Raw genomic sequence first — 111,975 nt, forward strand, 5'->3', positions numbered from 1 at the left:
GGGTGTCGAATCTGCTGGAGATCCTGGCCGCTTGTGAGGGTGGGAACCCAGACGGCTTGAGCGGTGTATATGAGTCGTACGGAGCGTTGAAGAAGGACACCGCCGAGGCCGTGGTGGAGCTGCTCAGGCCCGTGCAGGAGAGGCACAAGGAACTGGTCGCGGATCCCGCGTATGTAGAGGAGGTGTTGCGGCGGGGGGCCGAGAGGGCGAGGGGGATGTCCAAGCCGACGGTGGACACTGCCTATCGCGCGATCGGTCTGCTGCCGCCGGTGAACGAGGCGCGGTAGGCGCGCGGGCTTGTGGTGACGACGGCGGAGGTCGTCGCCGCGGCGGCGTGAGGTCGCCGGGGGCGCCGGGCCCCGGCGCCGAGTCGGTCAGGTGTTGTTGCCGGAGGCCAGTTCGCGGCTGCGGTCGCGGGCGGCTTCGAGGGCGGCGATGAGGGCCGCGCGTACGCCGTGGTTCTCGAGTTCGCGGATGGCATTGATGGTGGTGCCGGCAGGGGAGGTGACGTTCTCGCGGAGCTTGACCGGGTGTTCGCCGCTGTCGCGGAGCATCACGGCGGCGCCGATCGCGGCCTGGACGATCAGGTCGTGGGCCTTGTCGCGGGGCAGGCCGAGGAGGATGCCCGCGTCGGTCATGGCTTCGACGAGGTAGTAGAAGTACGCCGGGCCGGAGCCGGAGAGGGCCGTGCAGGCGTCCTGCTGGGTCTCGGGGACGCGCAGGGTCTTGCCGACGGCGCCGAAGATCTCCTCGGTGTGGGCGAGGTGGGCGGCGGTGGCGTGGCTGCCGGCGGAGATGACGGACATGCCTTCGTCCACGAGGACCGGGGTGTTGGGCATGACGCGGACGACGGGGGTGTTGTCAGCGAGGCGTTCTTCGATGAAGGAGGTGGTGATACCTGCGGCGGCGCTGATGACCAGGCGGTCGGGGGTGACGTGCGGGGCGAGTTCGTCGAGGAGGCGGCCCATGTCCTGCGGCTTGACGGCCAGGATGAGGGTGTCGGCCTGCTTGGCTGCCTCGGCGTTGCTGACGGGGTCGACGCCGTAGCGGGTGCGGAGTTCCGCGGCTCGTTCGGCGCGGCGGGTGGTGACGAGGAGGTCGGCGGGGGCCCAGCCAGCCCTGATCATTCCGCTGAGGAGGGCTTCGCCGATCTTGCCGGTGCCGAGGACTGCGACGGGCTGGGGCATGTGTGGGTCACCCTCCAGGTGCGGTTCAGCGGTTCGGCCAGCGGGGCCGGTGGTTCAGCGGGGCACCGGTTCGGCTGGGTGGGGTCATCCTCGCATTGGTGTGGGTCAGACCGTGCGGCGGCGGAGGGTGGCGGCGCCCAGGGCGAGGACGAGTACGGCACAGCCGGCGACGATGACGACGTCGCGTACGAAGTCGCCGGTGACGGAGGCGTGGCGGAGGACTTCGTTCATGCCGTCGACGGCATACGACATGGGCAGGACATTGGAGGTGGCCTCGAGGACGGGCTGCATCTGGTCGCGCGGGGTGAACAGGCCGCAGAGGAGGAGCTGGGGGAAGATCACGGCCGGCATGAACTGGACGGCCTGGTACTCGGAGGCCGCGAAGGCCGAGACGAAGAGGCCGAGTGCGGTGCCGAGCAGGGCGTCGAGGAGGGCGACAAGGAGCAGCAGCCAGGCGGAGCCGGTGACGTCGAGGCCGAGGGCCCAGAGGGCGAGGCCGGTGGCGAGGACCGACTGGATGGCGGCGAGGGTGCCGAAGGCGATGGCGTAGCCGACGATCAGGTCGCCCTTGGCGAGGGGCATGGCGAGGAGGCGTTCGAGGGTGCCGGAGGTGCGTTCGCGCAGAGTGGCGATGGAGGTCACGAGGAACATCGTGATGAGGGGGAAGATGCCGAGGAGGGAGGCGCCGATGGAGTCGAAGGTCTGCGGGCTGCCGTCGAACACGTAGCGCAGGAGCAGCAGCATCACGCAGGGGACCAGGAGCATCAGGCCGATGGTGCGGGGGTCGTGGAGGAGCTGCCGTAGGACGCGGGCCGCGGTGGCGAGGGTGCGGTAGATGTTCATCGGGGGCTCCTGCTGCGGTCGTTCCGGGGGGTGTTCGCCGGGCTCTCGGCGTTGTTCGCCTCGCTCTGGGCCGCGTTTGCCTGGTCGACCAGGTGGAGGAAGGCCGCTTCGACCGTTTCGCAGCCGGTGCGGGTGCGCAGGGCGTCGGGGGTGTCGTCGGCGAGGAGTTCGCCTTCGCGCATCAGGAGGAGGCGGTGGCAGCGTTCGGCCTCGTCCATGACGTGCGAGGAGACGAGGATCGTGGCGCCGCGGTCGGCGGCGATGGTGTGGAAGAGGTTCCACAGGTCTCGGCGGAGTACGGGGTCCAGGCCGACGGTCGGCTCGTCGAGCACGAGGAGTTCCGGGGTGTCGAGCAGGGCCACCGCCAGGGAGACGCGGCTGCGTTGGCCTCCGGAGAGGTGTCCGGCCAGGGAGTCGGCGTGGGACGTGAGGTCCACGTCGGAGATGGCTCGGGTGACGGTGTCGTGGCGGCGTTGTGCGGCGGGGCCGTGGCCGGGGTCGAGGACGGCGGCGAAGTAGTCCAGGTTCTGGCGGACCGTCAGGTCGTCGTAGACCGAGGGGTCCTGGGTCACGTAGCCGATGCGGGAGCGGAGTTCGCGGGCGCCGGCGGGGCGGTCGAGGACGTTCAGGGTGCCGGTGACCTGGGCCTGGGTGCCGACGACTGAGCGCATCAGGGTGGATTTGCCGCAGCCCGAGGGGCCGAGGAGGCCGGTGATCTGGCCTGGGGGGACGGTGAAGGTGAGGTTGCGGAGGACTTGGCGGGGGCCTCGGGTTACGGAGAGGTCCTTCGCCTCGATCGCTGGCAGGTGATTATTCATCATGCGATGATTATTGCTCGCCCGGGGGCAGGGGCGTCAAGGGGTAGCTCCTCTGAGGTTCGGTACTCCGCAGCTTTGGGGTGCTCTGCGGTCGGCCGCCGCCTGGCCCTTTGGGTTTCGGCGCTCGGCAGGTGGCGTTGTGCCCACCTGTTCCGCCGTGTGGAACGCCTGCCCACAACAGGGGCTGCCGCGGGGGGGGCTCACATGAGGGGCGCCGACGCTTGTGGGGGAAGAGGGAGTGACGTCGGCCGTCGGGCTGACCATGCTCGTGTGCGAGGCCGTGCGGGCCTATGGGATCGGCTCGCTCGGGGGTGCTCGTGCTCGGGGCGGGGCTGCTGCAGGTCGGGGTGGGGGTGTTACGGCTCGGGTGATGGTTCCGGGCCGTGTCCGTGGCGGTGGTGCGGGGGGGGGTGCTAGCGGGCATCGGGCTCGTGCTGATCGCCGGGTAGCTGTGCGCGATGGGGGACGCCGAAGCGCCCGCGGGCGCTGGGCGCCAAGCTCCTCGGGCTCATCCGGCTCGGCGGGGGCGCCGGTCCCGTGGCCCTTGCGGTCGGGGGCGGGGTCGTGCTCGGCCTGGTGCTCTGGTTGCGGTGGCGGCGCGGTGTCCGGGTTGTGCCTGCGCCGCTTGGTCGCGGTGGGGCTCGCGGCGGTCGTGGTCGCGCTGTTGCGGCTGCCGGTCCGGCGGGGCGAGGTGCGAGGGCTCGTGGAGGCCGTGCGGCGGCCGGGGGCGGCGGAGTTCGCGTGGCTCACGGGAGTGGGCGTGGTCGGTGCTGTCCTCGCCTTCGCGCTGATCGCGTCCGCGGAGTCGCTGTTCAGTGCGGCGGCGGTGGACCGGCTGCACCAGGGCCGCGTACCGACTACGGCAAAGACTCATCGCGCAGGGTACGGGCAATGCCGTTTGTGGGGCGCTCGGTGCGCTGCCGATGGCCGCGGTGATCGTACGGTCGGCAGGTGGATCATGCGTGTGCGGCGGCGCTCGAGGGGTGGGTCGAGCGGTGGCGGGCGTCTGGCGTTGTGGCATCGGTGCCGGGCGCGTGGCTCAGCCCTTGCGCTTCCTCCGGGACGGGTTGCCCGTGCGGCGGGATGTGCGCTTCGCGTACTGGTCGCGGGCCGTCTCGTACTCCTCGCGGTGGAGTTTCTCGCCGGGGGCCTCGGTGAGGGAGCGGAGGAAGTAGGCGAGGAGCGAGCCGATGAAGCCGATGGCCATCAGGCCGCGCATCGATGACTGGGACGCCGGGTCGTGGCGTCGGGTGAAGCCGTCCCAGGTGCGCCGGAAGGCGATCGCGCTGCAGATCGCGAACATGACGACCATCAGGACGTTCACGAAGGTGCCTACGTCGGCGATCGCCATGCCCTCGTACGCGAAACGCAGCACGAAGCAGCCGGCCACGGCCGCGAGGAGCGAGCCGGCCGCGGCTCCGGCGCGGCGTGCGGCATAGCCGTTGTCGTGGGCGACCCAGGTCGTGCCGAAGAAGCGGAGGGGTTCGGGCTGCGGGCCGGGGGCCGTCGCGTCCGTGCGGTCGGGGGTGCTGGAATCTGCGCTCACCCTCCGAGTATCGCCCGGGGCGGCACCGTGCGGGCGCGCCCTATTCGTCCCCCGCCTTGCCCTGCCGTACCACTCGGCAGCTAGTTTGTGCGGCAGGACAGGTAAATGGGCTCATGCGGCAACTGGTGCACGGGGGACGGGGAGGTCGGGGAGAGTGTCGCTCCGCGGAGGTGACCCAGCCGAGATCGGCGGCTATCCGCTCGAGGCGCGGCTCGGTTCGGGCGGCATGGGCACGGTCTTTCTGGCGCGTACGGCTTCGGGGCGGCCCGTGGCGATCAAGCTGATCCACCAGCAGTTCGCCGGGGACGAGGAGTTCCGCATCCGCTTCCGGCAGGAGGTGGCGGCGGCGCGGCGGGTGAGCGGCGCGTTCACCGCCGCGGTGGTCGACGCGGACCCGGAGGCCGAGCATCCCTGGATGGCGACGGCCTATATAGAGGGGCACACGCTCGCCCAGCGCATCGCCAAGCGGGGCCCGCTGGCCGGTGCGGAGCTGCGCACGCTCGCCATCGGTCTGACGGAGGCGCTGCGGGACATCCACCGGGTGGGCGTCGTGCACCGCGACCTGAAGCCGTCGAACGTCGTGCTCTCCCCCGAGGGCCCGCGCGTCATCGACTTCGGCATCTCGCGCGCGACGGATCAGCAGACGCTGACGATGACGGGGCGGGTGATCGGTACGCCGCCGTTCATGTCGCCGGAGCAGTTGCAGGCGCCGCGGGGGGTCGGGCCGCGGTCGGACGTCTTCTCGCTCGGCACGCTTCTTGTGTACGCGGCCACCGGGCAGGGGCCCTTCGACGCGGACAGCCCGTATATGACGGCGTATCAAGTAGTGCACGAGGCACCGTCGTTGGGGTCGGTCCCCGCGGCGCTGCGGGCGGTCGTCGAGCCGTGCCTCGACAAGGACCCCGATGCGCGGCCGTCGGCGGACGAGCTCCTGGAGCGGTTGCGGGACCTGCCGGTCGAGATGGGGGCGGCGGGCGCGGGCGGCAGTCGTACGCGGGACACGGATACGCAGCATCATCGGTCGACCGGCGGGGACACCGGTTCCGGGGGCGGCGACACGGGTTCCGGGGCTGGAGCCCCGGACGGGTCCGAGACGTCCATCCGCCGCCGGTTGCGCCGCCGTTGGCGCCCGGTGCTTGCCGCGGCGCTCGCCGTGGCCGCCATCGGGGGCGGGGTCGCGTGGCTTCAACTGGACGGGTCCGAAGCCCCTGCCGCCGACGACGGCAAGGAACGGACCGTGGCCGCGGCGGGTGTCCCCCTGCCCGACGGCTATCACCCGTGGCGCAGGACCGTGCCCAACGGCTCGAACCCCCCGGACGAGCTGCGCTGCGTACCGCGCGGCGACGCGTTGTACTGCGGAGGCGGTGGTGTCGTCGCGACCCGGATGCGGATCTCCGACGGCAAGGAGATCTGGAAGGTGAAGAGCGGCGGCGTACCGGTCGAGGGCATGCACATCGTGGGCGCCACGGACGACACGGTCCTTGCCTACCGCCCGCCGACCGACGCGGACGGGGCGACCGACGCGACGACCGAGGTCGTGGCGCTGGACGCGGAGACCAGCAAGGAGCTGTGGTCCGCCGGCTCCGGCTCGCAGTCGACGGGGCTGACGGGCCGGACCCAGGACGCCGTCCTTTTCGGCTCCCGCGTCCTGACCGTCAATCCGGAAGGCACCCATGTCGAGGCCCGCGAGGCCCGCGGCGGCGACTTGCTCTGGTCGACGCCGATGCCTGCGGGCTCGGAGTGCGCGCCCTTCACCGCGGGCGAGCGGCTGTACGCCCTGTGCGCGCCGCAGGCCGAGGTCGACAGTCTTGAGCTGAACCACCCTGTCGTGCACACCGTCGACCCGGAGTCGGGCGCGCTCGACACGGGCGTCGCGGTCAAGGGGCCTGTGCAGCCGGTGGGCGGCGACGACGGCGGGCTCGTACTGCTTCATCAGCGTATGAAGGGGCCGGAGTTCCTCGGGTACGACCAGGTGGTGCGGGTCGACACGGGCCGCCGTGACGTGTCGTACCGGCCGCTGCGGACCACGTACGCGGCGACGCCCGGTATGGCCGGCGGAACCGTCTACTTCGCCGGGTCGACCGGTCTCATCAGCGCGGTTGATCCCGCGACGGGGCGGCAGAAGTGGGCCCGGCAGACGAATGTGGACAGCGCTTCGGGGCCGGTCGCCGGGGACGGCGTCCTGTACTTCAGCTCGGCCAGTGGGCGGGTCGTGGCGCTGACGCCGGGCGGCAGGACGCTGTGGAACGGCGATCCGCGGGCCGATGGTCTTGGCGGCGGGGTGAACGCGAGTCCGCGTGTGGTGGTTTCTGGGCGGGTCGTGGTGGTGGCTGCCGCCGGGAACACGGTGTTCTCGTTCGACGCGAAGAAGCCGCCGAAGTCCGGATGATCCGGGTGAGGGCCTCGGCGGCTTCTTCTCTTTGAGCGGGTGTGCTCAGCAGCGCGTGGCCACGTAGCCGTCGCTGCCGGTGCGGACGTACGTGTCCGATACGTAGCGGCCGCTGCCGATGCGGTCCCAGATGCTGGAGGTGCCGGTCGGGCCCGTCACCTTCTCGCCCGGGCGCTGGCAGTAGAGCGTGACTCGGGTGCCTGCCGAGAGGCGGCCGACCTTGGCGTAGGAAGTACCGGGGCCGGAGCGGACGTTGACGTCTGCGGCTATGGGGTACGACTTCGCTGCCGCGGCCTCAGCGGACTCCGGTGCTATGACGTTCTCGCTCATGCTTCTCTCCCCCGTGAAGCAGGGGCGGCTTGGGGCCGCCCCTGGCTTGTTCGTCACTGGTGTGGACGCGTGGGGGTGGTGGGGTGGTTGCACGTACCGCAGATCACCGGCTTCGCCGAGTTCGTCCTCAAACGCCGGACGGGCTGGATGGACTCAGCCCAGCTTCGAGACGTCCCGCACCGCGCCCCTGTCCGCGCTCGTCGCCATCGCCGCGTACGCCCGCAGTGCCGCCGAGACCTTGCGCTCGCGGGACTTGGGGGCGTAGACGCCGGCCAGAGCCTCGCGGCGGGCTGCCAACTCGGCCTCGGGGACCAGGAGTTCGATGCCGCGGTTGGGGATGTCGATGCGGATGCGGTCGCCGTCCTCGACCAGGGCGATGGTGCCGCCGGATGCCGCCTCGGGCGACGCGTGGCCGATCGAGAGGCCCGACGTGCCGCCGGAGAAGCGGCCGTCCGTCACCAGGGCGCAGACCTTGCCGAGGCCGCGGCCCTTGAGGAAGGAGGTGGGGTGGAGCATCTCCTGCATGCCCGGGCCGCCCTTGGGGCCCTCGTAGCGGATGACCACCACGTCGCCCGGCTTGACCTGCTTGTTGAGGATCTTTTCGACGGCCTCTTCCTGCGACTCGCAGACCACGGCCGGGCCCTCGAACGTCCAGATCGACTCGTCGACGCCCGCCGTCTTCACGACGCAGCCGTCCTGAGCCAGATTGCCCTTCAGGACCGCGAGGCCGCCGTCCTTCGAGTACGCGTGGGCCACGTCCCTGATGCAGCCGCCCGCGGCGTCCGTGTCCAGGGTGTCCCAGCGCTCCGACTGGGAGAAGGCCTGCGCGGAGGGCTTGCAGCCCGGGGCCGCGTGCCACATCTCGACGGCCTCGGCGGAGGGCGAACCGCCGCGCACGTCCCAGGTGTCCAGCCAGTCCTTGATGGACTTGGAGTGGACCGAGCCCACGTCCTCGTGCAGCAGGCCCCCGCGGTACAGCTCGCCGAGGAGCGCGGGGATGCCGCCGGCGCGGTGCACGTCCTCCATGTAGTACGTGCCGCCGGGCGCCACGTTCGGCGCGACCTTGGCCAGGCAGGGGACGCGGCGCGAGACGGCGTCCATGTCGGCGAGGGTGTATTCGAGCTCGGCCTCCTGCGCGGCGGCCAGCAGGTGCAGGATCGTGTTCGTGGAGCCGCCCATGGAGATGTCGAGCGCCATGGCGTTGTCGAAGGCGGCGCGCGTGGCGATGGAGCGCGGCAGGACCGACGCGTCGTCCTCGTAGTAATAGCGCTTGGTGATCTCGACGACCGTCTCGCCGGCGTTCTCGTACAGCGCCTTGCGGCCCGTGTGCGTGGCGAGCATCGAGCCGTTGCCGGGGAGGGAGAGGCCGATCGCCTCGGTCAGGCAGTTCATCGAGTTCGCCGTGAACATGCCGGAGCAGCTGCCGCAGGTCGGACAGGCGTTCTCCTCGATACGGAGGATGTCCTCGTCCGAGATGCTCTCGTCCACGGCGTCGCTGATCGCGTTGACCAGGTCCAGTTTGCGGACCGTGCCGTCGACCAGCGTGGCCTTGCCGGCCTCCATCGGGCCGCCGGAGACGAAGACCGTCGGGATGTTGAGACGCAGGGCCGCGTTCAGCATGCCGGGGGTGATCTTGTCGCAGTTGGAGATGCAGATCAGGGCGTCGGCGCAGTGGGCCTCCACCATGTACTCCACGCTGTCCGCGATCAGGTCGCGGGAGGGCAGCGAGTAGAGCATTCCGCCGTGGCCCATCGCGATGCCGTCGTCCACGGCGATCGTGTTGAACTCGCGGGGGATGCCGCCCGCGGCCTTGATCGCCTCGGAGACGATCCGGCCGACCGGCTGCAGGTGGGTGTGGCCCGGGACAAATTCGGTGAAGGAATTGGCGACGGCGATGATCGGCTTACGCCCGATGTCCGCGCCGGGTACACCGGAGGCGCGCATAAGGGCGCGGGCGCCCGCCATGTTGCGGCCGTGGGTGACAGTGCGGGACCTGAGCTCGGGCATCGTCGCTCGCTCCTTCAGGGATCTTCGGAGAGACTTCGGAGATTCAGACAGATAAGACTCGACTGTTGTCGAGCGTACGCCGACCCTCCACGATCTGGACAGGCTGTCCGGATAGCGGGACGGCCGTCTCGGTGAGCGGCCCACGAAGAGGACGCGTACGTACCGGGCTCACGGCCCCGCCAGGTGCCTCTGCACCACCGGCGCGATCCGCGCGATGATCACTTCCGCGTCCGCGGAGGCCAGCGGCTCCACCTGGATCACGTACCGCAGCATCGCCGTGCCCACGAGCTGCGCGGCCGCGAGCTCCGCCCGCAGCTCCGCGTCCGGCTGGTCGATGCGGCGCGCCACCTTGCCGAGCAGCTGCGTCACGATGAGGCGGCGGAAGACCGCGGCCGCCGTGTCGTTGTTCACCGCGGAGCGCACGATCGCCAGGAGCGGGACGCGGGTCGCCGGGTTCTCCCAGACGCCGAAGACGAAGCGGGTAAGACGCTCGCCGACCTCGTCGAGCGGGCCGTCCTCGACCGCCGCGGGCGCCTCAAGGGCGGGCGCGAAGGCGACCTCGATCGCCGAGGCGAAGACCTGCTCCTTGGTCCCGAAGTAGTGGTGCACGAGCGCCGAGTCCACCCCGGCCGCCTTCGCGATCCCGCGCACGGAGGTCTTCTCGTACCCACGTGCGGAGAACTCGGTGCGGGCCGCCTCCAGGATCCGGTCCCGCATCGCGGGCCCCTCGGCCGACTGCATACGCGACGGACGCCCCCTGCGCCGCGGAGCCGCATCTCCCTCGGCCGCGCCGCCCTTCGCCGCGCCGCCCCGTGCCGCCGCCGTCACGACCGGGGCACCTGCACCGCGGACGCCAGATGCAGCCGCGTATAGGCGAGGGCCTCGGCGAGATCGGCCTCACGTTCGGCGCTGGACATCGCACGCCGCGTATTGACCTCGATGACGACGTGCCCGTCGAAACCGCTCGTCGCGAGGCGTTCGAGCAGCTCGGCGCAGGGCTGTGTGCCGCGGCCCGGCACCAGGTGCTCGTCCTTGGCCGAGCCCTTGCCGTCGGCGAGGTGGACATGGCCGAGGCGGGCGCCCATGCGGTCGATCATCTGCAGCGCGTCCGTGCGGGCGGTCGCGGTGTGGCTGAGGTCGATCGTGAAGTGGCGGTAGTCGTCCTTGGTGACGTCCCAGTCGGGGGCGTACGCGAGCATCTCGCGGTCGCGGTAGCGCCACGGATACATGTTCTCGACAGCGAAGCGGACGTCCGTCTCGTCGGCCATCCGCCAGATGCCCTCGACGAAGGCGGACGCGTACTGCCGCTGCCAGCGGAAGGGCGGGTGCACGACGACCGTCGAGGCGCCCAGCTTCTCGGCGGCGGCCTGGGCGCGCTGGAGCTTCACCCAGGGGTCCGTGGACCACACGCGCTGCGTGATCAGCAGACATGGCGCGTGCACGGCGAGGATCGGGATCTGGTGGTAGTCGCTCAGCCTGCGCAGGGCCTCGATGTCCTGGCTGACGGGGTCGGTCCAGACCATGACCTCGACGCCGTCGTACCCCAGGCGCGCGGCGATCTCGAAGGCCGTCGCCGTCGACTCCGGATAGACCGAGGCGGTCGACAGGGCGACCTTCGCATCCGGGATGCGCACCACTGGTTCTGCCACGAGGGACAGCGTACGGGCCCTTGCGCGACGCCGGGGAGGTGGTCTGCCGCAGTGGCCTACGTCACCGGCCCGCCGGTCACGGGCTCACGTCCTCAGGCGCTGGGAGGTGATCGAGCCGCCGCAGGATCACGCCCTCGCGCAGCGCCCAGGGGCAGATCTCCAGGGTCTCGACGCCGAACAGATCCATCGCGCCCTCCGCGACGAGCGCCCCCGCGAGCAGCTGTCCGGCCCGCCCTTCGGAGACCCCCGGCAGCTCGGCGCGCTCCGCCGCCGTCATCGCGGCCAGCTGCGGAACCCAGTCCTCCAGGGACTTCCGCTTCAGCTCACGCTGTACGTAGAGGCCATCGGCCGAGCGCGCGGCGCCGGCCAGCCTGGCGAGCTGCTTGAACGTCTTCGAGGTCGCCACGACATGGTCCGGGCTGCCGAAGCGGCTGAACTCCCCCACCGTGCGGGCGATCTGGGCGCGCGCATGCCGTCGCAGCGCCTTCACGTCGTGCGGGGCCGGCGGGTCCTCGGCCAGCCAGGCCGAGGTGAGCCGGCCCGCGCCGAGCGGCAGGCTGACCGCCGCGTCCGGTTCCTCGTCGATGCCGTACGCGATCTCGAGAGACCCACCGCCGATGTCGATGACCAGGAGCTTCCCCGCCGACCAGCCGAACCAGCGGCGGGCCGCCAGGAAGGTGAGCCGGGCCTCCTCGGCGCCGGTGAGGACCTGCAGGTCGACGCCGGTCTCCTCCTTCACGCGGGCGAGCACCTGGTCCGCGTTGCTGGCCTCGCGGACCGCGGAGGTGGCGAAGGGCAGCAGGTCCTCCACGCCCTTGTCCTCGGCCGCCTCCAGGGCGTCACGGACCGTGGCGACGAGCCTTTCGACGCCTTCGGGGCCGATGGCTCCCGCCTCGTCGAGGAGTTGGGCGAGGCGCAGGTCGGCCTTGTGCGAGTGCGCGGGCAGCGGGCGTGCGCCGGGGTGGGCGTCCACCACCAGCAGATGCACCGTGTTCGAACCTACGTCGAGGACACCGAGTCTCATATACGGAACGCTACTGCTCGTACGGCGGTCGCTGGTCCTCGGACCGGGTACCGCGCGCATACCCTGGAGTCGTGCCAAAGACGAAAAAGGCGAAGACCGACAAAACGAAGTCGAAGAAGAAGTCGGGGAAGCCGGAGAAGGTGCAGAAGTCCCAGCCGGACGAGAAGGGCCTCGACTTCGCCCGTGCCTGGGTGGAGTTCCCGGATCCCGCGGACGACGAGCAGGTCTTCCGTTGTGATCTGACATGGCTGACCTCTCGGTGGAGCTGCATCTTCGGAAGCGGCTGCCAGGGCATCCAGGCGGGCCGGGCGGACGACGGCTGCTGCACGCTGGGCGCGCACTTCTCGGACGAGGACGACGAGAAGCGGGTCGCCGGGTTCGTGGCACGGCTCACGCCGGACATCTGGCAGCACCACGACATCGGCACGGAGACCGGCTGGGTGTCGACGGACGAGGACGGCGAGCGCCAGACCCGCCCGTACAACGGCTCCTGCATCTTCCAGAACCGCCCCGGGTTCGCGGGCGGCGCGGGCTGCTCGCTGCACATCCTGGCCCTCAAGGAGGGCCGCGAGCCGCTGGAGACGAAGCCGGACGTGTGCTGGCAGCTGCCGGTGCGGCGGACGTACGACTGGATCGACCGGCCCGACGACACGCGGGTTCTGCAGGTGTCGATCGGTGAGTACGACCGGCGTGGCTGGGGCCCCGGCGGGCACGATCTGCACTGGTGGTGCACGTCGGCGACGTCGGCGCACGGTGCGGGGGATCCGGTGTACGTGTCCTACCGCCCCGAGCTGACGGAGATGATGGGCAAGGCGGGCTACGACCGCCTTGCCGAGCTGTGCGAGGAACGACTGGCGTCGCAGCTGCCGCTGGTGGCGCCGCATCCTGCCGATCCGGCTCGGTGACTGGGCGAGGGCCTGCTCGCCCTCAATCGCCGGACGGGCTGAATCAGCCCTCACTCGGGCTCGGCTCCCCGCTGCCGTCGGTCGGTGACGGGGTGGGGGTCGGAGTCGGGTCCGTGGGAGTCGGCGTCGGCTCCGGGTCCGACGGCGTAGGCGTGGGAGTAGGTGTCGGCGTCGGGTCCGTAGGCGTAGGGCGCGGGACCGGTGTCGTCGGGCCCGTCGCACGCCCGTACCCGTCGATCGACACGATCGCCCCCGCGGGGGCGATGGACACGCGCGCGCTCCAGTGCCCCGCGGGCTCACGGTCGTGGTCCACGTACACCCGGAGCGTGAACGTCTCGCCCGGCGAGAGCGTTCCGGAGGAGCGGCTCAGGTAGAGCCAGGAGGCGCCGGCGCTCGCCGACCAGCGGACCGGCTCACCCCCGGAGGCCCTCAGCGTGATCAGCGTCGTGCCGCCGCTCGGCTGTGCCGCCACGGTGAGGCGGCCGGGCCCCGTCGAGGAGTGCGACGGCGGCGAGCCGCCGCTGATGACCTCTACGGAGACGTCCGGTGAGCGGCTGCCCGCGGTGAACCGCGGGTCCGGCGGCGTCTGCGCGTTGCCCGCGTTCTCGTAGTCCTCACGGCGCCGGTCGCCGTCCATGCCGTCGGAATCGCCCGCCTCGGTGGCGCTGACGGAGGTGCCGTCCGCGCCCTCTCCGGTCAGCGGCGCCCCGCGGTATGCCGCCCAGAGGGCGAGCACCGGGGCGGCGATCACGGTGGCGACGACCGTTGTCGTCACGGCACGCGCGCGTAGCCGGTGGCGGCGGGCGGCGTGGTCCTTGGGGTCCATCGGGAAGCCCCGCCGGTCGAAGCGCGGAGCGCCGCCACGCGCGCGCGGGACATGCGCCATCGCCACGTGCACGGCGGGGCGCGGCGCCGCGACGACGGGCAGCGCGGCCGGCGAGGCCGCCGTGCCGGGCCACGCCCCGGAGCCCGCGCGCTCGGCGGTGAGCCGGCAGCGCGGGCAGTCGTCGACGTGCCGGACGAGCTCGCGGCGCAGGGCCGTGCCCAGGAGGAGCTGGTTGTCGCCGGTGAGGCGGGCGACGATCGGGCAGGTGCCGGTCTCCACGACGGCGAGCGCGGCCCGGGTGCGCTCCACCTCGCAGGCGGCGGACGCGAGGAGGTCGCGGGTCCTGCCGAGGTCGAGGCCGACGACGGCTGCGACCTCCTGGGGGGCAAGCTGGTGGCGTACGGCGAGCTCCAGGGCCTCCCGCTGCTCTGGAGTCGTCCCCGCGGCCTCGGGCCAGGCCAGCTGGGCGAGTTCGCGGCGCCGCTGCCGGTCCGTCTCGTCGTCCGGCTGTTGCGCGGCGGAAGCGGAGGCCTTCGGAGAGGCACTCCCGCCGGAGGCGTGCGCGCCGCCCTGCCGCTTGCGTCTGGCGTCGGCGAGCGCGCGCAGGCAGACCCAGCGCGCGAGCGCGTACAGCCAGGGTCTGAGTTCGGACGCGGCGGCGGGACCGCGCGAGCCGCGGCGCTCGGCGATGGCCAGTACGTCGCCCAGGGCGGTGGTCGCGGCGTCGTGATCACAGAGGACGGACAGGCAGTACGTGAACAGGCCGTCCAGACAAGGTTCGTAGCGTGCGGGCGGCGCGTGCGGCACCGAGCGGGGCACTACGCGCTGGCGCGCGTCTCTGTGCGCCCGGTGTGCGCCGGTTGCTTGCGTGGGGGATTCCGGCCTGCTGCTCATCACCCGTGCGAAGTTAGGCGGATGATGCCGGGTCCCTCCTCCCTCTTGAGCACATTTAATCCTTACGGGTGAACAGATCCCTCAAAAGGGGACAGGAACCCATGATTCCGTGACCCGCGCCCCCTCGGCACCGGCGCGCGTACCGCGTTGTCAGTGCTGCCCGCTACGGTTCGGTTCATGGCTGCCCGTACGAAGTCGAGCAAGGACCGGCCGTCCTACCGCTGCACCGAGTGCGGCTGGCAGACGGCCAAGTGGCTCGGCCGCTGCCCCGAATGCCAGGCCTGGGGGACGGTCGAGGAGTACGGCGCGCCCGCTGTCCGCACCACCGCCCCCGGCCGCGTCACCTCCTCCGCCCTGCCCATCGGCGAGGTCGACGGCCGCCAGGCCACCGCACGCTCCACCGGAGTGCCCGAGTTCGACCGCGTCCTGGGCGGCGGCCTCGTCCCCGGCGCCGTGGCGCTGCTCGCGGGCGAACCGGGCGTCGGCAAGTCGACGCTGCTCCTGGACGTCGCGGCGAAGTCGGCGAGCGACGAGCACCGCACGCTCTATGTCACCGGCGAGGAGTCGGCGAGCCAGGTCCGGCTGCGCGCCGACCGCATCAAGGCCATCGACGACCACCTCTACCTGGCGGCGGAGACCGATCTCGCCGCCGTTCTGGGCCACTTGGACGCGGTGAAGCCGTCCCTCCTGATCCTCGACTCGGTCCAGACGGTCGCGTCGCCGGAGATCGACGGGGCGCCCGGCGGCATGGCCCAGGTCCGCGAGGTGGCCGGCGCGCTGATCCGCGCCTCCAAGGAGCGTGGCATGTCGACGCTCCTGGTCGGCCATGTCACCAAGGACGGCGCGATCGCGGGACCGCGCCTCCTGGAGCACCTCGTGGACGTCGTCCTGTCCTTCGAGGGCGACCGCCACGCCCGCCTCCGCCTCGTCCGAGGCGTCAAGAACCGCTACGGGACGACGGACGAGGTCGGCTGCTTCGAGCTGCACGACGAGGGCATCACCGGCCTCACCGACCCCAGCGGCCTCTTCCTCACCCGCCGCGCGGAGGCCGTCCCCGGCACCTGTCTGACGGTCACGCTGGAGGGCCGCCGCCCCCTGGTGGCCGAGGTCCAGGCGCTCACGGTCGACTCGCAGATCCCCTCCCCGCGCCGCACCACATCGGGCCTGGAGACCTCCCGCGTCTCGATGATGCTGGCCGTTCTGGAGCAGCGCGGCCGCATCACGGCACTCGGAAAGCGCGACATCTACAGCGCCACGGTGGGCGGCGTGAAGCTCTCCGAGCCGGCCGCGGACCTCGCCATCGCGCTCGCCCTGGCCAGCGCGGCGAGCGACACCCCGCTGCCCAAGAACCTGGTCGCGATCGGCGAAGTGGGCCTCGCGGGCGAGGTCAGACGGGTCACGGGCGTCCAGCGCAGACTGGCCGAGGCGCACCGTCTGGGCTTCACGCACGCCCTCGTTCCCGCCGACCCCGGCAAGGTCCCGCCCGGCATGAAGGTCACCGAAGTCGCCGACATGGGGGACGCGCTGCGCGTGCTTCCGAGGTCGCGTCGCAGAGAGGCCCCACGGGAGGAGGAAGACCGCCGGTAGACTTTGCCCTGGTCTCGCCCATCCGTACGAAGCAGTCGTACGGACCGGGGCTTGGACAACCCGCGACCCGAGGAGTGCAGTGGCAGCCAACGACCGGGCGTCAGCTCCCGGCAAGCCCGGTGGAAGCTCCGGTGCAGATGGGCTGATGCGCGCCTCCCTGAGCGCGGTCGCGCCGGGCACAGGCCTGCGCGACGGCCTCGAGCGGATCCTCCGCGGCAACACCGGTGGGCTCATCGTCCTCGGCTGGGACAAGACCGTCGAATCGATGTGTACGGGCGGCTTCATCCTGGACGTCGAGTTCACGGCGACGCGGCTGCGCGAGCTCTGCAAGCTCGACGGCGGCATCGTCATCGACAAGGACGTCACCAAGATCCTGCGGGCGGGCGTGCAGCTCGTCCCCGACCCGACGATCCCCACCGAGGAGACGGGCACCCGGCACCGCACCGCGGACCGCGTGTCCAAGCAGGTGGCCTTCCCCGTGGTCTCCGTCTCCCAGTCCATGCGCCTGATCGCGATCTACGTGGACGGACAGCGCCGCGTCCTGGAGGACTCGGCGGCGATCCTGTCCCGCGCGAACCAGGCGCTCGCGACCCTGGAGCGCTACAAGCTCCGCCTCGACGAGGTCGCGGGCACGCTCTCCGCCCTGGAGATCGAGGACTTGGTGACGGTCCGCGATGTCACGGCGGTCGCCCAGCGCCTGGAAATGGTGCGCCGCATCGCCACGGAGATCGCCGAGTACGTGGTGGAGCTCGGAACCGACGGCCGTCTTCTCGCCCTCCAGCTGGACGAGTTGATCGCGGGCGTCGAGCCGGAGCGCGAACTGGTGGTCCGGGACTACGTCCCGGAGCCGACCGCGAAGCGCTCCCGCACGGTGGACGAGGCGCTCTTCGAACTGGACGCGCTGAGCCATGCGGAGCTGCTTGAACTGCCGATCGTGGCACGGGCGTTGGGCTACACCGGATCCCCGGAGGCCCTTGACTCCGCGGTCTCGCCGCGGGGCTTCCGCCTCCTGGCGAAGGTGCCGCGGCTGCCGGGCGCGATCATCGACCGCCTTGTCGAGCACTTTGGCGGACTGCAGAAGTTGCTCGCTGCGAGCGTCGATGATCTGCAGACAGTGGACGGGGTGGGGGAGGCGCGCGCACGTAGCGTGCGCGAGGGGCTTTCGCGGCTTGCGGAGTCGTCGATCCTGGAGCGGTACGTCTAGTAGATGGTGCGGCTGGGTGGGTGGTGAGTTTCCCGCCCACCCAGCCGATTACCCGGCGGCCGGCCGGCCGTCAGCCCTCTTCAAGCACGAACGACGCCTGCGCCGACCCCAGGCCAGGGGACTTGGCCTCGACGAGATACGTCCCCGGGTCCGCGCCCCCAGCGGACGGCGTCGCGCACCGCGGCTCGCTCGCCCGGCGGTCCCACTCCACGGTGTGCGTGACGCGCCCGTCCCCCGGCACGCGCAGCAGCAGGCTGCCGCCCCCGGCAGGGCAGTCCGCCGACGACCAGATCTCCTTGTCGCCCTCGGTCTGAGTGATCGTCAGGACCGTTTCCTTGCCGCCGAGATCCACCTTGCAGGCCTTGCCCGCACTGTTCTGGGCGATGATCTCGAACTTCGGCTTCTCACCGATCTCGTACGTGTTCTGGACGCTGCGCAGCTTCAACTTCACATCGCCGCGCACACAGTCGGGCAGCCGCGACCCCGCGGGCAGCTGACCGCCCGCGCCGCCACCGCCCTTGGCGCCGTCGTCCGACCCGCTGCCGTCACCGCCGCCGGAGGCACCGTCGGAGGCACCGGAGCCCGAGCCGTCTCCTGAACCGCCGCCCGAGCCCGAGCCGCCTCCGGAGCCCTCGTCGTCCGACTCGTCGCGCCCGCCCGGGTGTTCACTGATGGCGGGCCCGGAGCCGGAGGGGCCGGGTGTGATGGATGTGGCGGGCCCGGAACCTGACGGCCCGTCGGCGGTGTTCTTCCCGCCTCCGCCGCCCATCGTCAGCACCCACACGGCGAGGAGCGCGAGCAGCCCGACAAGGGACAGCAGAACGGCCCTCCGACGCCAGTAAATGGTGGAGGGAAGCGGCCCGACCGGATTGCGCAGAGATCCCACGCCCAAACCTTACGAGAGATCCGGGCCTTCTCCTGCCCCACCCGCCGCCCCGGGCAACAAAGTTTGCGGATCATCATCTCGGAACGGCCCACTCCGCTTACCCCGGCTACAGCCCGTTCCCCCCTCACCCCTGTCTGTCGTCAGGGGTCGGGACAGGTCGATCGCCGGATGTGACGATTCGGGCCCACTCCGTACCGTCCGTAATCATGGACACCATGACCGACGATCTCTACCGCGACATCACCGAATTCGCCCACGACACCCCGGCCTGGGTGCAGCACACCGCCGAGGTGTGGACGGAGCTGGGACTGCTGCTCTTCGGCGTGCTCTTCATAGTCGCCTGGTGGCGCTCCCGGCGCGGTGACCCGCGCGCCGTAGCGATAGCGGTGCTCGCCCCGCTCGTCACCGCGGTGGCGTATGTGTGCAGCGAGTTGATCAAATCGGGGATCGACGAGGAGCGCCCGTGCCGGGCGGTCTCCGGGGCACTCGCACCGCTCGTCGCGTGCCCGCCGCACGGCGACTGGTCCTTCCCCAGCAACCACTCGACGATCGCCGGTGCCGCGGCGGTCGCCCTCGCTGTCGCCTGGCCGCGCATCGCCGCGCTGACGCTGCCGATGGCCGTGCTCATGGCCTTCTCTCGGGTCTTCGTGGGCGTGCACTATCCGCACGACGTGGCCGTCGGCCTGATCCTCGGCGCCGTGCTGGCTTTCCTGCTCGTCCGTCTGGCCACTCGGCCCGTGGCGCGGGTCGTCGAGAGCATGCGGGGGTCCTCGACCGGGGTCGTCCGGTGGTTCGCGGGGCCGGGCCCGGCGACGTACGCGACACCGCACGTGCCTGTGTCGCACCGCCGCTGAGGGTTCCGCGGGGCGCGGGCAGTGCATATCTGCGGGTGGTGTCTTGGTTGCTCGCGCCCCGCGGCGGAGCCGCTCACGTCACAGCCCCGCGCCCCTTCGTGGCGCGGCATTCAACTCCCCACAAGCCCCGCCTCGTACGCCACGATCGCTGCCTGAACGCGGTTCTTGACCCCGAGCCGGTCGAGGACCGCGCTCACATAGGCCTTCACGGTCCCCTCGACGAGATGCAGCCGGGCGGCGATCTCCGGATTGGAGAGCCCCTCCCCCACCAGGCCGAGCACCTCCCGCTCCCGTGGGGTCAGGGCGGCCGTCCGGGAGCGGGCCTCCGCACCGCGGCCGACGCGCCGGGCGCCGTAGCCGTCGATGACGTGCCGGGCCACCTTCGGCGAGAGGAAGGCCGCGCCGCCCGCCACCGCGCGTACGCCCGCGATGAGTTCATGCGGATCGCCGGACTTCAGCAGGAACCCCGTGGCTCCCCCGCCGAGCGCCCGTGCGATGTACGCGTCCTCGGAGAACGTCGTCAGCATCGCGACGGCGGTGCCCGGCACCGTCCGTACGATCTCCTCGCCCGCGGCGAGACCGTCGAGCCCCGGCATCCGGATGTCGAGCAGCGCGACATCGGGCCGGTGGGCCTGGGCGACCTCCACTGCCGCGCGCCCGTCGGCCGCCTCCGCGACGACCTCGATGTCCTCGCCCGCGCCGAGGATCGCGCGGACGCCCGCGCGGATCATCGCCTCGTCGTCGGCCAGCAGTACGCGGATCACCGCACCCACTCCTTCTCCTCTTCCAACGCCTTGTCGCGGGCCCCGGCTTTCGGGATCACGCTCTTCTCCACAACAGCCCCGCCCTCGAAACAGACCCTGAAGTGCTCGACGGTGACGAAGAGTTCACCGCTCGCGCGGTAGTAGCGGCAGTCGGCGCCCGCCGGCGGCGGGCTCGGGGCGCGCTCCTTCGGCGGATCGGACGCGGCCCGGTCCGGCAGCAGCCGCTCGGCCGCGTCCTGCGGCTGTCCGACGCGCAGCCGCGCGTAGTCGGCCGGTTCGAGGACCGAGTGCGAGCGGGAGTACGCGTACCAGGCGAAGGCGCCGCCGACGAGGAGGACGCCGGTGGCGACGGCGGCCCCGAAGGCGAGAGCCGTCCGCCGTCTCGCGTACGAGATGACGGCGCCGCCCGGAGCGGGGGCGGGCGCAGGGGTGGTGTGCCCTGCGGGGAGCCGTGCGACGACGCGGAAGCCGTCGCCGTGCGGGCCTGCGTCGAGGGTGCCGCCGAGGTCGCAGAGCCGGGCCTTCAGCCCGGCGATGCCCGAGCCGCCGCCGGGTGCGGGGGCTGCCGGTTCCTCGGCGGGGCCGTTGGTCACGGTCACGACGGTCGTGCCCGTGACCGCGTCCCGCGCGCTCTCGACCGTCACCGGGGCGCCGGGGGCGTGCCGGGCGGCGTTGGTGAGGGCTTCCTGGACGACTCGGTGGACGGTGCGTTCGGACTCCGTCCCGGTCGACTCGGGGCGCGTCGCGTCACCCTCGGCGATGTACCTGACCGGGAGGCCCGAGCCTGCCGCGCGCTCGACCAACTCCGCGACGGTCTCGCCCGCCGGGGCGAGCGGCGCGGCCTCGTCGCCGTCTTCTCTGAGCAGCCCGATGATCTCGTGCAGCCGGTCCGTGGCGTCCGATGCGGCGGCGCGGAGGTCTGCGACGGCGGCGCGGTGCGGGTCCGGCAGATCAGCGGCGACCTGCAGCGCACCGGCCCGGACCGCGATGAGACTCAACTCGTGCCCCAGGGAGTCGTGCATGTCCTGGGCGATCCTGGCCCGCTCCCGCAGCCGGGCGCGATCGGCGACGATGCGCTGCTCGCGCTCCAGGTGGCCGGCGCGGGCCCAGCCGGCGGCGGCGAGTTCGCGTCCCTGGCGCCAGTAGCGGCCTGCGAGCCAGGGGAAGACGGCCCCGAAGAGCAGGGTCCCCATCAACACGAGCCACTCGACGACGGGGTCGACGCCCCGCACGGCAATCTTGGCGGTGCCGACAATTGCGATCCCCGCGAAGGCGATGACGGCGGGCCGAACGCGCTCGGCCCTGCGGCCCATCAGCAGCGCGAAGAGGGCGAGGGCGCCGCCGTACGAGACCGTGAACAGGGAAGGGGCGAGGGCGAGCCCCAGCCCGGCCACGACCACGAAGGCACCCAGCGGGTACCGCCGCCAGATACCCACGGCAACGGCCAGCGCCCCGAGCCCCGCCACCTCCAACCCGACCGACCGAGGCTCATTCAGCCCCACCCGGTCCACACCGACAGCAGGCAGGGCAACCCCCACCCAGGCCCCCACATCCACCCACCACCGCCGACTCACCCCCTCGACGCTACTTCCCTCCGCCCGACAACACCCCTGCCAAAAGTCAGGACTTCCCCTTGCCCCTCCGCCTTGCTTCATCGGAACCCGGCATCGGGGCTGTGCCCACCCGTTCCGCCCTGCGGAACGCCTGCCCACAGCAGGGGGGGGGGCAGGCGGCGGCATAAGCGGGGGGGGCGGGACCGCTGCCCACAGCGGCGGAGGGCCGGGGCATGGCAGTGGGGTGACTCGCCGGGGTGGGTGGGGGAGGTGGCGGGATCGCATCTGCGCCCCGCCCAAGACGAACCGCCCCGCCCGCCGCAGGCGACATCGCCGTGCCCACCTCCAGGTTGGCCCAACGCCCGCCGCCCCCGTGGCAGGATCGTCCTGCCATGACTGCGCCCACGAAGCCCATGCCCATGTCCACGCCACTGTCCACGCCCGACGCCGAGTCCCCGTACGGGGACGCCGGCAAGGCCCTGCACAGCCCCGTCATCGCCTGGTTCGACGCCAACGCCCGGGATCTGCCATGGCGTCGGGCCGACGCCGGTCCCTGGGGCGTGATGGTCAGCGAGTTCATGCTGCAGCAGACGCCGGTGAACCGCGTCCTGCCCGTGTACGAGCAGTGGCTCGCCCGCTGGCCCCGCCCCGCGGACCTCGCCAAGGAAGCCCCGGGCGAGGCCGTCCGCGCCTGGGGACGCCTCGGCTACCCCCGCCGCGCGCTCCGGCTGCACGGCGCCGCCGTCGCCATAACGGAGCGGCACGGCGGCGACGTACCGACCAGGCACGCACAGCTGCTCGCCCTGCCCGGTATCGGTGAGTACACGGCGGCGGCCGTGGCGTCGTTCGCGTACGGGCAGCGGCATGCCGTCCTCGACACCAACGTGCGGCGGGTGTTCGCGCGCGCCGTCACGGGCGTGCAGTACCCGCCGAACGCCACCACCGCCGCCGAGCGCAAGCTCGCCCGCGCCCTGCTCCCCGAGGACGAACGCACCGCGTCCCGCTGGGCCGCCGCGTCCATGGAGCTCGGCGCCCTCGTCTGCACCGCCAAGAACGAGGACTGCTCCCGCTGCCCCATCGCACAGCAGTGCGCCTGGCGGACGGCGGGGAAGCCCGCGCACCAGGGCCCGGCCCGCAAGGGCCAGACGTACGCGGGCACGGACCGCCAGGTCCGGGGCAAGCTGCTCGCGGTGCTGCGCGATGCGGTGGCCCCCGTACCGCAGTCGGCCCTCGACCGGGTGTGGGACGAGCCGGTGCAGCGGGCCCGCTCGCTGGACGGCCTGGTCTCCGACGGCCTGGTGGAGCCGCTCCCGAACGGCTTCTACCGGCTGCCGCTCACCTGACAACTCCCGCCAAAAAGCCCCCGCTTTACGCCTCGCCTGCTTCTGTTACACAACCGACGGAAGGCCGTGCGCCCTCCGCTGGCTGCTCCGCACAGCCCCGTGACAAGCCCTCCGTAACTTCGTTCCCGTACCGCACAGGCAAGGGAAAGCGGTCGAGGGACGTGTCAATCCAGACGCGTCGTCGTGGTTGGCGGAACGGAGGCGGTTGGGTATGGCGCACGGCGAGGTGCTCGAGTTCGAAGAGTACGTCCGCACTCGGCAGGACGCCCTGCTGCGCAGTGCCCGGCGCCTGGTGCCCGACCCGGTCGACGCCCAGGACCTGCTGCAGACCGCACTGGTGCGGACGTACGGCCGCTGGGACGGCATAGCCGACAAGCGGCTCGCGGACGCCTATCTGCGCCGCGTCATGATCAACACGCGTACGGAGTGGTGGCGGGCCCGCAAGCTCGAAGAGGTCCCCACCGAGCAGCTGCCCGACGCGAGCGTGGAAGACTCCACCGAACAGCACGCGGACCGCGCCCTGCTCATGGACATCATGAAGGTGCTCGCACCCAAGCAGCGCAGTGTCGTCGTGCTGCGACACTGGGAGCAGATGTCCACAGAGGAGACGGCCGCCGCACTCGGCATGTCGGCAGGAACGGTCAAGAGCACGCTGCACCGGGCGCTCGCCCGGCTCCGCCACGAGCTGGAGAGCCGGGACAGCGAGGAACCCGCGGGCGGCACGCTCGAACGTGAGGAGCGGGAGCGTTGCGCGGCCTAAGCACCCGGGCCAGAAGGACCATGAGGGCGGGGAGCACGGCGGTGGCCGTGCTCGCCGCCATCGGCCTTTTGCTCACCGCCTGCTCGGCCGGCGGCTCCGGAACCCGCGACGAGGGCCCGGCCAACCGCGGCGAGACGGTGGTGTCGCCCTCCCCGACCGTGGCGCCGTCGTCATCGGCGGCGCCCGCCCCCGCGGCGGACGTCGACCCCGTGCAGCTCATCAAGAACGACCCGAAGGTCAGCCAGTCGGTCAAGCGCGAGCTGCAGCCCTGCTCGGCCGACGACTACCCCGTCGACGTCTCGTACGGCAACCTGACCGGAGGCTCCGCGTCCGATGTCGTCGTGAACGTCATGGCCTGCGACGACGCCGTCGGCACCGGTACGTACGTGTATCGCGCCGAGGGCAAGAAGTACCAGAATGTCTTCCAGGACGAGGAGCCCCCCGTCTACGCGGAGATCGACCAGGGTGACCTGGTGGTCACCAAGCAGGCGTACCAGAAGGGTGATCCGGTGGAGTACCCGTCCGTCGAGGACGTCATCACCTACCGCTGGACCGCCAACCGCTTCACGGAGACGGACCGCCACCGCACTCACTACGGCAGAGCGGCGGGCGGCGACGCTCCCGCCCCGACGGAGAACTGAGAGAGCACCCGATGGCTGAGCACACCCACGTCCTGTTCGTCGAGGACGACGACGTCATCCGTGAGGCGACGCAGCTCGCGCTCGAACGGGACGGGTTCGTGGTCACCGCGATGCCCGACGGCCTGCTCGGCCTGGAGGCGTTCCGCGCCAACCGCCCCGACATCGCGCTGCTCGACGTGATGGTGCCCGGCCTCGACGGCGTCTCGCTGTGCCGCCGCATCCGCGACGAGTCCACGGTCCCGGTGATCATGCTCTCCGCGCGTGCCGACTCCATCGATGTCGTCCTCGGCCTGGAGGCGGGCGCCGACGACTACGTGACCAAGCCGTTCGACGGCGCCGTGCTCGTCGCCAGGATCCGCGCCGTGCTGCGCCGCTTCGGCCACGCGAGCGGGCCGAACGCGGCGCCCGCGGCCGGCGAGGCCGGCGCGCCGGACGGCGGCGTGCTGCACTTCGGCGATCTGGAGATCGACACGGAGGGCATGGAGGTCCGCAGGGCCGGCGCTCCGGTGGCGCTGACACCGACCGAGATGCGGCTGCTCCTGGAGTTCTCCTCCGCGCCCGGCACGGTCCTCTCCCGCGACAAGCTCCTCGAGCGGGTGTGGGACTACGGCTGGGGCGGGGACACGCGCGTCGTCGACGTCCATGTGCAGCGGCTGCGTACGAAGGTGGGCCAGGACCGCATCGAGACGGTCCGTGGCTTCGGCTACAAGCTCAAGGCGTGAGGGACATTCACCGCCAGGCGGATCGCAGGGGACGCATATGAGCAGGGGGACGCTGGGCTCCCGGCTGCGCCGGACGGTTGGCTGCCGGCTGCGCACCGGCGTGCGCTGGAAGATCAGCGCGGCGATCGCCCTGGTCGGCGCGCTGGTCGCGGTGGCGCTCAGCCTTGTCGTACACAACGCGGCACGCGTCTCGATGCTCGACAGCGCGCGCGATTTCCAGGACACGAAGCTCGCGTACATGCAGCGGGGCTACGAGAACTCCGCCGGGCGGGCCGTCGGCTTCAAGATCGACGACCCGGCTCTGCCGGACGGGCTGCGGGACAAGGTCGTGGCCGGGCGGCGCGGGACCTTCGTGGAGGAGCACGCCCACGGAGTGCCGGACATCTGGGCGGCCGTGCCGCTCAGCGACGGCCGCATCCTGTCGCTGCACACGCCGCTGCCCGACCGCAGCACCACCGTCATGAAGGACCTCGACCAGGCCCTGGTGATCGGCTCGATCTCGGTCGTCTTCGGCGGCTGCGCGCTCGGCGTGCTGATCGGCGGCCAGCTGTCACGGCGGCTGCGCAAGGCGGCGGCGGCGGCGCAGGACGTCGCCCAGGGGCAGACGGACGTCAGCGTACGAGAGGCCATCGGCGGCGTCGTACGCGATGAGACCGATGATCTGGCGCGGTCGGTGGACGCGATGGCGGACGCCCTGAAGCAGCGCCTCGAGGCCGAGCGGCGGGTGACGGCGGACATCGCGCACGAGCTGCGTACGCCGGTGACGGGCCTGCTCACGGCGGCCGAGCTGCTCCCGCCGGGCCGCCCGACCGAGCTGGTCAGGGACCGCGCGCAGGCGATGCGCACGCTCGTCGAGGACGTCCTGGAAGTGGCCCGCCTCGACAGCGCGGCCGAGCGTGCCGAGCTGCAGGACATCATGCTGGGCGAGTTCGTGACGCGGCGGATCGCGGTGCTGAACGGGGATGTGAAGGTGACGGTGGTGCACGAGTCGGAGGTCACCACCGATCCGCGCCGCCTGGAGCGGATCCTGGGCAACCTCCTCGCCAACGCGGCCAAGCACGGCAAACCGCCGGTCGAGGTCAGTGTCGAGGGCCGCGTGGTGCGGGTCCGCGACCACGGCCCCGGCTTCCCCGCGGGTCTCCTCGCGGAGGGCCCGAGCCGCTTCCGCACCGGCAGTTCGGACCGCGCGGGCGTCGGCCACGGCCTGGGCCTGACGATCGCGGCGGGCCAGGCGCGCGTCCTCGGTGCCCGCCTCACCTTCCGCAACGTGACGCCGGCGGGCGCGGGCCCCGACGACCCGGCGGAGGGCGCGGTGGCAGTCCTCTGGCTCCCGGAACACGCCCCGACAAACACGGGCAGCTTCCCGATCTTGCAATTGCCGGACATGTAGCCACCCCGAGCCGCCTCCGTTGTGGGCAGGCGTTCCGCAGGGCGGAACGGGTGGGCACAACGCCAACTGCCAGGTGCCGAAACCCAAGGGACCAGGCTAAGAAACGGGCCCCCGGCGCCAGAAGGCACCGGGGGCCAGTTCAGCCGGGGTAGGCGGACAACCGCAGGTCAGACGACCTCTGCAACCGTCGACCGCGGCGCAGCCCCCGCGGCGTCCCCAGCCGCACCCTCGACCGGCTTGTCGGCCCCGGTTTCCTTCGGCCCGGAATCCTCCGGCCCGGAGTCCTTCGGCCCGGCCCCCCGCAGCGGGACCTCCTTCACGAAGAAGGCCGCGACCAGAGCGACGACCCCGATCGCCGAGCCCAGCAGGAACGCCGAGTGCGTACCGGAAGACACCGCGTGCTGATACGCGTCCCGCACCGCCTCCGGCAGCTTCGCCAGACTCGCCGCATCCAGCTGCGCCGACTTCTCCGTGACGTTCCCGCCGAGCGACCCGGCCCGCTCCGTCATGACGTCGTTCACCCGGTTGTTGAACAGCGCGCCCATGATCGCGACGCCGAACGAGGAGCCGAGCGTACGGAAGAGGGTGGTCGAGGAGGACCCGACGCCCATGTCCTTCATCTCGACGCTGTTCTGCGCGACCAGCATGGTGATCTGCATCAGGCAGCCCATGCCCGCACCGAGTACGGCCATGTAGAGCCCGGAGGTCACCCGCGAGGTGTCCGTGTCCATCTGGGCCAGCAGGAAGAGCCCCACCACCATCAGCGCACCGCCGACGATCGGGAAGACCTTGTACCGCCCGGTGTTGGTCGTCACCCGCCCCGCGATCAGCGAGACGACCATCATCGCGCCGAGCATCGGAAGCAGCAGGAGCCCGGAGTTGGTGGCCGATGCCCCCTGCACTGACTGCTGGTAGAGCGGCAGGAAGAGCACCGCTCCGAACATCACGAAGCCGGTGATGAAGCCGATGACGGACATCAGCGCGAAGTTGCGGCTCTTGAAGATGTGCAGCGGCATGATCGGCTCGGCCGCCTTCGTCTGGACGAAGAGGAAGCCGATGAGCGAGGCGACGCCGATCCCGATGAGCTCCATGATCACGGCGGAGTCCCAGGCGTACTCCGTGCCGCCCCAGGTGGTGACGAGGACGATGGAGGTGATGCCGACGGTCAGCAGGGCCGCGCCGAGGTAGTCGATCCGTACCTTGGACCGCTTCTTCGGCAGGTGCAGCACCGCGCTCACCGCGAGCAGGGCCACGACGCCGAGCGGCAGGTTGATGTAGAAGGACCAGCGCCAGCCCCAGTGGTCGGTGACGGTGCCGCCGACCAGCGGTCCGCCGATCATGGCGAGCGCCATCACGCCGGCCATCATGCCCTGGTACTTGCCGCGCTCCCGCGGCGGAACGAGGTCACCGATGATCGCCATGACGCCGACCATCAGACCGCCGGCGCCGAGTCCCTGGAGGGCGCGGAAGCCGATGAGCTGGCCCATGTCCTGGGCCATGCCGCTGGTCGCGGAGCCGACCAGGAAGATGACTATGGACGTCATGAAGGCGCCCTTGCGCCCGTACATGTCGCCGAGCTTGCCCCAGATCGGGGTGGAGGCGGCGGTGGCGAGGGTGTACGCGGTGACGACCCACGACAGGTGCTCCAGACCGCCGAGCTCGCCCACGATGGTCGGCATCGCGGTGCCGACGATCATGTTGTCGAGCATCGCGAGCAGCATCGTGACCATCAGCGCCAGCATGACGACGCGCACACTGCGCTGCGGTGGCTCCGCCTTGCCCGCTGGGCTCTCTGGGCCCTCCGCCTGTTCCTTCGGTTCCTTGATCTCCGCCATGTTCCCCACTCCCCGGTAACCCCGACCTCGCCGCTACTTACTTGCCGCCCGGCAAGTTGACTACACTGAGGGAAACTAGACCCCTAACTAGCCGGGCGTCAAGTAAGTAAATTCGAGTCCTTCGAGTCCAGGGATTCGAGCCGAGGAAGCCGAGGAGCACCGAGATGGTCACGGGCACGGGCAAGCAGCAGCGCCGCGGGAACACCCGTCAGCGCATCCAGGACGTGGCCCTCGAACTCTTCGCCGAGCAGGGGTACGAGAAGACGTCACTGCGCGAGATCTCCGAGCGCCTGGACGTCACGAAGGCCGCGCTGTACTACCACTTCAAGACCAAGGAAGACATCCTCACCAGCATCTTCGAGGACCTCACCCGGCCCATCGACGAGCTGGTGGCGTGGGGCAAGGAACAGCCGCGCACCCTGGAGATCAAGCGGGAGATCCTGACCCGCTACAGCGAGATCCTCACCGGCGCGTCGCCGCTCTTCCGCTTCATGCAGGAGAACCAGGCGACGATGCGGGACCTGAAGACGGGCGAGACCTTCAAGGACCGCATGTTCAGCCTGCTCGACATCCTCAAGGAGCCGGGCGCCCCGATGACCGCCCAAGTGCGCTGCTTCAGCGCGCTGTTCACGATGCACGGCGGCATGTTCGTCCTCAAGGACGCCGAAGGCGACCCCGAGGAGAAGCGCAAGGCCATCCTCGAGGTCGCCATCGATCTGGTGACACGGGCGCACGAAGGCGCCTGAACGGGGTCGGGTCAGACGGTGACGCCGTTGGAGCGCAGGAACGCGACGGGGTCGACCGCGGTGCCGTAGTTCGGGGTCGTACGGATCTCGAAGTGCAGGTGCGGGCCGCTGGAGTTGCCGGTGTTGCCGGAGGCGGCGATGTGCTGCCCGGTGGCGACGGCCTGGCCGACGCGCACGTCGATCTTGGACAGGTGCGCGTACTGCGAGAAGGTGCCGTTGTCGTGCTTGATCACGATGGCGTTGCCGTAGGCGGGGCCGTCACCGGCGCCGTTGCCGCCGGCCTTGACGACGGTGCCGCCGTGCACGGCCTCGACCGAGGTGCCGATCGGCACCGCGAAGTCCTGGCCGGAGTGCTTGGAGGACCACATGCTGCCGCCGAGGCCGAAGGACGCGGAGAGCGTGTACTTGTCGACCGGGTCCTGCCAGGAGGAGGCCTTCTTCGCGGCGGCCTGCTTGGCCTGCGCGGCCTTCTTCGTCGCGGCCTGCTTGGCCGTCTCCGCGGCCTTGGCCTGAGCGGCGGCCTGGGCGGCGATCGAGTTCGCGGAGATGCCGGGCAGCGCACCGGCACTGTCGGCAGCGGCCGCGACACCGGATCCGAGAACTGCCGATGCTCCGAGCCCGAGGGCTGCGACGCTGACGACGGCGGTCCGCGTACGGAGCAGGGACAGGCCGGAACGGTGGGTCTTGGCGCGCTTCGACATGCTGGATTACCTCCGGGATGGGGGGCGTGGTTCGGCCTGCGTCGGCGGGCCGGGCATAAAGGCACCCGGCACACGCAGCTCTGCGTCCCGCCGGGTTGGCCATCCCTTGGTAACCCGCACCCCCACCGATGCCCAAACCCCCCATCTACTACCGAAAGCCGTAGCTCAGGGCGGCCCTTTCCTCCCCTTGACACCACCCAAATCCGACAATTCCCCCTTCAGCTACATGCCGGAATTAGCCACTCAAGACGGGTTTAACCCCACACGGCAGAGGCCCCACACGCCCGCGCCCACCCGTATCGAAGGCTCCCCACCCCCACGCGCCGAAGGTCCCGGAGGTTGCGGACCGAAGGTCCCGACGGCACCCCCGCACGTCACCACTATTCCGCCTAGTACCGGACATAACGCCTGTGCGTCATGTCACCGGGGACCGAGATCCACATCCTCCGGAATGTGACCGGCACTACGCTCACGCGCATGGATCCCGTGGTCATCGGCACCCGGCTCGCGTCGGCGGCCGTAACCCCTCTGATCAAGAAGTTATTCGTCCGTGAAGGGCCGGGGGCAGGCCTGGTGGACCGCCCGGTACGCCTCTCCGGCCTGGTGTCCTTCAGGGGCGAGAAGCGCACGCTGACTCAACAGGACCTGGCAAAGCTGGCCGCCGCCCTCGTCCGCCAGGCCCTGCGCACCGGAGAGCCGGCGATCACCGCCAACGAGGAGCGGGCGGTGGCGGACGCCCTGACCTGCACCCTGCACGCGCTCGGCGACCTCACCCTCAGCGACGTGGAGGCGGTGGAGCTCGGCCACGGGGCCCTTGCTGCGCGGCTGAGGCAAGCCGCCGGCCGCCCGGACCGCGACCTCTCGGCGGACGCCACGTACTTCTACGAGCGCCTGCTCGACACCACCTGCCTGCACATCCTGCACTTCTTCACGCAACGCTCGACCTTCGTGGCAGCGACGCTGGTGGCACAGAGCCGCCGCCAGGCGGAGCTGATAGCGAAGGCGGACGAACTGATAGCCCGCAGCCCGCTCCCCGGGGCGGAGGACGTGGCCTTCGAGCAGCGGTATCTCGCGTACGTGGCGAAGAAGCACGGCAAGCTGACGATCTTCGGGATCGACCTGGCGAATTCGCCGGGGCGGTGGCCGTTGGATGCGGCGTATATGTCGCTGGAGGCGACGGGGCGATTCATCCTCCAGGCCCGGTCGCCGGAGCAGTACGCCCTCGCCCTGGCCGAGTCAGGCCCCCCTGGACCCCGGCCCGCCGACCAGGCCCTCACCACCCATGAGCGGGTACTCCTACGAGGCGAGGCGGGCTCCGGCAAAAGCACACTCGTCCAGTGGCTGGCGGTGAGCACGGCGGGCGGTCCCGCCGCCGAGGACCGCATGGCGTACCTCCACGACCGCGTCCCCTACGTCCTCCCCCTGCGCACCCTCACCCGCCACGGCGAGCGCCTCCCCGCCCCGGCGGACTTCCTCGCCTCGGTCGGCTCCCCGCTCGCGGGCACTCAGCCGTCCGGCTGGGAGTCCCGCGTACTGACGGCGGGCCGGGCGCTGGTCCTGGTGGACGGAATCGACGAGATCCCCGAGTCGGAACGCGCCCGCACCCGGACCTGGCTCACCGACCTGATCGACGCTTACCCCGGCAACCGGTGGCTGGTGACGTCCCGCCCTTCGGCGGTACGCGAGGACTGGCTGGCCGAGGAGGGCTTCACCGAGCTGACACTCTCCGAGATGAGCCGAGTGGATGTCGCCGCCTTCATCGGCCGCTGGCACGCGGCCGCGGCGACGGGCGTCCCGGACGAGGACGCGGCACTGGCTTCGTACGAGAAGCAGTTACTGGGGGCAGTCAGCTCGAAACCGGACCTGGGCCGCCTGGCCACCAACCCCCTGATGTGCGGCCTGATCTGCGCCCTGCACCGCGACCGCAGGGGCTTCCTCCCTCTCAGCCGCAAGGACCTTTACGCGGCGGCGCTTTCGATGCTCCTCGTACGCCGCGACCGCGAACGCCACATGGATGTACCGGAGCTGCGCGAGGAGCCACAGCTCCAGATCCTGCAACGCCTGGCGTACTGGCTGATCCGCAACGGCCGTACGGAGATGGACCGTTCACGGGCGGAGGCAATCATCGGGGATGTCCTGCCTGCGGTGCCGGAGGTCGCGGCGCTCGGCGACGCGGCGGAGGTGTACGCGCACTTCCTGCACCGCAGCGGGCTGCTGCGCGAACCCGCCCCGGACACGGTCGGCTTCGTACACCGCACCTTCCAGGACTTCTTGGGGGCGCGGGCAGTCCTGGACGAGGGCGACTTCGGGCTGCTCGTCGGGAACGCGGCGGACGATCAGTGGGCGGACGTCATCCAGATGACAGTGGCGCAGGCGCGGCCGCGTGAACGTGTGGAAATCTTCCGGGACTTGCTCGCCTCCGGGGACCAGAACCCGGCCGACTCCTTGGCCCGGATGCGGATCCACCTCCTCGCAGCGGTTTGCCTGGAGCACGCGGCGGAGTTGGAGCAGGGGGTTCGGGGGGAGGTGGAGCGGCGGGTGCGGGAGCACATTCCCCCGCTGAGCGCCGAGAACGCCCGCGCGCTAGCAGGGGTCGGGCCGCTGGTGCTGGATCTGCTACCGGGGCCGGACGCCCTGAGCGACGAGGAGGCCCGGCATGTGGCGACCACCGCGACGCACATCCGGTCGGACGCCGCGATTCCGTTCCTCGCACGTTTCGCACGGCACCCCAGTATCGGGGCGCGCAGCCAGCTCATGTGGGGCTGGAGCCGTTACGACCGCCGGCTCTACGCGGAGCAGGTCATCTCCCGGCTCAATGACGGAGTCACAAACTTCGTCTTCCGAAGCGACGAGGACGTGGCGGAGGTCGAGCGGCTGGATCTACGTCCGGAGCGCCTGGACATCCGCGAAGGCGTCTCCGCCGAGGGGGTCTCCAGTCTGCTCGTGGCCTGCGCACCCACCTTCCTGATACTGGAACTGCCTCCGCCCCGACTCACCGCCGAGGCCATCGACGCGTTGCGCGACCTGACGGCACTGCGCTTCTTCGACATCGACGAGCCCTGGGACCTCTCCCTGATCCCGCCCCGGACACCGCTGCGCACCTTGGGGTTCATCAAGTCCCTCGGCGCGCTGACCGACTTCCACCACATCAGCACGTGGCCAGGGCTGGAGTGGATCGCCCTCGGCGCCAACGACCACCTGACCACCGCCGCGGAGTGGGAGACGCTCGCGTGTCTACCCCGGCTCTCCGAGCTGAGCCTGTCGTCCCACAGCCTCGCCTGCGCGCCTCCTGGGACGATCCTGCGTGGCGTCAGGACGCTTCGGCTGCACCCCGCACCCGATCGGGACACCACGACGGCCCGCGTCCCGAGCCTGCTGCCGGAGCTCACCAGCCTCCACGTGCTGCGCCCCACGGGGCATGGGACAGCCGTCGACGTGACCGCACTGGCGGACCACCCGACCCTTGCCCACCTGAGGGCCCCCACCCCCGGCACTACGGGCCTCGAAGCACTCCCCGCCCACATCGAGGTGGTGGCCTACCCGCCCATCACCGATTGAGCTGAAACCACACCCCTTTGCCGCCCCCGGTAGGCGTCACCCCGCACACATCCGACAGCGCGGTCACGAGAAACAACCCCCGCCCACCGGTGTCCTCAGCGGGAGCCCGCCGGGGCGCGGGCAATTGTTCGCTCCCGTCGTACACGGCGATGCGTACGTGGGTGGAGGCGACGGCAGCTCTCAGATGCACGTCACCTTTGGTGTGCTGATGGACATTGGTCACGAGCTCCGATGTGCAGAGTGCGGCGGATTCGGCCAGATGCCCGAGCCCGAGGGTCTCCAGCGCGCTGCGCACGAAGTCCCGGCAGATCTTGGGTGAGGTGGCACTGGCTGGGGTGAACAGGGTGTAGGTCTGCGGAAGTTGAGAACTCTCGGGTACGCCCATCAAACGCCTCCCAGGCGTCGGGTCCGCTGTGACGGTCACTCACGCGCACGGGCCCGCCCGCAGTGGCCTACCACCCCTCGCGAACAACCTCCCGTCCGGCACGGGGAGTTGGATCGGGCGGTGCGCTTCTGCGGTCAGGCATGGGTGCGCTGCGTCGACAGCGAGGCTTCCGGCATCTCTGCGTGAGCGTCGCCGCACTCAGCGTAGGGAACAACTCCACACAACTGCAACCTACTCTGCCCATTGAGTGGACTCCGGCTTACCGCAGCGGAACACTGAGGCTCAATCAGATAGGGAAGGCTGCACGTGGCACTGCGGATCAACATCACCGAGCGCCAGCGACGCATCGGGGCCGAACTACGCAAAGCGCGCCGACAGGCTGGAATTGCTGTCGGCGAAGGCGGCCGCCTCATCGGCATGAGTGGCCCGCACCTCACTCATGTCGAGTCCGGCCGCACCGGAATCCCGTCCCAGCGGCTCCGCGAGCTACTCAAGGCGTACGGCTACAAGAATGAGGAGTACATCGACGCTCTGGTGGACCTCGCCGAGAGCAAAGGCAGAGGCTGGTGGACCGAGTACCGCAAGTCCCTGCCTCAACGCAGCCTTGACCTGGCCGAGTTGGAATCCCGTGCCACAGCGATCCAGAGTTACGAGACGCTCCTCATCCCAGGGCTGCTCCAGACCGAGGCCTACATGCGGGCCCTCTTCTGCAGCTCGCGACCAGGCGCCTCCCCCACAGAGATCGACACGCTTGTCCGCTACCGCCGCGCACGCCAGCAGATCCTCGCGGACGGCTCTCCCACAGCCATCCACGCCGTCATCCACGAGGCCGCCCTACGCATCATCGTGGGCAGCTCGGATGTCATGCGAGACCAACTCACGCATCTCCTGCGTTCCGCCCAGCGCCCGGGGACCACGATCCAGATCTTGCCCTTCGACGCCGGGGCCCGCGCCTGGTTCGGCACGCCGCTGCTGATCCTCGGCGCAGGGGTGCCTGGACTGGAGACAGTGATCGTCGAGCACCCGGCAGAGCCGCTCAGGCTTGGCGACATCGAGTCCATCGCCCGCTACAGGAGCACCTTCGACTCACTGAGCCGGAACTCACTCCCCCGTGTGACAGCCGATGGCTCCCCGGGCAGCCACGAACGCCGGGACTCCTGGGGGCTCATTCACCACGTCCTCTATACGTACTAGGAGTACGTCATGGCCGAACTCACCTGGCAGAAGTCGACTTTCAGCGATGGGGCAGGCGACAACTGCGTCTACGTCGCCACCACGGCCACGGGGACAATCCACCTCCGCGAAAGCGACACCCCGGAGACCACCCTCACCACGACCCCCAAGGCCCTGGCCGCCCTAATACGCACCCTCACAACAGCCAACTGAGGGCAGGGCTTTGCTGTCCCGGCGTCGAGTTGGCGCCGGGGCCGCCCGGTTGTCCGGAGTGTGGCGGTTCCGGGCCGGGTGTAAAGGGCGCTCCTTCGTCGCGTCGGCTGCGCCGATTCCGCTTCGCTCCACCCTTGACACCCACCCCTCCACCGCGAGAAGCGTGATGACCGGGCGGCCACGAAGCGGGGCTCTCGGGGACCACCCGGCGGGTCATCAGGCTTCGCGGCCGGGTGCGGACTGGTTCGTATCAGTGCAGCCGAGTGGGAGGGGTGCGCGGTCGGTTCGGGGATGGGTCCCGGCTTCGTCAAGCGTCTACCGACCGGATCTTCCGGTCTCGGCCGGGAGGGAGGGGGGTGTGGGGAACCTACTTCGGCAAAGTTGCGTTTCGTAGTGCCGCGCGCCCCCCTTGTGTCAGAACACTACTTTTCCAAAGTAGGTCCCCCACCCCCACCCAGCATCGGTGAAGCGTGACGGTCACCGGGAAGATCCGGTCGTCAGACGCTTGACGAGACCGGCACCGATCCCCGGACCGGCCGCGCACCCCTCCCACCCGGCTGCGCTGCTACGAACCAGTCCGCACCCGGCAGACAAGCCTGACGCCCCAAGGACCCGTCCCCGTGAGCCCCGTTTCGTGGCCGCCCGGTCAATTTGCTTCTCGCGGTGGAGGGGTGGGTGTCAAGGGTGGAGCGAAGCGGAATCGGCGCAGCCGACGCGACGAAGGAGCGCCCTTTACACCCGGCCCGGAACCGCCACACTCCGGACAACCGGGCGGCCCCGGCGCCAATCAAAGCTGCCGCAGAAAAATTCTCCCTCCCCCACCCGTCACACTCCCGCGACGCGCTCCGTCATAGCAGCGAGGCACCAGCAAGGGCACCAACCGGAGCCCCCCCCCTCGCCCCCAAGAAGGAGCACCCCATGTCCACTGCCCACCTCGTCGTCACCATCCTCGCCGCCGTCATGACCGGCTTCTCCGCCACCTCCGTCTTCCTCCGCTCGAAGTGGGTCGTCGAGCCGATGGCCGACTACGGAGTCCCGATGTCCTGGCTGCCCTGGCTCGGCGCGGCCAAGGCCGCGGGAACCGTGGGCCTGCTGGTCGGTCTGTTCGTACCGGTCATCGGCATCGTCGCCGGGATCTGCCTGATCGCGTACTTCACGGGAGCCGTCGTCACCGTGATCCGCGCCCGCTGGTACACCCACATCCCCTTCCCCTTGATCTACGCGGCGCCGGTGGTCGGCGCCCTGGCCCTCGGGCTCGCCGCCTGAGCGGCCTGACCGGCCTGGACCATCCGAGCCGCCTCGATCCCGCCCACCGGCCCGACATCCACGCGGAGTTCACCTAACCTTGACGCTCCAAGACAACCCACCCGCAGGGACCCTCAATGTCCATGGAGCCCGTTGTCCGCATTCCCACGACGCTCGCCGCTCCACTCGTTCAACGGCTCATCCGCACCACACCTCAACAGCAGCCCACCGCCCCCGAGTTGATCGCCGCCCTCGCCACCTGGCGAGGGCCCGACGCGCCGGCGACCCCGGACGACGTCCACCGCACGGCCGCCGAGTTCGTCCAGCTCGCCGCCGAGGCGCACACCGCGCCCGGCGGTGAACTCACCGGCATCGCCGACGTGTTGGCCAGGACCCTGCTGGCCGTCGGTGAGCTCGACCTCACCGACGTCGACGCCGTGCGGCTCGGCCCGCAGGACTACGCGCGGCGGCTGCGCGGCGCCGTGCAGGGCGCGGACCGGGACCTGTCCCCCGACGCCGCCTGGTTCCACGACGAGTTGCTCGTGGCCGTCTGCCTGCATGTGCTCCATCACTTCGTACGCCGCTCCCCGCACATCCAGCAGCAGATGCCCGGACGCTCCAGCCGCATACGCCAGCTCGTCGACCTGAACGACGCGGAGGCCGCCGCCCGGCAGCCCGAACGCTCCCAGGAGGACCGGGACTTCGAGGCGCTGTATGCCGAGGAAGTCGTACGGCAGCACGGCTGGCTCACCATCGTCGGCGTCGACCTCGCCAACGCGCCGGACCGCTGGCCCCTGGAGGACACCTACCTCAGCCTGGAGGCCGAGGAGAGCAGCGGCAGCGGAGTGCCGGGCGAGCCGCGGACCGTGCTGCTCGCCGACCGCGCCCTGGAGGGGCACGAGCGCGTGCTCCTTCGCGGTGACGCCGGCTCCGGCAAGACGACCCTCGTGCAGTGGCTCGCGGTCGCCGCGGCCCGCGAAGGCGCCCGGGTGCCGTTCGTACTCCCCGTACGCCGCTTCGCCCGCGAAGGCTTCCCCGCCCCGGACGACTTCCTGCACGCCATCCGCCACCCACTGGCCGACCGCGCCCCGGAGGGCTGGGTCGTCCGTACGCTCCTCGCCGGTCGCGCCATGCTCCTGGTCGACGGCATCGACGAGGCCCCGGAGGCGAGCCGCGGCGAGCTGCGCGGCCAGCTCCGCCGTCTCCTGCGCATCTTCTCCGGCAACGGCTGTCTGGTCACCTCGCGCCCCTCCGCCGTCGAGGACGGGTGGCTGGCCCAGGAACGCCTCGCCGAGGAGGGCTTCCGGGAGCTCTCGCTCGCGCCCATGTCACGCGACCAGGTCACCCGGTTCATCCACGACTGGCACGCGGCCGCGCTGAGCGACGAGGCGTGCAAGGAGCAGCGCGACCGCGACGAGCTGAGGGAGTACGAGCAGCGCCTTCTGCACTCCGTACGCATCTATCGCGAGCTGCGGCAGCTCGCCACCAACCCCCTGATGTGCGGCCTGATCTGCGCCCTCAACCGCGACCGCTCGGGCTCGCTCCCCAACGGCCGCAAGGAGCTGTACGACGCCGCCCTGGAGATGCTCCTCCAGCGCCGCGATCCCGAGCGTGATGTCTTGTACGCCGATGATGTGCGGCTCCAGCAGGGGCCGCGCGAGCTGCTCCTGCGCAAGCTCGCGCACGCGATGGTCGAGGAAGGCGTCTCGGAGCTGCCGCGCGACCGCGTGGTCGGCATCCTGGACGCGGCCCTGCCCGCCATTCCCTCCGCCCGCGCGGCGGGCGACGGCGAGAAGATCTTCCGGCATCTGCTGCACCGCACAGGGCTGCTCCGCGAACAGGCGGGCCTCTCCGTGGACTTCATCCACCGCACCTTCCAGGACTATCTGGCCGCCAAGGAGATCGTGGCCCGCGGGCAGTTCCGTACGCTCGTGGATCACGCGCACCGCTCCGAGTGGGAGGAGGTCATCCGCATGTCCGCCGCCCACGCCCGGCCCGAGGAGTGCGCCGACTTCCTGGAGCGGCTCCTGGCCGCCGCCCCCAACCTGCGCCGCCCGCACGTGAACCACCGGCGCCTGATGGCCGCGGCCTGCCTCGAGCACGTCACCGAGCTCGACCCCGCGGTGCAGCAACTCGTCCACGACCGCACCAAGAACCTCGTACGCCCCACGAACGATCTGGCCGCCCGCAGCCTCGGCTGGGTCGGCCCCATCGTCCTGGAGCAGCTGCCGGACCCCGCGCAGGTGCCGAGCGACCAGCAGGCGCTGCTGCTCGCCATCACGGCGACCCGCGTCCAGGACGACGCCGCGATCGACTATCTCGCCCGCCTCCGGCACCGCTCGGCCCTCTCCATCCGGGCCGAGCTGGCCCGCCCCTGGCGGCACTTCGACACGGAGCGGTACGCGCGCGAGATCATCGCCCATCTGGATCCGGTCGGCCTGTACTTCCCCGTCTCGGACACCGCCGAGCTCGCGGCGCTGCGACAGCTCGGCGGGCGGCCCTGGATCCAGGTGGTCGGCGTCATACGTACCGAAGAGCTCCTGGACGGCCTTGAACACGAGCAGCTCACCCACCTGTGGATCACCGCGGAGCTCGCCGACCCGGACATGTCCTGGCTGACCGGCTTCCCCAACCTGAGCGTGCTCCGGGTCAACCCCCGGCTGCCGCGGGTGCGGAACGTACCGGAGGGCGTGACGATCACGTCGTAGCCGCGGGCAGGAGCGCCCCGTAAGGGGCGCGGGGAACTGCGCGAGCAACCACAACGCACCCGCAGCCGGACGAAGCCAAAAAGGGGCTGCCCCGGACCGTAGGAAACGATCCGGGGCAGCCCCTGCACTGCTCTGCGGGCCGGAGGCTTACGCCTCCTTGCTCAGATTCGGCCCAGCACCGCCGCCGGCGGCCTGCTCGATCGGCGGGACATCCGGCAGCGCCGCCTTCTCCTCGCCACGGAAGGTGAACTTGGCGGTGTCGCCCTCGCCCTCCGTGTCGACGACCACGATGTGGCCGGGGCGGAGCTCGCCGAAGAGGATCTTCTCCGACAGGATGTCCTCGACCTCGCGCTGGATCGTCCGGCGCAGCGGCCGGGCGCCCATGACCGGGTCGTAACCCTTCTTGGCGAGGAGCTTCTTCGCGTCCGCGCTGAGCTCGATGCCCATGTCGCGGTCCTTCAGGCGCTCGTCCACCTTGGCGATCATGAGGTCGACGATCTGGATGATGTCTTCCTCGGTGAGCTGGTGGAAGACCACCGTGTCGTCGACACGGTTCAGGAACTCCGGGCGGAAGTGCTGCTTCAGCTCGTCGTTGACCTTGGTCTTCATGCGCTCGTAGTTGGTCTTGACGTCACCCGACGCGGCGAATCCCAGGTTGAAGCCCTTGGAGATGTCACGCGTGCCGAGGTTGGTCGTCATGATGATGACCGTGTTCTTGAAGTCCACGACCCGGCCCTGGGAGTCGGTCAGGCGACCGTCTTCCAGGATCTGCAGGAGCGAGTTGAAGATATCCGGGTGGGCCTTCTCGACCTCGTCGAAGAGGACGACCGAGAACGGCTTGCGGCGGACCTTCTCGGTCAGCTGACCGCCCTCTTCGTAACCGACATATCCGGGCGGCGAACCGAAGAGACGCGAGACCGTGTGCTTCTCGCTGAACTCCGACATGTCGAGCGAGATCAGGGCGTCCTCGTCACCGAAGAGGAATTCGGCGAGCGTCTTGGAAAGCTCCGTCTTACCGACACCGGACGGGCCGGCGAAGATGAACGAACCACCGGGGCGCTTCGGGTCCTTCAGACCGGCGCGCGTACGCCGAATCGCCTGCGAAAGCGCCTTGATGGCGTCCTTCTGACCGATGACCCGCTTGTGGAGCTCGTCCTCCATGCGGAGCAGCCGCGAGGACTCCTCCTCGGTGAGCTTGAAGACCGGAATGCCCGTCGCCGTGGCGAGGACCTCGGCGATGAGCTCGCCGTCGACCTCGGCGACGACGTCCATGTCGCCGGCCTTCCATTCCTTCTCGCGCTTGGCCTTCGCGGCCAGGAGCTGCTTCTCCTTGTCGCGCAGGGAAGCGGCCTTCTCGAAGTCCTGCGAGTCGATCGCGGACTCCTTGTCGCGGCGGACGCCGGCGATCTTCTCGTCGAATTCGCGGAGGTCCGGCGGCGCGGTCATCCGGCGGATGCGCATCCGGGAACCGGCCTCGTCGATCAGGTCGATGGCCTTGTCCGGCAGGAAGCGGTCCGAGATGTACCGGTCGGCCAGGGTGGCGGCCTGGACCAGCGCCTCGTCCGTGATGGAGACCCTGTGGTGGGCCTCGTAACGGTCGCGCAGACCCTTGAGGATCTCGATGGTGTGCGGCAGCGACGGCTCCGCGACCTGGATGGGCTGGAAGCGGCGCTCGAGGGCCGCGTCCTTCTCCAGGTGCTTGCGGTACTCGTCGAGCGTGGTGGCGCCGATGGTCTGCAGCTCACCACGGGCGAGCATCGGCTTCAGGATCGAAGCCGCGTCGATCGCGCCCTCGGCGGCGCCCGCACCCACCAGGGTGTGGAGCTCGTCGATGAACAGGATGATGTCGCCGCGGGTGCGGATCTCCTTGAGGACCTTCTTCAGGCGCTCCTCGAAGTCACCGCGGTAGCGGGAACCGGCGACCAGCGCGCCCAGGTCGAGGGTGTAGAGGTGCTTGTCCTTGAGGGTCTCGGGCACCTCGCCCTTGACGATGGCCTGCGCGAGGCCCTCGACGACGGCGGTCTTGCCGACGCCGGGCTCGCCGATGAGCACGGGGTTGTTCTTCGTACGGCGGGACAGCACCTGCATGACCCGCTCGATCTCCTTCTCGCGCCCGATGACCGGGTCGAGCTTGGACTCACGAGCGGCCTGGGTGAGGTTCCGGCCGAACTGGTCGAGCACCAGGGACGTGGAGGGCGTGCCCTCGGCAGGACCGCCCGCGGTGGCGGTCTCCTTGCCCTGGTATCCGGAGAGCAGCTGGATGACCTGCTGCCGCACCCGGTTGAGATCGGCACCCAGCTTGACCAGGACCTGGGCGGCGACGCCCTCGCCCTCGCGGATCAGGCCGAGCAGGATGTGCTCCGTGCCGATGTAGTTGTGGCCCAGCTGAAGGGCCTCGCGGAGCGAAAGCTCCAGGACCTTCTTGGCACGGGGGGTGAAGGGGATGTGCCCGGACGGAGCCTGCTGGCCCTGCCCGATGATCTCCTCCACCTGCTGGCGGACCGCCTCGAGCGAAATCCCGAGGCTCTCCAGGGCCTTAGCGGCGACACCCTCGCCCTCGTGGATCAAGCCCAGGAGGATGTGCTCGGTGCCGATGTAGTTGTGGTTGAGCATCCGGGCTTCTTCCTGAGCCAGGACGACAACCCGCCGCGCGCGGTCGGTGAACCTCTCGAACATCGTTAATCGCTCCTCAGAGCGGTCAGAAAGATTGGGGACGATCCCCTCCCTGTCCTTCCGCAGCTTAGTCCCGCAAGCGGGGACCGCTCATTCCAACTGCCGACACCCGGCCGAGAACAAGAGGTGCCTCCTGACCCCGAACGCCGACAACTGCTCCAACCCGATGGTGCGAGACGATGTTCCCGCAGGCCAGGCACTTACCCTCACCACCACTACGCCGATGGCGAACGTGAGACGGCCTAGCGCGCGTGTCGCCCCTCCCCACTAGGGATGTCTTACCCGTAACGACTGACACTCCATGCGGCGCACCCCGGTTCCCTCCGCTACGGGCGAACACCCTTGCGCCGCCGAACACGCTTTTACGCCCCGAATCCGGACACTCTGTGCGTTCGCGCGAGCACCCTGCGTAACCCACCGGTCCGTCGGGCGGTTGCTCAGACATGGCCCACCTCACCGTTCCCCAGCCCCGCCTGCCGTACGAGCAGAGCGATCCGGTGCGTCAGTGGTACGAGAACGAACTCGGCTGGGCGACCGAGGACCGGCGCCCGGGGCTGCCGGTGCGGCTGCTCACGGGGCTGCGCTTCGATGTGCTCGAACTTCCCGCGGAGGCCGGCTTCGCCGCGCTGCGGCATCTCGGGCCGAAGGCTCCGGTGGCACTGCGCGGGGAAACGATGCGGCTCTTCGTGGCCGCGGGGAGCGCCGAGGAACTGCCGGGGCTCCTGGAGTGGCTGGAGTGGGGTGACATCCCGCTGGAGCTCACAGCCGTCGGGGCGGGCGGGCGGACCGATGCGCCCACGCCCCCGGGGTGGTCCGGCTCGCGGGGGGCGGCCGTCTGGCTGCGCCCCCCAGAGCCCGGGTGCGAGGTGGAGCCGACGCTGCCGGCACTGCCGTCCCTGTACTGCGTGGGGGGTGGCACCGTGCCCCACAGCGATCCCGCCGTGGGCTCCGGTCTCGTACGACTTGTGGACACGGCGGCAACGCAGTGCCACCGGGTCCGTCTGCGACGGGGCCGTCGTCAGCCGTTGGCCTTCTCGTAGGCCTCGCGGATGGACGCGGGGACGCGGCCGCGGTCGTTGACCTCGAAACCGTTGTCCTTTGCCCAGGCGCGAATGGCCGCGGTGTCCTGACCACCGCTCGCGGCGGCGGCACGAGCCTTGCCACGCCCCGCGGAACCACGGCCACCGGTACGACGACCACCCTTGAGGTACGGCTCAAGAAGACCGCGGAGCTTGTCCGCGTTCGCAGTGGTGAGGTCAATCTCGTACGACTTGCCGTCCAGCGCGAACGTCACCGTCTCGTCCGCCTCGCCACCGTCGAGGTCATCGACAAGAAGGACCTGAACCTTCTGTGCCACCGGATTTCCTTTCATCGATAACTTCAGGGCCGGATCGTGCGGCGTGAGCCGCTGAATCGCCGCCCCCTGTTATATGCAGTACTGCAGTACATCGGAAAGCAAACCGCTTTTGCTGGAAAAACACAAACCCCTGGCAGAGACCGGGGACCCCGAGAACCCAGGAAACATGCGCGTTTCGGACATAGGGAACCGGGGCAGCAGCGTTCGGAATACGCGGCGACGATCACAGATGCAGAAGCATCCGGCTGTTGCCCAAGGTGTTCGGTTTCACTCGTTCGAGGCCGAGGAACTCGGCGACACCCTCGTCATTGGAACGCAGCAGCTCGCTGTAGACATCTCCGTCGACCGGCGTCTCACCGATCTCCACGAAGCCGTGCTTCGCGAAGAAGTCGACTTCGAAGGTGAGACAGAAAACCCGCCGGACACCGAGCCAGCGAGCGGTCTGCAGCAACTTCCCCAACACCTGATGTCCCACTCCGACGCCCTTGACATCGGGCTTCACCGCGAGCGTGCGCACTTCCGCGAGGTCTTCCCACATCACATGCAGGGCACCGCAGCCGACGACCTCGGCGTTGTCGTCGCGTTCCGCTACCCAGAACTCCTGGATCGACTCGTAAAGCGCGACGGTCGCTTTGTCGAGCAGGATCCCCTGGCGGGTGTAGGAGTCGAGGAGGTCGCGCACGGCCGGGACATCGGCGGTGCGCGCCCTGCGTACGGAGACTGCTTTTGCGCTGAGTTCAGGGGGTTCTGCTGGCATGATCGGACGCTATCGTTCTGCTTCGCGCTCCGCCGCGTCGGGGTTCGGCGGGTTCGGCGCCTGAACGTTCGGTCCCTGAACGATGCGCATCGCATCGCTGAGCGCTTCGCGCTGTTCCTCCGACATCATGCCGAAGAACGCGACAAGAGCGGCCGCGGGGTTGTCGCTCTGGGACCATGCTTCGTTCATCAGTGCGGCCGCGTAGGCGGCTCGAGTGGAGACCGCCTCATATCGATAGGCGCGGCCTTCCGCTTCACGGCGCACCCAGCCCTTCTGATGGAGATTGTCCAAAACGGTCATGACAGTGGTGTAGGCGATGGACCGTTCCTGCTGAAGGTCTTCAAGGACTTCCCGAACGGTCACGGGGCGGTTCCACTTCCACACCCGTGTCATGACTGAGTCTTCGAGTTCTCCCAAGGGGCGAGGCACACCAGAACAATAGTGGGAGATGTCACTAATGCCATGACGGACGTGGCGGAGGCGTCATTTACCCAACAAAAAGGGCGTACGACTCGGAATGTGAGCGAGTCGTACGCCGTGCGTGTGCGAGGGGTGACCCGAGGTCACCGGAAGGAGTCTGCCGTGGTCAGGGCTGCGGAGACTGCCGGACGCCCTCGGCGCGGGTGATCGCGGCGTCGACGGCCGCGTCCTCCTTGGCCTTGTTGGCGCCGCCCTGGGTCTTCACGATCGTCACGATGAGACCGGTGAAGAACACGGCCATCACTACGGGGGGCAGGAGCGCGGAGACGTAGTCCATGCCCCCCAGAGTAGCTAGCCCGCCACGAGCCGGTGCGCCGGGTCCGCCGGATTTGCCGGAGCCGCCGGGTCGGCCGGGTCCGCGGGGCGGCGCTTGGGCGGGAAGACCTCGGCCGGGGTCGGCACGGGACGGCCCGGCTCGGGGGCGGCGGGCCGGCGGGCCGGAGTCGCCGGGGACTTGGGCTTGGGCGCCTCGGGACGCTCCGCGTCGCCGCGGCCGCCGGGGAGGGCGAGCAGGCGGGTGCGCGACGCGGGGATGCGGGGACGCGGGGCGGCCTTGGTCTGCACGGCCGCACGCCCCGACAGACGGGCGCGTACGTCGCGTTCGGCGAGGGCGCGGCAGCGTTCCAGGAGGGCGGCGGCGACCGGGTTGCCGCGCAGCGCTCGCAGCGCGGCGAGGTCGTCGGCGCCCGGCTGGTGGCCGGAGCCGATGACGTCCTCCAGGAGCGCGAGGTAGCCGGTCGCGGTGCCGGGCAGGGCCGCCCGGTAGCGGGCGAGGTCGGCCAGCATGAAGGCGCGGAGTCTGGCGCCCTCGCGCGCCGCCTCGTCGACGGAGTCGGCGAGGCGGAGGCAGTCCTGGACGTCCTCGTCGGAGACGGGGCTGGGATGCAGGGCGAGGGCCAGGGCGCGGCGGAGCACACGCAGCTCCTCCGCACTGAAGGCCATGCCGCCGCGGGATCCGTATGGCGTGGGCATGAGCCGACGATACGCTCGATAACGGACAAAATCGGCTTAACGCCAATCTTTGGCGTGGCTTGGCTTTCCACGCCCCCGGGGAGGTCAGTCCGCGCGGCGGCGGACCATCGCGAAGGCGACCGCGCCGACTCCGAGCGCCGCGGCCCCGGCGAGGGCGATCCACGGGAGGACGCCTGCGCCGGTGTCCGCCATGGTTCCGTCGGGGGCCGGGGAGGCGGGGGCCTCAGGGACTTCGGGGGTGTTGGTGGTACCCGCGGTGCGCGTGGCGGTGGCCGTGCCGGGGCCGTCGGCCTGGACCGTGGTCACGATCGAGGCCGGGGCCGGGGGCACCGCGTGGACCGCGGCGGCCGTCCCCGCCGGTCCCGCGAACCCGATCAGCACCGCGGCCGCCACTGCCGCGGCCGCTCTTCCGCTACGCCCCATTTGCCCCACGCCCACTAGACACCCGCCCAACTCCCGTCCCTGCGCAGACTCTTGTATGGGGCGGAGGGTTGTGTGCGCAACCCCGCTCAGGTGCGGAAACGGTCAACTGCGCGAAACATTGCGCTCGTAGACCAGCCGCAGGCCGATCAGGGTCAGCCACGGCTCGTGCTCGTCGATGACCGAGGCCTCGCCGAGCACCATGGGCGCGAGGCCGCCGGTCGCGATGACCGTGACGTCGTCGGGATCGCCGCCGGGGCCCGCCAGTTCGCGCGCCATGCGCTGTACGACACCGTCGACCTGGCCCGCGAAGCCGTACAGGATGCCCGACTGCATGGCCTCCACGGTGTTCTTGCCGATGACGCTGCGCGGCCGGGCCAGCTCGATCTTGCGGAGCTGCGCGCCGCGTACGCCGAGCGCCTCGACGGAGATCTCGATGCCGGGGGCGATGACGCCGCCGGTGTACTCGCCGCGCGCGGAGACCGCGTCGAACGTCGTCGCCGTACCGAAGTCGACGACGATGGCGGGCCCTCCGTAGAGCTCGACCGCGGCGACCGCGTTGATGATGCGGTCGGCGCCGACCTCCTTGGGGTTGTCCATGAGGATCGGCACGCCGGTCTTGATGCCGGGCTCCACGAGGACGGCGGGCACGTCTCCGTAGTAGCGCCTTGTGACCTCGCGCAGTTCGTGCAGGACGGAGGGGACCGTCGAGCAGATGGCGATGCCGTCGATGCCGTCGCCCAGCTCGTCGCCGAGCAGCGGGTGCATGCCCATCAGGCCGTTGAGCAGCACGGCGAGCTCGTCGGCGGTGCGGCGGGCTTCGGTGGAGATGCGCCAGTGCTCGACGATCTCCTCGCCGTCGAAGAGGCCGAGGACGGTGTGGGTGTTTCCGACGTCGATGGTCAGCAGCATGTCGTCGTCACTCCGCCGCGCGCAGGTCGAGGCCGATGTCCAGGATCGGCGAGGAGTGGGTGAGGGCGCCCACCGCGAGGAAGTCGACGCCCGTGTCCGCGTACGCGCGGGCGTTCTCCAGGGTGAGGCGGCCGGAGGACTCCAGGATCGCGCGGCCGTGCACGATCGCCACGGCCTCTTCGGTCTCGCCCGGCGTGAAGTTGTCCAGGAGGATCAGGTCGGCGCCCGCGTCCACGACCTCGCGCAGCTGGTGGAGCGTGTCGACCTCGACCTCCACGGCCAGGTCGGGGAAGGCCTCGCGTACGGCCTTGAAGGCCTGCTCCACGCCGCCGGCGGCCACCACGTGGTTGTCCTTCACCAGGGCCGCGTCCGAGAGCGACATGCGGTGGTTGACGCCGCCGCCCATGCGGACCGCGTACTTCTCCAGGGCGCGCAGCCCGGCCGTCGTCTTGCGGGTGTCGCGGACCTTGGCGTTCGTGCCGTCGAGTGCGTCGGCCCACGCGCGCGTGGCGGTCGCGATCCCGGAGAGGCGGCACAGGAGGTTGAGCGCGCTGCGCTCGGCGGTGAGCAGGTCGCGGGTGCGGGTGGTGACGCTGAGCAGCGTGTCGCCCGCCTCGACCCGCTCGCCGTCGTCGACGTGCCGCTCGACCTCGAAGGTGTCCGTGCAGACGAGGGAGATGACGGCCTCGGCGACGCGCAGGCCCGCGACCGTGCCGGCCTCGCGGGCGGTGAAGTCGCCGGTGGCGACGGCCTCTTCGGGGATCGTGGCGACCGAGGTGACGTCCACGCCGCCGTCCAGGTCCTCCGAGACCGCCATGTGCGCGATGTCCTCGACCTGGACGGGATCGAGCCCGGCGTCGGCCAGGAGCTGCGCCAGGGCGGGGTCGAGGCCGCACTCCATGGGGTCGTAGGCGTCGTCTCCGCCGCAGCCGCAGGCGTCGCCGCAGCCGCCGCCGACGGGGGCGATGGGGAGGTCGGGGGTGCTGCTCACGGTCACTTCTCCTGAAGTCTTGTCGTCGGGGGGAAGTCGGGCGTCTCGGTCGTCCACGCGGCCAGCGTCCGGTCCGCGTTGAGGCGTACGACGATGTGGCGCCGCCAGGCCGCGTCGTCGCGGTCGGCGTGGTCCTCGCGCCAGTGGCAGCCGCGGGTCTCCTCGCGGCGCTGTGCCGCGGCCACCAGGACGCGGGCGACGCACAGGAGGTTGGTGGTCTCCCACGTGTCGACGCCGGGCTCGGCGGTCTTGCCGTCCTCGGCGAGGGCGCCCGCGGCTTCGGCGTGGACGCGGGCCAGCCGGGCCGCGGCCTCGGAGAGGGAGTCGGCGGACCTGAGCACTCCGGCGCCGTCGGTCATGACGCGCTGGATGGTGAAGCGGGCCTCGGGCGGCAGCAGGGGGTGCTCGGGGGTGTCGGGGTGGGACACCGGCGCGGGCACGCGCGCGTGGAGGGCGTTTTCCGCGTGGCGCGCGGCGATGTCCGCGGCGATGCGCTCGGCGTAGACCAGGCCCTCCAGGAGGGAGTTGGAGGCGAGGCGGTTGGCGCCGTGCACGCCCGTGCAGGCGACCTCTCCACAGGCGTACAGACCCGGGACCGTGGTGCGGCCGTGCGGGTCGGTGCGGACGCCGCCCGAGGCGTAGTGCGCGGCCGGGGCGACGGGGATGGGCTCGGTCACCGGGTCGATGCCGTGGGCGCGGCAGGCGGCGAGGATCGTCGGGAAGCGGCTCGCCCACATGTCGGCGCCGAAGTGGCGGGCGTCCAAGTACATGTGCTCGGCGCCCTGTTCCTGCATGCGGCGCGTGATGCCCTTGGCGACGATGTCGCGGGGCGCGAGCTCGGCGAGTTCGTGCTGGCCGACCATGAAGCGCACGCCGTCGGCGTCCACGAGGTACGCGCCCTCGCCCCGGACGGCTTCGGAGACCAGCGGCTGCTGGCCCTCCGCATCCGCGCCGAGGAAGAGCACCGTGGGGTGGAACTGCACGAATTCGAGGTCGCTCACCTCGGCGCCCGCGCGCAGGGCGAGCGCGACGCCGTCTCCCGTGGACACGGACGGGTTGGTGGTCGCGGAGAAGACCTGGCCCATGCCGCCGGTGGCGAGGACCACCGCGGGGGCGTGCACGGCGCCCACGCCGTCGTGCTGGCCCTCGCCCATGACGTGCAGGGAGACACCGGCGGTGCGGCCGTCGGCGTCCGTGAGGAGGTCGAGGGCCAGGGCGTTCTCGACGGTCGGTATGCCACGCGCGCGTACCGCCTCGACCAGGGCGCGGGAGATCTCAGCGCCGGTCGCGTCGCCACCCGCGTGCGCGATGCGGCGGCGGTGGTGGCCGCCCTCGCGGGTCAGCTCGATGGCGCCTTCGGGGCCCGTGTCGAAGTGGGCGCCGGTCTCGATGAGGCGGCGTACGGCGTCGGGGCCCTTGGTGACCAGGGTGCGCACGGCCTCTTCGTCGCACAGGCCCACGCCCGCGACGAGCGTGTCGTCCAGGTGCTGTTCGGGGGTGTCGCCCTCGCCGAGTGCCGCGGCGATGCCGCCCTGGGCCCAGCGCGTGGAACCGTCGTCCAGGCGGGCCTTGGTGACGACGACCGGCTTCAGGCCGGCCGCCGAGCAGCGCAGGGCGGCGGTGAGTCCGGCCACTCCGGAGCCGACGACCACGATGTCGGCGTCCAGGGACCAGCCGGGGGCGGGGGCGTGCAGTCGTATTCCGGTGGCACTCATGCGGTGGCTCCGAACGTGAGCGGGATGTTGTCGATCAGCCGGGTCGCGCCGACCTTGGCCGCGACGGCGAGAACCGCGTCGCCCGTGTGGTCCGGCCCCACGTCCGTGAAGTCGGCGGGGTCGACGAGCGCCAAGTAGTCCAGTTCGAGCGGGGGTTGGCGGCGGGCCGCCTCGTCGATGACCTGGCGGGCCGCGGCGCGGACGGCCGCGGGGCCGCCGGGCACGGCCGGTGTGACGGACTGGGCGACGGCGTGGGTGTCGGCGGCGGCGCGGGACTCCCCCAGCGCGTTCAGGGCGGCGGCACGCGCGTGCGTGGCGGGGGCGCTCGCCGCCCGTGCGCGCAGGGCCTCCTGCGCCGCGTGCCGGTCGCGGCCCGCGAAGAGGGCCTGGGAGAGCGCGAGGGCGGTGCGCCGCTCGGCCGCGGACAGGTAGCGGTTGCGGCTGGAGAGCGCCAAGCCGTCGTCCTCGCGCACCGTCGGTACGCCGACGATCTCGATGCCGAAGTTCAGGTCCCGCACCATGCGGCGGATGAGGGCGAGCTGCTGGGCGTCCTTCTGTCCGTACAGCGCCACATCGGGGCGTGTGAGGTGAAGGAGTTTGGCGACGACCGTGAGCATGCCGTCGAAGTGGCCGGGCCGTGTGGCCCCTTCGAGGCGGGTGCCCATGGGTCCCGCGCTGACGCGGACCTGGGGTTCGCCGCCGGGGTAGACCTCGTCTACGGAGGGGGCGAACACGAAGTCCGCGCCCTCCTGTTCGGCGATCTTGATGTCGGCGTCCAGGGTACGCGGATAGCGGTCGAGGTCCTCGCCCGCGCCGAACTGGAGGGGGTTGACGAAGACCGTGACGACGACCTCGCCCTCGTCGCCCGCGATGCGGCGTGCGGTGCGGATGAGCGTGGCGTGGCCCTCGTGCAGGGCGCCCATCGTCATGACGACGGCACGGCGGCCCGCACGCGTGCGCGTGCGCAGGGCGTCGGCGGTGTGCAGGAGGCCGGTCATCGGCTGTCTCCCTCGGTGTCGCCGGCCCCGCCCGCGCCGTTGGCCAGGACCCCCAGGAGGTCCTCGGCGAGCTCCGGCTTGAGCAGTCCGTGGGCGAGCGCGCGGTCGGCGGTGGCGCGAGCCATCGCCAGGTATCCGGCGACGGTCTGCGGGGCGTGCTTGCGCAGCTCGGCGACGTGGGCGGCGACGGTGCCCGCGTCCCCGCGTGCGACGGGTCCGGTGAGGGCGGCGTCGCCGGACCGCAGCGCGTTGTCGAGGGCGGCGCCGAGCAGCGGGCCGAGCATCCGGTCGGGGGCCTCGACGCCCGCGTCCCGGAGCAGCTCCATGGACTCGGCGACCAGGGTGACCAGGTGGTTCGCGCCGAGTGCGAGGGCCGCGTGGTAGAGCGGCCGCGACTCCTCGGCGATCCACTCGGGCTCGCCGCCCATCTCGATGACGAGCGCCTCGGCCGCGAGCCGCAGCTCGTCGGGGGCGGTCACGCCGAAGGAGCAGCCGGCAAGCCGCTGTACGTCCACGGGGGTGCCGGTGAAGGTCATCGCGGGGTGCAGCGCGAGCGGCAGGGCGCCGGCCCGCAGCGCAGGGTCGAGCACCTTCGTGCCGTACCGCCCCGATGTGTGCACGATGAGCTGGCCGGGGCGGACGGCGCCGGTCTCGACGAGCCCGTCGACCAGGCCCGGAAGCACGTCGTCCGGCACGGTCAGGAGGACGAGGTCGGCGCGCTCCAGGACCTGGGCGGGCGGGACGAGGGGGACGTCGGGCAGCAGGACCGCGGCCCTGCGCACCGACGCGTCGGAGACACCGGACGCGGCGACCGGGCGGTGCCCGGCGAGCTGGAGCGCCGCGGCGAGCGCGGGGCCGACCCGGCCCGCTCCCACGACGCCCACCGTGAGCCTCGCGGGGCGGTCCCGCGGGTCTGGCTGATGAGGTGCGTTCACGCGATGACGCCTTCCCGTTCCAGTCCGCTCGGGGTACCGGACGATTTCTCGTCATGCTAACGCGATCGGTCCGTGGCGCGTCTTCGGCTGTCCACAGGCTGTGGGTATTCGTATGACTGGTGGCCTCGGGCAGGCCATGCTCGAAGGATGACTGCGTACGAGGCGGAAGACGAGCGCCCCCAGGAACAGCCCACGCATCAGCCCGAAGCGCTCGGGGACGGACCTGCGGAGGACTCCGCGGAGGACCCGGACGGGCGCGCCCGGCGCTCGGCGGCGGCCCGTGGCGCAGCCCGGGCCCTGAACCGCTCGCCCTTGGTCGTGCCGCTCGCCGAGCGCCTGTCGGCCCTGGCGGCCGCGGCCCACGAGGTCGTCGGCCCGGACGACCCCACCGACGTCTACGGCGACGCCGTCGTCGCCACCCTGGAGGACGAGGTCGCGCGCCTGCTCGGCAAGGAGGCGGCCGCCTTCTTCCCGACCGGCACGATGGCCCAGCAGGTCGCCCTGCGCTGCTGGGCGGGCCGCACCGGCAACGCGACGGTCGCCCTGCACCCGGTCGCGCACCCCGAGGTCCACGAAGGGGGCGCCTTCTCCGTGGTGAGCGGTCTGCGCACGGTCCACCCGACGAGGGAGCCACGGCTGCCCACGGCCGACGAAGTGCGGGACTTCGAGGAACCCTTCGGGACGCTGATGCTCGAACTGCCGCTCCGGGACGCCGGTTTCGTCCTGCCGACCTGGGAGGAGCTTGAAGCGGTCGTGGAGGCGGCCCGCGAACGCGACGCGGTCGTGCACTTCGACGGCGCCCGGCTGTGGGAGTGCACGCCGCACTTCGGCCGCCCGCTGACGGAGATCGCGGCTCTCGCGGACACGGTGTACGTGTCGTTCTACAAGTCCCTCGAAGGCCTGAGCGGCGCCGTGCTCGCCGGGCCGCGCACGCTCGTCGAGGAGGCGAGGGTCTGGCGCCACCGCTACGGAGGCCAGCTGTTCCAGCAGTTCCCGGCCGCCGTGTCCGCGCTGCTCGGCCTGAAGCACACGCTGCCCCGGCTGCCCGATTACGTGGCCCACGCGCGCGTGGTCGCCGACGCGCTGCGCGAAGGGTTCGCGGCGGCCGGGGTGCCGTGGTCGCGCGTGCACCCCGAGCGGCCGCACACCCATCAGTTCCAGGTCTGGCTGCCGTACGACTCCGAAGTCCTGACCGAGGCGTCGCTCGCCCAGGCCGAGGAGACCAAGACCCTGCTGTTCGGCCGCTGGTTCCCCGACGGCCCGCCCGGCCTCTCGGTCACGGAGGTCACCGTGACCGGGGCGGGCCTGGAGTGGACGGCCGACGACGTCAATGATGCGGTCGCGGAGTTCGTGCGGCGGCTCCCCGGCTGACGGATCCCCGGCCGAGGTGGACGGAGTGGGCGAGCCGGGCCAGGGCGGCCCGGATCCATCCGTGGGCGGGGCGTTCCTCGACGACGGCCTGGAAGCGCCCGTAGTCGCGCATCTCGCGGATGACCTGCCAGTCGTGCTGACCGGGGGCGGGTGGGGTGCGCTCGTCGTGCTGGGCGGCGCGGTAGCTGTCGAGGAGGTACTGCTGCGTGATGCTCATGATGACCTCGCCTCTCGGGGTAAATGGTACTTATCGGGCACTCGTGGGTCGACGGGAAGCAGCGTCGACACATGAAGGGCATGGAGGGTGCGGGAAGGGCAGGTCCCGGGGTGCTGTGCCCCGCTTGCTGCGTCCCGCTCACCACAGACTGCGCCCGCCGACCCCACGCCGTCGCGTCGATTGACGCCGACCGTCAATCGACGGCGGGGATGTCGGTGGCGGGGTGCACCATGGGGCCATGAGCGTGAGCATCGACATCACCGGGCTGCTCCCGGAGCGGATCCACGTCGTGCCCTCGCCCCTGGCCGAGCTCGGCATGGCGCTGCACGCGCTGGCGGAGCCGGGCCACCACCCGGGGCTCCAGGGCTGGGCGACGGCGGTGTCCGCGCGCATGGATCCATGCCTCGCGGACCGCATGTGCGACGCGGACTTCCTGTGGCGCACGACGTTCTCGGACGTCTTCGCGCCGTTCGCCGGCATCCCCGGCAGGCAGGCACTCCCGGGCGCCACGCTCGCCGAGGAGCTCGACCTCCTCGACAAGCTGACCGACGAGCAATTCGTGGACGCCGCCCTGGAGTTCACCTGCCAGTCGTCGTACGCGGAGCCGAACCGCTCCATCCTGGGCACCCCTGAGGTGCAGCAGCGCGCCCTGGAGCTGGCCGCCGCCCGAGGCCCGCACCAGGTGCGCTTCACCCGGCGGCTGCTCGACGACCCGTCCGCGGTCCGCGCCTGGTTCCGGCAGCTGGTGGAGGACTGCGACGAGGCGTTCTTCGCGGACACCTGGGAGCGCCTGCAGCACCAGCTCGCCGCCGACGCCCGGCACAAGACCGACCTGCTGCGCCGCAAGGGCCTCGCCGAGGCCCTGAAGGCGGTGTCCGGTGCGGCCTCCCTGGACGAGGAGGCCCGGCTCATCACCTTCGACAAGATCACCGAGGGGCGCACGGTCACGGGGGACGGCAGCCTCGTCCTCGTCCCGACCAGCCTCGGCTGGCCCCATCTGATGGTGCTGCACCGCTATGGCTGGCAGCCCGCGATCACGTACCCCATCAGCGGACCCGGGCTCACCGCCCCGCCCTCCGTAGAGCAGCTGACCCGCCGCATGTCCGCGCTCGCCCACCCGGCCCGGATGCGCCTGTGCCGCCACCTCGCACGCGGGGCGTACACCACGGGCGAGCTTGCGGACGCGCACGGCCTGACGGCGCCCGAGGTGTCACGCCACCTCAGCGTCCTGAAGAAGGCCGGGCTCGTCACGACACGGCGCCGCGGGCGCTATGTGCAGCACCAGCTGGACATCGGCGTGGTGTCACGCCTGGGCAGCGACTTCATCGAGGGGGTGCTCCGCTGAGCGCTCCGCTGGAAGTGCGGTGATGGATCTGCGGGCCGGTGGGGGCTGGTCGCGCAGTTCCCCGCGCCCCTTCGGGGCGCACCGAACCGCACCGGCAGCTCTCAGACCCCGCCGCCCCCCGCCCGCACCAGACCCGTCTCGTACGCGAGGACCACCACCTGCACGCGGTCCCGCAGCCCGAGCTTGGTCAGGATGCGTCCCACGTGCGTCTTGACGGTGGCCTCCGACAGGACGAGCCGCGCCGCGATCTCGCCGTTCGAAAGCCCCTGGGCGACCAGGACCATGACCTCGCGCTCGCGGTCCGTGAGCCGTTCGAGCTCCTTGTGCTGCGGCTGGCCGCCCGCGTTCGGCAGCATCGGTGCGAAACGGTCGAGCAGGCGCCGCGTGGTGGACGGCGCGACCACGGCGTCACCGCTGTGCACGGACCGGATCGCGGCGAGCAGCTCCCCCGGAGGCACGTCCTTCAGCATGAAGCCGGAAGCACCCGCCTTCAGCCCCGAGAAGGCGTACTCGTCGAGATCGAAGGTCGTCAGGATCAGCACCTTGGGTGGATTCTCGTCCTGGCAGATGCGCCGGGTCGTCTCCACGCCGTCCAGTTTCGGCATGCGTACGTCCATGAGGACCACGTCGACCTTGGTCGACCGCAGTGCCTCCAGCGCCTCGACGCCGTCGCCCGCCTCCGCGACGACCTCCATGTCCGGCTGGGCTGCGAGCACCATCCGGAACCCCGTGCGCAGCAGCGCCTGGTCGTCGACGAGCATGACGCGGATCGACATCAAGGGTGCCCCTTCGTGGATGAGTTCTGTGGATGAGTTGGTGAGTTCAGTGGCTGAGTTCAGATGAGTTCGTCAGCCTATGGCGTGGACGGTTCGGTGACAGGTGTCAGCTCGCGGGCTTCAGCGGGAGCAGCGCACTGATGCGGAAGCCGCCGCCGGGCCGCGGCCCCGCGTCCAGCGTGCCGCCGACCATGCCGACGCGCTCGCGCATGCCGATCAGGCCGTGCCCGCTGCCGTCGGCGCCGCCGTCCTCGTACAGCTCGTGCGGGGCGCCCTTGCCGTCGTCCTCGACGAGCAGCCCCAGGCCGTCGTCGAAGTAGACCAGGCGCACGCTCGCCCCGGTGTTCTCGCCGCCGTGCTTACGGGTGTTGGTGAGCGCCTCCTGCACGATGCGGTACGCGGTCAGCTCCACGCCGCTCGGCAGCGGGCGCGGGGTGCCCTCGACCTTGAAGTCGACGGGCAGTCCTGCCGTGCGCACCTGCTCGATGAGCTCGTCGAGCTGCTCGACATCGGGCTGCGGGACGTACTCGCCGCTCTCCTGGTGCTCTCCGGTGCGCAGCACGCCGAGCAGCCTGCGCATCTCGGCGAGCGCCTGCCTGCCGGTGCCCGAGATGGTCTCCAGGGCCTGCTTCGCCTGCTCGGGGGCGCTGTCGAGGACGTACGCGGCGCCGTCGGCCTGGACGACCATCACCGAGACGTTGTGCGCGACGACGTCGTGCAGCTCGCGGGCGATCCGGGCCCGCTCGGCGGCCACGGCGACCTTGGACTGGGCCGCACGCTCCTTCTCCAGGCGGTCGGCGCGCTCCTCCAGCTGGGCCAGATAGGCGCGGCGGGTGCGGATCGAGTCGCCGAGCACCCAGGCCAGCGCGAAGGGCACCATCTGGAAGACCGTGAAGAGGATGTTGCCGAAGGAACTTATGCTCTCCTCCGGCCAGCGCAACGACGAGAGCGGCGCCGCACACAGACCGCCCGTAAGGGCGAACCGCGAGGCCCACTTCGCGCCGTCGGCCGACGCGGTGTAGATGATCACCAGCATCGCGAAGTCGGCGGGCATCGTCTTCGCGTCGAAGACCAGCTGGGCGACGCCGAGCACGGCGGCGAGGATCAGCATCTTCTCGGTGGCCTTGCGGCGCAGCGCGACGACGACGGACAGGCCGACGACGATCACGGCGGCCGCGACACCCGGGTCTCTGCCGTCCCCCTCGGCCATGGAGACCAGGCCCAGGCCGGAGATCCCGAGCAGGAAGAGGGCCCAGAAGCCATCGACCCCGGTCGGGTGTCTGCGGAGGAAGTCATAGACGCGCTGCACGTAACCCAGCGTAGGCAGCCGCACGGCCCTCCGGGGTCAACCGGAGGGCCGATCCGCACCCGGCACGTGTACTCCCCAAGGTGGAGGCGCGCTTAGCCTTCTCGCGTGACGAACGAGGTCCGGGGTGAGCGGCGGGACGTGTGGCGGGGCTGGCGTGAGGCCACCGAGGAGGCGCTCTACGGCCCTGCGGGCTTCTATCTGCGCCCCGGCGGACCCGCGGCGCATTTCCGCACGTCGGTGCATGCGTCGCCGCTCTTCGCCGCGGCCGTGGCCCGTCTTCTTTGCCGCGTGGACGAGGCGCTCGGCCACCCCGCCGAGCTGGCCTTCGTGGACCTCGGCGCGGGCCGCGGCGAGCTGACCGCGGGCGTCCTGGCCGCGCTGCCCCCCGAAGTGGCGGCACGCACGCGTGCGTACGCGGTTGAGCGCGCCGCGCGCCCCGAAGGCCTCGACCCGCGTGTCGAGTGGCGGGACCGGGCGCCGGCCGGCGTCACGGGTCTGCTCTTCGCCAACGAGTGCCTTGACAACGTCCCCCTGGACATCGCCGAGGTGGCGCCGGACGGTGTCGTGCGCCGGGTCCTCGTGCGCGACGACGGCACCGAATCGCTCGGGGCCGCCGTCGACGGCGCGGACGCCTCCTGGCTCGCGCGCTGGTGGCCGCTGCCCCCGGAGCCGGGCCTGCGCGCGGAGATCGGCCGCCCGCGTGACGAGGCGTGGGCGGCGGCCGTGGCGACGCTGACGCGCGGCCTCGCCGTCGCGGTCGACTACGCGCACGACCGGGCGGCACGACCGCCGTTCGGCACCCTGACGGGCTTTCGCGCGGGCCGCGAGACGGTGCCCGTGCCGGACGGCGACTGCGACATCACCGCCCATGTGGCGTTGGACGCCTGCGCGCTGGAGGGGGCGACGCTGCTCACCCAGCGGGCGGCGCTCGGCGCGCTGGGGGTGAGCGGCGCCCGCCCGCCGCTGTCCCTCGCCTCCACCGACCCGGCCGCGTACGTACGGGCCCTCACGCGCGCGGGAGAGGCGGCGGAGCTCACCGCGCCGGGCGGACTCGGGGACTTCGGATGGCTGGCCCAGCCGGTCGGCGTACCGCTCGAAGGCCTGCTGCCTGGCGCGGACCCGCTACTTGTCGATGTCCCCGACCACGAAGAACAGTGACCCCAGGATCGCCACCATGTCGGCGACCAGCTGGCCCGGAAGGAGTTCCACCAGCGCCTGGATGTTGTTGTACGAGGCCGAGCGGAGCTTGAGGCGGTAGGGCGTCTTCTCGCCCTTGGAGACCAGGTAGTAGCCGTTGATGCCGAGCGGGTTCTCGGTCCACGCGTACGTGTGGCCCTCGGGGGCCTTGAGGACCTTCGGGAGGCGCTGGTTGATCGGCCCCTGGGGCAGGTCGGCGAGCCGGTCGAGGCAGGCGTCCGCGAGGGCGAGCGCGTTGTGGGTCTGCTCCAGGAGCACCTCGAAGCGGGCCAGGCAGTCGCCCTCCTGACGCGTGACGACCTTCAGGGTGTCCTGCAGTTCCCCGTACGCGAGATACGGCTCGTCGCGGCGCAGGTCGAAGTCGACTCCGGAGGCACGCGCGATGGGACCGCTCACTCCGTAGGAGTGCACCGCCTCCGGGGACAGCACGCCGACACCGCGGGTGCGGCCCCGGAAGATCTCGTTGCCGAGCACCAGCTTGTCGTACACGTCCATGCGGGAGCGGACCGATGCGACGGCGGCACGCGCGCGTGAAGGCCATCCCGCGGGCAGGTCCTCCTTGAGGCCGCCTACGCGGTTGAACATGTAGTGCATCCGGCCGCCGGAGATCTCCTCCATCACGTTCTGGAGCTCCTCGCGCTCCCGGAAGGCGTGGAACACCGGGGTGATACCGCCCAGTTCGAGCGGATACGAGCCCAGGAACATCAGGTGGTTGAGTACGCGGTTCAGCTCGGCGAGCAGCGTGCGCATCCAGACGGCGCGCTCGGGCACCTCCATGCCGAGCATGCGCTCCACGCCAAGGACGACCCCGAGCTCGTTGGAGAACGCGGACAGCCAGTCGTGCCGGTTGGCCAGCATCACGATCTGCCGGTAGTCACGCGCCTCGAAGAGCTTCTCCGCACCACGGTGCATATAGCCGATGACCGGCTCCGCATGCTGGATCCGCTCGCCGTCGAGGACGAGACGCAGCCGCAGCACGCCGTGCGTGGACGGGTGCTGCGGGCCGATGTTGAGCACCATGTCGGTGCTCTCCGCGGCGCCGCCGATGCCGAGCGTGGTCTCCGTCGTGGGGCTCATGCGCGCATTCTCTCGTACGCGGTGGCATACGCGACTGTGACCCGGCATACGTACGCTTGCGGCATGGATACGGGGACGGCGGAACCCGCGCGACCGGCGGGGACAGAGGCACAGCCGGTATGGACCGGGCTGCCCAGGGGACTGCTCAGAATGCGACGGCTTCTCCTGGTGGTGTGGCTGGTGCCGATGGCGGTGGCCGTAGGGGTGCTCCTGGGGGTGTTCGCCGGACCGGCGTGGGCGTTCTTCGCGCTGCTGCCGCTCGCCTTCGTGGTGTGGGGCTGGCCGATGCTGGAGCGCAACTGGCGGTCCTGGAAGTACGCGGAGCGCTCCGACGACCTCCTGATCAGCAGGGGCGTGCTCTGGCGCGAGGAGACGATCGTCCCCTACGGCCGGATGCAGCTCGTCGAGGTCACATCGGGACCGGTGGCGCGGCACTTCGGGCTCGCGGGCGTGCAGCTGCACACGGCGGCCGCCGCCACGGACGCGCGGATCCCCGGACTGCTCCCCGAGGAGGCCGAGCGGCTCCGCGACCGGCTCACCGAGCTGGGCGAGGCCCGCTCGGCGGGGCTGTGAGCGGCGTACGCGAGGCGGCGGGGGAAGAACACACCCGCGGCCCCGACGACGTACGAGAGCGGCGTCTGCACCCCGTCACGCCCCTGCGCAGGGCCTGGGCGCCGGTCGCGGTCCTCGTGGGCTTCGCGGTGCACGACCCGAACGGCACCCAGCGGCGCGTCTCCGAACTCGCCGTGACCCAGCTGCTTGCCGGGCTCGCCGTCGTCCTCCTGGGCGGCGCCCTCTACGGCTTTCTCAGCTGGTGGTTCACGCACTTCGCGGTCACCGACACCGAGCTGCGCATCCGCACCGGCCTGGTCTTCAGGCGCACCGCGCACATCCGGCTCGACCGGCTCCAGGCCGTGGACGTGACGCAGCCGCTCGCGGCCCGGATGGCGGGCGTCGCCAAGCTCAAGCTGGACGTCGTCGGAGCGGAGAGCAAGGACGAACTCGCCTATCTGGGCGAGGAGGAGGCCGCTGTCCTACGGGCCGAACTCCTCGCGCGGGCGGCCGGTTTCGCCCCCGATGAGGCCCGCGAGGTCGGCGAGGCGCCGGTCAGGAATCTGGTGCACGTACAACCGCGCATGCTCGCGATCTCCCTTCTCCTGACCGGCACTACGTGGGGCATGCTCATCGCCACGCTGATCGTGCCGCCGTTCCTGTGGTTCGTCACCCACAGCCTGTGGACGGTCCTCGCGACCGGCCTTCCCATGCTGGGCGGCGCCTTCGCGAGCAGCGTGGGGCGCTTCATAGGCGAGTACGACTGGAAGGTGGGCGAGTCCCCCGACGGTCTGCGCATCGACCACGGGCTGCTCGACAAGGCGCACGAGACGGTGCCGCCGGGGCGGGTGCAGACCGTGCGGGTCGTGGAGCCGTGGCTGTGGCGGCGGCGCGGGTGGGTGCGGGTCGAGCTGGACGTGGCGGGCTCCGCCAACGGCGTCCTGGTCCCGGTCGCGCCCCGGGACGTCGCCGAGGCGGTGATCGCACGGATCCTGCCGGGCGTCCGGGTGCCGGCCGCCGCCGAGCTGATCCGGCCGCCCTCGCGCGCGGCGTGGTGCCTTCCGGTGTGGTGGAAGGGGTACGGCCTCACGGTGACGGACACGGTGTTCGCCGCGCGGCACGGTCTGCTGCGGCGGCGCCTGTCGTTGGTGCCGCACGCGAAGGTGCAGAGCGTGCGGCTCACGCAGGGGCCGTGGGAGCGGCACAAGGGGGTGGCGGACGTGGTGGTGGACACCGGCGCGAACAAGACGGTGACCGCGCGGCTGCGTCCTACGGGGGAGGCGGTTTCGCTCCTGGAGGCGCAGGCGGAGCGGTCGCGTACGGGGCGGAGGGATGCGCTGCCGGATCGGTGGATGGCTTGATGTGAGGGTTCAGCTGCCGGGCAATCGGGAAGGGGGTCCCCCCTGCTCATTAAGAGCTTGGGGGAGGGCGGGAAAGATCCGCCGCGAAGCGGCGGTCTTGAGCGGGGTCCGGGGCGGAGCCCCGGTACCGAGCCACGGCGGGGCCCAGCTACGCCCGCAGCGCGGTCCGCAGCTCAGCCACGTCGATCTGCTCCGTCTCGTCATGCGCCGTCAGGTCGATGACCTGACCCGCCGCACCGCCCGCGCCCTCCGCGGGAGCCTGCTTGAAGTCCGACTCGGCCTCCGCCTTGTGCAGGGCGAGTGCCTCCTCGCCCACCACGTCCGCGAGGTCCGCGTTCTGCACGGCTTCCAGCGCGGCGGGCGCCGCGCCCTTCGTGCCGAAGAAGTCGAAACCGCCCTGGACGACCGGGCGCCGGGTCTGCGCGGGCGGCGCGACGGCGACCGCGCGCTCGTGCCCGCCGTACCCGTCGGCCGCCCCGGACTTCCCCCGCGCCTCGTCTCCGTCCGCGCCGGAGTCGGACGGCTTCGGCGTCAGACGGTCCAGCGCGGCGTTCGCCCGCAGGTACAGCGACGGAGTCGCGCTCTCCGGAGCCTTGGCCTGGGCCGGGACCGGCGCCGAGGCCTGGACCGGAGCCGGCGGCAGCGCCCGCGCCGGAGTCGACGCCTCGATGGCGAGGAGCCGCCGCCCCTCCAGCGCACTGGCCCGCTCGGTCTCCGCCGTGGCGTACCGGCGAAGGAGCGCCGCGTGCTCATTGCGCAGCGCGGCAAGCTCCGCCCGCTTGGCGCGCAGCTTCGTCTCCAGGCGGCCGCGCAGCTCGCGGGACTCGTCGAGGTCGGACTCGCACTCCGCTATCCGTTCGTCGTAGCGCCACTCGTCGCTCTTGCGGGCGCGGCCGAGCTCGGCGACCTGCTTGCCGGCCGCGAGGTCCCAGCGGCGCATGACGACGGAGCCCACGACGGCGGCCGCGGCGGCCGCCGCGGTCAGGCCGCGGAGCACGGTCGGTTCCGCGAAGAGCCAGGCGCCGCCGGCGCAGACGAGAGAGAGGCCTGCGACCGTCGAGGGGGGAAGCAGCCGGTGCAAGGGTGGGGAATGGCGGTGGCGTCCACGTGGCATGGCCAGAAACTTACCGCGCGTAGGCGAACTCTGGTGCCCCGGGCGCCAAAATGACAGTGCCACAGCGCTGATTCCCCACCCTTGCCGATCCTCTTCGGCCACTCGACTCCACTTTCGGCCGCGCCAACTCCGGTTTCGGCCGCGCTACTTCTTGATCAATCCCTTCGACTCCAGATACTCCCTGGCGACATCGGCTTCCTTCTGCCGCTCGACATCGACCTTCCGGTCGAGTTCGGCGAGATCTTCCGTCGTGAGCGTCTCGGTCAGCTTGCCGAGCGCTTCGGCTATCTCCTTGTCGCCCGCTTCCTTCGCGTTCACCACCGGAAGGATGTTGTCCGCGTTCTGCAGCTTCTTGTCGTCCTCGAGGGCCACCAGGCCGAAGCTGTCCAGCGTCGCGTCGGTGGTCGTGGTCAGCACCACCTGGTCCGTGCCGTTCTTCACGGCCTGCTTGGACTGTGTGGTGCCGACGCCCTTGGGGTCGATTCCGGCGATGTCGATGCCGTACTTCTTCTTCAGTCCCGGCGCGCAGAACGGCCGGGTCTCGCATTCGTCACTCGCGGCGATCTTGACCTTCTCGCCCGACTCACCAAGATCAGAAAGCGTCTTGAGCTTGTGCTCCTTCGCGTATTCCTTGCTCACCGCGAACGCGTTCTGGTCGACCGCCTCGCCGACCGGAAGCACCTTCAGGCCGCGCGGCTCGGCGAGCTTCTTCAGCTCGGCCACCGTGGCGTCCACATCATTAGAAGCGACCGGCTTCGCCTTGGGCCCGTTCTTGCCGAGGTTGAGGAACTCCGCGAGCGTCGCAGCGTATTCGGGAGCGACATCGATCGAGCCCTTCTTCAGCTCGGGCTCGTACACCTCGCGGTTCTGGACGGTCTTGACCTCCGCGTCATATCCGGCCTCCTCCAGGACACCGACGTACAGCTCGGCGAGGACCTTCTGCTCGGTGAAGCGGGCCGAGCCCACGACGAGCTTGCCCTTGCCGCCCGCCTTGTCGCCCGAGCCCTTGCCGTCCTTCTCCAGGCTGTCCCCGCCGCACGCGGTGAGCCCCGCGGTCAGCGCCACGACGGCCACGGCCGCCCCTGCCATCCGTCGCGCGCGACGCGTTGTGCTGTTCATCGGTGAACCACCATTTCGAAAGGAAACAAAACCGGATCCGGGCCACTCCGGATCCGGGCCACTGAGGAATCACCCGGCCGCCGAGGAATCACTCACCGGACGGGGCCGCCCGCCCCTGCCGACACCGCGGGACGGGTCGCAGATGCGCCCCACCACCACGAGCACCACCTCTACGAAGAGCGCGAGCAGCGCCACGAGCAGGGCGCCCGCCACCACCTGGGGCGTGTTCTGCAGGTTGAACCCGGCCGTGATGATCCGGCCGAGACCCCCTTCGCCGGCCATCGCGGCCAGCGTCGCCGTGGCGACGACCTGCACCCCGGCGGACCGGACACCCGTCATGATCAGCGGGTACGCCAGGGGCAGTTCGACCCGCGCGAACAGCTGGCCGCCGCTCATGCCCATCCCCCGCGCGGCCTCCACCACCGACCGGTCGACCTCGCGCATCCCGATGTACGCGTTGGTCAGCAGCGGCGGCACCGCGAAGAGCACCAGGGCGATCAGCGTCGGTACGTCCCCGTGCTCGCCCAGCGGGGTCAGCGTGAGGAGCACGAGCACCGCGAGCGTCGGCACCGCACGGCCGACGTTCGAGATGTTCACCGCGAGGGCGCCGCCCTTGCCGATGTGGCCGAGGAACAGCGCGATCGGCAGCGCGATCAGACACGCGACGGCGAGACACACCCCACTGAAGTAGAGATGCTCCGCGAGCCGGTGCCACACCCCCTTGTCGCCCTGCCAGTTGGCGGACGTGGTCAGCCAGTCGTACGCACCGGTGATCGCGTTCATGCAGGTTCAGCCACCTTGGCCGTGCGCTGCGCGCGAGCGGCACGGTTCGTCCGTATTCGATGGACCCGCGTCCAAGGCGTCAGCCACCGCTGGAGCGCCAGGAGCAGCAGGTCGGCCACGACGGCGAGGAGCACGCACAGCACGGACGCCGTGAGCACCTGTGCCTTGAAGGTCGTGTCGAGGCCGTCCAGGATCAGAGTGCCGAGCCCTCCGTAGTCCACGATCGCGCCGACCGTGGTCAGCGCCACCGTCGACACCGTCGTGATGCGCACGCCGGCGAGCAACGCGGGCAGCGCGAGCGGCAGTTCGACCTCCCACAGCAGCCGCAGCGGGCCGTACCCCATCCCCTTGGCCGCGTCCCGTGCCTCGTCGGGCACGGCCTGCAGCCCCGCCAGGATGTTCCGCACCAGGATCGTCAGCGAGTACAGGACCAGGCCCGTCACGACCAGCGAGGCGGAGAGCCCGAAGAACGGCAGCAGGAGCGAGAACATCGCGAGCGAAGGGACCGTGTAGAGCACGGTCGTCAGGCCGAGGATCGGCCCCGCGAGGAAGCGCCAGCGCCGGGCGAGCAGCGCCAGCGGCAGGGAGACGGCGACGCCGATCGCCACCGATGCCGCGGTGATGCCCATGTGCTGCACGGTGGCGTCGATCAACTCCTGGCTGCGGGAACGGACGTACTCCCCGCAGATCCAGTCGTTCGCCACCAGACAGTTCTGCTCGCTCATCGCGTCCCACCTCCCCCCGAAAACCGATTCCTGCGGCTGTCTGGCGACCCTAACGCGCACCACTGACAATCGCCGAGACTCGTCGTACTGGCGCAACATGGGCTTTACACAACGCCCGCAACAATGGGGAATCATGATCCGGTTCGAGCACGTCACCAAGCGGTACGCGGACGGCACCACCGCCGTCGACGACCTGTCCTTCGAGGTCGCCGAGGGTGAACTGGTCACGCTCGTCGGCCCGTCGGGCTGCGGCAAGACGACGACGATGAAGATGGTGAACCGTCTCATCGAGCCGACCGACGGCCGGATATTCGTGGACGGCGACGACATATCCGCCATCGACCCCGTCCAACTCCGGCGCCGTATCGGCTATGTCATCCAGCAGGTCGGCCTCTTCCCGCACAAGACGGTCCTGGAGAACACCGCGACCGTCCCGCACCTCCTCGGCGTCAAGCGCGCCAAGGCCCGCGAGCGCGCGGCCGAACTCCTCGACCTGGTCGGCCTCGACCCGGCCACCTTCGGCGACCGCTACCCCGAGCAGCTCTCCGGCGGCCAGCGCCAGCGCGTCGGCGTGGCCCGCGCGCTCGCCGCCGATCCGCCCGTGCTCCTGATGGACGAGCCGTTCGGCGCCGTCGACCCCGTGGTCCGCGAGCACCTGCAGAACGAGTTCCTCCGCCTCCAGCAGGCCGTGCGCAAGACGGTGCTCTTCGTCACGCACGACATCGAGGAGGCGGTCCGCCTCGGCGACCGCATCGCTGTCTACGGCCAGGGCCGCATCGAGCAGTTCGACACTCCCTCGACGGTGCTCGGCGCGCCCTCCACCGACTACGTGGCCGACTTCGTCGGCGCGGACCGCGGCCTCAAGCGGCTCTCCGTGACACCGATCGAGGAGGGCGACCTGGAGCAGCCGCCCGTCCTGCACCTGGACGACCGGCTGCCCGCGAAGCTCGACGCCCGCTGGGCCGTCGTCCTGGACGGCGAGAACAACCTGCACGGCTGGATCTCCGCCGAGCACGCGCACCGCGGTTCGGGCACGGTGCGGGACCACGCACGCCGCATGGAGGCGTGGCTTCCGGTGGGCGCGACCCTGAAGCAGGCGTTCGCGACGATGCTGCAGCACGACGCGGGCTGGATCGCGGTCATCGACAAGGACAGCGAGGGCCGCTTCCTGGGTGTGCTCACGCCGGCCCGGCTGCACGAGGCACTGCGCAGGTCGACGGCGGCCGACGCCCGTGACATCGCGCGCGGGGACGTCGAGTTGGAGACCATCGCGGCCATCGGCGGGAGCTGAACCGCGGGCCTCTGGAGAGCTATGTGGCGCTCAACCGCCCGCTGATCCACTCCAGTGTCGCGGGGATCTCACGGCGCCACGTGTTGAAGTTGTGCCCGCCACTGGGCAGCGTGATCGACGAGACCCGGGTGGGCGGCTTCACCTTGTCGATGAACTTCTCGGTGTCCGCGTAGTTGTCCTCGCCCTGCTTGCTCGTGGTGACGAGGAGGGACGTCTGGGGCGGCGGCATGTGGTCCAGGGACCACATCAGGTCGGCGTGCCGCTCCAATTCCTTGTCGCCGTGGAAGAGATCGCCGGTCGTGACGTCGATGGGCGCCTTGTAGTACGCGGAAAGGCCCGCCCCGGCGGCGTACACGTCGGGGTGGTGGACGGCCAGTTTCAGCGCGCAGTAGCCGCCCGTCGAGTCGCCGATCACGCCCCAGTTCCCCGGCTTCTCGCCCACCCTGTAGTGCTCGGACATGGCGTCGGGCAGGTCCTTGGCGAAGAACGTCTCGGCCTGCGGGCCACCGGGAACGTCCACGCACTCGGTGTCCCGCGGCGGCGCGACCGTCGGCCGCAGCATGACCAGGATCATCGGCTGCATGGTGCCCCGCTTGGCCTGCGCATGGGCGGTCTGCGGGTAGCGCAGGCCCTTGATGAGCGCCTCCGCGGTCCCGGGGTAGCCGGTCAGCACCACGGCCGCGGGGAACCTGCGGTCCTTGTAGCGGGGCTGGAAGTACTCGGGCGGCAGATAGACGTACGCCTCGCTGGCGATGTCCGACTCCTTCCCGCTGATGGTGACCTTCTGGATCTGGCCGCCGGTCGATGGCCTGCCGCCTCCGGGGACGTTCACCGGGCGGGTGCCGCGGACGTCGACCGGGCCGCCCTCGCCCTTAGCGGGGTCGTGGTCGACGACCACTCCGGGGCTTGTCTCCTGGCCGAAGAGGTCCGCCCAGGTCGCGTAGAAGCCGAACGCCTGGTTGGCGGCGAAGCCGACGGACGCGAAGATCGCCAGCTGGGTGGCGATCAGCAGGCCGACCCGTCCGGTGACGGTCCGCCAGTTCTGCCGGGCCAGGCGCGGCCAGAACCAGACGGTTCCGATGAACAGCACGACGGCCAGAGCCACCGCCAACGCGAGGACCTTGTTGCTCGTAAGACCCATTTTTCCGATCCGGAGTGAACCCGAGGCCCGGAAGGGCCGTCCTAGAGGGCGCAATTGTCGCCGGATGCCGCTTTTGGCGCCGGGTCCAAGGTCTCTCGCGGAACTACGGGATGCGATGTCTGTCAGGATAGATGGCGAAATTTCGGGTGTGGTTCCAGGCGGTGACGGCAAGCTCCGCCGGATACTCCGCGGCCCCCGCCCCGAGGCCGTACCGACCTTCGTGGCCCGCGCCTGCGCCCTCGTAGGGCTGCTGAACATCGCGGCGGGCGTCTTCCCGCGCTTCCGGCACAGCCGCATGCACGCCGTCGCCGAGGTCCTGCCCGGCGCGCTCGGCCCCTTCGCCGCCGCCCTCGCGCTCAGCTCGGGCGTCCTCCTGCTGCTGCTCGCGCACGGCCTGCGCCGCCACAAGCGGCGCGCCTGGCGGGCCGCCGTGGTGCTGCTCCCGGCCGGAGCCGCCGCCCAGTTCATGTACCGCCACTCCGTCATCGGCGTGCTGATCTCGCTCGCCCTGCTGAGCCTGCTGCTGCGTCATCGCGGTGAATTCGCGGCGCTCCCCGACCCGCGCAGCCGCTGGCGCGCCCTGGCCAACTTCGTTGTCCTCGGGGCCGGTTCCATCGCGCTCGGCCTGGTGATCGTCAGCGTCCACCCCGGCAAGGTCATCGGAGACCCCGGCATCACGGACCGCCTGGCCCACGTCCTGTACGGCCTGTTCGGCTTCGAAGGCCCGGTCGACTACTACGGGCGTACGTCTTGGACCGTCGGCTGCTCACTCGGCGCACTCGGCCTGCTCACAGCGATCACCACTGTCTATTTGGCCTTCCGCCCCGAACACCCCGCCGCGCGGCTCACCGAGGACGACGAGACGAAGCTGCGCGCCCTGCTCGCCAAGCACGGCGCCCGCGACTCCCTCGGCCACTTCGCGCTCCGCCGCGACAAGGGCGCCGTCTTCTCGCCCAGCGGCAAGGCCGCCGTCACCTACCGCGTCGTCTCCGGAGTGATGCTCGCCAGCGGTGACCCCATCGGCGACGTGGAGGCCTGGCCCGGCGCCATCGAGCGCTTCATGGACGAGGCGAAGGCCCACTCCTGGACCCCCGCCGTCATGGGCTGCTCCGAGACGGGCGGCGAGGTCTGGACCCGCGAGACCGGCCTCGACGCCCTCGAACTGGGCGACGAGGCGGTGGTGGACGTCGCGGATTTCTCCCTGGCCGGGCGCGCGATGCGCAACGTGCGCCAGATGGTCAAGAGGATCGAGCGCAATGGCTACGAGACGCGCGTACGGCGCGTGCGTGACCTCGGCGAGCAGGAGCTCGCCAGGATCCAGCGGGCGGCCGACGACTGGCGCGGCACTGACACCGAACGCGGCTTCTCCATGGCGCTCGGCCGGATCGGCGACCCCGGAGACGGCGACTGCCTGATCGCGACCGCACACAAGGCCGACGAGGACCCGGGCGCCTACGGCGACCTGAAGGCCGTCCTGCACTTCGTCCCCTGGGGCGAGGACGGTGTCTCCCTGGACCTCATGCGCCGCGACCGCGCAGCCGACCCCGGCATGAATGAGCTGCTCATCGTCGCCGCCCTGCAGGCCGCCCCGAAGCTCGGCATCGCGCGCGTGTCCCTCAACTTCGCCATGTTCCGCGCGGCCCTCGCACGCGGCGAGAAGATCGGCGCGGGCCCGGTCCTGCGCGCCTGGCGCGGCCTGCTGGTCTTCCTCTCGCGCTGGTTCCAGATCGAGTCCCTGTACAAGTTCAACGCGAAGTTCCGCCCCCGCTGGGAGCCCCGCTTCGTCGTCTACCGCTCCTCCAAGGACCTGCCCCGCATCGGCTTCGCGGCCATGCAGGCCGAGGGCTTCGTCACGTTCGCGCTGCCCCGTTTCCTGCGCGGACGCACTCCGGGGCGCCGCCCCTGCCCGCACCGGTCGGCGGAGCGTGAGGTCCGGGCGGCGTAAGGGCGCCTCGTACGGGCCTACGCTGGAGGCATGAGTACGTTGCGCGGGCGGGGATCGGTCGAAGGGCTGCCGGAGTGGGGCCGCTGTGCGGTCATGGGGGTCGTGAACGTGACGCCCGATTCCTTCTCCGACGGGGGCCGCTGGTTCGACACCACGGCCGCCGTGAAACACGGCATCGACCTGGTCGCCCAGGGCGCCGACCTGGTCGACGTGGGCGGCGAGTCCACCCGGCCCGGCGCCACGCGCGTGGACGAGGACGAGGAGCTGCGCCGCGTGGTGCCCGTCGTGCGGGGTCTGGCCGCCGAGGGCGTCACGGTCTCCGTGGACACGATGCGGGCCACCGTCGCCGAGCAGGCACTGGCCGCCGGCGCGGTCCTGGTCAACGACGTCAGCGGCGGCCTCGCCGACGCCCGTATGGTCCCCGCGGTCGCCGCCGCCGACGCGCCCTTCGTGGTCATGCACTGGCGCGGTTTCCTCGCCGACATCCATGCCAAGCCCGTGTACGAGGACGTGGTCTCCGAAGTCGTCGACGAGCTCCACGCGCGCGTGCGGGCCGCCATCGAGGGCGGCATCGCCCCCGAGCGCATCGTCGTCGACCCGGGCCTCGGCTTCTCCAAGGACGCCGAGCACGACCTGGCGCTCCTCGCCCGCCTCGACCGGCTGCGTGAGCTCGGCCACCCGATCCTGGTCGCCGCTTCCCGCAAGCGCTTCCTCGGCCGCGTCCTCGCGGGCCCCGAGGGCGCGCCGCCGCCCGCCCGCGAGCGCGACGCCGCCACCGCCGCGGTCTCCGCCATCGCCGCCCACCAGGGCGCCTGGGCGGTCCGCGTGCACGAGGTGCGGGCCACCGCCGACGCCGTCCGGGTCGCACACGCCGTGACCAGCGCGGCCGGCGGCGACCTGTGACCGGGGCCCGTACCGACGTCGAACAGGTCGAGCGCGCCAACACGGCCTTCTACGAAGCGCTGGAGCGCGGCGACTTCGACGAGGTGTCCGACCTGTGGCTGGACACCGGCACCAGGGACGCCCTCGACGACGAAGTGGTCGGCTCGGACGACGAGGAGACCGCGATCTCCTGCGTCCACCCCGGCTGGCCGGTCCTCACCGGCCGCGGCGAGGTGCTCAGGTCGTACGCACTGATCATGGCGAACACGGAGTACATCCAGTTCTTCCTCACCGACGTCCACGTCGGCGTGGCGGGCGACACCGCCCTGGTGACCTGCACCGAGAACATCCTCAGCGGCGGCCCGCCCCCCGAGGGCGGCGGCGAGCTCGGGCCGCTCGTCGGGCAGCTGGTGGTCGCCACGAATGTGTTCCGGCGCACATCGGACGGATGGAAGCTCTGGTCGCACCACGCATCGCCCGTACTCGCCGAAACCGACGACGAAGAGGGCGAAGAGTCACCCTCCTGAGTGGGTAGGGGCGGGTCGAGGAGCCCCCGCGGGCGAGGACTGTCAGTGCTCGCAGGTAGATTCGATCGTGGCTGGTGTGCCGACCGCACTCGGTGCAGGCCTGCCGATACCGACGATTGCAGGAGTGATTCGCGTGGATCGTGTCGCGCTGCGCGGCCTCAAGGCCCGTGGGCACCACGGTGTCTTTCCGCGGGAACGCGAAGAGGGCCAGACCTTCATCGTGGACCTGGTCATTGGCCTGGACACCCGTGCGGCCGCCGCCGACGACGACCTGTCGAAGACCGTGCACTACGGCGTCGTGGCGGAGGAGGTCGTGGCCGTCGTCGAGGGCGAGCCGGTGGACCTCATCGAGACGCTCGCCGAGCGCATCGCCCAGACGTGTCTGAAGCACGACGGAGTCCTGGAGGTCGAGGTGTGCGTCCACAAACCGGACGCCCCGATCACCGTCCCCTTCGACGATGTGACCGTCACCATCACCCGGAGCCGAGTATGACCGCGTTTTCCACGCAAGGGCAGAGCGACCCGACCGTCCAGCCGGTGCCCACGGCCGTGGTGGAGCAGGTGGACGCCGCCGACACGACCCTCTCCAACCCCAAGCGCGCCGTGATCTCCCTCGGCAGCAACCTCGGCAACCGCCTGGAGAACCTCCAGGGCGCCGTCGACGCCCTGGAGGACACCCCCGGCCTGCGCGTCAAAGCGGTCTCTCCGGTGTACGAGACCGAGCCCTGGGGCGTCGAGCCGGGCAGCCAGCCGTCGTACTTCAACGCGGTCGTCGTGGTGAAGACGACCCTGCCGCCCTCCTCGCTCCTGGAGCGGGCGCACGCGGTCGAGGAGGCCTTCCACCGCGTGCGGGACGAGCGCTGGGGCCCCCGCACCATCGACGTCGACATCGTGGCGTACGCGGACGTGGTGTCGGACGACCCGGTCCTCACCCTGCCCCACCCCCGGGCGCACGAGCGGGCCTTCGTCCTGGCCCCCTGGCACGACGTGGAGCCGGAGGCACAGCTGGCCGGCCGCGGCCCGGTCGCCGAGCTGCTCGCCGCGCTCACCCGCGAGGGCGTCAAACCCCGTGTCGACCTGGAACTCCGGCTGCCCGAGTAGTCGTTAGGGTCATCGGGTCCGCACAACGAAGATCCGTACGACGATCCGTACGACGCGGATTCGCACAACGACGAAGGGTCATCCGTGAAGCAGCTGCGCATCAGGACACTGGCCGGCCTCTTCGTGGTGGCCGGAGTGCTGTCCTGGGCCGGCGCCCGGCTCTGGGACTCCCTCGGCACGCTGCCGAGGGTCCCGCTCGCCGCGCCCATCGTGCTCGCGGTGATCGCCGTGGTCCTGCTGTCCACGGCCCTCTCCCTGCGCTCCCGGCTGCGCGCCCAGCGCGAGCGGCGCCCCGGCGCGAAGGGCGTCGAACCGCTGATGGCCGCCCGCGCGGTCGTCTTCGGCCAGGCGAGCGCCCTGGTGGCCGCCCTCGTCGCCGGCATGTACGGCGGCACGGGCGTCTTCCTCCTGGAGTACCTGGACATCCCGGCCCGCCGCGACCAGGCGATCTACGCCGGCCTCTCGGTCGTGGCGGGCATCGCGGTGATAGCCGCCGCCTTCTTCATGGAGCGGGTCTGCAAGCTCCCTGAGGACACCGACGAGAACGGCCAGAACGGCGGGGCGGCCCCCGCGGCCTGACGGCCGCTACGGCCCATGGCCCGCCGCGGCGCTATCGCGCCATGATCAGGCTCATCGCCTCGTTGCGCGTCGCGGGGTCACGCAGCTGACCGCGCACGGCCGACGTGATCGTCTTGGCGCCCGGCTTCCGCACACCGCGCATCGTCATGCACATGTGCTCGCACTCGACGACCACGATGACGCCGCGCGGCTCCAGGATCTGCATCAGGGAGTCCGCGATCTGCGTCGTCAGACGCTCCTGGACCTGCGGGCGGCGGGCGTACACGTCCACGAGGCGGGCGAGCTTCGACAGACCGGTGATCTTGCCGTCGGTCGACGGGATGTAGCCGACGTGGGCGACACCGACGAACGGCACCAGATGGTGCTCACAGCTGCTCATGACCTCGATGTCCTTCACCAGGACCATCTCGTCATGACCGAGGTCGAACGTCGTCGTCAGGACGTCCTCGGGCTTCTGCCACAGGCCCGCGAATATCTCCCTGTACGCGCGTGCCACGCGACCGGGAGTCTCGCGCAGACCCTCGCGGTCCGGGTCCTCCCCGACCGCGATCAGCAGCTCGCGCACGGCGTTCTCGGCCCGCTTCTCGTCGAACTCGCTGATCGAGCCCTCGCCGTCCAGGGTCACAGGGTCGGTCATCTGGTGCCTCGTTCCTTGCGTTCTGCGTGCCTGCGCGCAGCTGCGTACGAAAAAACTGCGCCCCCCAGGCTAAAACCAGGGGGGCGCAGCATCCATTCCGGGCCTGCTGAGGCGACCGGGGTCAGCTCTCGGGGCGATCCTCCTTGGTCACCTCGATGGGCGTCTCCGATGCACCGGCCGTGACCGCGGGCGTAGAGCCGTTCGCACCGTTCGTCAGCGACAGCTCCTTGGGGGAGAGCACCGGCGGGCGGGTCGAGGGCGTACGCCGCGAGGAACCGGTCCACGCCGGGCGGGCCGGGCGCTTCACGATGCCGGCGAAGACCTCGGCGATCTGCTCCTTGTTGAGCGTCTCCTTCTCGAGGAGCTGGAGGACCAGGTTGTCGAGCACGTCGCGGTTCTCGACCAGGATCTCCCAGGCCTCGTTGTGCGCGGTCTCGATGAGCTTCTTGACCTCTTCGTCGACCAGCGCCGCGACCTCTTCCGAGTAGTCCCGCGGGTGCGACATCTCGCGGCCCAGGAACGGCTCGGTGTTGTCGCCGCCGAACTTGATCGCGCCGAGCCGCTCGGTCATGCCGTACTGCGTGACCATGGCCCGCGCGGTCGCAGTCGCCTTCTCGATGTCGTTCGCCGCGCCCGTCGTCGGGTCGTGGAAGACGAGCTCCTCGGCCGCGCGCCCGCCCAGCATGTACGCGAGCTGGTCGAGCATTTCGTTGCGCGTGGTCGAGTACTTGTCCTCTTCGGGCAGAACCATGGTGTAGCCCAGGGCCCGGCCGCGGGACAGAATCGTGATCTTGTGGACCGGGTCCGAGTTCGGGGAAGCCGCCGCGACCAGGGCGTGTCCGCCCTCGTGGTACGCGGTGATCTTCTTCTCCTTGTCGGACATGATCCGGGTCCGCTTCTGCGGGCCCGCCACGACTCGGTCGATCGCCTCGTCGAGCGAGTGGTTGTCGATCAGCTTCTTGTCGCTGCGCGCCGTCAGGAGCGCCGCTTCGTTCAGCACGTTCGACAGGTCGGCACCCGTGAAGCCGGGCGTGCGCCGGGCGACCGCGCCCAGGTCGACGTCCGGGGCGACCGGCTTGCCCTTCTGGTGAACCTTGAGGATCTCCAGACGGCCCTGCATGTCCGGGCGGTCGACCGCGATCTGCCGGTCGAAACGTCCGGGGCGAAGCAGCGCCGGGTCGAGGATGTCGGGCCGGTTCGTGGCGGCGATCAGGATGACGCCGCCCTTCACGTCGAAGCCGTCCATCTCGACGAGCAGCTGGTTGAGCGTCTGCTCGCGCTCGTCGTGGCCACCGCCGAGACCGGCGCCACGGTGACGGCCCACCGCGTCGATCTCGTCGACGAAGACGATCGCCGGGGCGTTCGCCTTGGCCTGCTCGAAGAGGTCACGCACTCGGGAGGCACCGACACCGACGAACATCTCGACGAAGTCGGAACCGGAGATCGAGTAGAAGGGGACGCCCGCCTCGCCCGCGACAGCACGCGCGAGCAGCGTCTTACCCGTACCGGGCGGGCCGTAGAGCAGCACACCCTTGGGGATCTTGGCGCCGACGGCCTGGAACTTGGCCGGCTCCTGCAGGAACTCCTTGATCTCGTGGAGTTCTTCGACGGCCTCGTCGGACCCCGCCACATCGGAGAAGGTCGTCTTCGGGGTGTCCTTGGTGATGAGCTTGGCCTTGGACTTCCCGAACTGCATGACCCGGGAGCCGCCGCCCTGCATCTGATTCATCAGGAACAGGAAGACGACGACGATGAGGACGAAGGGGAGCAGGGAAAGAAGGATGCCGACGAACGGGTTCTGCTTCGACGGCGAGACGGTGTAACCGTCGGGGATCTTCTTGTCCTGGAATTTCTCCTGCAAGGTGTCGGCGATGGCGACGCCCTGGTCGCCGATGTAGCTCGCCTGGATCTTGCTGCTGTCCTTGACCTTCTGGCCATCCTTGAGCTCGACCTTGATGGTCTGCTCGTCACCGGTGGTGAGCTTGGCGGACTCGACCTTGTCGTCGTTGATCGCCTGCACAACCTGGCCGGTGTCAACCGTCTTGTAGCCGCCGGACGAACCGACGACCTGCATCAACACGACCACGGCAAGGACGGCCAGCACGATCCACATGACTGGCCCACGGAAGTATCGCTTCACGTCCATCCATACGGAGCGATGACGCCCCGTCCCTCCTGCCATAGTGAGTTTGATAAAGACTGTTCTTCGGACGGTACCCCAGCATTGTCACCCGAAGCCGCACGGGACGGCTGACAAACCCGTCTTCGCATGCTCCAACGGCGGGAAACGGGTGAGGGTTCCCGGCCGTCTCAGTGGAGTTGGCCGGGAGCGCCGGGATCAGCCGCCGGGAGGCGGAACGTTCAGCCGCCGTAGACGTGCGGAGCGAGCGTGCCGACGAACGGCAGATTGCGGTACTTCTCCGCGTAGTCCAGGCCGTACCCGATGACGAACTCGTTCGGGATGTCGAAGCCGACCCACTCCACGTCGATCGCGACCTTGGCCGCCTCCGGCTTGCGAAGGAGCGTGCAGACCTTCAGCGACGCGGGCTCGCGCGAGCCGAGGTTGGAGAGCAGCCAGGACAGCGTCAGACCGGAGTCGATGATGTCCTCGACGATCAGGACGTGCTTGCCCTTGATGTCGGTGTCCAGGTCCTTGAGGATCCGCACCACACCGGAGGACTGGGTGCCCGCGCCGTACGACGACACAGCCATCCAGTCCATCGTGAGCGGGGTGGACAGCGCACGCGCCAGGTCCGCCATGACCATCACGGCGCCCTTGAGGACTCCGACGATCAGCAGGTCCTTGCCCGCGTACTCCGCGTCGATCTTCGCGGCCAGCTCAGCCAGCTTCGCGTCGATCTCTTCCTTGGTGATGAGCACCGACTGAAGGTCGGTGCCCATGTCTTTCGCGTCCACCCGCATCACTTTCGGTCGTCCGTCACACCGGCTGCGCGGGGACCAGGGTCCCCTCGGTCAACAGCCTTGCCGGATAACCAGTCTGCCACCCTGGCGCTGAGCCACGACTTTGCCCGGCAGATTGATGGCTCCCTGACCGCGCCATCCGGTGATCAGCCGGTCGATCTCCTCGATGTGCCGGGCGAACAGCGCACCGGCCGGGGAGCCCGCCTCGATGGCGGCGCGGCGCACGATCCTGCGGCGTACGGCGGGCGGCAGGGCGTAGAGCTTGGCGCACTCCAGGAGTCCCGTGGCGTCGCGCACGGAGGCTTCGGCCTGCGCGGCCCAGTGGTCCAGGGCGTCGGCGTCGTCCCGGGACAACTGGGCCGTACGGGCGAGAGCCTCCACCACACCCTTGCCGAGCGCCTTCTCCAGGGCGGGCAGTCCTTCGTGCCGCAGCCGGGAGCGGGTGTAGGCGGGGTCGGTGTTGTGCGGGTCGTCCCAGACGGGCAGCGACTGGACCATGCAGGCCTTGCGGGCGGTCTGCCGGTCGATGTGCAGGAACGGGCGGCGGTAGCGGCGGTCGGCGCCGGGCCCGCCGGAAACGGCCGCCATCCCGGACAGGGAGCGGATGCCGGAGCCGCGGGCGAGGCCGAGCAGAACCGTCTCCGCCTGGTCGTCTCGCGTGTGGCCGAGCAGGATCGCGGCGGCGCCGTGCCGCTCGGCGGCGGCGTCGAGGGCGGCATAGCGCGCGTCGCGGGCCGCGGCTTCGGGGCCGCCGTCCCTGCCGACGTCGACGGCCACGGACTCGATGGGGTCGAGGCCGAGCGCGGTGAGGCGGGTGACGACCTCGGCGGCGCGCAGATCGGAGCCGCCCTGCAGCCGGTGGTCGACGGTGACGCCGCCGGCGCGGATGCCGAGCTTGGGGGCCTCGAAGGCGAGGGCGGAGGCGAGCGCCATGGAGTCGGCGCCGCCGGAGCATGCGACGAGCACGAGTGGCGGGGCGGCCTGCTCGCGTGGAGGGTGGGGGTGGGGGCGGGAGGCGCGCGGGACGCGCCCGGGGTTGCGCGGTGCGTCGGGACGGGCGTCCTGGCGCGGTGCGTCGGGGCGCTGGTGATCGGTGCGTTGTACGTCGGTCAGTACGTCGTGGAGTACGCGGCGGACCGCCAGGCGTATCGCCGCGACCGCAGGATGGGGACCCATGTCCGGTTCCCTTCATGAAGTTCGGGGGTGAGCCTCGGACCTGTCACTCAGGACCGCTCAGGAGATCGGGCCTCAGTCAGACCTCATGAGGTTAGTCACTCAGAGTGTGTCGATGGTGACAGAGCCGAGCCGTTCCCCGAGCATTGCACGCCTACCCATGGCTCACGGTCCCTCGGACGGGTGATTGCGGGGGCGTTCTCCTGCCATCGGCCGCATCCGGTCCCTCACTCTCCCTTACGGTGCACCCTCGCGACCCAGTCCGCCGGTTTGGCGATCTCCGCCTTGGTGGGCAGGGTGTTCGGCGAAGTCCACACGCGGTTGAAGCCGTCCATTCCGACCTCGCCGACGACGGCTCGGACGAAACGCTCGCCGTCCCGGTATTGGCGCAATTTCGCGTCAAGGCCGAGGAGCTTGCGCAGGGCCTGGTCAAGGCGGCTCGCCCCGCGGGCGCGGCGCTGCTGGAATTTCTCACGGATCTCGCCGACGGACGGCACCACATCGGGCCCGACCCCGTCCATCACGAAGTCCGCATGGCCCTCAAGGAGCGACATGACGGCCGTGAGGCGGGCGAGGATCTCCCGCTGGGCGGGGGTCTGGACGAGCTCGACGATGGAGCGGCCCCCGTCGTCCTCCTCGCCCTCGGGTCGGCCGCCGGCGAGCGACTGGGCGGCCTCCCTGATGCGCTCGAGGAACGTCATCGGGTCGACGTCGGTCTCGGAGAGGAATGACTGGATCTCCCCCTCCAGGTGGTCGCGCAGCCAGGGCACGGCGGAGAACTGGGTGCGGTGCGTCTCCTCGTGCAGACAGACCCAGAGCCTGAAGTCGTGGGGGTCGACGTCCAGTTCGCGCTCGACGTGCACGATGTTCGGCGCGACGAGGAGAAGCCTGCCGCCGCCGTTCTCCCCCGCCGGGAGGTCGCGGGTGGCCGGGGCGAAGGTCTCGTACTGCCCGAGGACGCGCGAGGCGAGGAAGGAGAGCAGCATGCCCAGCTCGACGCCCGTCACCTTGCCGCCGACCGCGCCGAGCATGGCGCCGCCGGGGCCGCTGCCGCGGCGGTCCTGCATCTTGTCGAGGAGGGGCTTGAGGATCTCCCGGAACCCCGCCACGTTCGCCCGGATCCAGCCGGCCCGGTCGACGACGAGCACCGGGGTGTCATGGATGTCGCCCGTCCCCATCCGGGTGAAGGAACGGACGTGCTCCTCCGAGGACTTGGCATGCTTGCGGAGCTCGGCGACGATGGCGCGCGCCTCGTCCCGGCTCACTTCTGGACCCGGCCGTACGAGCCGGGTCGCGGTCGCCACCGCGAGATTCCAGTCGACCATCTCCGCACCACCGATGCTCGTCATGCGTCAACGGTACGTGGTCGTGTCCGGCTGCGGAGGAGGTTGTGGCCCTGACCTTCCCCCTAGGTGATGCCGCTGAGCCCGCGGTGGGTCCGGGCCCCCACGGGAGAACACGGGCCGTCGGCCGACTGCGGCTCCGTCGTGGCTTGGCACGCCCGCGCCGCGGAGCCGCATATCGATACAGCCCCGCGCCCCTTTGGGGCGCGCTCCTCAGCGACAGCCGCAGCCCGCCACCGCCGATGCCATTCCGTCCAGTGCCGCCTGTGCCGCCTTCGGGTCCGTCGTCCCCGTTGTCATGAAGGCGAAGACCAGGAGGCGGCCGTCCGCGTCCACGACCGTGCCCGCCAGGGTGTTCACGCCCGTGAGCGTGCCGGTCTTGGCGCGCACGACGCCGGTGCCCGGGGAGTCCTTGGGGTAGCGGTCGACCAGCGTGCCCGTGAAGCCGGCCACGGGGAGGCCCGTGACCACCGAGCGCAGTTCGGGGTGGGCCGGGTCGGCGGCGCGGTCGAGGAGCGCGGCGAGCAGTTCGGCGGAGATCCGGTCGGCCCGGTCGAGGCCGCTGCCGTCGGCGAACTTCGCCCCGGCCAGCGGCAGCCCGACCTTGCCCAGCTCGGCGTCGATCGCCTTGGACGCGCCGTCGAAGCTTGCCGGCTCCTTCGCGGCGAGCGCCGTCTGGCGGGCCAGGGCCTCCGCGATGTCGTTGTCGCTGTGCGTCAGCATCCGCTCGACCAGGGACGAGAGCGGCGGGGACTCGACCTTGGCGAGGGATTCCGCCCGGCCGGACGCCTTCGCCGGGCCGGGGTCCTTCTTCGTCTCGATGCCGTGGTCCTTCAGGAGGTCCGCGAACTTCTTCGCCGCGTCCTTCGCCGGGTCGCCCGAGCGCGCGGCGGGCCCGCTGGCGGAGTCGTCGAGACGGCCCTCGTCGGCCATCAGGGCGGTGACCGGGGAGAGGTTCTCGTTCGGCCCGATGGGGTGCTTCGAAGGACCGGCGTACAGCGAGGTGTCGTACGACAGAGTCACCTTGCCGGCGTCGCGGTCCTTCAGGGCGCGTGCGGTGTCCTCGGCCAGCTCGCGCAGGCTCGCCGAGCTCTTCGCGTACGGGCCGTCCTTGCGGGCGGTGAGCGTGGGATCGCCGCCGCCGACCAGGACGACGTCCTTCGAGTCCGGCTCGATCACCGTCTTCGTGGTGATGCGGTGGTCCGCGCCGGCGGCGGTCAGCGCCGCCACCGCCGTGGCGATCTTCGTGGTGGACGCGGGCGTCAGGGTCTCGCCCACCCCCTTGCCGTAGACCCGCTCCCCGCTGTCCGCGTCGACGACGACGGCCGAGCGCTCCGGGCCGAGGGCCTTGTCCTTCATCAGCGGGTCGAGGACCCCCGCGAGCGCCTTCCCGTTCGGCACGGGCGCCGCCGCGCCGCCCTGCGCGGCACCGGCGGGAGCGCCGAGCCCGCTGAGCACGGAAGGGGCGCTCGGGGCGGCTTCCGGCGCTCGTCCGGACGTACGAGCGCCGTGATCTGCGCCACCCCCGGCCTCCTGAGAAGCGGCCCAGTCCCGCTCGGCCGTACGCTGACCGGAGGAGTCCCAAGGGCCGGCCGCGGCCACCGCCCCGGCCGCGACAGCGAGTCCGACGGTGGCGGCACCCGCTGTGAGCTGCCAGGTCTTGAGTTTCGCAGGAGATTTGAGAGCGCCCGGGAGCTTGGGAGCCGAAGGCTTCGGAAGCTGCCTCAATAGCTGCCGGGTCTGCTGCCAAGGCTTGAGCTCAGGCACGACGACCAGCCCCTTTCGCGATCACACTTCTGCGTGAGGGACACTTAACCACCCGAAGTATGTGCTGATCATGGAGGAGCCACCCGTGGAGTTCGACGTCACCATCGAGATTCCGAAGGGTTCGCGGAACAAGTACGAGGTGGACCACGAGACCGGCCGGATCCGCCTGGACCGTCGCCTCTTCACGTCGACCAGCTACCCCGCGGACTACGGCTTCGTCGAGAACACCCTCGGCGAGGACGGTGACCCGCTGGACGCCCTCGTCATCCTGGACGAGCCGACCTTCCCGGGCTGCCTCATCAAGTGCCGCGCGATCGGCATGTTCCGGATGACCGACGAGGCGGGCGGCGACGACAAGCTGCTCTGCGTGCCGGCCTCCGACCCCCGTGTGGAGCACCTGCGCGACATCCACCACGTCTCCGAGTTCGACCGCCTGGAGATCCAGCACTTCTTCGAGGTCTACAAGGACCTGGAGCCCGGCAAGTCCGTCGAGGGCGCCGACTGGGTCGGCCGCGCGGACGCCGAGGCCGAGATCGAGAAGTCGTACAAGCGCGCCGAGGCCCAGGGTCACTGACCCAACCTCCCCCGCCTCTGACGGGCCGCGCGGTCTTCACCAGGCCGCGCGGCCCGTTCGCGTATCCCCGCGCATACTGTTCGTACTGGAGGTGCACAAGGGTTCGTATGTGGGAGTGAGGCTGAAGTAAGTGGCTGACCAGCAGGATGCGGAAGACCGCAAGCCACAGTCGGACGAGGCACGCAGCGCGTTCACTCAGCCCACCGGTGTGGTGCCGCAGCCTCCGGTGCCCGAGGACGAGGCGCAGACGACCTCCGAGTTCGCGATCCCGACGGGGCTGCCGAGTCCCTCGTCGACGACTCAGGAGACCGACAAGTCGGCGTTCACCCCGCCGCACACCTACAGCGCCCGCAACGCGCCACAGGCCTTCACACCCCCGCACGGCATCCCCCTGGTGAAGCTCACCAAGGAAGTGCCCTGGCAGGACCAGATGCGCACGATGCTGCGCATGCCGGTCGCCGAGCGGCCCACTCCGGAGGCGTCGCAGCGGCACGAGGACGAGACCGGGCCCGCCGTGCCGCGCGTGCTCGACCTGACGCTGCGTATCGGCGAGCTGCTGCTCGCGGGCGGTGAGGGCGCCGAGGACGTGGAGGCGGCGATGTTCGCCGTCTGCCGCAGTTACGGCCTCGACCGCTGCGAGCCGACCGTGACGTTCACGCTGCTCTCGATCTCGCACCAGCCGTCCCTGGTGGAGGACCCGGTCACGGCCTCCAGGACGGTACGCCGCCGGGGCACCGACTACACGCGGCTCGGGGCGGTCTTCCAGCTGGTGGACGACATCAGCGACACGGACACCGATGTCTCCCTGGAGGAGGCCTACCGGCGTCTCGCGGCGATCCGCCGTAACCGCCACCCCTACCCCGGCTGGGCGCTGACGGCGGCGAGCGGGCTGCTCGCCGGTGCGGCCTCCGTGCTCGTCGGCGGTGGCGCCCTCGTCTTCGTGATCGCGGCGTTCGGCGCGATGCTCGGCGACCGTCTCGCCTGGCTGTGCGCGGGGCGCGGTCTTCCGGAGTTCTACCAGTTCGTGATGGCCGCGATGCCGCCCGCCGCGATGGGCGTGGCGCTCAGCCTCATACATTCCCAGGAGGTCAGGGCCTCCGCGGTGATCACCGGTGGGCTGTTCGCGCTGATCCCGGGGCGGGCCCTGGTGGCCGGCGTACAGGACGGTCTGACGGGCTACTACATCACCGCGGCCGCCCGTCTCCTGGAGGTCTGCTACCTCGTCGTCGGCATCGTCGTCGGCGTACTGCTCGTGCTGTCACTCGGCGTGATGGCGGACGCGACGAGCCTGCAGCCGGAGACGGCGTTCGTGGCGACCGACTCGCGCCCGGTGATCCAGATCCTGGCGTCGATGGCGCTGAGTCTCGCCTTCGCGATCCTGCTCCAGCAGGAACGTCACACCGTGCTGATCGTGACCCTCAACGGGGGGATCGCCTGGGTCATGTTCGGCGCCCTCGCGCAGACGTCGCTCGAGCTCTCGCCGGTCGCGGCGACGGCCATCGCCGCCGGGCTCGTGGGCCTGTTCGGGCAGCTCTTCTCGCGCTACCGGTTCGCCTCTTCGCTGCCGTACGTCACGGCGGCCATCGGCCCGCTGCTGCCCGGTAGCGCGATCTACTTCGGGCTGCTCGCCCTGGCCCAGAACGACATGACCACGGGCCTCAACTCGCTCACCAAGGCCGCCGCGACGGCGCTGGCCATCGCGATCGGCGTGAACCTGGGGAGCGAGGTCTCCCGGCTGATCCTGAAGGTGCCGGGCGCCACCTCTGCCGCGAACCGCCGCGCGGCCAAGCGGACGCGCGGCTTCTAGAGGGCTACCGCTTGGCGTGCCGGCCGCGCGGGGCCTGGGGCGCCGCCCCGGGGATCTCGCCCTCGGCAGCCGCCGACTTCTTGGACTTGCTGCGGGCCCGCAGGAACTCGACCGCGATCGGGACCACCGAGATCAGGACGATCAGGATGAGGATCGCCTCGATGTTCTTGTGCACGAACTCGACGTTGCCGAGCCACGCGCCGAGCAGCGTGACGCCGGCGCCCCACAGGACGCCGCCGATGATGTTGAACGTGATGAACGAGCGGTACCGCATGCCGCTGACGCCGGCGATGATCGGCGTGAACGTGCGCACGATGGGCACGAAGCGGGCCAGGACCAGGGACTTCGGGCCGTACTTCTCGAAGAACTCGTGCGCCTTGACCACGTTCTCCTGCTTGAACAGCTTGGAGTCCGGGCGGTTGAAGAGCGCGGGGCCGACCTTCTTGCCGAAGAGGTAGCCCGCCTGGTCGCCGAGGATCGCGGCGATGCAGATGAGGACGACACAGAGCCAGAGCGGGAAGTCCAGCTGCTTCGTCGTGATCAGCAGGCCCGTCGTGAACAGCAGCGAGTCGCCCGGCAGGAAGAAGCCGATGAGCAGGCCGGACTCGGCGAAGACGATCGCGAGCAGACCCCAGACCCCGAACGTGTTCAGGAGGTAATCCGGATCCAGCCAGCTTGGTCCGAGCGCAAGCGTCGTCACGGTTCCGGGCTCCTGAGGGTGAGAGGTCGATGCGGCGGGGACGGCCGCCCAAAGCTATCAACGCGAGGTGACGTGCCCAGGTTCCACTGCACTCCCCAGGGTGCACTGTGCGCCACCTGGGACAAAGCTGTGTGCCATGGGTATCGAAGATTTCGGCGGCGGCCTCAATCCGCAGTCCGACGTACTGGTCGTGACGACGAACGACGTACCGGGCTACCGCGTACAACAGGTTATCGGTGAGGTCTTCGGCCTCACCGTCCGCTCCCGGCACATCGGCAGCCAGATCGGCGCGGGCCTCAAGTCGATGATCGGCGGCGAGCTGAAGGGCCTCACGAAGACGCTGGTGGAGACCCGGAACCAGGCCATGGAGCGCCTCATCGAGCAGGCACGCGCGCGGGGAGCCAACGCGGTCCTGATGATGCGGTTCGACGTCACCGAGGCGGCGGACGTGGGCACGGAGGTGTGCGCGTACGGGACGGCGGCCGTGATCGCCCAGGAGCAGTGAGCCCGGGGCAGCGGTAAGGGGCATCCGCCATTGCGGACGCCCCTTACTGACCCCTCTCAGCTGTTGCGCACCGCGTTCGCCAGGATCGCGTCCCGCATGAACACCGCGAGCCCCGGCCGGATGGCCTCGTAGAAGGCGGTGAACCGCTCGTCCGTGACGTACATCTCGCCGAGGCAGGTGTGGATCTCGTACGAGCACTCGTAGTGGTGCCGTGAGATGAAGCGGCGGTGCTCCTCCGCCCCGTCCATCGCCTCGGCGGAGTCGGCCGCGACGCCCCCGTGGAGCAGCTCGCCCATGTGGGCGTGGACCGCGGTGAACTCGTCGTTGATCCGCTTCCAGTCGTCCTTGGTGTACGAGGCATGCCTGCGCTGCGACTCCTTGTAGCCGTCGGTGTCGCCCCAGCGCCGCTCGACCTCCTCCGCGTACTGGTCGGGATCGTGGTCCCCGAAGACCTCGAACTTCTCCTCGGGCGTGAGGTTGATGCCCATCTTCTTCGCCTCCATGGCGGTCTCGACGGCGGCGGCCATCTCCTGGAGCTTGGTGATCCGGGCGGTCAGCAGCTCGTGCTGGCGGCGCAGATGCTCGCGCGGATCCGTCTCCGGGTCGTCCAGGAGGGCCGCCACCTCGTCGAGGGGGAAGCCGAGCTCCCGGTAGAACAGGACCTGCTGCAGCCGGTCCAGGTCGTCGTCGCTGTAGCGCCGGTGGCCCGCATGGCTGCGCTCGCTGGGCACGAGCAGGCCGATCTCGTCGTAGTGGTGCAGCGTGCGCACCGTCACTCCGGCGAAACCGGCGACCTGTCCCACGGAGTAGCTCATGGCTCCCGCCTCTCTCTCGGTACGCACCTCAGCCTGTGTCCTCACGCCACGTGAGGTGCAAGTGCAGGCCCTGGCAGCGGGCCATATCCTCGCCAGCAGGGACATAAAAAAGCCCGTACCGGGAGAAACCCTCAGCCCCGAGGAGACCGCCCATGCCGTTCCACCGCAGCGAGGACACCGACGGCGACTCCAAGGAGCGCCCTCTCGCGGTGAACCCCTTCTACGGAGAGGCCGACCCGGTCGGCGGCATGACCGAGGCGCCGCCCAAGCACCGCCTCGCCGAAGGACCGCTGCCGCCCATGACGGCGTACCAGCTGGTGCACGACGAGCTGATGCTGGACGGTAACGCGCGGCTCAACCTCGCCACCTTCGTCACCACCTGGATGGAGCCGCAGGCCGACGTCCTGATGGCGGAGTGCCGGGACAAGAACATGATCGACAAGGACGAGTACCCGCGCACCGCCGCGCTGGAGCGGCGCTGTGTGGCGATGCTCGCCGATCTGTGGCACGCGCCGGACCCGACGGCGGCCGTCGGCTGCTCGACGACCGGGTCGAGCGAGGCCTGCATGCTCGCCGGGATGGCGCTCAAGCGCCGCTGGATGAAGCGGAACAGCGACCGCTACCCCTCCCCCGCCGCCCGCCCGAACCTCGTCATGGGCATCAACGTCCAGGTCTGCTGGGACAAGTTCTGCAATTTCTGGGAGGTCGAGGCGCGCCTGGTCCCCATGGAGGGCGACCGTTTCCATCTGGACCCCGAGGCCGCCGCCGAGCTCTGCGACGAGAACACGATCGGCGTGGTGGCCGTGCTCGGCTCGACCTTCGACGGTTCGTACGAGCCGGTCGCCGAGCTCTGCGCGGCCCTCGACGCCCTCCAGGAGCGCACCGGCCTCGACATCCCCGTGCATGTCGACGGCGCGTCCGGCGCGATGATCGCGCCCTTCCTCGACGAGGACCTGGAGTGGGACTTCCGGCTGCCGAGGGTGGCGTCGATCAACACGTCGGGCCACAAGTACGGCCTGGTCTATCCGGGCGTCGGCTGGGCGCTGTGGCGGGACGCGGACGCGCTGCCGGAGGAGCTGGTGTTCCGGGTGAACTACCTCGGCGGTGACATGCCGACGTTCGCGCTGAACTTCTCCCGGCCCGGCGCGCAGGTCGTCGCGCAGTACTACACGTTCCTGCGGCTTGGCCGGGACGGCTACCGGGCCGTGCAGCAGGCGAGCAGGAACGTCGCCCTGGGGCTCGCCGAACGCATCGAGGCGCTCGGCGACTTCCGGATGATCACGCGCGGCGACCAGCTGCCGGTGCTCGCCTTCACGACGCTGGACACCGTCAAGGCGTACGACGTCTTCGACGTGTCCCGGCGGCTGCGCGAGCAGGGCTGGCTGGTGCCCGCGTACACCTTCCCGGCCCACCGCGAGGACCTGGCGGTGCTCCGCGTGGTCTGCCGCAACGGCTTCTCGACCGACCTCGCGGAGCTGTTCATCGCGGACCTGCGGCGCCTGCTGCCCGAACTGCGCAGCCAGCCCCACCCGTTCACCCGGGACCGGGAGGCGGCCACGGGGTTCCACCACTAGGGGAGCGCACCTACGTGCCTACTTGCTGAGCGCCCCGAACTTCCGTACGGCCAGCGGCAGGAACACCCCCACGAGCACCACGGGCCACAGCACGGCAAGCAGCCCCGCGTGCTCGGCCGCCCACGAAGTCCCCACCACTCCCGGGTCGTTGCCGAACAGATCGCGCACCGCCGTGGCCGTCGCCGACATCGGGTTCCACTCGACCACCGCACCCAGCCAGCCCGGCATGTTCTGCGGGACGGTGAAGGCGTTGGAGAGGAAGCCGACCGGCCAGACCAGGATCTGCACGGCCGCCACCAGCTCCGGCTTCCCCGCGACCATCGCCAGGTGGATGCCGATCCACAGCATCGCGAACCGCAGCAGGAGCAGCAGCCCCACCGCGCCGAGCGCCGCTCCGAAGGAGCCGTGCCAGCGCCAGCCGATCGCGAGGCCGACGCCGATCATGACCAGGAGCGAGGCGAAGGACTGCAGCATGTCGGCGACCGAACGGCCCACGAGGACCGCCCCGTTGGTCATCGGCATGGAACGGAAGCGGTCGATCACGCCCTTGTTGAGGTCCTGGGTGACCGCGACCATCGTGGCGTCCAGGCCGAAGGTCATGGTCAGCGCGAACATGCCGGGCACCAGGAACTCGGCGTAGTCGCCCTCGATGCCCTTTCCGCCGCCGATCAGGAAGTTGAACATCAGCAGCAGCATCACGGGGAAGACCAGGCCGACGAGGACCTGCACGGGCTGCCGCGCCCAGTGCGCGAGTTCGCGCCGCGTCATGGTCCAGGAGTCGGTCGCGGCCCAGCCGATCGCCGAGCCCCGCGCCATCGGCGTACTCGTCATAGACGTACTCGTCATGGACGTACTCACACGGCCTCCTTCATACGTTCCTGATCTTCGGTACGTCCCGTGAGCCGCAGGAACACCTCGTCAAGCGTCGGCCTGCGCACCGCGATGTCCTCGGCCTCGATGCCGGCCGCCCGCAGCGCCTGTACGACCCCGGTGAGCGCCTCCATCCGGTCCGCGACCGGCGCGCTCGCCAGCCTGCGGTCGGCATCCAGGACGGCATCGCCGGGCAACAGACGGGCCACGTCCTCCAGTTGGGCCGCGTCCCGCACCACCACGTCGATCCGGTCGCCGCCGATCTTCGACTTCAGCTCGTCCGCCGTGCCGTCCGCGATGACCCGGCCGTGGTCGACGACCGAGATGCGGTCCGCGAGCTGGTCGGCCTCTTCGAGGTACTGCGTGGTCAGCAGGACCGTCGTGCCGCCGTCCACCAGCGAGCGGACCGCGTCCCACACCTCCGTGCGGCCGCGCGGGTCGAGGCCGGTGGTCGGCTCGTCCAGGAACAGCACCTCGGGGTCCGTGATGAGCGAGGCCGCGAGGTCCAGGCGGCGGCGCATGCCGCCGCTGTACTGCTTGACGGCCTTGCGGCCCGTCTCCCCGAGGCCGAACCGGACCAGGAGCTCATCGGCCCGCACGCGCGCGCGGCGGGCACCCAGGTGGTAGAGCCGCCCGAACATCTCCAGGTTCTGCCGGCCGCTCAGCTCCTCGTCGAGCGCCGCGTGCTGGCCGAGCAGGCCGATCCGCCTCCGCACCTCGTCCGGCTGCCGCCGCACGTCGTACCCCGCGACCTCCACGCGGCCCTCGTCCGCCCGCAGCAGCGTGGCGAGCACCCGCACCGCCGTGGTCTTGCCCGCGCCGTTCGGGCCGAGCACGCCGTGCACCGTGCCGCGCCCGACGGCCAGGTCCAGGCCGTCCAGGGCCCGCTTCTCCCCGTACCGCTTCCGCGCTCCCTCGACGACGATCGCGTCCGTCATCCGTCTCCCTCCGAGTCCCGCCCGCACCCGTAGTCAAACTTGACTACGAACCCAACGCGAAGGAAGGTACTCCCGGATTCAGGATTCGTCAAACTTGATTAGCGGGCGTCCGGGCGGACATCAGGGGGACCCTCAACGCTCGTCTCCCGCATGCCGCTCCCCGGTCGCGTACGGGTTCTCCTGCCCCTCGGTGAGCACGCCGACGAACGGCTCGCCCTCGCCCGCGAACGTGTAGGCCCCGCCCTCGATGCGCTTGATCAGGCCGCGCGCCCACTCCGCGCCGCCGTCGGCCGTGTGCACCCAGAGGTTCATGATCTCGCCGATGTGCCCGAGCTGCTCCGGGCCGTCCTCGGGCGTGTAGTACTCCGTGACGGACCTGCGCCACGCCTCGATGCTGCGCACCCGCTCCTTGAGCAGCTCGACGGCCTCGCCGCGCGGCAGGTCGACGATGAAGCCGAGGCCCGCCGAGAGGATGTCCGGCCGCTGGTCGTACGAGGTGAGGGCGGACCGGAGCAGCGTGAAGAACTCCTCGGTGCCCGCTTCCGTGATCTCGTACTCCGTGCGCGGCGGCCCGCCGGCGGTCGACGGGGCGATCTCGTGCGCGTGCAGCAGGCCCTGCTTCGCCATCTGCTTCAGCGCGTGGTAGATCGAGCCGGGCTTGGCGTTGGACCACTCATGGGCGCCCCAGTACTCCAGGTCGTTGCGCACCTGATAGCCGTGCGCACGGCCGTGCTGACGGACGGCACCGAGGACAAGGAGTCGGATCGCCGACATGAAGCCACCTCTCTTTCTAATCAACTTTGATTAGAGTAGCGGTATGGCCGAGACAATGATCCCCTTGTTCCCCTGCCACAAGCTCGACGAGACACTCGACTTCTACGAGGCCATCGGTTTCGAGGTGACCTTCCGCCAGAAGGCGCCCAATCCGCACGGCGTGGTCCGGCGCGGCGACATGCAACTGCAGTTCTTCCAACTGAAGGACTACGACCCCAAGGCCTCCTACAGCACCTGTTACATCCTGACCGACGACGTGGACACCCTCCACGCGTCCTTCCGCGCCGGCCTCAAGCAGACCCTCGGCCGGATCCCGACCCGCGGCCTGCCCCGGATCGGGACCGTGCGGGACATGAGCTACGGCGTACGGCAGTTCCTGATGACGGACCCGGCGGGCAACTGCGTCCGCATCGGGCAGCCCATCGCCGATTCCTTCGAGCACGCGCCGGTGCCCAAGGAGCGGTACGCGCGCGCCCTGCACCAGGCCACGCTCCTCGGCGCGTCCAAGGAGGACCACGCGGCCGCGGTCCGCATCATCGACCGGGCGCTCGCGGCCGACGGCACCCCCACCCCTGAACAGCTCCGCGAACTGCACGCCTTGCGGGCGGAGATGGCCGCCCACCTCGACGACGAGGGGGAGGAGAACTCCTAGCCGGCCCTAGCCCCAGCTCTCCCCGCGCTCCAGCGCCACCAGCTCGAAGGCCGTCTTGCCGTCGAGGGACTCGCGGATGATGTCGGCGTGGCCCGAGTGCCGGGACATCTCCGTGATCAGCCGGAGCAGGACCCAGCGCATCGACACGTCCTCCTTCGGGAACCACGGCTGGTCCGGGAGCGCGAAGGTCTCGTCGAGGGTGGGCAGGGAGCGGATGAACTCCTCGGTGCGGTCCGCCACTTGGGCCCAGTACGCGAGCGCGGACTCCACCGTCTCGTCCTCGGTCAGGCGGAAGCACTCGTCCCAGTTCGCCTCGGTGCGCTCGACCGCCGGGGCGACGCCCTTCGCCCGCGAGATCCAGACCTCCTCGACCTCCGCGACATGCTTGAGCAGCCCGGAGAGCGAGAGTTCGCTGGCGCTCGGCTTCGTCGCCGCCCGCTCGTCGCTCAGGCCGATCAGGGCCCGCCGGATGCCGCCGCGCTCGGCGTCCAGGAAGGCGAGCAGCGCGCCGCGCTCGTCGCCGGGGGCCTCTGCGTTGACGTGGGTGACCATGGGGTCCGCCTCTCCGAGCCTGTGGAGCCTGCCGGGCTTTCCGACACCACAGACACTACGGACCCTTGCGGTCAGGTTCTGTCCGCAAGGGTCCGCAGGTTCGGTCGGGGAGTTCTACGACGTACGCAGAACGGTTCTCAGAACGGGAAGCGCGACCTGCCGTGCTGCACCGAGATCCACTTCTGCGTCGTGAACGCGTCCACCGTCGAATCGCCGTTCAGCCGCCCGACGCCCGAGCTCTTCTCGCCGCCGAAGGGCACGATCGGCTCGTCGTGCACGGTGCCGTCGTTCACGTGGAACATGCCGCTCTTCACCTGCCGCGCGAACCGCACACCGCGCTCCACGTCGGCCGTGTGGACGGCGCCGCTGAGCCCGTACGGCGTGTCGTTGGTGATCCGCAGGGCGTCGTCCTCGCCGTCGAAGGGCATCAGGATCGCGACGGGGCCGAAGATCTCCTGCCGCAGGACCGGGGAGTCGGCCGGCACGTCCACGAGGACGGTGGGGTGTACGAGGTTGCCCTCGACGTGGCCGTGGATCAGCGCCTTCGCGCCCGACGCGACCGTCTGCTCGACGGTCTTCATCACCGCGTCGGCCTGCGAGGAGTTGATCAGCGGGCCGATGTGGGTCGCCGGGTCCGCCGGGTCGCCGACCTTCAGGGTGGCGACCTTCGCGACGAACTTCTCGGTGAACTCCGCCTGCAGCGACCGGTCCACGAGGATGCGGTTGGCGGCCATGCAGACCTGGCCCTGGTGCACGAACCGGCTGAAGACCGCCGCGTCCACGGCGTAGTCGATGTCCGCGTCGTCCAGGACGACAAGCGCGCTGTTGCCGCCGAGCTCCAGGATCGAGCGCTTGAAGTTCGACGCGCAGACCGTGCCGACGTGCCGGCCGACGCGGTCCGAGCCGGTGAAGGAGATGACGCTCGGCACCGGGTGCTCGATGAACGCGTCACCGATCTCGGCGATGTCCGTGATGACGACGTTCAGGACGCCTGCCGGAAGTCCCGCGTCCTCGAACAGCCTGGCAAGGAAGCTGCCGCCCATCACGGGCGTGTTCTGGTGCGGCTTGAGCACCACCGCGTTGCCCAGGGCGAGCGCAGGGGCGACGGTCTTGAGGGAGAGCAGGAGCGGGAAGTTGAAGGGGCTGATGGCCCCGACCACGCCCACCGGGACGCGGTAGAGACGGTTCTCCTTGCCGTCGTCGGGCGACGGCAGGATGCGGCCTTCGGGCTGCAGCGCGACATGCACGGCCTCGCGCAGGAATTCCTTGGTGAGGTGCAGCTCGAAGCCTGCCTTGAGCCGGGTCCCGCCAAGCTCGGCGACTATCGCCTCGGATATCTCGTCCTCGCGGTCCTCGATGATGCGCAGGGCACGCTCGAAGACACCGCGCCTGGCGTAGGGGTTGGTCGCGCCCCACTCCTTCTGCGCACGCTCGGCCGCCCGGTAGGCCTGGTCCACCTCGTCGGCCGTGGCCACGGTGATCGACGCCAGCTTCTCCCCGTTGTACGGGTTGAAGTCGATGATGTCCCAGGAGCCGGAGCCGGCCTTCCACTCACCGTCGATGTACTGGTGAGCCAGGTCAGTGAAGAAGGACATGAGACCCCTTGCCGCAGACTGTGCAGACATCTGATTTCACGTCATCGTACTGACGTTTCAGGTCAGTTGGAGTAGACCACGGAGAAGATCCCGGCTATCGGCCGGATTCGGGCTGTCGCTCTGCAACTGGCTCACCACCCGCTCGTACTGGGCCACTTCCTCGGCCTTGTCGAGATATAGGGCTCCGGTCAGCTGCTCCACGTACACGACGTCCGAGAGGTCCGATTCCGGGAAGCGCAGCATCGTGAACGCTCCGCTCTCGCCCGAGTGCCCACCGAAACTGAACGGCATCACCTGAAGGGTGACATTCGGCCGTTCCGAGATGTCGATGAGATGCTGGATCTGACCGCGCATCACTTCCCGGTCTCCGTACGGGCGTCGCAGTGCCGCCTCGTCGAGTACGCAGTGGAAGCGGGGAGCACGCTCGGACACGAGCAGCTTCTGGCGCTCCAGACGGAGCGCGACGCGGCGCTCGATCTCGGCCTTGCTCGCGCCCTTCATGCCGCGCGCGACGACCGCGTGGGCGTACGCCTCGGTCTGCAACAGGCCGTTGACGAACTGGACTTCATAGACACGGATGAGCGATGCGGCGCCCTCGAGACCCACATAGGTCTGGAACCAGCCGGGCAGGACGTCGGAGTAACTGTGCCACCAGCCTGCGAGGTTGGCCTCTTTGGCGAGCGAGAGCAGAGCGACGCGCTCGGTCTCTTCGGTGACGCCGTACAGCGTCAGCAGGTCCTCGACGTCCCTGGACTTGAAGCTCACCCGTCCCAACTCCATGCGGCTGATCTTCGATTCGGAAGCGCGGATCGAGTAGCCGGCCGCTTCACGGGTGATGCCACGCGATTCCCTGAGGCGCCTGAGTTGCGAGCCAAGGAGCATGCGCCGTACGACCGAGCCGCTCGACTCCCCTGCGGTCACTTCGCTCAATCCTCCCCATCACTTGGAAGCCAGCAGTCTGCCATTAAACGCTTCAGGCCGTACTCGTTCGGTTACAGAAACGGAAAGCCTTCGGAAGTCCTCCACAAGAAGTCGTAGGAAGAAATGGGCAAGAAGTGTCACGGGAACGGCCAAGTCCGGCGCGTGCACGTGCATCTGCCCTTGCATCTGCTGTACGCATTCGGAACCATGGTCCGCGCGCCACCTCTGTACCACCGACCGCGCCACCGCTCCATCGCTATGTACCGCGAAACCGGGGAGTGCCTCGCATGGGGACGAATGGATCGACCATGCTCGAGCCGTTACGGCAGGGGCTTCCCCCACTCGACCCTTCTGCGGTCTCCAGCGCGGCATCCTGCTCCCTGCCCGCCCGCTACGAAGCGGTGGGCAGCGCACGGCAGTTCACGCGCAAGACGCTGGACCAGTGGGAACTGGAAGAGCGCTTCGACGACATAGCGCTCGTCGTCTCCGAACTCGTCACCAACGCCCTCAGACACGCGCTGCCCTCCGACACCCCGCGCGACCAGAACCCGCCGGTGCGGCTGCACTTGATGCGCTGGACCTCGCGTCTGGTGTGTGCGGTGCGCGATCCCAGCGACGACAGTCCGGTGGCGCGCGAGACGGACGACGACTTCTCCGCCGAGTCGGGCCGCGGCCTGTTCCTGGTGGACTCCTTCAGCGACAGCTGGGGCTGGCACCCGCTCGCGGGCACCCTGCGCGGCAAGGTGGTCTGGGCGCTGTTCCAGCTGTCGTAGGCGGGCCGGCCGCCGTCATGGGCGGCCGCACCCGCTTTTCAGCGGGCTAACCACCTATCAGCGGGCTAACCACCTATCAGGTGGTCGAACTCCCCGTCCTTCATCCCGAGCAGCATCGCCTCTATCTCCGCCCGCGTGTAGACGAGCGCCGGGCCCTCGGGGAAGCGCGAGTTGCGCACGGCGACGTCGCCACCGGGCAGTTTCGCGAACTCCACGCAGGATCCCTGCGAGTTGCTGTGCCTGCTCTTCTGCCAGACCACCCCGTGAAGCTCCGTGGCCGCCATGCCGTTAAACACGTGGTGCACAGGTCGCTCCCCGGTGGTGCAGTGCCCGATGTGGCTCTAGATGCAGTGGTCAACTGTCCCGGATCATAGCTGTGTTCACATGCCGATGCATGGGCAGATGCACGTGCACGCGGGGTGTTCCCTTGGTTACAGCTCTGTCAGCACCTGCCCAGGCCCCCGCATGACATGCGAACGCCAGCCCCCGCTAGAGAGAGACGCGTACCGCGCCCTTCGTGTTCCACCATCCGCGTCATGGTCCAGGCCATCGGCCGATCGGGGGTCATGAATACGACGAAAGGCGGGCATCCGCCTACGGGTCACACGTAGGGAGATGCCCGCCTTCGGAGGGCCGAGAGGGGCGCGATTCAGCGAGGAGAGCCGTACGGCAGCAGCGCCATCTCCCGGGCGTTCTTGATCGCCCGCGCGAGCAGCCGCTGCTGCTGGGCGCTGACACGGGTGACCCGCCGGGAGCGGATCTTGCCGCGGTCCGAGATGAACTTCCGGAGCAGATCCGTGTCCTTGTAGTCGATGTACGTGATCTTCGCCTGGTCGAGGGGATTGGGACGCGGCTTCTGGACGCGCGGGTTCGGCTTGCGGGGGGACATTCAGACCTCCAGGAGGGTGTCGAAGGCGGGGGGCAGGTGTTTCCAGGCGTCGCGTCCGGCGGCGTACTCCTCGTCGGTCAACAGGCAGGACTCCAGGACCTCTTCGAGCCCCTCGCGGTCCAGGCCCGGCGAGATGAAGACCAGGTGCTGGCAGCAGTCGCCGTGCTCCGGATGCCAGTCGAGCGCGGCCGCCGCGCGCCGCACCGGCGGCACCATCTCCCACGCCGCGTCCGGCAGCGAGGCCAGCCACGGCCCCGCGCTCTCCACGCACAGCGCACCGCCGGCCGCGTCCCAGCCGAGCAGCGTGTCCGGATGGTCGGCCAGCCAGAACCGGCCCCGGCTGCGCGCCGCCGCGCAGGTCAGATCCTCCAGGGCCTGGTAGAGCCGCTCCGGGTGGAAGGGCCGGTCCCGGTGCCATACGAGGGTTGCGACCCCGTGCTCGTCGGCGTCGATCGGCAGCAGCGCGCAGGACGGATGCTGCGCCGCGGCGGCCGCCTCGACGTCGAAACCGGCGAGCGCGGCGCCCGCCAGGTCCCCATGACCGCTGATCGGGACCTGACGGGCAGTCGGGTGGAGCTGGGCGAGGAGCGCGCGGTCCTCGTCGTCGGCCTCGGGAGAGTCCGCGATGGCCAACACGGGTGCGTATTCGAGCTGGCGGGCCCAGGTGTCGGCGACCGTGCGCTGGTCCGACGCGGCGGCCGCGAGCCCGGCCTCCAGGAGGTCGTCGCCGTTGCCCAGGTAGGGCAGCAGGAGCGCCGGGTCGACGGCCGTGATCACGCCGCTCAGCCGCAGGCCCTCGTGCGCCGTGATCACCTCGGCCATCGCCTTGGGCTCGACGGAGTCCCACAGCTCGACGACCGCGAGCCGGGTGAGGCCCGAGTCCGCGAGCCGTTCGAGCTCCGGCACCAGGTCCTCGCGCAGCGCGCAGCACGCACAGTCGTTGACCAGCGGCGCCTCGCCCGTGGAGAGCACGCCGGTGGCGTCGCGCACCGTGCGCACGACCGTGCCGTGCACGGCGGTCGCCAGGTCGTGGTGGAGCGCGACGCTGCCCGGGACGGTGGTGAGGAGCCGGTCGACGGCCTGTTTGCGGGCGTCGGAGTGCAGGCCTCCGACGACCGCGATGTCCATGCCGGTCGGGTTCGCCGGGCTCATCGCGCGCCGAATCGGCGCTCGAACCGCTCCACGCGGCCCGCGGTGTCCAGGACCTTGGCCGTGCCCGTGTAGAAGGGGTGGCTCGCGGATGAGACCTCGACGTCGATGACGGGGTAGGTGCGCCCGTCCTCCCAGTCGATGGTCTTGTCGCTCGTCGCCGTCGAGCGGGTGAGGAAGGCGAAGCCGGCGGACTTGTCGCGGAAGACGACGGGGCCGTACGGCGGGTGGATGTCCTTGCGCATGGCGGTCAGCGCTCCTCTCGGAAATCGACGTGGCGCCCGACGACGGGGTCGTACTTGCGCAGGGTCATGCGGTCGGGGTCGTTGCGGCGGTTCTTGCGGGTCACGTAGGTGAACCCGGTGCCGGCCGTGGACCGGAGCTTGATGACGGGGCGGAGTTCGTTGCGAGCCATGGCGCTAGTGTATGAAAATGAATGCCGTTTTCAAAACGGTTCCACCGGGGATCCCCTTCCCACGACCGAGAGGTGCGTCACCATGTCCGCCCACTGCCAGCTGACCGGCGCGAAGCCGGGCTTCGGCAACCAGATCTCCCATTCGCACCGGCGCACGTCGCGCCGGTTCGACGTCAATGTCCAGAGCAAGCGCTACTGGCTGCCGAGCGAGGGCCGCCACGTGCGGCTGCGGCTCAGCGCCAAGGGCATCAAGACCGTCGACGCCATCGGCGTCGAGGCCGCCGTCGCCCGGATCCGTGCCCGCGGGGTGAGGGTCTGATGGCGAAGAAGAGCAAGATCGCGAAGAACGAGAAGCGGCGCGAGACCGTCGCCCGGTACGCCGTCCGCCGTGCCGAGCTGAAGGAGATCATCCGCAGGCCCGGCACCGGCGATGCCGAACGGGCCGCCGCCCAGGAGGAGTTGGCGCGTCAGCCGCGGGACGCGAGCGCCACGCGCGTACGCAATCGGGACAGCGTCGACGGGCGTCCGCGTGGATACGTGGGGAAGTTCGGGCTTTCGCGGGTGAAGTTGCGTGATCAAGCGCACGCCGGATTCCTCCCCGGGGTGCGCAAGTCGTCCTGGTAGCTTGGCGCGCGTTCATCGACCGAGTCGGCCGATCGGCCCGTTGCATCGGCCAGTCGCTAGGGGGAATTCAGTGCGCATGCGTGTCCGGAACGTACGTATCGGTGCCGCGGCGGCGGGTCTTGTCGCCGCCCTTGTCCTGACCGGTTGCAGCAGTGACGGTGACGACGGCGGGAGCAAGGGCAAGGACAAGGGCTCGGCGGGTTCCTCCGCCGGGGCCGGTGGGTCCGACACGCCGGACGAGGGCTCCGGCGACACCGGCGCCAAGGACGGGAGCGTCGAGGGCAGTTGGGTCACCACCGCCGACGGGAGCCCGCTCGCGATGGTGATCGCCGACAAGAAGGCGACGCTGCTCGGTGAGGACGTGCTGTGCAGCGGCACGGCGAGCGCCGGCACCATCGAGCTCAAGTGCGCCAAGGGCGACTCGGGCCGCACCAAGGGCACGGTCGAGTCGGTCAACGGCACGTCGATGTCGGTCGCGTGGGAGGGCTCCGGAACGGACCAGTTCACGAAGACCGAGGGCGGGAAGCTGCCGGACGGGCTGCCGACGGCGGGGATTCCGCAGTCCTGATCTCCGGTCCATCTGGGTTCTCCGGTCCATCTGGACTCTCCGGTACATCTGGATTCTCCGGTGCATCCTGATTTTTCGTACGGTCGTCAGCGGGCGGCAGGGCCTTCGGGGTCCTGCCGCCCGTTGGTCTTTTCCTGTGTGTCGGAGCCGTCCACCAGCATCGGGGCCGGGCTCGTGTCCAGGGCGTCGGAGAACTCCTCCAGGGTGGTGAGGAAGAGGCCCGCGCCTCTGCGCACGACCCGGTCGGGCACGCCTTCGCCGTCCCACTCCTCCAGGGCGGTGCGGACCGCGTCCCACTTCGGTACGCGGCGTTCTCGCACCGCCTTCGCGCCCTGCTCGGTCGACTTGCGCAGGGCCTTGGCCAGGCGGGCCGCCGCGGGGACGGGGGTCGCGCCGCGCTCGGGCAGATGGGCCTCCATCAGCATGGCCACGCGGCCGAGTTGGGCCAGGGCCTCCTCCGCGTCGGTGGCCGCGGCCCGGGAGAGGCCCCGGTGGCGTACCGGCTCGATCTTGGCGCGGTCCGATGCCTCCTGCCAGGCGATGCGGGCGTCGCGGGCGGCGAGCAGGGCCTCGCGGACGTCGGGGCAGGACTTGCCCGCGGGGTCGGCGTAGTGGCCGACGACCGCGGCGGCGTAACGGCCGTCCGCGATCAGCCAGTCGGCGAGGCGGGTGCGCAGCCGCGGCGTCTCCCAGGCCGGGTACACGGCGTACGCGATCATCGCGAGGACGCCGCCGAGCAGGGTCAGGATGACGCGCTCCGGCACCGTCTGCGTCCACTCCTCGCCGCCCATGCCGAGCAGGAACACGACGTACGCGGCGACGCAGGCCTGGGCCGCCATCTGGCCCGTGCGCATCAGCAGGTACATCAATCCGGCGCACAGGACGGCGAGGATCGCGGAGAGCCCGGTGTCGGGATGCGCCACCTGCACCAGGCCGGTGGCCAGGGCGACGCCGACCAGGGTGCCGCCGAAGCGGGCCACCGCGCGTGAGTACGTCTGTGAGAAGTCGGGCCGCATCACCATGACGGAGGTCATGGGGGCCCAGTAGCCGTGGCCGAAGGGGAGCCAGGTGCCCAGGAGATAGCCGGCTGCGGCCACCGCGGTGACGCGGATCGCGTGGCGGGTGACGGGGGATTCGTGGCGGAGGTCGGCCCGCATGGCGCGCAGGGCCGCGGGGATCAGGGCGGGGAGTGTGGGGCGGAGGAGGGGGGTGTGGGGTGCTTGCTGTTCGGGGGCCGAGCGGGTGCCCTCCGGGTCGGTGCGGGGGCCTTCGGGGGGCTTGCCCGCCGTTTCCACCACGTCGTGCAGCAGCGCCGCCAGGCGGGTGGCCGCTCTGCCGGCCGGGCCCGTGAGGATCGCTTCGGCGTCCGGGGTCTTGAGGGTGGCCAGGGCCGCGGGCGGGATGCGCACCGGTTCGCCGTGCCGGATCGCCCGCGCGGCGGCGTCGAGCACCGCTGCCGCCGCGCCGAGGAGTTCGCGTACGCGGTCCCGCTCGGGGCCCTCTTCCGGTACGCCGACGGCCGGGTCGGCCAGGGAGGCGAGCACCGGGCGGATGCGCTCGGCGACGCCGCGGGCGCCATGGAGTTCGGCGGGGCGGGTGCGGGCCTGGCGCGGGGTGACGGTCGCCGCGGCGCGGGCCGCCATCAGAGGCTCCGGGTCGAAGTCGGCCAGCGGGTCGTGGCGCAGCCTGCGGGCGTAGTCGGCCTCCGCCGCGAGGGCGTCCGCGAGCGCGTCGCGCTGGGCGCCCCATCTGCGTACCGGGAAGAGGATCACCAGCGCGGCCTGGACCGCGCCGCCCACCACCATCATCGCGGCGTGGCCCGCCGCGGCGGCCACCGAGGTGGGCAGGGTGACCGTCACCAGCATGATCGCGACGTTGGACGAGGCGATGAGGCCGATGGTGGGGCCCGCGGCCCAGCTGAGGCCCGCGAGGAAGGTCCACAAGGCGAGGAGGGCGAGGAAGAGGAAGGTGTGGGAGCCGGTGAGGTAGCCGAGGAAGGTGGAGACGGCGAGGCTGCTGCCGGAGGCGATGGCCAGTTCCGGGCGTGGGCGCCAGCTGCGCTGGAAGGTGGCGATGGCGGCCTGGTACGCCCCGAAGGCGGAGCTGGCGGCCACGGCCGGGCCGAAGAGGGTGAGGCTGAGCCCGATGACCAGGGCGAGGCCGGCCGCACCGCGGAGCGCGATGAGGGGTTCGAGCCGCTTCCGCTCGACGCTGAGGCCCGAGCGGGCGGTCAATTTCAGCGCTCGGAGCCAGGTCACTCTGTGATGATACGGGGCATATCGGGCGGGGGGTTTGCGGTGGGGGCGTCGGGGGGGGGCTCGGGGGTCGGCGTGGGGGCTCGGGGGGCGTCTGTGGTGCGGTGCGTCTTGGGGGTGGGGCGGTGGTCGGGGGTGCCGTCTGCGGTGCGGTGCGTCTTGGGGGTGGGGCGGTGGTCGGGGTGCCGGCTGCGGTGCGGTGCGTCTTGGGGGCTCGGGGGGTGTCTGCGGTGCGGTGCGTCTTGGGGGTGGGGCGGTGGTCGGGGTGCCGGCTGCGGTGCGGTGCGTCCTGGGGCGGGGCCGCGCCGGTATGTCCGTACTCGCCATCTCGGTCTGAGCGTCTTGCTGCTGCGGCTGGGGAGTGCTGCTTACCGTGCTCCGTGCGGACATACCGACACGTCCCCTCGCGAGCGTTGCGCGCTGACGGTGCGTGGGGGGCGATGTCCGTCCCCTCGCGTCTCGTCGCGGGGGAGGTTAAGGGAGGCTGCGTGCCGAGGGGGGCAGGTGGGCCTGGTCGGCGGCTGTGGTGCCTGAGTGCCAGCCCTCCGCGTCGGTTGCGCCGCGGACTCGGGTGGTTGTCGTCGCGGGGAACATCCGCTCGGTGCTTGCCGTGACGGCCACGTCTCGTGCCGCGAGGACCGGGAGGAGTTCGCCGGCCTCCGGGGACTCGTCCGCTACGTGCTCGGCGGTGGCGGCCAGGCGCGCGCCCAGGCGGTTCGCGTACGCCAGCAGGAACGCCTGACGGAATGTTTTGGTGCGCTTTCGGCCGCCTGCCCGTTGGCCGGCCTCCGCCTTCGTCATCGCCGTGGTTCCTTGCAGGAGGAGCGATGTGTGGAGGAGTTCCATCACCTCCAGGTCCGGCTCGAAGCCGACGACCGTGGAGAAGCCGTACGCCTCGTTCCAGACCGCCCGGCAGTGGTTCGCCGTGGCCACCGCGTCCAGCAGGATCGCCTTCGCCGTCTCGTACGGAGCGTCCACACCGATGCGGCAGGCGCCGGGGGTGTTCTTGGCGTGGGTGCGGGACGCGAGCAGGGCCTCGTCGATGGTGTGCCTGGCCATCAGCTCCTGCGCCTTGGCCGTGAGAGCCTCCGCCTCCTCGGGGAAGCCTGTTGCCTCCGCCTTGGCGAGCAGGGCGCGGATACGGGTGAGGATGCGGGGTTCCTCGTGGCCGGGGGGCGGCGGGGTGTGCAGGGGGGTGCCGGGGGCCGGGCCCACCGGCTCGATCGGGGGGAGGCGGAGGAGGGTGCGGTAGAGGGCCAGGGTCGTGGTGGCGCGGGAGAAGCGGTCGGTGGGGCGGGGGCGTGCTGCCGGGTCGGCGTCCGGGGCGAGTTCGGCGAGTTGCGCTCTCCAGCGGGGCGGGAGGGTGTCTCCGTAGCGTCGGGTCTCGCCTGTGATCAGCTCGGCGGCCAGGCGGGCCTGATCGGGGTCGCTGTCGGTCTGTGCGCGTCGCACCATGCGGACCACGTCCGCCGGCTGCCAGCCGCGCTCCCACGCCCGCCGCACCAGTTCCTCGCCCCTGCGGCGCAGCTCCGCGTCGGCCTCAGGGGCGGCCGCCAGGAGGGAGGCGCCGGTGTCGAGGCCCGCGTCGCCGTCCGCGTACAGCGCTGCCGCGAACGCCTTGTCGATCACCTCGGTCACCGGATCCATACGCCAAGGGTATGGCTGGCCCTACCTCCACAACGCCCCCCAGTGGTCGTGCCCGGGAGGCCTCCCGGCGGTTGGCTTGAGGGCATGACATCAACTGCCGTACGCCTTACGGCGGTCCGCCGCCTCTATCGCGATGTGACCGCGCTCGACGGGGTCGACCTCCAGCTGGCGAGCGGGACCTTCACCGCGATCATGGGGCCCTCGGGGTCCGGCAAGTCGACGCTGCTGCAGTGCGCCGCCGGGCTCGACCGGCCTACGTCCGGGGCCGTCGAGGTGGGCGGCACCGAGCTGAGCGGGCTGAGCGAGCGGCGCCTGACGCTGTTGCGGCGGGATCGCATCGGCTTCGTCTTTCAGTCCTTCAATCTGCTTCCCTCGCTGACCGCCGCGCAGAACGTGGCCCTTCCGCTGCGGCTCGCGGGGCGCAGGCCTTCGCGTACGGAGATCTTCGAGGCGCTCGCCCGTGTCGGGCTCGCCGAGCGCGCCCGGCACCGGCCCGGCGAGCTGTCCGGCGGCCAGCAGCAGCGGGTCGCCCTTGCGCGTGCGCTGGTCACCCGGCCCGCCGTGCTGTTCGGGGACGAGCCGACCGGTGCGCTCGACACGACGACCAGTCGTGAAGTGCTTGTGCTGTTGCGGGGGTTGGTGGATGGAGAAGGGCAGACAGTCGTGATGGTCACTCATGATCCGGTTGCCGCTTCGTATGCGGACCGGGTGGTGTTCCTGGTGGATGGGCGCGTCGCGGATGAGGTGGTCGCTCCGGGGGTGGGGGAGGTGGCTCGGCGGATGGCTGGGCTTGAGGCGGGGGCTGGGGGTAGCGGTTTTGGGGGTGGGGGCGCCTTCACGGGCGGCTTCCCGTCGGAGGTGGCTGGGTCATGATGGTTTTTGCCTTTTTGCGTGCCCGGTGGGTCAGTCTTCTCGGGGCCTTTGTCGCCGTCGCGCTCGGCGTCTCGCTCATCGCCGCCATGGGGCTCGGGCTCTCGTCCACCCTCGGCGCGCCCGAGCGTGAACCCGTGCGGTTCGCGGGATCGCCCGTGGTCGTCATGGGGCAGGACCGGCTGACCGTGCCGGTCGAGCGGGGGCCGGACATCGGGTACGTATCCAAGCCGCTCGCTCATCCACACCCTGTGGATATCGAACTTCTACGCGAGCTGCGTCGGCTCGGCCCCGTGCGGACGGACGGGTCGAAGCGGGACGCCGTGGGTGTGGACGCGGCGGCAGCGGATGTGCGGGAGGTGGTCGGGAAGCGGGCCCGTGTTCTCACCGGGGGTGAGCGGCGGCTCGCCGATCCCGGGGCGGCGCGGGACGCCGAGGCGCTCGTGGCCGTGAACTCCTTTCTGGGAACGGCCGGTGGGGTGTCCGCGTTCGTTTCCGTCTTCGTCACCGCGTCCACGTTCGCCTTCGTGGTGGCGCTGCGGCGGCGGGAGTTGGGGCTGCTGCGGATGGCCGGGGCCACGCCGGGGCAGGTGCGCAGGACGCTCCTCGGGGAGGCGCTCGCCGTGGGGGTCGTGGCCTCCGGAGTGGGTTGTGCGCTGGGGAGTTGGGGTGCGCCGGTGCTCGCCGAGCGGCTGGTGGGGGCGGAGATCGCTCCCGAGTGGTTCGAGCTGGGCGAGGCCGTGTGGCCGTACCATCTCGCTTTCTGGGTAGGCGTGTTGGTGGCCTTCTCGGGGGCGTGGATCGCCTCCCGGCGGGCCGGGCGTGTGGGGCCCGTCGACGCGTTGCGCGACGCCTCGGTGGACAGCGGGGTGATGCCGTGGAGCCGGCGGATCGTGGGGGCGGCGCTGCTGGCCGCGGGGCTCGGGATGCTGGGGTGGACGCTGTGGAGCGATCCGGCCGCTCTGATGAAGCGGAAGACGTACACCACACAGCCGATGATCCTCATCACGGCGCTGGCCGCGCTGACTCCCCTTCTCGTACGTCCCGTCGTCCGCGCCGTCCCACTGCCCGGCGCCGTCGGCCTGCTCGTCCGGGAGAACTCCGCCGCGTCGGTGCGCAGGACCGCGGCCGTCGCCGCGCCGGTGCTCGTCACCGTGGCGCTCGCCGGGTCGCTGCTCGGCTCCGCGGAGACGGCGGGGGCGGCGCGGGCCGCGGAGGCGCGGGAGCGTACCGGGGCCGACTTTGTCGTAACTGGCGATGATTTGAAGCCTGTTGGGCGGGTGGACGGGGCTGTGGTGGCCGCCTCGTCGTCCACGGCGGTGTACGTGCGGGAGGAGGGCAGCGCGCTCGTCCGGTCGGATGCGCGGGCGGTCGAGGATCCCGCGGCGTTCGCCTCGGTGTCCCGGCTGCCGGTGGTGGACGGAGACGTGCGCGATCTCGACGACCGGTCGATCGTCGTCAACGAGGGGTGGGAGCGGCGGCGGGTCGGTGAGTGGGTCGATGTCTGGTTGGGGGACGGGCGGGCTGCTCGGTTGCGGATCGTGGCGGTGCTTGAGCGGGGGACGGGGGACAACGGGGCCTACGTCACTTCGGCGAATGCGGGGGCCGGAGCTGGGGTCGATCGGGTGGATGTGGGGCTGCGGGCCGGCTCGGGGGTTGGCCGGGCGGAGGTTGGCGCCGTGCTTCGGGATCGGGTCGGGGGCGGGGGCGAAGGCGGTAGCGGTGGCGGTGGCGTGGTGCTTCGGGATCGGGTCGGGAGTGGTGGCGATGGCGGTGGCGTGGTGCGGTCCGGTGAGCAGTGGCTCGCCGATACGTATCCGGTCACCAAGGCCCAGACGCGGCTCGGGCTGGTGACGCTGCTCGGTATCGCCCTCGTCTACACGGCGATCTCCCTCGCGGGCACGCTGCTGATGGCCACGTCCGTGCGAGGGCCGGAGCTGCGGGCGCTGCGGATGGCGGGGGCCACGGGGCGGCAGGTGCGGATGGTCGTCGCCGGGGAGACGCTGTTGGCCGTGGCGGTGGGAACGGTGCTCGGCGTGGCCGTGACGCTGGTGAATCTGGGCGGCTTGAGCGCGGGTCTTGCGCGGTTGTCGGCGCCGGCGGGGGTGGTGGTGCCGTGGGGGGCGGTGGGTGTGTGCGCGGTTGGTTGCGCGGTGGTGGGTGTGGGTGTGGGGGTGGTGCAGGTGTGTGGCCTCGGGCGGCGCGAGGGGTGAGGGTCGTCTTGGGGGCGGGCGGTGGTCGGGGGTGCCGTCTGCGCTACCGCCCGGTATGGGGCGGGGCCGCGCCGGTATGTCCGTACTCGCCATCTCGGTCTGAGCGTTCTGCCGCTGCGGCTGGGGAGTGCTGCGTACCGTGCTCCGTGCGGACATACCGACACGTCCCCTCGCGTCTCGATGCGCGGTACCGGTGCGTGGGGGCCGATGCCCGTCCCCTTGCGTCTCGTCGCCCAATGCGGGTGAGTGGTGCAGTTACGCCGCCTCCCCCACCCACCCCGGCGAGTCACCCCGCTGCCGGCCGCCGTTGCTGTGGGCAGGCGTTCCGCAGGGCGAGTGGGGTCTCCCCTGCTCGAGCGAAGCCGAGAGCTTGGGGAAGGGTGGGCACAGCCCCGGCTGCCGGGTTCCGATGAAGCCAGGCGGAGGGGCAAGGACTCCGCGGCGCCCACGCCAGGGATCAGCTGTCGCCGCCCTCGTCGATCAGGCGGCGTACCTCCCGGTCGATCAGGCCGAGGCGCGCCTCGGCCACCAGCGGCACCGCCCTCCGGTGACGGCGGGACTCATGGACGTCGATGTCGACCGTCACCAGCGCCGGCTCCCACTTCGGCGCCTGCGCGACCACCGAGCCCCGCGGGTCCACCACCCGCGAACCACCCCAGAACGACGCCCCGTTCTCGTTCCCCACCCGGTTCACGAAGACCACCCAGCACTGCAGCATGCGGGCCGTATAGGAGAGGAGCGTGTCCCAGTACAGGCCCGTGTCCATCGCCTCGGGGTCGAGGCTGGCCGCGCTGTTCGTGGGGACGATGATCACCTCCGCCCCGTCCTGCACCGCGAGCCACGGCAGCACCGGCTGCCACGCGTCGTTGCAGACCAGCGTCGCGGCGCGGCCGTGGCCGCCGGGCAGGTCGTACGCGCGCAGGTGCTGGCCGGGGCTCACATGCTTGCGCTCCTCCCACGCCAGGTAGTTGGGGAGGTACAACTTCCGGTGGGTGTGGAGGAGTTGGCCGCTCGCGTAGTACGCGGACGTGTTGTACGCCCGCAGGCTGGTGTGCTCGTGGATGCCGACCATGACGTCGGGGCCGAGCGTCGACAGTTCGAGGAGGCGGGGGTCCTTCGCGTCCAGGGACGTGTCGCGGTGCAGTCCGCCCAAGTGGTAGCCGTGCAGGCTCAGCTCCGGGAAGACGACAAGATCCGCGCCCTGCGCCGCCGCCTGGCCGATCTGGTCCCGCGCCACCGCGAGGTTCTCGTCCACCTCGCCGAGGACACAGTCGGTCTGCGCAAGGGCCACTCTCATGGCTCCGAGCCTCGCAGCGCCCGGCGCCCCCCGCATGTCGGGGACGCCCGGCCGTGACGCGGGGCAATCGGGCGGATGGGCGGGAAAGGCCCGTGCGGCAACCCGCAGCCGCGGGGCAATCGGGCGGGAAAGGCCCGTTCGGCCACGCACCCGCCGCGGGGTGACCGCCAAGGCCCCCGGCCAGTGTCAGTGGCGGCTGGCACACTCGGCGGTGTGATCGAAAGGTGGGCCATCGCAGCCACCGAGACCGGCGGCGCCACCCTCGCCCCGCTCGGGGACGACGGCCTGCCCGCGGGCCCCGTCCAGGAGGAGCCCGACCTCGCCGGGGCCGTCCGCGACCGCCCCCACGTGACCCGCTGGGTCTGGCGCTCCACCGCCGAGATCTACCCACGCCTGCTGGCCGCCGGCGCCCGGGCCGACCGTTGCTACGACATCGAGGACGCCGAGCAGCTCCTGCTCGGTCACGAGGGCCGCCTCGGCGAGCCCCGCTCGGCAGCCGCCGCCTGGGCCCGGCTGCGCAACGCCCCCGTGCCCGCCGACCCGCCCCCCAGAGCCGCCGAGCCCGGCGCCCAGGACTCCCTCTTCGACCACTCCCCGGTGACCGCCCTCCCCTTCGAGGCCCTCCTCGAGGTGTACGCGGAACAGCAGCGAAGACACGGGGCCACCGAGCACCCCGGCCGGATGCGGCTGCTCACCGCGGCCGAGTCGGCGGGCATGCTCGTGGCCGCCGAGATGAACGTCGCGGGCCTCCCCTGGCGCGCCGACGTCCACCACGCCCTGCTCACCGAACTCCTCGGCGAGCGGTACGCGGGCGGCGGGCGGAACGCGGGAGCCACCGAGCCGCGCCGCCTTGCCGAACTCGCCGACGAGGTCTCCGCCGCCTTCGGCCGCCGCGTACGCCCCGATCTGCCCGCCGACGTCATCAAGGCCTTCGCCCAGGCCGGCATCAAGGTCAAGTCCACCCGGCGCTGGGAGCTCGAGGAGATCGACCACCCCGCCGTGAAGCCGCTCATCCAGTACAAGAAGCTGTACCGCATCTGGGTCGCGCACGGCTGGAGCTGGCTGCAGGACTGGGTGCGCGACGGCCGCTTCCGCCCCGAGTACACACCGGGCGGCACCGTCACCGGCCGCTGGACCACGAACGGCGGCGGCGCCCTGCAGATCCCCAAGGTCATCCGGCGCGCGGTCGTCGCCGACCCCGGCTGGCGGCTCGTCGTCGCCGACGCCGACCAGATGGAGCCGCGGGTCCTCGCCGCGATCTCGCGCGACCGGGGCCTGATGGAGGTCGCGGGGAGCGACGAGGATCTCTACACGCGCCTCTCCGACCGCGCGTTCGCCGGCGACCGCGACCACGCCAAGATCGCCCTCCTCGGCGCCGTCTACGGCCAGACCTCCGGCGACGGCCTGAAGAACCTGGCGGCGCTGCGGCGCAGATTCCCCGCCGCCGTCGCGTACGTCGACGATGCGGCGAAGGCGGGCGAGGAGGGCAGGCTCGTACGGACCTGGCTGGGCCGCACCAGCCCCCCTGCGGCCGGCGCGGGCGACTTCGACGAGGCGGGCATCCCGCAGGGCGACGACTCCGAACAGCCCGCCCAGGAAGGCGAGTTCACCCCAGGCTACGCCTCGACGAACTCCCGCGCCCGCGGCCGCTTCACCCGCAACTTCGTCGTCCAGGGCAGCGCGGCCGACTGGGCGCTCCTGATGCTGGCCGCGCTGCGCCAGGCCATCACCGCGTCCGGGCTCCGCGCCGAGCTGGTCTTCTTCCAGCACGACGAGGTGATCGTGCACTGCCCCGAGCAGGAGGCCGCCGCGGTCGTGACGGCGATCCGAGAGGCCGGGGAGCTCGCGGGCCGCATCGCTTTCGGCGAGACACCGGTGCGGTTTCCGTTCACCACGGCCGTGGTGGAGTGCTACGCCGATGCGAAGTAAGTCCCGCACAGGTAAGGCCAAGTCCCGTACGCATCAGGCTTGTTGAGGCACCGAGCCCGCCAGCAGGCCCTTCAACTCGCCCACCACCTCGCTGCTGTCCGTGCCGTCGAGCGCCGCGAGCGCCGCCTCCCATTGCGCGTACGCCTCTTCGACGTGCCCATCGGCGTACAGGAGAAGTCCGCGCTGATGGCGGGCGAGGCCCGCCCGATGGTCGTCGGCCCGTGCTTCCGCGCGGTCCAGGAGGTCGTCGCACTCACGCACCGCGTCGCACGTGCGGGACAGCTCGCGCAGGGCCCGCACCGTTCCGAGGCGCACCCGGGACTCGTTGTGCCAGTCCTCGGCCTCGTCGTGGATGCGCAGGCTCTCCTCGAAGTGCTTGAGCGCGGCGGCCGGTTCGCCCAGGGCCAGATAGGAGTAGCCGATGTCGCAGTGCGCCTCCTGCCGGACACCGTCGTGGCCCTGGGCCTCGCCGATCTCCAGGCTGCGCCGGTGACAGTCGATCGCCGCGCGCGCGTCGGTGTGCTCGTAGATGTTGCCGAGGTTGCTGAGGGCGAACGCCTCGCTCAGGGGGTCGTCCAGGCTCTTGGCGAGCTCCATGCTCTGCCGCAGCGCGTCCGCCGCCTCCTCGTAGCGGCCGAGCGCTTCGAGCAGCAGGCCGCGGTTGATGACGGCCCGGTGGACGCACGAGACGTGGTCGAGCTCCCGCCACAGGACCAGCGCCTCGTCGATCAGATCAAGCGCCGCGCCGCTGCGCCCCGACACGTAGCTGAGGCCCGCGAGGTCGGTGAGGGCCTGCGCCTCGCCGTCGCGGTCGCCGCTGCGCCGGGCCGCGGTCACGGCGAGCCGGGTCAGGAGGTCGGCCTCGGCGAGCCTGCCACGGCGTTTGAGGTACGAGAAGCTGCAGCGGACCAGGACGGGGAGGAGGGCGGACGAGCGGCCGTAGCGGTCGGCGACCGCTATGACGTTCGCGAGCTCCGTGTCGCCCCAGGCGTAGGCCTGGTCGGTGGACATCGCCGGCACGGCACCGGCCGCCGCCCGGCCCTCGGAGCGGTCCCCTGGCGCGGACAGCCGCTCCGCCACGCCCCGCATCCGGTCGTCGCGGTCCAGGCCCTCCGGCATGATCGCAAGGAGGCTCTGCAGCGCCGACTCCGCGTACCAGTGCAGCGCCGACTCCGCCACCTCCGCGCCGGTGACCCCGCACCCGCTCTGGCGCGCCGCTTCCCTCGCGAAGTCGCGTACGAGGTCGTGCGGGGCGTACCGGCCGTACGCCGTCTCGTCGAGCAGCGCGACGTCGACGAGCCGGTCGAGAGCGGCCTCGGCGCGCCGTTCCGCCACCCCCAACAGCCGGGCGAGGAGCGGCACTCCGTACGTCGGCAGGTCGAGCGCGCCGATCCGGGCGAGGGCCACGGCGGCGTCCTGATCGGCCTCGCGCTCCGAACCGCACAGCGCGTCCAAGGCGACGGCGAGCGAGCGACGCACGCTCAGGTCGTCGTGTTCGAGGTGGTGCAGGCGTCCGTCGCTCGCGGTGAGGAGTTCGGCGAGCGCGTCCGGGGTGAGCGCGCGGCGGGCGGCGAGCCGGGCCGCGACGATGCGCAGGGCCAGCGGGAGGCGCCCGGCGAGTTCAACCAGGGGGTGCCCGGCCTCAAGGCCCGCGCGCCCGGAGACGGCACGCAGCAGCGCGGCGCTGTCCCGGCCGGAGAGCGGCTCCAGCGGGAAGCGGCCCGCGCCGTCGAGCGCGGCGAGCGGTGAGCGGCTGGTGACGATGACCGCGCAGCCGGACCCGGCGGGAAGGAGCGGACGCACTTGAGCGGCGGTGGCCGCGTCGTCAAGGACCATCAGGGTGCGGGTGGGCGCGAGCAGCGAGCGGAGCAACGCCGATGCCGCGTCCGGGTGTTGGGGACTGCGCTGCGGCTCCACACCCAGGTCGCGCAGGAGCGCGGCGAGCGCCTGGTCCGGGGTGAGGGGCGTCATGCCGGGCGTCGCACCGTGCAGGTTGACGTAGAGCTGCCCGTCCGGGAACCGCTCGCGCAGCCCGTGCGCCACATGCAGGGCGAGCGCGCTCTTGCCGACACCGGCCATGCCGGAGACGACGGCGACGGGGGACGTGCCCTCTTCGTCGCCGCCTCCCGCGAGCAGTCGTGAGAGGGCGTACGTCACATCGGTACGGCCCGTGAAGTGCGGCGGGGAAGGCGGGAGTTGAGCGGGGGCGGGCGCCGCGGCGGAAGCGGCGGCGGCGACCGGATCGTCGATCACGGCAGGTTCGGAGTCGGCGACCCCCGGCACAGCGGACCCACCCGGCTCCTGAAGGACCACCCGGTGTGCCTCGCGCACCGCGGCGCCCGGCTCCACGCCGAGCTCCTCGACCAGCCTGCGCCGCAGCTCCCGGTGCACGGCGAGCGCCTCCGCCTGCCGCCCGGCGCGGTGCAGGACGAGCATCAGCTGCCGGTGGAAGGCCTCCCGCAAGGGGTACTCGGCGACCAGCTCGGCAAGCTCAGGCACGAGCCCGCCACCGCTGCCGAGGCCGATCTCCGCGTCGTAGCGCAGTTCGAGGGCGAGGAGCCGCGCCTCTTCGAGCCGTGGCACGAGCGCGTGGCCCGCGGCGTCCGGGGGCAAGCCGTCCAGCGGGGTGCCGCGCCACAGGGCGAGCGCGTCGGCCGCGGCGTCCGCGCAGGCCTCCCAGTCGTGCTCCGCGTGCGCCGCCCGGGCCCGCGAGACCAGCTGCTCGAATACGCGTACGTCGAGCTCGCCCTCGCCCACGCGCAGCCGGTAGCCCGGGGGCACCGCCCGCAGCCGGTCCGGGTCGTCGAGCAGCCGGCGCAGGCGCGTGACGTGGTTCTGCAGCGATGCGTGCGCGGAAGCGGGCGGGTGGCCGCCCCACAGTGCGTCCTTGAGGGCGTCCACGGAGACGACCCTGCCCGGTTCGAGGAGGAGTGCGGCAAGGAGTGCGCGCCCCTTGGCGCTCTGGACGGGCTGCGGCTCACCGTCCGCGTCGTACACGGCGGGTGCGCCAAGGAGCCCGAACCGCAACTCACTCCGCATGCCCACGCCATCTCCCGCCAACCGTTGGCCTCATGTTAGCGATCGGTTGGCGGGCCCTGATGGAATCCATGCATCGGAACCGACCACGGCGGTGCTCGCGCGGATCGCGCAGCTCGGGGGAGTGACGCCGCCGCGGTCGGGTCCGATCATTTTCTTTCGGGGGCTGTCAACTCCCTTATTTTGCAGGCCACTTGAGGCCCCCTTGCTTACACGCTGCGTCTTGTGATGCCGATGAGCACGCCACCGTCGAGCACGGGCCACGGCCGTCCGACGCCCGCGCGGGGCCGATCCCGCCTCGGATACCGGCACCATTTACTCACCGGTTGATCACCATTCGCTCACGCGCCGACGGCTGCCCGGGGCTTCGCCTGCCTGCGCTGGCGACCGGCCCAACACGTAACCGGCGGTACGGGGCGGTGTCCGCTGCACGGTACATCTATCCGTTGTGCGGGGTGAGGGCGGGGCGTCGGATGCGGAGCGCGGACGCCGGGCCCGGCTACCCGCCGTACGGAACGACCACGACCTGGAATTCGTCCTCGTACACGACCCTCCCCGGATCCGACGACCGCAGCATCCGGCACTCGACGCCGTGCGCGTCGAGGATCTCCAGATAGCCCGGCACCCGCTCGATGAGGTGCGTGGCGGTCGACTTGAACCAGGCCACGGCTCCCGGGGTGAGCTCGGGGTCGTACACCGTCGGATCGACCTTCGAGGGGGTCGGGTAGGCGGCGTCGTACCAGTCGTTGTTGGCCCGCCGGAAGCGCTCCTGCTCCGGCGTCAGCTTCCCCTCCCGGGCAAGGCCGTTGACCAGCACGAACACTCCGGGAAAGTGCCCGCGTTCGTGCCGTACCGGCGACTGGAACCGTACGAACTCCGCCGCACCCTCCGGGCCCACCGTCTCCGTCGTCCCCGCTGTCCCCGCCGTCCCCGCCGTCCCCGCTGTCTCTTCATCACACATCAGCGCATCCTCGCATCGACGCCCGCACCCGGCCCCGCCCTGCGAGCAAGTTCGGCCAGTACTCCCAACGCGTCCCCGAGCACGTCCACCGGCGGCGACGCGAGCCCGATCCTGACCGCGCCGGGCGCGGACCGCTCCCCGATCGCGAAGGCAGAGCCGGGTGTCACGGCGACACCCCGCTCGGCCGCGGCGGCGACGAAGGCCTCGGCCCGCCAGTGGGACGGCAGCTCCCACCAGCAGAAATAGGAACGGGGGTCGACACGGACCCGCCCCGAGCGAGCCCTGGACCCCGCGACCGCGACGGCCCCCGTGCCCGCACCGGGGCGCACACCCGCCCCCGCACCCACCCCGAGCCGCTCCTCTACAACCCGATGCCGCACCGCCGCGTCGACGCGCTTGGCGGCGACCACCGAGTCCACCGTCCCGTCGCCGCACCACCGCACCGCGGCCTCCAGGTTCACGCCGCCCGCCGTCCAGGCCCCGGAGCGCAGGGTCCGCGCGAGAACGTCCAGATGGGCGGGCGGCGCGGTCAGCATGCCCACGGTGAGTCCGGGGGCGAGCCGCTTGGAGAGGCTGTCGACGAGAACGGTGCGGTCCGGGGCGTACGCGGCGAGCGGCGCGGGCGCGTCCTCGGCGAGGAAGGCCCATGTGGTGTCCTCGACGGCGTACAGATCCAACTCCCGCAACACACCCGCCAGTTCGGCCCGCCGCTCCGGACCGGCGGTCAGGGACAGCGGATTGTGCAGCGTCGGCTGTACGTACACCGCACTGAGCGGCGAAGCACTGCGGTGGACGGCGGCCAGCGCGTCCGGCCGTATCCCCTCCTCGTCCACGGCGACCGGCACCAGACTCACCCCGAGCCGCTCGGCAATGGCCTTGACCAGCGGATACGTCAGCTCCTCGACACCGAGACGGCCTCCAGGGCGTACGAGGGACGAGATCGCGGCGGCGATGGCCTGCCGCCCGTTGCCGGCGAAGAGGACATGGGCAGGGTCGGGCCGCCAGCCCGCCCGTGCCAGCACATCGGCGGCGGCCGCCCGCGCCTGCGGAGTGCCGTCGGCGGCGGCCGGGCGGCTTGCCTCAAGGAGGACGTCCGGCCGCAGCAGCGGGGCGATGCCGCGGGCCATCAGCTCGGACTGCCCTTGCGTGACGGGGTAGTTGAGCTCCAGGTTCACCGGTGGCGCGTCCGCCCCTCGCGGCCGCTCGGCGAGCGAGGCGGACCCGCCGGGGTGCGGGGGCGCGGCCCTCACGAAGGTGCCACGCCCGACCTCGCCCACCGCGAGCCCCCGCCGCACGAGCTCGCCGTACACGCGGATGGCGGTGGAGTTGGCGATCCGCCGCTGCCGAGCGAAGGCCCGCTGCGTGGGCAACTGATCCCCGGGCCGCAACAAGCCGCGCTCGATCTCCCCGGCCACTTCATCGGCAACGAGCCGATAGTCACTGCGCGCCACAGCAAGAACCCCCAAGAAATCCAGCAGCCGCCAACACAGAGAACCCCCACGTGAACCCCCGGCAATCGCGCACCCCGCACACATTGCACCGAGAGCAAAGACCCTATTGCACCGCCGAGTTGCCCCCGCCTAGCCTCCCCCCATGGCAACCGCGCACCTCAACGGCATCACCATCGGCTACGACGACGAAGGCCCCGGCGGTGAAAACCCAGCCGCCGAAGGGCCGCCCCCACCCCTGCTCCTCATCCACGGCCACCCTTTCGACCGCACGATGTGGACCCCCCAGCGCACCGCCTTCTCCGCGACCCACCGCGTCATCACCCCAGACCTCCGCGGCTACGGCGAGACGGACGTGGTCCCCGGCACCACCCCCTTCGCCACCTTCGCCGCCGACATCCTCGCCCTGCTCGACCACCTCGGCGTGACCCGCTGCGCGCTCGGCGGCCTCTCCATGGGCGGCCAGATCGCGAT

104 protein-coding genes and 2 pseudogenes (2 of these 106 running past the window's edge) are annotated in these 111,975 nt (G+C 70.9%); 44 read left to right on the forward strand and 62 right to left on the reverse strand.

Annotation, left to right across the window (positions count from 1 at the left end):
- Positions 1-287: the final stretch of a tryptophan--tRNA ligase gene (gene trpS / locus OG453_RS01430; RefSeq protein ID WP_266863645.1), read on the forward strand. 724 nt of this gene lie to the left of the window's left edge; 287 of the gene's 1,011 nt are visible here — the last part of the coding sequence; its start codon lies off the left edge, out of view; the stop codon is at positions 285-287.
- A gap of 87 nt (positions 288-374) precedes the next feature.
- Here the strand turns inward: trpS and proC are convergent, their stop codons facing one another.
- The 3 genes from proC to OG453_RS01445 all read right to left on the reverse strand — a co-directional run bounded on the left by proC (position 375) and on the right by OG453_RS01445 (position 2,851).
- Positions 375-1,187, reverse strand: coding sequence for a pyrroline-5-carboxylate reductase (proC, locus tag OG453_RS01435; protein ID WP_266863647.1), 813 nt, complete (start codon positions 1,185-1,187; stop codon positions 375-377).
- Positions 1,188-1,292: 105 nt separating this feature from the next.
- A complete protein-coding gene (locus OG453_RS01440) occupies positions 1,293-2,030 on the reverse strand; it encodes an ABC transporter permease (RefSeq protein ID WP_266863649.1) in 738 nt (245 codons plus the stop codon).
- The gene (locus OG453_RS01445; protein ID WP_266863651.1) at positions 2,027-2,851 is read right to left on the reverse strand and encodes an ABC transporter ATP-binding protein; all 825 of its coding nucleotides are present in this window, start codon (positions 2,849-2,851) and stop codon (positions 2,027-2,029) included. The genes OG453_RS01440 and OG453_RS01445 overlap by 4 nt, the downstream gene beginning before the upstream one ends.
- A 244-nt stretch (positions 2,852-3,095) precedes the next feature.
- Here OG453_RS01445 and OG453_RS01450 point away from each other — a divergent pair.
- Positions 3,096-3,798, forward strand: a pseudogene (locus OG453_RS01450) (SulP family inorganic anion transporter); the annotation flags it as partial.
- Between the two features lie 89 nt (positions 3,799-3,887).
- Here the strand turns inward: OG453_RS01450 and OG453_RS01455 are convergent.
- A complete protein-coding gene (locus OG453_RS01455; protein WP_266863653.1) occupies positions 3,888-4,394 on the reverse strand; it encodes an EamA/RhaT family transporter in 507 nt (168 codons plus the stop codon).
- 154 nt (positions 4,395-4,548) lie between these two features.
- On the opposite strand from OG453_RS01455, the gene OG453_RS01460 reads away from it, so the two are divergent.
- The gene (locus OG453_RS01460; RefSeq protein ID WP_266863655.1) at positions 4,549-6,783 is read left to right on the forward strand and encodes a protein kinase; all 2,235 of its coding nucleotides are present in this window, start codon (positions 4,549-4,551) and stop codon (positions 6,781-6,783) included.
- Positions 6,784-6,828: 45 nt separating this feature from the next.
- Here the strand turns inward: OG453_RS01460 and OG453_RS01465 are convergent, their stop codons facing one another.
- The 5 genes from OG453_RS01465 to OG453_RS01485 form a co-directional block, all read right to left on the reverse strand.
- On the reverse strand, positions 6,829-7,113 hold the full coding sequence (locus OG453_RS01465; protein WP_266863657.1) for an SH3 domain-containing protein: 285 nt from the start codon (positions 7,111-7,113) through the stop codon (positions 6,829-6,831).
- A gap of 153 nt (positions 7,114-7,266) precedes the next feature.
- Positions 7,267-9,120, reverse strand: coding sequence for a dihydroxy-acid dehydratase (ilvD, locus tag OG453_RS01470; protein WP_266863659.1), 1,854 nt, complete (start codon positions 9,118-9,120; stop codon positions 7,267-7,269).
- A 168-nt stretch (positions 9,121-9,288) separates the two neighbouring features.
- Complete coding sequence (locus OG453_RS01475; RefSeq protein ID WP_266869671.1) at positions 9,289-9,861, reverse strand: TetR/AcrR family transcriptional regulator; 573 nt, start codon at positions 9,859-9,861, stop codon at positions 9,289-9,291.
- Positions 9,862-9,944: 83 nt separating this feature from the next.
- Positions 9,945-10,769 (reverse strand): sugar phosphate isomerase/epimerase, encoded by an 825-nt coding sequence (locus tag OG453_RS01480; protein WP_266863661.1) that lies wholly within the window; start codon positions 10,767-10,769, stop codon positions 9,945-9,947.
- A 76-nt stretch (positions 10,770-10,845) separates the two neighbouring features.
- Positions 10,846-11,793, reverse strand: a complete 948-nt coding sequence (locus OG453_RS01485) for a Ppx/GppA phosphatase family protein (protein WP_266863663.1) — start codon at positions 11,791-11,793, stop codon at positions 10,846-10,848.
- Positions 11,794-11,864: 71 nt separating this feature from the next.
- On the opposite strand from OG453_RS01485, the gene OG453_RS01490 reads away from it, so the two are divergent.
- Positions 11,865-12,698, forward strand: coding sequence for a hypothetical protein (locus OG453_RS01490; RefSeq protein ID WP_266863665.1), 834 nt, complete (start codon positions 11,865-11,867; stop codon positions 12,696-12,698).
- Between the two features lie 43 nt (positions 12,699-12,741).
- On the opposite strand, the gene OG453_RS01495 is transcribed toward OG453_RS01490, so the two are convergent.
- Positions 12,742-14,421, reverse strand: coding sequence for a hypothetical protein (locus OG453_RS01495; protein ID WP_266863667.1), 1,680 nt, complete (start codon positions 14,419-14,421; stop codon positions 12,742-12,744).
- A gap of 174 nt (positions 14,422-14,595) precedes the next feature.
- On the opposite strand from OG453_RS01495, the gene radA reads away from it, so the two are divergent.
- Both radA and disA read left to right on the forward strand, forming a co-directional pair.
- Positions 14,596-16,005 carry a DNA repair protein RadA gene (gene radA / locus OG453_RS01500; protein ID WP_266863669.1) on the forward strand — a complete coding sequence of 470 codons (1,410 nt, stop codon included), beginning with the start codon at positions 14,596-14,598 and terminating at the stop codon, positions 16,003-16,005.
- A gap of 79 nt (positions 16,006-16,084) precedes the next feature.
- Positions 16,085-17,209 carry a DNA integrity scanning diadenylate cyclase DisA gene (disA, locus tag OG453_RS01505; RefSeq protein ID WP_266863671.1) on the forward strand — a complete coding sequence of 375 codons (1,125 nt, stop codon included), beginning with the start codon at positions 16,085-16,087 and terminating at the stop codon, positions 17,207-17,209.
- A 70-nt stretch (positions 17,210-17,279) separates the two neighbouring features.
- Here the strand turns inward: disA and OG453_RS01510 are convergent, their stop codons facing one another.
- A complete protein-coding gene (locus tag OG453_RS01510; protein WP_266863673.1) occupies positions 17,280-18,095 on the reverse strand; it encodes a hypothetical protein in 816 nt (271 codons plus the stop codon).
- Between the two features lie 206 nt (positions 18,096-18,301).
- Here OG453_RS01510 and OG453_RS01515 point away from each other — a divergent pair, with 206 nt between their 5' ends.
- The gene (locus OG453_RS01515) at positions 18,302-18,949 is read left to right on the forward strand and encodes a phosphatase PAP2 family protein (RefSeq protein ID WP_266863675.1); all 648 of its coding nucleotides are present in this window, start codon (positions 18,302-18,304) and stop codon (positions 18,947-18,949) included.
- A 110-nt stretch (positions 18,950-19,059) separates the two neighbouring features.
- Here the strand turns inward: OG453_RS01515 and OG453_RS01520 are convergent, their stop codons facing one another.
- Complete coding sequence (locus OG453_RS01520) at positions 19,060-19,713, reverse strand: response regulator transcription factor (protein WP_266863677.1); 654 nt, start codon at positions 19,711-19,713, stop codon at positions 19,060-19,062.
- Positions 19,710-21,287, reverse strand: a complete 1,578-nt coding sequence (locus OG453_RS01525; protein ID WP_266863679.1) for a sensor histidine kinase — start codon at positions 21,285-21,287, stop codon at positions 19,710-19,712. Before OG453_RS01525 ends, OG453_RS01520 begins: the two co-directional genes overlap by 4 nt.
- Before the next feature lie 398 nt (positions 21,288-21,685).
- Here OG453_RS01525 and OG453_RS01530 point away from each other — a divergent pair, with 398 nt between their 5' ends.
- The 5 genes from OG453_RS01530 to cseC all read left to right on the forward strand — a co-directional run bounded on the left by OG453_RS01530 (position 21,686) and on the right by cseC (position 26,122).
- Entirely contained in the window at positions 21,686-22,609 is a 924-nt protein-coding gene (locus tag OG453_RS01530) for an A/G-specific adenine glycosylase (RefSeq protein ID WP_266869672.1), read from the forward strand.
- A 211-nt stretch (positions 22,610-22,820) separates the two neighbouring features.
- Positions 22,821-23,369, forward strand: a complete 549-nt coding sequence (locus tag OG453_RS01535; protein ID WP_266863681.1) for a SigE family RNA polymerase sigma factor — start codon at positions 22,821-22,823, stop codon at positions 23,367-23,369.
- A 20-nt stretch (positions 23,370-23,389) separates the two neighbouring features.
- The gene (locus tag OG453_RS01540; protein WP_266863683.1) at positions 23,390-24,010 is read left to right on the forward strand and encodes a hypothetical protein; all 621 of its coding nucleotides are present in this window, start codon (positions 23,390-23,392) and stop codon (positions 24,008-24,010) included.
- A gap of 11 nt (positions 24,011-24,021) precedes the next feature.
- A complete protein-coding gene (gene cseB / locus OG453_RS01545; RefSeq protein WP_266863685.1) occupies positions 24,022-24,732 on the forward strand; it encodes a two-component system response regulator CseB in 711 nt (236 codons plus the stop codon).
- Between the two features lie 37 nt (positions 24,733-24,769).
- Positions 24,770-26,122: a two-component system sensor histidine kinase CseC gene (gene cseC / locus OG453_RS01550; RefSeq protein ID WP_266863687.1), complete on the forward strand. Its 1,353-nt coding sequence runs from the start codon at positions 24,770-24,772 to the stop codon at positions 26,120-26,122.
- A 167-nt stretch (positions 26,123-26,289) separates the two neighbouring features.
- On the opposite strand, the gene OG453_RS01555 is transcribed toward cseC, so the two are convergent.
- Positions 26,290-27,957: an MDR family MFS transporter gene (locus OG453_RS01555; RefSeq protein WP_266863689.1), complete on the reverse strand. Its 1,668-nt coding sequence runs from the start codon at positions 27,955-27,957 to the stop codon at positions 26,290-26,292.
- Positions 27,958-28,121: 164 nt separating this feature from the next.
- Between OG453_RS01555 and OG453_RS01560 the strand changes: the two genes are divergently transcribed.
- Entirely contained in the window at positions 28,122-28,703 is a 582-nt protein-coding gene (locus tag OG453_RS01560; RefSeq protein WP_266863691.1) for a TetR/AcrR family transcriptional regulator, read from the forward strand.
- Positions 28,704-28,714: 11 nt separating this feature from the next.
- Here OG453_RS01560 and OG453_RS01565 read toward each other — a convergent pair whose 3' ends face one another.
- Positions 28,715-29,404, reverse strand: coding sequence for a M23 family metallopeptidase (locus OG453_RS01565; protein ID WP_266863693.1), 690 nt, complete (start codon positions 29,402-29,404; stop codon positions 28,715-28,717).
- 477 nt (positions 29,405-29,881) lie between these two features.
- On the opposite strand from OG453_RS01565, the gene OG453_RS01570 reads away from it, so the two are divergent.
- A complete protein-coding gene (locus OG453_RS01570; protein ID WP_266863695.1) occupies positions 29,882-32,962 on the forward strand; it encodes an NACHT domain-containing NTPase in 3,081 nt (1,026 codons plus the stop codon).
- Here OG453_RS01570 and OG453_RS01575 read toward each other — a convergent pair.
- A complete protein-coding gene (locus OG453_RS01575; RefSeq protein ID WP_266863697.1) occupies positions 32,952-33,347 on the reverse strand; it encodes an ATP-binding protein in 396 nt (131 codons plus the stop codon). The genes OG453_RS01570 and OG453_RS01575 overlap by 11 nt on opposite strands.
- A gap of 306 nt (positions 33,348-33,653) precedes the next feature.
- Between OG453_RS01575 and OG453_RS01580 the strand changes: the two genes are divergently transcribed.
- The 4 genes from OG453_RS01580 (at position 33,654) to OG453_RS01595 (ending at position 38,686) form a co-directional block, all read left to right on the forward strand.
- Positions 33,654-34,541 (forward strand): helix-turn-helix transcriptional regulator, encoded by an 888-nt coding sequence (locus OG453_RS01580; RefSeq protein WP_266863699.1) that lies wholly within the window; start codon positions 33,654-33,656, stop codon positions 34,539-34,541.
- Between the two features lie 9 nt (positions 34,542-34,550).
- Complete coding sequence (locus OG453_RS01585; protein WP_266863701.1) at positions 34,551-34,733, forward strand: DUF397 domain-containing protein; 183 nt, start codon at positions 34,551-34,553, stop codon at positions 34,731-34,733.
- A 918-nt stretch (positions 34,734-35,651) separates the two neighbouring features.
- Entirely contained in the window at positions 35,652-35,999 is a 348-nt protein-coding gene (locus OG453_RS01590; RefSeq protein WP_266863703.1) for a DoxX family protein, read from the forward strand.
- A 122-nt stretch (positions 36,000-36,121) separates the two neighbouring features.
- On the forward strand, positions 36,122-38,686 hold the full coding sequence (locus OG453_RS01595) for an NACHT domain-containing NTPase (protein WP_266863705.1): 2,565 nt from the start codon (positions 36,122-36,124) through the stop codon (positions 38,684-38,686).
- 147 nt (positions 38,687-38,833) lie between these two features.
- Here OG453_RS01595 and OG453_RS01600 read toward each other — a convergent pair whose 3' ends face one another.
- Positions 38,834-41,362: an ATP-dependent Clp protease ATP-binding subunit gene (locus tag OG453_RS01600; RefSeq protein ID WP_266863707.1), complete on the reverse strand. Its 2,529-nt coding sequence runs from the start codon at positions 41,360-41,362 to the stop codon at positions 38,834-38,836.
- Between the two features lie 440 nt (positions 41,363-41,802).
- Here OG453_RS01600 and OG453_RS01605 point away from each other — a divergent pair, with 440 nt between their 5' ends.
- On the forward strand, positions 41,803-42,399 hold the full coding sequence (locus tag OG453_RS01605) for an SCO3374 family protein (RefSeq protein ID WP_266863709.1): 597 nt from the start codon (positions 41,803-41,805) through the stop codon (positions 42,397-42,399).
- On the opposite strand, the gene OG453_RS01610 is transcribed toward OG453_RS01605, so the two are convergent.
- The 11 genes from OG453_RS01610 to OG453_RS01660 all read right to left on the reverse strand — a co-directional run bounded on the left by OG453_RS01610 (position 42,378) and on the right by OG453_RS01660 (position 50,896).
- The gene (locus OG453_RS01610; RefSeq protein WP_266863712.1) at positions 42,378-42,716 is read right to left on the reverse strand and encodes an Lsr2 family protein; all 339 of its coding nucleotides are present in this window, start codon (positions 42,714-42,716) and stop codon (positions 42,378-42,380) included. The genes OG453_RS01605 and OG453_RS01610 overlap by 22 nt on opposite strands.
- 223 nt (positions 42,717-42,939) lie before the next feature.
- A complete protein-coding gene (locus tag OG453_RS01615) occupies positions 42,940-43,473 on the reverse strand; it encodes an amino-acid N-acetyltransferase (RefSeq protein ID WP_266863714.1) in 534 nt (177 codons plus the stop codon).
- Between the two features lie 9 nt (positions 43,474-43,482).
- Positions 43,483-43,890: a BlaI/MecI/CopY family transcriptional regulator gene (locus OG453_RS01620; RefSeq protein ID WP_323178591.1), complete on the reverse strand. Its 408-nt coding sequence runs from the start codon at positions 43,888-43,890 to the stop codon at positions 43,483-43,485.
- 169 nt (positions 43,891-44,059) lie between these two features.
- Complete coding sequence (locus OG453_RS01625) at positions 44,060-44,230, reverse strand: hypothetical protein (RefSeq protein ID WP_266863718.1); 171 nt, start codon at positions 44,228-44,230, stop codon at positions 44,060-44,062.
- Between the two features lie 14 nt (positions 44,231-44,244).
- The gene (locus tag OG453_RS01630) at positions 44,245-44,925 is read right to left on the reverse strand and encodes a hypothetical protein (protein WP_266863720.1); all 681 of its coding nucleotides are present in this window, start codon (positions 44,923-44,925) and stop codon (positions 44,245-44,247) included.
- A gap of 84 nt (positions 44,926-45,009) precedes the next feature.
- Positions 45,010-45,348, reverse strand: coding sequence for a hypothetical protein (locus OG453_RS01635; RefSeq protein WP_266863722.1), 339 nt, complete (start codon positions 45,346-45,348; stop codon positions 45,010-45,012).
- Positions 45,349-45,450: 102 nt separating this feature from the next.
- Positions 45,451-46,257, reverse strand: a complete 807-nt coding sequence (locus OG453_RS01640; protein ID WP_266863724.1) for a type III pantothenate kinase — start codon at positions 46,255-46,257, stop codon at positions 45,451-45,453.
- A gap of 7 nt (positions 46,258-46,264) precedes the next feature.
- Complete coding sequence (gene nadC, locus OG453_RS01645) at positions 46,265-47,254, reverse strand: carboxylating nicotinate-nucleotide diphosphorylase (protein WP_266863726.1); 990 nt, start codon at positions 47,252-47,254, stop codon at positions 46,265-46,267.
- Positions 47,251-48,963 (reverse strand): L-aspartate oxidase, encoded by a 1,713-nt coding sequence (locus OG453_RS01650; RefSeq protein WP_266863728.1) that lies wholly within the window; start codon positions 48,961-48,963, stop codon positions 47,251-47,253. Before OG453_RS01650 ends, nadC begins: the two co-directional genes overlap by 4 nt.
- Complete coding sequence (gene panC, locus OG453_RS01655; protein ID WP_266863730.1) at positions 48,960-49,961, reverse strand: pantoate--beta-alanine ligase; 1,002 nt, start codon at positions 49,959-49,961, stop codon at positions 48,960-48,962. Before panC ends, OG453_RS01650 begins: the two co-directional genes overlap by 4 nt.
- Complete coding sequence (locus tag OG453_RS01660) at positions 49,958-50,896, reverse strand: Rossmann-like and DUF2520 domain-containing protein (protein WP_266863732.1); 939 nt, start codon at positions 50,894-50,896, stop codon at positions 49,958-49,960. Before OG453_RS01660 ends, panC begins: the two co-directional genes overlap by 4 nt.
- Positions 50,897-51,043: 147 nt before the next feature.
- Here OG453_RS01660 and OG453_RS01665 point away from each other — a divergent pair, with 147 nt between their 5' ends.
- The gene (locus tag OG453_RS01665; protein ID WP_266863734.1) at positions 51,044-52,267 is read left to right on the forward strand and encodes a low specificity L-threonine aldolase; all 1,224 of its coding nucleotides are present in this window, start codon (positions 51,044-51,046) and stop codon (positions 52,265-52,267) included.
- Here OG453_RS01665 and OG453_RS01670 read toward each other — a convergent pair.
- Positions 52,224-52,484, reverse strand: a complete 261-nt coding sequence (locus OG453_RS01670) for a hypothetical protein (protein WP_266863736.1) — start codon at positions 52,482-52,484, stop codon at positions 52,224-52,226. The genes OG453_RS01665 and OG453_RS01670 overlap by 44 nt on opposite strands.
- A 238-nt stretch (positions 52,485-52,722) precedes the next feature.
- Here OG453_RS01670 and OG453_RS01675 point away from each other — a divergent pair, with 238 nt between their 5' ends.
- Positions 52,723-53,829 (forward strand): DUF5937 family protein, encoded by a 1,107-nt coding sequence (locus OG453_RS01675; RefSeq protein ID WP_266863738.1) that lies wholly within the window; start codon positions 52,723-52,725, stop codon positions 53,827-53,829.
- Positions 53,830-53,930: 101 nt separating this feature from the next.
- Here OG453_RS01675 and OG453_RS01680 read toward each other — a convergent pair whose 3' ends face one another.
- On the reverse strand, positions 53,931-54,605 hold the full coding sequence (locus OG453_RS01680) for a response regulator transcription factor (RefSeq protein WP_135330518.1): 675 nt from the start codon (positions 54,603-54,605) through the stop codon (positions 53,931-53,933).
- Between the two features lie 106 nt (positions 54,606-54,711).
- Entirely contained in the window at positions 54,712-55,914 is a 1,203-nt protein-coding gene (locus tag OG453_RS01685; protein WP_266863742.1) for a sensor histidine kinase, read from the reverse strand.
- A gap of 105 nt (positions 55,915-56,019) precedes the next feature.
- On the opposite strand from OG453_RS01685, the gene OG453_RS01690 reads away from it, so the two are divergent.
- On the forward strand, positions 56,020-57,072 hold the full coding sequence (locus OG453_RS01690; protein ID WP_266863744.1) for an SAM-dependent methyltransferase: 1,053 nt from the start codon (positions 56,020-56,022) through the stop codon (positions 57,070-57,072).
- Here OG453_RS01690 and OG453_RS01695 read toward each other — a convergent pair.
- Positions 57,037-58,188, reverse strand: a complete 1,152-nt coding sequence (locus tag OG453_RS01695) for an NADH-quinone oxidoreductase subunit D (RefSeq protein WP_266863746.1) — start codon at positions 58,186-58,188, stop codon at positions 57,037-57,039. The genes OG453_RS01690 and OG453_RS01695 overlap by 36 nt on opposite strands.
- Before the next feature lie 63 nt (positions 58,189-58,251).
- Between OG453_RS01695 and OG453_RS01700 the strand changes: the two genes are divergently transcribed.
- Positions 58,252-58,761, forward strand: coding sequence for a PH domain-containing protein (locus tag OG453_RS01700; RefSeq protein WP_266863748.1), 510 nt, complete (start codon positions 58,252-58,254; stop codon positions 58,759-58,761).
- Positions 58,758-60,101 carry a PH domain-containing protein gene (locus OG453_RS01705; protein ID WP_266863750.1) on the forward strand — a complete coding sequence of 448 codons (1,344 nt, stop codon included), beginning with the start codon at positions 58,758-58,760 and terminating at the stop codon, positions 60,099-60,101. The genes OG453_RS01700 and OG453_RS01705 overlap by 4 nt, the downstream gene beginning before the upstream one ends.
- 148 nt (positions 60,102-60,249) lie before the next feature.
- On the opposite strand, the gene OG453_RS01710 is transcribed toward OG453_RS01705, so the two are convergent.
- The 4 genes from OG453_RS01710 to OG453_RS01725 form a co-directional block, all read right to left on the reverse strand.
- Entirely contained in the window at positions 60,250-61,215 is a 966-nt protein-coding gene (locus tag OG453_RS01710; RefSeq protein WP_266863752.1) for a hypothetical protein, read from the reverse strand.
- A gap of 144 nt (positions 61,216-61,359) precedes the next feature.
- Positions 61,360-62,334: an ABC transporter substrate-binding protein gene (locus OG453_RS01715; protein ID WP_266863754.1), complete on the reverse strand. Its 975-nt coding sequence runs from the start codon at positions 62,332-62,334 to the stop codon at positions 61,360-61,362.
- A gap of 69 nt (positions 62,335-62,403) precedes the next feature.
- Complete coding sequence (locus OG453_RS01720) at positions 62,404-63,117, reverse strand: ABC transporter permease (RefSeq protein WP_266863756.1); 714 nt, start codon at positions 63,115-63,117, stop codon at positions 62,404-62,406.
- Positions 63,114-63,842, reverse strand: a complete 729-nt coding sequence (locus OG453_RS01725; RefSeq protein WP_266863758.1) for an ABC transporter permease — start codon at positions 63,840-63,842, stop codon at positions 63,114-63,116. The genes OG453_RS01720 and OG453_RS01725 overlap by 4 nt, the downstream gene beginning before the upstream one ends.
- 133 nt (positions 63,843-63,975) lie before the next feature.
- Here OG453_RS01725 and OG453_RS01730 point away from each other — a divergent pair, with 133 nt between their 5' ends.
- Positions 63,976-65,133, forward strand: a complete 1,158-nt coding sequence (locus OG453_RS01730) for an ABC transporter ATP-binding protein (RefSeq protein WP_266863760.1) — start codon at positions 63,976-63,978, stop codon at positions 65,131-65,133.
- Positions 65,134-65,152: 19 nt separating this feature from the next.
- Here OG453_RS01730 and OG453_RS01735 read toward each other — a convergent pair whose 3' ends face one another.
- Positions 65,153-66,274 carry an esterase family protein gene (locus OG453_RS01735; RefSeq protein ID WP_266863762.1) on the reverse strand — a complete coding sequence of 374 codons (1,122 nt, stop codon included), beginning with the start codon at positions 66,272-66,274 and terminating at the stop codon, positions 65,153-65,155.
- 139 nt (positions 66,275-66,413) lie between these two features.
- On the opposite strand from OG453_RS01735, the gene OG453_RS01740 reads away from it, so the two are divergent.
- The 6 genes from OG453_RS01740 to OG453_RS01765 all read left to right on the forward strand — a co-directional run bounded on the left by OG453_RS01740 (position 66,414) and on the right by OG453_RS01765 (position 71,308).
- A complete protein-coding gene (locus OG453_RS01740; protein ID WP_266869673.1) occupies positions 66,414-68,219 on the forward strand; it encodes a phosphatidylglycerol lysyltransferase domain-containing protein in 1,806 nt (601 codons plus the stop codon).
- 30 nt (positions 68,220-68,249) lie between these two features.
- Entirely contained in the window at positions 68,250-69,122 is an 873-nt protein-coding gene (gene folP, locus OG453_RS01745; protein WP_266863764.1) for a dihydropteroate synthase, read from the forward strand.
- Positions 69,119-69,628, forward strand: a complete 510-nt coding sequence (locus OG453_RS01750) for a nuclear transport factor 2 family protein (RefSeq protein WP_266863766.1) — start codon at positions 69,119-69,121, stop codon at positions 69,626-69,628. The genes folP and OG453_RS01750 overlap by 4 nt, the downstream gene beginning before the upstream one ends.
- 133 nt (positions 69,629-69,761) lie before the next feature.
- A complete protein-coding gene (gene folB, locus OG453_RS01755) occupies positions 69,762-70,121 on the forward strand; it encodes a dihydroneopterin aldolase (protein WP_135330533.1) in 360 nt (119 codons plus the stop codon).
- Complete coding sequence (gene folK, locus OG453_RS01760; RefSeq protein WP_266863769.1) at positions 70,118-70,729, forward strand: 2-amino-4-hydroxy-6-hydroxymethyldihydropteridine diphosphokinase; 612 nt, start codon at positions 70,118-70,120, stop codon at positions 70,727-70,729. The genes folB and folK overlap by 4 nt, the downstream gene beginning before the upstream one ends.
- An 84-nt stretch (positions 70,730-70,813) precedes the next feature.
- Positions 70,814-71,308 (forward strand): DUF3180 domain-containing protein, encoded by a 495-nt coding sequence (locus tag OG453_RS01765; RefSeq protein ID WP_266863771.1) that lies wholly within the window; start codon positions 70,814-70,816, stop codon positions 71,306-71,308.
- Between the two features lie 31 nt (positions 71,309-71,339).
- Here OG453_RS01765 and folE read toward each other — a convergent pair whose 3' ends face one another.
- The 6 genes from folE to dacB all read right to left on the reverse strand — a co-directional run bounded on the left by folE (position 71,340) and on the right by dacB (position 79,150).
- The gene (gene folE / locus OG453_RS01770; RefSeq protein ID WP_266863773.1) at positions 71,340-71,945 is read right to left on the reverse strand and encodes a GTP cyclohydrolase I FolE; all 606 of its coding nucleotides are present in this window, start codon (positions 71,943-71,945) and stop codon (positions 71,340-71,342) included.
- Positions 71,946-72,066: 121 nt separating this feature from the next.
- Positions 72,067-74,091, reverse strand: a complete 2,025-nt coding sequence (ftsH, locus tag OG453_RS01775; RefSeq protein WP_266863775.1) for an ATP-dependent zinc metalloprotease FtsH — start codon at positions 74,089-74,091, stop codon at positions 72,067-72,069.
- Between the two features lie 215 nt (positions 74,092-74,306).
- On the reverse strand, positions 74,307-74,867 hold the full coding sequence (hpt, locus tag OG453_RS01780) for a hypoxanthine phosphoribosyltransferase (protein WP_135330538.1): 561 nt from the start codon (positions 74,865-74,867) through the stop codon (positions 74,307-74,309).
- A 51-nt stretch (positions 74,868-74,918) separates the two neighbouring features.
- On the reverse strand, positions 74,919-76,043 hold the full coding sequence (tilS, locus tag OG453_RS01785) for a tRNA lysidine(34) synthetase TilS (RefSeq protein ID WP_266863779.1): 1,125 nt from the start codon (positions 76,041-76,043) through the stop codon (positions 74,919-74,921).
- A 224-nt stretch (positions 76,044-76,267) separates the two neighbouring features.
- Positions 76,268-77,389 (reverse strand): zinc-dependent metalloprotease, encoded by a 1,122-nt coding sequence (locus OG453_RS01790; protein ID WP_266863781.1) that lies wholly within the window; start codon positions 77,387-77,389, stop codon positions 76,268-76,270.
- A 207-nt stretch (positions 77,390-77,596) separates the two neighbouring features.
- Positions 77,597-79,150 carry a D-alanyl-D-alanine carboxypeptidase/D-alanyl-D-alanine-endopeptidase gene (dacB, locus tag OG453_RS01795; RefSeq protein WP_266863783.1) on the reverse strand — a complete coding sequence of 518 codons (1,554 nt, stop codon included), beginning with the start codon at positions 79,148-79,150 and terminating at the stop codon, positions 77,597-77,599.
- An 85-nt stretch (positions 79,151-79,235) separates the two neighbouring features.
- Here dacB and OG453_RS01800 point away from each other — a divergent pair, with 85 nt between their 5' ends.
- Positions 79,236-79,724: an inorganic diphosphatase gene (locus OG453_RS01800; RefSeq protein ID WP_135330561.1), complete on the forward strand. Its 489-nt coding sequence runs from the start codon at positions 79,236-79,238 to the stop codon at positions 79,722-79,724.
- 130 nt (positions 79,725-79,854) lie between these two features.
- The gene (locus OG453_RS01805) at positions 79,855-81,531 is read left to right on the forward strand and encodes a threonine/serine exporter ThrE family protein (protein ID WP_266863785.1); all 1,677 of its coding nucleotides are present in this window, start codon (positions 79,855-79,857) and stop codon (positions 81,529-81,531) included.
- A 73-nt stretch (positions 81,532-81,604) separates the two neighbouring features.
- On the opposite strand, the pseudogene OG453_RS01810 reads toward OG453_RS01805, so the two are convergent.
- A pseudogene (locus OG453_RS01810) lies at positions 81,605-82,231 on the reverse strand (DedA family protein); the annotation flags it as partial.
- Between the two features lie 136 nt (positions 82,232-82,367).
- On the opposite strand from OG453_RS01810, the gene OG453_RS01815 reads away from it, so the two are divergent.
- A complete protein-coding gene (locus tag OG453_RS01815; RefSeq protein ID WP_266863789.1) occupies positions 82,368-82,736 on the forward strand; it encodes a YbjQ family protein in 369 nt (122 codons plus the stop codon).
- A 56-nt stretch (positions 82,737-82,792) separates the two neighbouring features.
- Here OG453_RS01815 and OG453_RS01820 read toward each other — a convergent pair whose 3' ends face one another.
- Positions 82,793-83,551 (reverse strand): MerR family transcriptional regulator, encoded by a 759-nt coding sequence (locus tag OG453_RS01820; RefSeq protein ID WP_266863791.1) that lies wholly within the window; start codon positions 83,549-83,551, stop codon positions 82,793-82,795.
- A 152-nt stretch (positions 83,552-83,703) separates the two neighbouring features.
- Between OG453_RS01820 and OG453_RS01825 the strand changes: the two genes are divergently transcribed.
- Positions 83,704-85,125: a glutamate decarboxylase gene (locus OG453_RS01825; protein ID WP_266863793.1), complete on the forward strand. Its 1,422-nt coding sequence runs from the start codon at positions 83,704-83,706 to the stop codon at positions 85,123-85,125.
- Between the two features lie 18 nt (positions 85,126-85,143).
- On the opposite strand, the gene OG453_RS01830 is transcribed toward OG453_RS01825, so the two are convergent.
- From OG453_RS01830 to OG453_RS01840, 3 genes are all read right to left on the reverse strand, one after another.
- Positions 85,144-85,971 carry an ABC transporter permease gene (locus OG453_RS01830; protein WP_266869674.1) on the reverse strand — a complete coding sequence of 276 codons (828 nt, stop codon included), beginning with the start codon at positions 85,969-85,971 and terminating at the stop codon, positions 85,144-85,146.
- An 8-nt stretch (positions 85,972-85,979) separates the two neighbouring features.
- Entirely contained in the window at positions 85,980-86,933 is a 954-nt protein-coding gene (locus tag OG453_RS01835; RefSeq protein WP_266863795.1) for an ATP-binding cassette domain-containing protein, read from the reverse strand.
- Between the two features lie 132 nt (positions 86,934-87,065).
- Positions 87,066-87,707: a PadR family transcriptional regulator gene (locus tag OG453_RS01840; RefSeq protein WP_266863797.1), complete on the reverse strand. Its 642-nt coding sequence runs from the start codon at positions 87,705-87,707 to the stop codon at positions 87,066-87,068.
- Positions 87,708-87,750: 43 nt separating this feature from the next.
- Between OG453_RS01840 and OG453_RS01845 the strand changes: the two genes are divergently transcribed.
- The gene (locus tag OG453_RS01845; protein WP_266863799.1) at positions 87,751-88,359 is read left to right on the forward strand and encodes a VOC family protein; all 609 of its coding nucleotides are present in this window, start codon (positions 87,751-87,753) and stop codon (positions 88,357-88,359) included.
- 6 nt (positions 88,360-88,365) lie between these two features.
- Here the strand turns inward: OG453_RS01845 and OG453_RS01850 are convergent, their stop codons facing one another.
- The 3 genes from OG453_RS01850 to OG453_RS01860 all read right to left on the reverse strand — a co-directional run bounded on the left by OG453_RS01850 (position 88,366) and on the right by OG453_RS01860 (position 91,427).
- A complete protein-coding gene (locus OG453_RS01850) occupies positions 88,366-88,911 on the reverse strand; it encodes a DinB family protein (RefSeq protein WP_266863801.1) in 546 nt (181 codons plus the stop codon).
- Positions 88,912-89,048: 137 nt separating this feature from the next.
- Entirely contained in the window at positions 89,049-90,506 is a 1,458-nt protein-coding gene (locus OG453_RS01855) for an aldehyde dehydrogenase family protein (protein ID WP_266863803.1), read from the reverse strand.
- Positions 90,507-90,563: 57 nt separating this feature from the next.
- Positions 90,564-91,427: a helix-turn-helix transcriptional regulator gene (locus tag OG453_RS01860; RefSeq protein WP_266863805.1), complete on the reverse strand. Its 864-nt coding sequence runs from the start codon at positions 91,425-91,427 to the stop codon at positions 90,564-90,566.
- Between the two features lie 287 nt (positions 91,428-91,714).
- On the opposite strand from OG453_RS01860, the gene OG453_RS01865 reads away from it, so the two are divergent.
- Complete coding sequence (locus OG453_RS01865; protein WP_266863807.1) at positions 91,715-92,200, forward strand: ATP-binding protein; 486 nt, start codon at positions 91,715-91,717, stop codon at positions 92,198-92,200.
- A gap of 65 nt (positions 92,201-92,265) precedes the next feature.
- On the opposite strand, the gene OG453_RS01870 is transcribed toward OG453_RS01865, so the two are convergent.
- The 5 genes from OG453_RS01870 to rpmG form a co-directional block, all read right to left on the reverse strand.
- Entirely contained in the window at positions 92,266-92,505 is a 240-nt protein-coding gene (locus tag OG453_RS01870) for a DUF397 domain-containing protein (RefSeq protein ID WP_135330554.1), read from the reverse strand.
- A 344-nt stretch (positions 92,506-92,849) separates the two neighbouring features.
- Complete coding sequence (gene rpsR / locus OG453_RS01875) at positions 92,850-93,089, reverse strand: 30S ribosomal protein S18 (RefSeq protein ID WP_266863810.1); 240 nt, start codon at positions 93,087-93,089, stop codon at positions 92,850-92,852.
- Positions 93,090-94,241: a GTP-binding protein gene (locus tag OG453_RS01880; RefSeq protein ID WP_266863812.1), complete on the reverse strand. Its 1,152-nt coding sequence runs from the start codon at positions 94,239-94,241 to the stop codon at positions 93,090-93,092.
- Entirely contained in the window at positions 94,238-94,483 is a 246-nt protein-coding gene (locus tag OG453_RS01885; protein ID WP_266863829.1) for a type B 50S ribosomal protein L31, read from the reverse strand. Before OG453_RS01885 ends, OG453_RS01880 begins: the two co-directional genes overlap by 4 nt.
- Positions 94,484-94,488: 5 nt before the next feature.
- Positions 94,489-94,653 (reverse strand): 50S ribosomal protein L33, encoded by a 165-nt coding sequence (rpmG, locus tag OG453_RS01890; protein WP_019753828.1) that lies wholly within the window; start codon positions 94,651-94,653, stop codon positions 94,489-94,491.
- An 82-nt stretch (positions 94,654-94,735) separates the two neighbouring features.
- Between rpmG and rpmB the strand changes: the two genes are divergently transcribed.
- The 3 genes from rpmB to OG453_RS01905 all read left to right on the forward strand — a co-directional run bounded on the left by rpmB (position 94,736) and on the right by OG453_RS01905 (position 95,845).
- The gene (rpmB, locus tag OG453_RS01895) at positions 94,736-94,972 is read left to right on the forward strand and encodes a 50S ribosomal protein L28 (RefSeq protein WP_135330562.1); all 237 of its coding nucleotides are present in this window, start codon (positions 94,736-94,738) and stop codon (positions 94,970-94,972) included.
- A complete protein-coding gene (rpsN, locus tag OG453_RS01900; RefSeq protein ID WP_266863832.1) occupies positions 94,972-95,277 on the forward strand; it encodes a 30S ribosomal protein S14 in 306 nt (101 codons plus the stop codon). The genes rpmB and rpsN overlap by 1 nt, the downstream gene beginning before the upstream one ends.
- Positions 95,278-95,353: 76 nt before the next feature.
- Positions 95,354-95,845 carry a hypothetical protein gene (locus OG453_RS01905; protein WP_266863834.1) on the forward strand — a complete coding sequence of 164 codons (492 nt, stop codon included), beginning with the start codon at positions 95,354-95,356 and terminating at the stop codon, positions 95,843-95,845.
- Between the two features lie 86 nt (positions 95,846-95,931).
- On the opposite strand, the gene OG453_RS01910 is transcribed toward OG453_RS01905, so the two are convergent.
- On the reverse strand, positions 95,932-98,103 hold the full coding sequence (locus OG453_RS01910) for an FUSC family protein (RefSeq protein ID WP_266863836.1): 2,172 nt from the start codon (positions 98,101-98,103) through the stop codon (positions 95,932-95,934).
- A 471-nt stretch (positions 98,104-98,574) separates the two neighbouring features.
- Positions 98,575-99,747 carry a DUF2786 domain-containing protein gene (locus tag OG453_RS01915; protein WP_266863838.1) on the reverse strand — a complete coding sequence of 391 codons (1,173 nt, stop codon included), beginning with the start codon at positions 99,745-99,747 and terminating at the stop codon, positions 98,575-98,577.
- Positions 99,748-99,831: 84 nt separating this feature from the next.
- Here OG453_RS01915 and OG453_RS01920 point away from each other — a divergent pair, with 84 nt between their 5' ends.
- Together OG453_RS01920 and OG453_RS01925 are read left to right on the forward strand one after the other, a co-directional pair.
- Positions 99,832-100,620: an ABC transporter ATP-binding protein gene (locus OG453_RS01920; RefSeq protein WP_266863840.1), complete on the forward strand. Its 789-nt coding sequence runs from the start codon at positions 99,832-99,834 to the stop codon at positions 100,618-100,620.
- Positions 100,617-102,830: an ABC transporter permease gene (locus OG453_RS01925; RefSeq protein WP_266863842.1), complete on the forward strand. Its 2,214-nt coding sequence runs from the start codon at positions 100,617-100,619 to the stop codon at positions 102,828-102,830. Before OG453_RS01920 ends, OG453_RS01925 begins: the two co-directional genes overlap by 4 nt.
- Before the next feature lie 457 nt (positions 102,831-103,287).
- Here the strand turns inward: OG453_RS01925 and OG453_RS01930 are convergent, their stop codons facing one another.
- Positions 103,288-104,127 carry a nitrilase-related carbon-nitrogen hydrolase gene (locus OG453_RS01930; RefSeq protein ID WP_266863844.1) on the reverse strand — a complete coding sequence of 280 codons (840 nt, stop codon included), beginning with the start codon at positions 104,125-104,127 and terminating at the stop codon, positions 103,288-103,290.
- A gap of 213 nt (positions 104,128-104,340) precedes the next feature.
- Between OG453_RS01930 and OG453_RS01935 the strand changes: the two genes are divergently transcribed.
- Complete coding sequence (locus OG453_RS01935) at positions 104,341-106,056, forward strand: bifunctional 3'-5' exonuclease/DNA polymerase (protein WP_266863846.1); 1,716 nt, start codon at positions 104,341-104,343, stop codon at positions 106,054-106,056.
- Between the two features lie 33 nt (positions 106,057-106,089).
- Here OG453_RS01935 and OG453_RS01940 read toward each other — a convergent pair whose 3' ends face one another.
- From OG453_RS01940 to OG453_RS01950, 3 genes are all read right to left on the reverse strand, one after another.
- A complete protein-coding gene (locus tag OG453_RS01940; RefSeq protein ID WP_266869676.1) occupies positions 106,090-109,095 on the reverse strand; it encodes a BTAD domain-containing putative transcriptional regulator in 3,006 nt (1,001 codons plus the stop codon).
- Positions 109,096-109,591: 496 nt separating this feature from the next.
- The gene (locus tag OG453_RS01945) at positions 109,592-110,053 is read right to left on the reverse strand and encodes a hypothetical protein (RefSeq protein WP_266863848.1); all 462 of its coding nucleotides are present in this window, start codon (positions 110,051-110,053) and stop codon (positions 109,592-109,594) included.
- Positions 110,053-111,504: a PLP-dependent aminotransferase family protein gene (locus OG453_RS01950; protein WP_266863850.1), complete on the reverse strand. Its 1,452-nt coding sequence runs from the start codon at positions 111,502-111,504 to the stop codon at positions 110,053-110,055. The genes OG453_RS01945 and OG453_RS01950 overlap by 1 nt, the downstream gene beginning before the upstream one ends.
- A gap of 142 nt (positions 111,505-111,646) precedes the next feature.
- Between OG453_RS01950 and OG453_RS01955 the strand changes: the two genes are divergently transcribed.
- Positions 111,647-111,975, forward strand: partial view of an alpha/beta fold hydrolase gene (locus OG453_RS01955; RefSeq protein ID WP_266863852.1) — the beginning only. Its footprint extends 487 nt past the window's final position; 329 of the gene's 816 nt are visible here — the first part of the coding sequence; it begins with the start codon at positions 111,647-111,649; its stop codon lies off the right edge, out of view.

The organism is Streptomyces sp. NBC_01381 (assembly GCF_026340305.1).
GTDB lineage: Bacteria > Actinomycetota > Actinomycetes > Streptomycetales > Streptomycetaceae > Streptomyces.

Coding starts and splice junctions, on each gene's coding strand:
- OG453_RS01715 (WP_266863754.1), bottom strand. CDS start 62,334: ATGAACAGCACAACGCGTCGCGCGCGACGGATGGCAGGGGCGGCCGTG.
- OG453_RS01830 (WP_266869674.1), bottom strand. CDS start 85,971: ATGACGAGTACGTCTATGACGAGTACGCCGATGGCGCGGGGCTCGGCG.
- OG453_RS01530 (WP_266869672.1), top strand. CDS start 21,686: ATGTCCACGCCACTGTCCACGCCCGACGCCGAGTCCCCGTACGGGGAC.
- OG453_RS01680 (WP_135330518.1), bottom strand. CDS start 54,605: ATGTCGATCCGCGTCATGCTCGTCGACGACCAGGCGCTGCTGCGCACG.
- OG453_RS01440 (WP_266863649.1), bottom strand. CDS start 2,030: ATGAACATCTACCGCACCCTCGCCACCGCGGCCCGCGTCCTACGGCAG.
- OG453_RS01640 (WP_266863724.1), bottom strand. CDS start 46,257: ATGCTGCTGACCATCGACGTCGGAAACACCCACACCGTCCTCGGCCTC.
- OG453_RS01565 (WP_266863693.1), bottom strand. CDS start 29,404: ATGTCGAAGCGCGCCAAGACCCACCGTTCCGGCCTGTCCCTGCTCCGT.
- OG453_RS01625 (WP_266863718.1), bottom strand. CDS start 44,230: ATGGACTACGTCTCCGCGCTCCTGCCCCCCGTAGTGATGGCCGTGTTC.
- OG453_RS01940 (WP_266869676.1), bottom strand. CDS start 109,095: ATGCGGAGTGAGTTGCGGTTCGGGCTCCTTGGCGCACCCGCCGTGTAC.
- OG453_RS01865 (WP_266863807.1), top strand. CDS start 91,715: ATGGGGACGAATGGATCGACCATGCTCGAGCCGTTACGGCAGGGGCTT.
- OG453_RS01880 (WP_266863812.1), bottom strand. CDS start 94,241: ATGAGCCCGGCGAACCCGACCGGCATGGACATCGCGGTCGTCGGAGGC.
- OG453_RS01855 (WP_266863803.1), bottom strand. CDS start 90,506: ATGTCCTTCTTCACTGACCTGGCTCACCAGTACATCGACGGTGAGTGG.
- tilS (WP_266863779.1), bottom strand. CDS start 76,043: ATGGGTCCCCATCCTGCGGTCGCGGCGATACGCCTGGCGGTCCGCCGC.
- rpmB (WP_135330562.1), top strand. CDS start 94,736: ATGTCCGCCCACTGCCAGCTGACCGGCGCGAAGCCGGGCTTCGGCAAC.
- rpsR (WP_266863810.1), bottom strand. CDS start 93,089: ATGTCCCCCCGCAAGCCGAACCCGCGCGTCCAGAAGCCGCGTCCCAAT.
- OG453_RS01730 (WP_266863760.1), top strand. CDS start 63,976: ATGATCCGGTTCGAGCACGTCACCAAGCGGTACGCGGACGGCACCACC.
- OG453_RS01650 (WP_266863728.1), bottom strand. CDS start 48,963: ATGAGTGCCACCGGAATACGACTGCACGCCCCCGCCCCCGGCTGGTCC.
- OG453_RS01475 (WP_266869671.1), bottom strand. CDS start 9,861: ATGCAGTCGGCCGAGGGGCCCGCGATGCGGGACCGGATCCTGGAGGCG.
- OG453_RS01885 (WP_266863829.1), bottom strand. CDS start 94,483: ATGCGCAAGGACATCCACCCGCCGTACGGCCCCGTCGTCTTCCGCGAC.
- hpt (WP_135330538.1), bottom strand. CDS start 74,867: ATGCGGGTGGACGCGAAAGACATGGGCACCGACCTTCAGTCGGTGCTC.
- panC (WP_266863730.1), bottom strand. CDS start 49,961: ATGACCGGCCTCCTGCACACCGCCGACGCCCTGCGCACGCGCACGCGT.
- OG453_RS01540 (WP_266863683.1), top strand. CDS start 23,390: ATGAGGGCGGGGAGCACGGCGGTGGCCGTGCTCGCCGCCATCGGCCTT.
- ftsH (WP_266863775.1), bottom strand. CDS start 74,091: ATGGACGTGAAGCGATACTTCCGTGGGCCAGTCATGTGGATCGTGCTG.
- OG453_RS01725 (WP_266863758.1), bottom strand. CDS start 63,842: ATGAGCGAGCAGAACTGTCTGGTGGCGAACGACTGGATCTGCGGGGAG.
- OG453_RS01945 (WP_266863848.1), bottom strand. CDS start 110,053: ATGTGTGATGAAGAGACAGCGGGGACGGCGGGGACGGCGGGGACAGCG.
- OG453_RS01630 (WP_266863720.1), bottom strand. CDS start 44,925: ATGCCCACGCCATACGGATCCCGCGGCGGCATGGCCTTCAGTGCGGAG.
- OG453_RS01590 (WP_266863703.1), top strand. CDS start 35,652: ATGTCCACTGCCCACCTCGTCGTCACCATCCTCGCCGCCGTCATGACC.
- OG453_RS01930 (WP_266863844.1), bottom strand. CDS start 104,127: ATGAGAGTGGCCCTTGCGCAGACCGACTGTGTCCTCGGCGAGGTGGAC.
- OG453_RS01820 (WP_266863791.1), bottom strand. CDS start 83,551: ATGAGCTACTCCGTGGGACAGGTCGCCGGTTTCGCCGGAGTGACGGTG.
- OG453_RS01445 (WP_266863651.1), bottom strand. CDS start 2,851: ATGATGAATAATCACCTGCCAGCGATCGAGGCGAAGGACCTCTCCGTA.
- proC (WP_266863647.1), bottom strand. CDS start 1,187: ATGCCCCAGCCCGTCGCAGTCCTCGGCACCGGCAAGATCGGCGAAGCC.
- OG453_RS01600 (WP_266863707.1), bottom strand. CDS start 41,362: ATGTTCGAGAGGTTCACCGACCGCGCGCGGCGGGTTGTCGTCCTGGCT.
- OG453_RS01905 (WP_266863834.1), top strand. CDS start 95,354: ATGCGTGTCCGGAACGTACGTATCGGTGCCGCGGCGGCGGGTCTTGTC.
- cseB (WP_266863685.1), top strand. CDS start 24,022: ATGGCTGAGCACACCCACGTCCTGTTCGTCGAGGACGACGACGTCATC.
- OG453_RS01920 (WP_266863840.1), top strand. CDS start 99,832: ATGACATCAACTGCCGTACGCCTTACGGCGGTCCGCCGCCTCTATCGC.
- cseC (WP_266863687.1), top strand. CDS start 24,770: ATGAGCAGGGGGACGCTGGGCTCCCGGCTGCGCCGGACGGTTGGCTGC.
- OG453_RS01485 (WP_266863663.1), bottom strand. CDS start 11,793: ATGAGACTCGGTGTCCTCGACGTAGGTTCGAACACGGTGCATCTGCTG.
- OG453_RS01840 (WP_266863797.1), bottom strand. CDS start 87,707: ATGTCGGCGATCCGACTCCTTGTCCTCGGTGCCGTCCGTCAGCACGGC.
- rpsN (WP_266863832.1), top strand. CDS start 94,972: ATGGCGAAGAAGAGCAAGATCGCGAAGAACGAGAAGCGGCGCGAGACC.
- OG453_RS01465 (WP_266863657.1), bottom strand. CDS start 7,113: ATGAGCGAGAACGTCATAGCACCGGAGTCCGCTGAGGCCGCGGCAGCG.
- OG453_RS01615 (WP_266863714.1), bottom strand. CDS start 43,473: ATGCCAGCAGAACCCCCTGAACTCAGCGCAAAAGCAGTCTCCGTACGC.
- OG453_RS01815 (WP_266863789.1), top strand. CDS start 82,368: ATGGGTATCGAAGATTTCGGCGGCGGCCTCAATCCGCAGTCCGACGTA.
- OG453_RS01835 (WP_266863795.1), bottom strand. CDS start 86,933: ATGACGGACGCGATCGTCGTCGAGGGAGCGCGGAAGCGGTACGGGGAG.
- OG453_RS01670 (WP_266863736.1), bottom strand. CDS start 52,484: ATGAGCATCACGCAGCAGTACCTCCTCGACAGCTACCGCGCCGCCCAG.
- folK (WP_266863769.1), top strand. CDS start 70,118: ATGACCGCGTTTTCCACGCAAGGGCAGAGCGACCCGACCGTCCAGCCG.
- OG453_RS01570 (WP_266863695.1), top strand. CDS start 29,882: ATGGATCCCGTGGTCATCGGCACCCGGCTCGCGTCGGCGGCCGTAACC.
- OG453_RS01595 (WP_266863705.1), top strand. CDS start 36,122: ATGGAGCCCGTTGTCCGCATTCCCACGACGCTCGCCGCTCCACTCGTT.
- OG453_RS01515 (WP_266863675.1), top strand. CDS start 18,302: ATGGACACCATGACCGACGATCTCTACCGCGACATCACCGAATTCGCC.
- OG453_RS01710 (WP_266863752.1), bottom strand. CDS start 61,215: ATGCCACGTGGACGCCACCGCCATTCCCCACCCTTGCACCGGCTGCTT.
- OG453_RS01535 (WP_266863681.1), top strand. CDS start 22,821: ATGGCGCACGGCGAGGTGCTCGAGTTCGAAGAGTACGTCCGCACTCGG.
- ilvD (WP_266863659.1), bottom strand. CDS start 9,120: ATGCCCGAGCTCAGGTCCCGCACTGTCACCCACGGCCGCAACATGGCG.
- OG453_RS01665 (WP_266863734.1), top strand. CDS start 51,044: ATGACTGCGTACGAGGCGGAAGACGAGCGCCCCCAGGAACAGCCCACG.
- OG453_RS01555 (WP_266863689.1), bottom strand. CDS start 27,957: ATGGCGGAGATCAAGGAACCGAAGGAACAGGCGGAGGGCCCAGAGAGC.
- OG453_RS01850 (WP_266863801.1), bottom strand. CDS start 88,911: ATGGTCACCCACGTCAACGCAGAGGCCCCCGGCGACGAGCGCGGCGCG.
- OG453_RS01675 (WP_266863738.1), top strand. CDS start 52,723: ATGAGCGTGAGCATCGACATCACCGGGCTGCTCCCGGAGCGGATCCAC.
- folE (WP_266863773.1), bottom strand. CDS start 71,945: ATGACCGACCCTGTGACCCTGGACGGCGAGGGCTCGATCAGCGAGTTC.
- OG453_RS01735 (WP_266863762.1), bottom strand. CDS start 66,274: ATGGGTCTTACGAGCAACAAGGTCCTCGCGTTGGCGGTGGCTCTGGCC.
- OG453_RS01695 (WP_266863746.1), bottom strand. CDS start 58,188: ATGAGCCCCACGACGGAGACCACGCTCGGCATCGGCGGCGCCGCGGAG.
- radA (WP_266863669.1), top strand. CDS start 14,596: ATGGCTGCCCGTACGAAGTCGAGCAAGGACCGGCCGTCCTACCGCTGC.
- OG453_RS01915 (WP_266863838.1), bottom strand. CDS start 99,747: ATGGATCCGGTGACCGAGGTGATCGACAAGGCGTTCGCGGCAGCGCTG.
- OG453_RS01845 (WP_266863799.1), top strand. CDS start 87,751: ATGGCCGAGACAATGATCCCCTTGTTCCCCTGCCACAAGCTCGACGAG.
- OG453_RS01825 (WP_266863793.1), top strand. CDS start 83,704: ATGCCGTTCCACCGCAGCGAGGACACCGACGGCGACTCCAAGGAGCGC.
- OG453_RS01790 (WP_266863781.1), bottom strand. CDS start 77,389: ATGACGAGCATCGGTGGTGCGGAGATGGTCGACTGGAATCTCGCGGTG.
- rpmG (WP_019753828.1), bottom strand. CDS start 94,653: ATGGCTCGCAACGAACTCCGCCCCGTCATCAAGCTCCGGTCCACGGCC.
- OG453_RS01560 (WP_266863691.1), top strand. CDS start 28,122: ATGGTCACGGGCACGGGCAAGCAGCAGCGCCGCGGGAACACCCGTCAG.
- folP (WP_266863764.1), top strand. CDS start 68,250: ATGAGTACGTTGCGCGGGCGGGGATCGGTCGAAGGGCTGCCGGAGTGG.
- OG453_RS01700 (WP_266863748.1), top strand. CDS start 58,252: ATGGATACGGGGACGGCGGAACCCGCGCGACCGGCGGGGACAGAGGCA.
- OG453_RS01585 (WP_266863701.1), top strand. CDS start 34,551: ATGGCCGAACTCACCTGGCAGAAGTCGACTTTCAGCGATGGGGCAGGC.
- OG453_RS01635 (WP_266863722.1), bottom strand. CDS start 45,348: ATGGGGCGTAGCGGAAGAGCGGCCGCGGCAGTGGCGGCCGCGGTGCTG.
- OG453_RS01575 (WP_266863697.1), bottom strand. CDS start 33,347: ATGGGCGTACCCGAGAGTTCTCAACTTCCGCAGACCTACACCCTGTTC.
- OG453_RS01605 (WP_266863709.1), top strand. CDS start 41,803: ATGGCCCACCTCACCGTTCCCCAGCCCCGCCTGCCGTACGAGCAGAGC.
- OG453_RS01925 (WP_266863842.1), top strand. CDS start 100,617: ATGATGGTTTTTGCCTTTTTGCGTGCCCGGTGGGTCAGTCTTCTCGGG.
- OG453_RS01720 (WP_266863756.1), bottom strand. CDS start 63,117: ATGAACGCGATCACCGGTGCGTACGACTGGCTGACCACGTCCGCCAAC.